The following is a 115,343-nucleotide window of genomic DNA, read 5'->3' as shown; positions in this document are numbered from 1 at the left end:
TGATGCGCTACACGCCGGATCCTGACTTTAGTGGGAATGATAGCTTCACCTACACTATTACAAACGGCAATGGCAAGTTCGCCTCGGCAACAGTGTCGGTGACAGTTGATCCGACCAACGATATCCCCGTCGCGATCAGCGATAAAGCATCTATTGCCAACGAAAGTTCGCCTGTTGATGTGCGGGTCTTGTTAAATGACGAAGATGTGGACGGTGATACGGTTGCCATCCACAGTGTTATCGGCGATGGCAATGCGGGCACGGCGGAAACTGATGGGTCTGTTGAGGTTTATGAGCTGGATAGTAACGGCAATTCAACGGGTAAAGTCCTAGGGACAGCCAACTGGGCAGCAGGCAGTTCACTGGTGCGCTTTACACCGGCGGCAGGTGCGTTTGACTATCTCGCAGCCGGCGAGACGGAAAGCTTCACCTTTAAATATGTGATTACCGATGGCACAGCCCAATCAACACCGGCTGATATTACGATCACGGTTACGGGGGAGAATGATGCACCGACCATTGAATATTCTTCACCGTTGAACGCAGGGTTTGTGGAAGATGGTGGTCCGGTCACCGTCTTTAATGCGGCGACCCTAAACACGTATGATGTGGACGGTGATACGATTGAAAGCGTCGTTGTTCAGGTGAATGGATTTACGCCGGATGACATTCTCACTTTCACGGCGCAAGGTGGGATTACGGGAACTTATGACAGTGCAACAGGTCAGTTGATCTTAAGCGATAGCGGGTCATCTGCAACCAACGCCGACTTTAATGCGGTGATGAAGAGCATTGCCTTTAATAATAGTTCCGACAGCCCGGATACCTCCAACCGCGTAATCACCATGAAGGTCAATGACGGTACGCTGTTTAGTACGGAGATTAGCGAAACTGTCTCCGTGCAAGGCGTAAATGATGCACCGGTTGTGAATGACCCCGCAACTGAGCCTGACCTGACGACTATTCAGGAAGATCATATCTTTAATGACGGGACCAGTGTGTCTGACCTGTTGGCACAACTGGATATCAGCGATGCGGAAGGGGATGCGATTGGGATTGCATTGACCAGCACGCCGGAGATAGACGGATATTGGCAGTATTCCACGGACAATGGTGGTTTTTGGACCAGTTTACCGGCCTTGAATGACAGCACGGCCCATCTATTGGCAGGAACGGATTTGGTCCGTTTTGTCCCATATCAGGATTTCCATGGTCAGGTTTCTTTGCAGTTCCGCCTTTGGGATGGCACGGCAGGTAGCGCCGGGTCATCTTATGATGCGACGACAAACGGCGCAGATACGGCGTTTAGTGCACAAGTCGTTACGGCAAACCTTGCGGTTTCTTCCGTAAATGATGCACCGGAATTGTCCTATCAGGCCCCAATGGGTGTCTTTTATGTGGAAAATGGCGCGCCTGCGACTGTCTTTGACAATACCTATTTTGATATCATCGACGCTGATGGAGAAACCATTACCAGTGCCACCGTCAAAATTTCGGGTCATACGCCTGACGATCTTTTGTCCTTTACACCTCAAAACGGGATCACAGGCACCTATAATAGCTTGACGGGGGAGTTGATCCTGACGGATAGCGGTACTGCCGCAACCAATGCTGATTTTACAGCGGTCATCAAGAGTATCCAATATTCCAGCAGCTCTGAACATCAAACGGGTTTGCTGGAGATTTCGGTTCAGGCCACAGATGGCGCGTTGCTGAGTAACGTGGTGAGCGAAAGTGTCATCTTCCAAAATGTGAATGATGCACCGGTGGTGAATGACCCTGCCGTGCAGCCGAACCTGAACACGATCGTTGAAGATGATGTGTCCAATATGGGGACGTCTGTTGCTGATTTGTTGGCGCAATTGGATGTGTCTGATGCTGAAGGTGATAGCTTGGGCATTGCCATTGTGGATACGCCAAACGCTAACGGTATATGGGAATATTCCATTGACGGGGGCAGCAGCTGGACCGATATGAGTGGTCGTACGGCCACGGATGCAAAGCTTTTGGATCAAAGCGGCCTTGTCCGTTTTGTGCCGAACCCGGACTATGACGGTCAGCCGTCGATGCAGTTCCGTTTGTGGGATGGGACATCTGGCACACATGGGCAGTTGGGCGATGCGAGCGTTGCGGGCGGGACTTCTGCCTTTAGTTCGGATATCTTGACAGCGAACCTGACGATTACACCTGAAAATGATGCCGCCGTTATCAATGGGGCCAATACCGCCCAAAGCTTTACGGAAGATGGCGGCGCGATTGGTGTCTTTGACCCAGCGCTAGATGTGATTGACCCCGATGGGGATGTTATTGCCTCTGCAACGATTGTCATCAATGGTTTTACCCCTAATGATGACCTGACATTTACCCCGCAAAACGGGGTTACCGGAATTTACAATCCGTTGACGGGGACATTGGTCCTGAGCGACAGTGGCACAAGCGCTACAAATGCGGATTTTGCTGCTGTTATCAGAAGTGTCCAGTTTAATAATACATCTGACACGCCGGATACTACGCCGCGTACGCTTGAATTGGTCGTAAATGACGGGCTTGTCGATAGCATCCCGTTGGCTGTAAGTGTCAATATTACGGCGACAAATGATCTGCCTGTATTTGATGGCACGCCACTTGATGGGGTAGCACAGGATAGTGCAAGCAACACAATCACTGAAGCAGAATTGCTTGTCGGGATGACGGATGCGGAAAATGATGTGCTTTCCGTTTCAAGTGTCATTGTTTTGACGCCAGGGTCGCACACCGTGACCGACATGGGCGGCGGTGTCTGGGAGTTGACACCGGAAAATGGATTTACCGGAAACTTGCAATTGCAATATACCGTTTCTGATGGAACCGGAACGACGATGGTTACACGCGATGTGCCAGTGTCGTCTGCGCCCACGGATATCATGATTGACAATATGACGGTTGATGAAAATGCTGATGGGGCGATTGTCGGCAACTTAAGCGCCGTCGACCCTGATGCGGGTGATACGCATACTTTCACCACGACGGATCCGTTTTTTGAAATCGTGAACGGTAACCAGTTGAAACTGAAAGACGGTTTTGCACTGGATCATGAATCTTCCGAAGGAACTTACGACGTAGATGTGGTTGCCACCGATTCAGACGGCCTTACTTTTGCAAAGACCATTTTCCTGTCCGTGACCGACCAGAATGATCCGGTGGAGATTGATAATCAATCCTTCTCACGGATGAATATGGACTTTAAATATCTGGAAGCTGATCTTGTTCAGTCGACAGCCGGTCCGGTTACGTTTGAAGTTGTGTTTGAGATGGAGTCCGGGTCTCAAGCGGCGCAAACGCTATTTACAAACGGGACCGTCGGCACCAACGGGTATAGTCTTGTCATTCAGGATAATCTGGGCTTTAAGCCGGAGTTGGTGATTGAAGGTGTCGGCACGCTGGTCTTTGACCAAGTCGAGATTAGCTCCTATACGCCAACGCATATTGCCGTGTCTTATGACGGGACGACATGGTCAGCCTATGTTGATGGTCAGCCTGTGGTGCTGGACGGCAGCGGCAGCGGGATCGATGCGACAGCCGCCCCGATTGTCCCGACCGGTGCAACCGTTATGGGGGCTGGGGACGGCCTGATCCTTGACGAAGTTCGTGTTTGGGACAGTGCGCGTACAGAAGCCGAGATTAACGGGACACTAAAACAGCCTTTGACAGGGAACGAGCCTAACCTTGTCGGCTTGTGGGGTTTTGAAGGGAATGAAACCTCCCTCGTCTTTGATAAAGCGACCGGTGATGGGGCGCAAGATGGTGTTCTGCATAGCAGCAGCAACGATATGATTGTGTCCTCTTACACCAGTGATTATTCGGCGGGTGCGTATGGTGATGTCATCCGTTTTGTATCTGACGGTGCACGCGCAAATACCGAAAATAAGCTTGATTTTATTCAACTGCACGACCCGGAAATGAGCTTTAGTGACGTGACGATGACGATCACGGTGACCAATGGCACACTGACGTTTGATGAAGGGCTGGCCTCTTTAACGTCCGTTACGGGGAATGGGACATCAAGCCTAACCATTGCCGGGGATTATGAAAGTATTTCGACAGGTGTGTTTGGCGGTGATCTGCACTTCCTTGCAACGGGGCCGGGGCAAACTGCTGGGCAATTGACAATTACGGTCGATGATAACCATCCAACTGATCCGCAGACCTCAAGCAAAACCTTTGAATACTCGGTCGATACCTATCCGGATGCCACGATCACAGGCACAACGCAAGTTGACATCATGATCGGTGACAAGGGGGATGATACCTTCACTGGCGCGCAAGGGATGGACACCCTTACAGGTGGGCAGGGGCAGGACGTCTTTGTTCTATCCACCCAGAATGATAGTTATTATATCAGCGCAGGTGATAACCAGATCGATCATATGATGGACTTCACCGATGGGGAAGATACGTTGCGTCTGGATGGTGCAGACGGGTATGCCTATGGTGAGATATCCTTTGGTGATTTTGCGGATATGGATGCTGCGATCACCGCCATGTCGGCTGATCCATCTGCGGATCGGATTTACTTTTTCACGGTAGCAGGTGATGGCTACATCCATGTTAAGGGCGCAGGGACGGGGACACAGGACTTCAATACAACAACGGTGAAGTTTGTTGGAATGACGGACCCGATTAGCCTGTCCTCGTTTGAAAGTGGGGTAACGCCGGTTAATTATGCGCCGCAAGTGTTAGGGGTTAGCACCTCAGCGGTTGGTGTCGATTTTGATGGGGCTTCCTCCTTTATTGATGCCGGACGTGGGATGGCGGATAACCTACAGCTTGTCGATGATATGACCATTGAGACATGGTTGAAGCTGGATAGTTTCACCAACACACCGACCTTGATGTCCTTTAGCGGAGATACAGAAGCGGCTGCGGACAATACTGTCTATCGCCTGTACGTCGATGCGACAGGTGATTTGCACTATATGCATGAATATGGCGCAGGCACGGACGTGGACCTGAGCTTTGATACCAATCTGCCCTTAAATGAATGGCACCATATTTCCATGGTCCGAAACCATGATGGGGCCGGCACCAGCACTGTGGAAGTCTTTATTGATGGGGTTTCGGTCGGGGTGCAAACCTATGATGGGGGAAGCGAGGCACCGGCACCGGCGTCAAATGCGACATTGCGCTTGGGCGGCTTGGCTGAAAATACCGATATCCTTGACGGGTCGGTTGCAGACGTGCGCATTTGGTCTGAAGCCAGAACGGAACAACAGGTCAAAGATAACTACAACCGGGCTTTGGATGAACCGGCGACAGAAATGACCCTGCAGGCCAATTGGACCTTCAAAGATGCGATTGGCGAACAAGAATTTGTCGGTGATCTGTCAGGCAATGGCAATGACTTGCGGGTATTTGATAGCTTGACCTTTGACGGGGTCGATGATTACGCCACTTTGTCAGATGCCCAAAATATCTCCGAACATGCGGCAAGCACGTGGGTGCGCACCGATGCGGGCGGCACCATCCTTTATGGCACCAATGGGACGGATCAGGAATTTAGTCTTGCTGTCAATGCATCAGGACAGTTGGTTGTGAATGTGCAAGGCGCATCGACGCTCATGCATTATGAAACAACGGGCTACAACTTGAGCGATGATCGTTGGCACAATATTGGATACTCCGTCACCATGGCGGGCATGTTGATGCTGTTTATTGATGGTGCAGAAGTACCCGTCGGCAGTATCACCAAAGTAAATGATGATATGTTGACGGACTTTGGCCTTGTCACGTCAGAGATTGGCTTTGGACGTTCTGTGGCAGGTGCGGATAATTATGATGGGGAACTGTCAGAAGTCGCGCTTTATAACCAACCGTTGGGCGCAGGTGATTTTGCGACAATCTACGCCCAAGGGGTGGATGGTGTTTCGGCAGATACACTTGGATATTGGATGATGAGTGACGGCGAAGGTGCTGTTATCACCAATGATCTTTATAATGCTGTCCTTGGGGATGCGACCATCCATAACATGACACCGGGTGCGGAGACTTGGAACCTCAACACACCGAGGTTGAATGTCTACGCTGATGCCTCCCTTGATTTGGAAGCTGGCGCGGGGATTAATGTCGGTTCGATCACACCATCAACAGGTAAATTCACGATCTCGGCGTGGATCAATCCTGAAGACCTGTATCTGACGGATCAGACGATTTTCTCCCTTGGGGGAACCGATGTCGTCCTGAAGCTTACCTCCAACGGGATGATTGAGTTTTCGCTGGATAATGGCGTCCATGTGGTGAGCACGGAGTATTGGGGAAGTGATGGGGAGTGGCAGAATATATCTGTCACCTATGATCCGACCACAGGCATGGCGACCATTTATTTTGATGGGGACGAGGCCAGAAGCGAATATATCGGCCATTATGACACTGCCATGATGACATTGGCGGGGAATATCGGCGCAGGCTTTGACGGCGATGTCGGGGAAGTTCAGTTCTGGAATGCGGCCCTTACCCATCAACAGATCAATGATAAGGTGATGGGCGATGTTGATCCGGCGCTGGAACCTGATCTGGAAGCCTATTGGCAGATGAATGAGGCCAGTGGCTCATCTGTTGTCGATCAAACCGGTAACGGTCATGACGGAACCTTAAGCAGTGGATATAGCTGGAACCCGGCGTTGCCGAAGCTTATCAGTAATACGCTTAATCTGGATGAAGACACGACGGCATATTCCAGCCTGATTGCCAATGATTTGGAAGGCGATACGGTGTCATACGCCCTGCAGGGGGTGCCGATGTACGGCAGCGTTGAACTGAACCCAGATGGCAGTTTTGTCTTTACGCCGGATGAAAACGTCTTTGGCGCGGATAGCTTTATCGTTCGTGTTTCTGATAACCAAGGGAACTTTGTCGATCATACAGTCAACGTGATGGTCCATGAAAAGAACGAGGATCCTTACGCAGGATACGACGAGCTGGAGGCGACGCAAGGGGAAAGCTTCCTCATTGATGAAGCGGTTCTGCTTGGCAATGACTATGATCAGGACATGGATGTTTTGGACATCGTGTCCATTCAAGGCGCCGAAAATGGGTCATTGGTTGATAACGGCGATGGGACGTGGACTTATATGTCCAATGCCGGATTCACTGGCTATGAATATCTGACATACACCGTCACGGACGGCAATGGCGGTCAAGATACGGGACATGTGGAACTTAAAGTCAAAGACAACCCGGAACAGCTGGTGAATAGCACGCTGGCCGGAGATCAAGCCGAACCGTCAATTGCCGCCTTGAATGATGGCGGCTGGATCACGGTTTGGCAGGATGCCACGACGACGGATATCTATGCGCAACGATATAATTTTGATGGCAGTAGGTACGGGACAGAATTTAAGGTCAATGACGACGTTGGTTTTGGGACGGGAGTGCAAGGCCTGCCATCGGTCACGGGATTGAGCGACGGGGGCTATGTCATTTCATGGGCCAACGGGGCCACGGCCACAAATCCGGGCACAGTCATCAAACAGTATGACTATATGGACATGGTGGTCAAAGGTGCGACCGTGATCAATGCCTACAGCGATCAGGGGGCACCGCAAGTTATTGCCTTGAACGATGGGGGCTATGCGGTTATCGATTCAGAAGGTGCGAGCAATGGGGATGTGAGTTTAAAGACCTACAGCAGCATCGGTGTCGAGAATATCAATATCGCCCAAGTCAACGGGACAGCAGCAGGGGCCCAATATCAAGCCGATATTGCCGAAGGGACAGACGGTAGCCTGTTCGTGGTGTATCGGGATGATCAAAATATTAATTCCTATGGTCAAATTTACAGTTCTGCTGGTACATTGTTGCAGCCCGACTTCCAACTCGGGACAACCGGGGTCCAAAATCCGAAGGTTGCCGGGTTGTTAGATGGCAACTTTGCCGTGGTTTGGCAGGATGTGGGGAGCAACGGTACGGATATCTATGTGCGTTTGTTTGATCCGACCAATGTCCCCGGTGCGGCGGCTGCCGTGCAGGTCAATACGGGTGATGTCGGGGAACAGATTAATCCGCAAATTACCGCCCTTTCAAATGGCAATTTTGTTGTGGTCTGGGAAGGGCCGGATAATCTTGGTGATGTGTTCGCCCGTATCTTTAATGCGTCAGGCGCGCCCATAGGGCCAGAATTTACGGTCCATGAAACGATCGCAAACGCGCAAAGCTTTGCGGGCGTTACGGGCTTGAGTGACGGCAGCTTCCTTGTCACATGGACAAGCGATAACGGCACCGACACAGATATCTATCAAAAACGCTTTAACCCGGACGGCTCGATATATGGCGAGTTTAATACGATAACCGGGACAACTGGTGTGGACACCTTGAACGGGACTGATGGCTATGATGTGATCAATGGCTTTGATGGTGATGATTTGATTATGTCCTCAATCGGTCAGGATACCATTGACGGTGGCAGCGGATATGACACCATTGACTATAGCGCGTCAACGCAAGGGGTGACTGTAGACCTGATGATGGGGATGGGCGACAAAGGGACCGATGGGTATGACAGCTTGATGAATATCGAGGCGGTCCACGGTTCTAACTTTGGTGATACGGTTGTCGGTGATTATCAGGATAACTTTATCAACGGGGATGGCGGTGACGACACGCTGTTTGGCGGGGATGGTCAGGATACCTTGCTCGGTGGGGCGGGGAATGATGACCTTTATGGCGATAGCGGTAATGACGACCTGCAAGGGGCTGATGGGGATGATCTGATCTTTGGTGGCCTTGGCGCGGATACCATCACAACAGGCACCGGCCTTGACCTTATCAAGTATATTGACTCGAACGAGTCAAATATCACCGATATGGATGTTATCACTGACTTCACCTCAGGTTCGGATATTATCCATCTGCAAAATGGCGGCCATCTGTCTATTCATGGGGACATGGGTGACTTGTCCGTACATGGTACCTTGACGGATATGATTGCCTACATCGAAGCTGCGCCCACTGTGGCAACAGGTGTTCTGGTGATCTTTAATGACGGGGTAGACACGTACCTGTATGCAAAAGTGAGCGCACCTGAGGACAGCTACAACGGCTTCCTTGTTCAAGTGACAGGTCTGACCACCTTGGTTGCGGGTGACTTTAACCTGACAGGAGACGGGAGCGCAGAAATTACCCTCACAGGTTCAGCTGGTGCAGATACACTTGTCGGCACTGCATCAGAGGAAGTTCTACTGGGGCTAGATGGTGATGACACCTTGATTGGTGATCTGGGCGATGACGTGTTGATCGGCGGGCAGGGGACTGATGTTGCCGTCTTTGCCAATGATCCAAGTGCTTACAAGATCGGTCTTGAAGGGGCTGCTGTAACCGTAGATGATATTGCTTCACCGGCACCAAGCAGTGACGGCAAGGATATGTTGATTGGTGTCGAAAACATGTTCTTTGAAGTTGGCGGAACGGTTGCGAACCAGAGAACATTCACCTTGTCAGGCCTGTCAGAAGAGTTGGTAAATGACATACAGACAGGTTTTCAGACCACGCCCGATGTCGCCGTCTTGCGCGAGGGTGGTTATGTTATCGTTTATGAGGGTCTGAATGGATCAAGCGACAGTGCGGTCTATTTCCGCATCTATGATGAAACCGGCGCACCTGGGCCAGAGATTGAACTGATATCGAATGCCACATATCAAACCGGCTCCACACGGGTTGCCAGTATGGAAGATGGCGGGTTTGTTGTGACTTGGGTTGAGGGAACCGGGGCCAATGGCAATGATGTCTTTGTCGGGGTCTATGATGAATTTGGAAGCCCTGTTGCAAACTATCCGGGTCCAGTCAATGTTGGGGTGATTAATCAAGCCGCAGAACAACATAATATCACGGTCGCAGGCCTAAACGACGGTGGCTTTGTCGTGACATGGACAGAAGACCTAGACATCAAAGGGCGCAGGTTCTTCTACGACGGATCGGATAGTGGTGAATTTATTGTCGCCAATAGCACTGATGATGAAGATGGCTCGGAAGTTGTGGCCCTTGATAACGGGGGCTTTGCAGTCATTTGGCAAAGTGATGACTATACCGATGTTGCCTACAAGATGACCATTTATGACAATACCAATACGCCAGTTGCCAGCAATATTGTTGTGGAAGCCCAAAGCATCCATGATTTGAGTTCGCGCGACATTACGGTCTTGGCGAACGGTAATATTCTGGTGGTTGGTGTTGCTGAGAAAACCGGCGATGGGAATGAAGATGCGGTTGCCAGTATCTATGATGCGAGCGGCAACGTGGTCGTAAGTTCTATCGTCTTGAATGCAATGGATAGCGATCCGGAAATGGCAGTGACGACTGCGGCCCTGTCGAATGGCAATTTTGTTGCCGTCTGGCGCGCTGTCGGGACGGATACGGATCAAGGCGGCTTGTTTGCCCAGATTTATGATCCAAGCGGCGTTGCGATCTTTACGGATAGCTTCTTGGTGAACAGCATAGTCGAAGGCGATCAGGGCAGTGCCCGTGTCGAGGCCACAGAAGACGGCTTTGTAGTTGTCTGGTCGGGCGATGACAGTGATGGTCTTGGTATCTATAAGCAGGAGTTCAACAACGACGGGACACTTAGCGGTGGCGTCACCATTACAGGGACCGCTGACTCTGACTACCTCATGGGTGGCGACGGCACGCAGGTCTTTGTCGGTCAGGGTGGGGGCGATACCTTCCTTGGTGGTGTGGGCGATGACACCTTTGTCGGTGCAGTCGGTGATGACGAATATAACGGCGAAGATGGTGTCGATTTAGTGGACTATTCCGCCCTTACGGAAGGGGTGAACGTTGACCTGCTTGGCAATGCCGCCACCACGGCGACGTCCGGTAATGACACTCTGTTCGCCATCGAAGCGGTGGTCGGCACTGACTATGATGATAACCTGATAGGGGACGTTGCGGACAATACCTTGGTTGGTGGTCTGGGCAACGATACTCTTGATGGCGGCGCCGGGAATGATACGCTGCTGATCGGGGCAGGTGATGATACGGCCTTCGGGGGCGCTGGTGACGATACATTTGTAATGGATGGGGGCTCCAACGTCATTGATGGCGGGACAGAGCTTGATTGGATCACCTTTGATGTTGATATGGGTACCGAAGGGATCACGCTTGATCTTTCCCTCACCGGCAACGGGTTTATCGACGGAACTGGCGACCAAACCATCAACACGGACTTTGGCGTGCTGGATATCGCAAATGTAGAAAATGTCGAGGCAACGATATTCGACGATACTGTCACAGGGGATAGCGCGAACAACACGATCTATGGCCTGGAAGGCGATGACGTGATTGCAGGTGGTGCCGGTAATGACGTGCTGGTCGGTGGGGCCGATGCGGATTACCTAACGGGTGGTTTGGGGGCTGATACCTTCCTGTTTGAACATATCGGGGATGTGTGGAGCAGTTCAACTGACACCAACGTTGCTGATGTCATCACGGACTTTGAAACAACGATTGATAGTCTGACGTTCTATAAAGATGGGTTTGATAACCTGTTTAATCTGGCTGATGGTCCCTTGGCTGCGATTAATTTTGAAACCCATTCAACCGCACCTGTTGATGGGAATATCGCTAATGCAGGTCCAACCTTCATCTTTGTCGATGACGGGGTAACAGATGCCAACTATACGGCACTCTATTACGATGCGGATGGCAGCGGGACAGATTATCAGTCCACCAAAATCGCAGAGTTTTCGGATGATGCGGTGATTACGAAAGACGATATTATCCTTACTTCTGGCTAAGAGGAAGGAAGGCACAAAAAAAGGGCTGCATCAGATGGTGCAGCCCTTTTTATTTCTATGTGTCTTATTCGTCGTCCAGTTCGGCCCCGTTGGGGTACATCCGTTTCAACTGCTTGATACCGCCCTTGAAAGAATAGGCTTCGTATCCTGCCTTTTGCATCCGTTCAGCAAAGACGGCGGACTGAGTGCCATAAGGGCAGTAGAGGACATAGGGCTGGGTCTTTACAAAGGTCTTCATCTTGTTTGCAAGCTGTCCAGCATTGTAATTTTCAGCCCCTGCGATGTGCCACTCGTCGTACAGGCTCTCCGGCTGACAGTCGATAAAGATCGCGTTTGATGGGATCTCTTCAATGAAGACAGAGTGCTGGGCAACGTCTTGATCGTTTACATTAAACATATCATAAATCTTTGCATTATCAACGGCTTCCGTAAGGATGTTAAAGTCCATTGATAACTCTGCTTCGGTGATGTTTTTGCGGGCAGACTTGGTTGCCGGGCGGCGCTTATTGAGCGCACAGTACTCAGGGATTTTCTCCGAAAGTTTATCTGTGCCGATCATGCGCGCATCCGAAATGATCTGTTCTTTATCAAAACCGATCAGCGGGCGAAGCACGGGAACGTCGGCAACCTGATCGATGGTATTCAGGTTGGACAGGGTCTGGGAAGACACTTGCCCCAAAGCTTCCCCTGTGACGATGGCTTCTGCGCCGATCCGTTTTGCAATCTCACAGCCCGCGCGATACATCTGGCGTTTCAGGATAACTTGCCAATATTGCGGGTCGGAGTTTGCGCGCAGGTTGTCGATGACGCCCTCAAAATCCACGCAATAGAGTTTAGGCCGTGTCCCCGTGGCCCAGCGATCGCACAAGACTTTTGTGATTTCAAGCACCATCCGTTCGTACGCAGCCCCTGCAAGGTTGCAAAAGACAAAGTCATTCAGCGCACCGCGTTTCATCAGGTACCAAGCTGCAACCACACTATCAAAGCCGCCGGAAATCAGCGTTAGGGCTTTGCCTTGAATACCGATGGGGAAGCCGCCCGGTCCCGGGATCTTCTTGGTGTAGAAGTAGGCCAGATCACCGGCAACGTCTGCTTTGATCATGACTTCTGGATTGGTCAGGTCCACTTTTTTGGCGTATTTATTGAGCATGCCGCCGATTTCGCGTTCCATCTCGACAGAGGAATGCTTTTTCTTGCGCCCCAGACGTTTGATACGAACGGCATAGGTTTTATTGGCAACAAGGTCTTTGTACAGTTCCACGGCTGCCACTTTATGAGCCTCCAGACCGCCATCAATGATTTTATCGATGGGGGAGTAGGAACTGATACCAAAAGTGCGTGAGACGACGTCTAGCGCCTTTTCCTGATCACTGGTGTGGATTTGCATCCGCCCTTCATGATTGAGGATTTCGAAATCGATCTCTTGAGTGCGCAATCCTTTGATCAGATTTTCGTACAGGTGCTTTTGGAACTTCCGGCGCGTGGTTGGGGATTTCAAAAGGATTTCGGGCGCAAGTCGTACAATGATGACATGCGGGTAACGGGTGGACACTTCCATGACGCACTCTTCTCAACTATAATTGGGGCAGGGGTTGATGCGCCTTGTATACCGATCACCTAAAAGTGTCAATCTTGGCGCTTTGGGAAGCTGGCGTTAAACCAGACTTCCCCACAGGTCATAATCCTCGGCATGTTCGACTTTGATCTGGACAATTTGGCCCGGTTCAAGATCAGTTTCGCCGTTGATATAAACTTCGCCGTCGATCTCTGGCGCATCGCCTTTGGTACGACCGATAGCGCCTTCTTCATCCACTTCGTCGATGATGACATCCAGCACTTTGCCGATTTTGGCCTGCATGCGATCTTCAGAGATCTGACGTTGGAATTCCATGAGACGGTTCCAGCGTTCTTCCTTGACGTCTTCATCGACCGGATCGGGCAGGTCGTTAGCGGCAGCGCCTTCGACGGCCTCAAACTTAAAGCAGCCGACGCGGTCGAGCTGGGCTTGTTCCAGCCAGTCGAGCAGATATTCAAAATCTTCTTCCGTCTCGCCCGGGAAGCCCACAACGAAGGTGGAACGGATGGTGATTTCGGGACAGATCTCACGCCACTTTTTGATCCGTTCCAGCAATTCAATCTGGTTGCCCGGACGTTTCATCAGCTTCAGAACTTTAGGCGAAGCGTGTTGGAACGGGATGTCCAGATAGGGCAGCACTTTGCCTTCGGCCATTAACGGAATGATGTCGTCGATATGGGGGTATGGGTAGACGTAATGCAGGCGGGTCCAGACTTTCAGATCACCCAATGCGTTACAGAGATCATACATTTTGGTGCGGACTTTTTTGCCGTAAAAATCATCTTCCGCATACTTCAAATCCGATCCGTAGGCACCCGTGTCTTGGGACACCAACAGGATTTCTTTGACGCCGGACAGCGCGAGGTTTTCAGCTTCCTTAAGGACTTCACCTGCTGGGCGGGACCGGAGTTTGCCGCGCATACTTGGGATAATGCAGAACGTGCACTTCTGGTTACAACCCTCTGAAATCTTTAGATAAGCATAGTGTCGAGGGGTGAGCTTGATCCCCCCGGGGGGTAACAGATCCGTATAGGGATCATGCACCGGTGGCGAGACTTCATGTACTGCTTTAAGAACACTTTCGTATTGCTGAGGACCACTCACGGCGAGGACGCCGGGGTGAATTTCGCGGATGCCGTCTTCATCGACACCCAGACAGCCTGTCACGATGACTTTACCGTTCTCTGCCAATGCTTCGCCAATGGCGTCAAAGGACTCTTGTTTAGCGCTGTCGATAAAACCGCATGTGTTGACGATGACCGCATCTGCGCCATCATATGTGGGGGAAATCTCGTACCCTTCTGCACGAAGCCGAGTCAGGATACGTTCAGAATCAACCAGCGCCTTGGGACATCCAAGACTGACGATACCGATTTGTGGAATGTGCTTGCTCATGCGCGCCTATATAATGAGTCCATGGGGGGAAGTAAAGAACTGAGGCCATCTTGCAGACAAGGGCTGTTCTTTTGAAAAAGGATCGTTACAATGCCTGCCAAATTTGTGTGTTTATACCAGATATTTGCTGGGGCAGGACATAAAAAATAAACGCCTGAATATAACAAGGAGATAAAAATGAAGCTGGTAAGATTTGGCCCGAAGGGAAAAGAGAAACCCGGTCTGATCGATGAAAGCGGGTCGCTGAGAAGTTTGGCAGGCCATATTGATGACCTGACGCCGGATGTCATTGGATCAGAAGTCTTTGCTGATTTGGCCAACATTGATGTGTCCAGCCTTGAGGTGATTGAGGGGGCACGTCTTGGTGTACCTATCGCCCATGTGGGCAAAGTGGTCTGTATTGGCTTGAATTATTCCGACCATGCAGAAGAGGCAGGAATGGAAGTCCCGCCGGAGCCTGTGGTCTTCATGAAAGCGACCAGCGCCTTGTCTGGTCCCTATGATGATGTTGAACTGCCCCGCGGGTCGGTAAAGACAGATTGGGAATGTGAACTTGCCATCGTAATTGGCAAGGAAGCCAAGTATGTGGAAGTGGAAGACGCGTTTGATTACGTGGCAGGCTACACCGTCCTCAACGATCTCTCGGAGCGCGAATATCAGATCGAACGATCAGGCCAATGGGTCAAGGGTAAGTCCCATGACACTTTCGCCCCTGTCGGGCCGTGGCTGGTGACTAAAGATGAAGTGGATGATCCGCAGGCTTTGTCCATGTGGCTGGACGTGAATGATAAACGCTTTCAGGAAGGCACGACCAGTACAATGGTGTACGGCGTTGCATTTTTGGTGAGCTATCTGTCCAAATTCATGTCCCTGCAACCGGGTGATATTATTTCCACCGGGACGCCGCCAGGTGTGGGCATGGGGCAAAAGCCGCAGGTCTTCTTGAAAGAAGGCGACGTGATGACATTGGGTATTCAGGGGCTGGGAAGCCAGAAACAGAAAGTGGTTTCCGCTTGATTATTCCAAGCTATCCTTTTTCTTGAGTGCGGCGATTTCTTTTTCCACCCGCTCCTTAAGGACAGGATTGGTTTCATACTCATAGCCCAGTTCATCAAAGCTGGGGACTTTGTCGGGGGCTTGCGTGCGCGGGTCCCCGATTTTATTGAGTTGGTCTTCCAGATCAAATTTACTTAAGCCATCTTTCAGCAATTGTTTGATGTGGTCATCACCGGTCATTTTTCAAAAACTCCTCAATCACATAAATCTGCTGATCTTTGTTTAGGGCAGGGGCGTGCCCGCAATTTGGAAACTCGACACCCGTTGCATTTTCATTGACCTCGCACATTTTGGCGAAGACTTCTGTCGTGAGGATATCGGATGATTGTCCGTGCAAGATCAGGGTCGGACAAGTGATCTTTTGATAGCTGTCCCATAGGTCATAATCTTGCAAGTTATCGAAAAACTGTTCTGTGATGCCGGGGTCAAAATCCACAGTAATGGTCCCATCATCACGCCGGCGCAGGGAAGATAAAGTTAGGGCGCGCCATTGTGCGTCGCTCAGATAGCCCATGCCGTCATATATGGATCTTAGATGATCTTCATAGTCTTGCGGAGCTGTAAAACTGATGGGGTTCGCACTGTAAGAAAGGATGCGGTTCAGCCCGTCTATTTCCACCTGCGGGGCGGCATCGTTGATGATCAGGTGGTTGATGTTTTGCTGCAAGGGGCCACTCGCAAGGCGTATGCCCAATGCGCCGCCCATGCCGGTTCCGAGAAAATCCAGATTAAAAAATCCAAAGACCTCGCATATTTTAAGTGCCAGTTTTTCATACAGGTCGAAGCAGTAGCTATCTTCAGGTTTGCTTGCCCATTGTGACAGGCCGCGCCCGATGGTGTCGGGACAAAGGACCCGATATTCTTTGGTAAGGCTCTCGGCAAGATGATCAAAGTCGCGCCCGTTGCGTTCAAACCCATGCCACAGCAAAATGGATTTTGGTTTGTCAATTCCCCATTCGGTCACGTGGACCTGATATCCCTCAACCGTGATAAAATGTGAAACGGGTTCTTTTTGTGTCAGCATGTCTCAACCTGTAAAATGTTTGTCTCAGTGATACCAGACTTGGGCAGCGTTGGATAGGTACGGCAGGCGAAAGGAAAAAGGCTTCTTGCCGGATGGAGCAAGAAGCCTTTTGGGGACGTTGTTCAAAACATAGGTTTGGTGCAGCCTACTAAAAGGTCGGGGGTATGTGTAGAATGGGGGAAGGTGACCTTTCAGCCCGCAACACCGTTTCAAGCAACTTGGCGCGGATACTAATAGTCAGCAGAAGGCATGAAAATAACCATGAATACGTACATTCACATACCTAGAACTAGGTAGTAGGAAAAAACGCGTTCCATGCTATTCTGTCCTAAAGTATGAATTGATTATTGGGTGACCATGTTTCGTTTAAAGATTTTGTTGCTGGCTGTTGTGCCCCTGTTTTTCGCTGTAAGCAGCATTGTCTTTATCCTCTTTTTCCAATCAGATGATTTGATTGAAGAGCAGCTATATCGGGTTGAGGAAAACGTCCTGACCTCCAAAGCCAACGAACTTAAGGCTTATATGGATATGGCGCTAAAGGCGGTCGATCATGTTTATCGCAATGCCAATGGGGATGATGAAAAAGCAAAAGAGCAGGTTAAAGCGCTGTTAAACCAGTTGACCTATGGCGATGAAGGCTACTTCTTTGTTTATGATGGAAACGGGAAAGGGCTTGTCCATCCCGGCCAGCCTGAAATTGTCGGATTGAACTGGTGGGGTTTGCAGGATAGTCAGGGACGTATGGTCATCAAAGAACTGACGGAACGGGCGCGCAATGGCGGCGGCTTTTATCGCTACCTCTGGGAAAAGCCGGAGAGTGATGAGATCGGTGAAAAGCTGAGTTACGCCGTGTTGCTTGATAAATGGGATTGGATGATCGGCACCGGCGTTTATCTGGATGATATCTATCGCAATATCGAAGCACGAAAGCTTGATATTCGTGACCGGGTTCAAAAAGCATTTATGATCATTTTTACCATCGCGATCGTTGCGTTGATCGGTGTATTTCTGTCCGGCATTGTTATTCAGTTGAATGAACGAAAACTCGCCGATACCAAACTGAAAGAACTCACCCAGCGCATTGTTGAGTTTCAGGAAGAAGAAAGAGGCCGGGTGTCGCGTGAGCTGCATGACGGGATTAGTCAAATTCTGGTGTCTGTCAAATATTCCATCGAGTTGGCGATTGATCGGATCAATCAAGGTGCCGACAATGCCATTGAACCAATGGAAAAAGGCGCGAATGGACTAAAGCAAGCCATCGCAGAGGTTCGCCGCATATCACGAGATCTGCGCCCCAGTGTGCTTGATGATATCGGTCTCTCCGCGGCCCTTGATAGTATGAGTGATGAATTTGGGGAACGGACGGGTATTGACGTTTCGTTCAAAGGTCATCCGTTCACTAAAAAGCTGGGACCAGAGATAAAGACAACACTGTTTCGGATTGCTCAGGAAGCGTTGACCAACATAGAACGCCATTCCGGTGCCTCGCGGGTTACCATCGAGTTGGTAAAGCGTGTGGACGGGGTGCGAATGATTGTGTCGGATGACGGTGTCGGGTTTGATGTGTTGCGTATGGATGGACGCAAAAATGGTTTTCAAGGGATTGGCTTACGAAATATGCAAGAAAGGCTAGAATTTCATGGCGGCGAATTGACAGTCTGGTCTTCACCGGATAAAGGAACAGTTGTTGAAGCCCGCCTTCCTAATAGCGTGTTGATTGTAGATTAAAAGATGATGTCAGAACTTTCAGAGACTAAAATTCGCGTTCTTCTCGTAGATGATCATCCGCTTGTTTTGGATGGGATAAGATCACGCATCGAACAAGATGAAACCATCGTCGTGATTGGGGAAGGAGCGAATGGCGAGGAAGCCTTGGTACTGGCGGCAGAACGAAACCCCGATGTGGTTCTTATGGATATCAGCATGCCCATCCTCAATGGAATTGCGGCGGCTGAAAAATTTGCCGAACAATTGCCCGAGATCAAGTTGTTGATGCTGACAATGCATGATAACAGGGAATATATCACCAAGGTATTGAAAGCAGGTGCCAAAGGTTACATTTTAAAAGATGTACCTTCCAACGAATTGGTGCAGGCAATCAAAACCGTGTCGGAAGGTAAGACTTATTACAGTTCGGGGGTGACAGATATCCTTTTGAATGAAGGAGCAAAAAAAGAAGTCCCCTTAACGGACCGTGAAAGAATGATATTGAAACTTCTGGCGGAAGGCAGCAGCAATAAGCATGTCGCCAGAGAACTTGATATCAGCGTTAGAACCGTTGAAACCCATCGTCGAAATATCAAGCGAAAGCTGGATGTAAAGACATCTGCGGGGTTGGTGAAATACGCAATCGAAAGCGGTATTGTAGAGATATAAGCTATTTCATTGAGGCTTCATCAACAGTACGACACATTAAAAAAGTAATCCTAACGAGAACTACGTCATGTCATACTCAGTTCCAAATATGGAAGATATCCTTGCCGAGATGCGAGAAAAGTTCATAGAGACGGCACAGGAGAAATTGGATCGCCTCAATGATATTCTAGCCTTGTTTACCAGCGGAAAGGGCGCAGATACGGCCCTGCAGCAGGAGTTCCGGCGGGAAGTGCATAGCCTGAAGGGGATGGGGGGCACCTTCCAGATGCCGCTGGTGACAGAACTGTGCCATACCTTTGAAGCTTTTCTGGAGGGCGAAGACCATTTTGATGAGCCGTTGATACAAGCGTCTCACATTTATTTAGATCGTTTGGCAGATTTGATTGAAAGTGGGGAGGGTCATCCCACCGCGTCACGACAAGAATGGCTTCATGGCCTCCCGCAGAAGCCGAGTGATGCGTATGGATATAGTGTGCGGTCTCAGCCGACTGTTCTTGTGATCGGGATTGAGGAACAGCAAAGCAACGTGATCCGTGATAATTTTGCGGAAAGCGGGTTTGCCTGCGTGTTTCAAAAGACCCCTGAGGTGGCCTTTGAAACGGCATTGAAAACCCATCCCGAGATTGTGATTGTTAACCAAGTCCTGCCGGATATGGACGGGGCTGAACTGTTGCGCGGTCTGGGGGCGACCAAGGGGTTGTCTAAAACAAAATTTGCCATGATTTGCCCGGATCGACGTCAGGCCTTGCAGGAAAATCTGACCGCAGTGCATTTGCTGTCTCAAAAAAATATAGATGCGGATGTAATGAATTTTATTGCGATCACCCTAACCACCTAGAAAACGTTTCATTTTTTCTTGTTTGCCTGCTAGCATATCCAAAAGGTACCAATAAAAAATACAGGCTTCGTTTGAGATGCAAACGAAAGCACATTCTTGCAGGAGACATATATGACCGAAGCCTTTGAAATAAAGGTGGAAAATGACAAGGCGATTCTGGCGCTGCTGCCCATATTGGATATGTCTGCTGCGGATAGTTTGCTTGACGCCTTGCGATCATGTGTTTCTAGTTATTCTCATTTAGTACTTGATGCATCGGTGGTAGAACGGATTTCTACCCCGTGTATACAGGTTTTGCTGGCAGCAGCTTTTAAAGTCGAAAAAAACGGTGGTCGGTTTTCGATGAAAAATGTAACCCCGACTTTTGAGCGCGGTATGCGTGACTTGGGGTTATCGGACTACCTAAGAAAATGGAGTGAAAACTAATGGGTTTACGTGTTTTGGCCGTTGATGATTCCAAAACAATGAGGGATATGGTCGGTTTCACCCTTCGTAATGCGGGGCATGAGGTTTTGGAAGCGGGGGATGGTCAGGATGCTCTCGATAAATTGGGGAGTGATCGTGTTGATCTGATTATAACGGATGTGAATATGCCTCGTATGGATGGCATCACTCTTATTAAAGAGCTTCGAAAACACGCCGTCCACAAATCGACACCGATCTTGGTGCTGACCACCGAGTCCGATGCCAGCAAGAAAAATGAAGGCCGCGCAGCCGGTGCGACGGGATGGATTGTAAAACCTTTCAGCCCGGACAAGCTGTTGCAGGTTGTTTCCAAAGTGTGCCCTTGATCATAATTTAAAAAAGTAACGTAAATCCCGTGCCCCAAGATTTTAATCTGGAACAGTTTAAAGTAACCTATTTCGAGGAATGTCATGAGCTTCTGGCTTCGGCAGAAGAACAACTCACTCTTCTTCAACAAGAATTAGGTAACGTGGATGTCGAAGTGCTGCACGCGATCTTTCGCTGTGTGCATTCCATCAAAGGCGGTGCCGGGGCTTTTAACTATACTGATCTGATAGATTTCACCCATAGCTTTGAAACATTGCTGGATAAATTGCGCGAAGGGGAAATACCGATCAGCATGCCCTTGGTGGATGTCTTGTTCGAAGCCACCGATATCCTTTCAAGTCTAGTTCAACGTGCCCAGGATAATCAGGAAAGTGATCCGGAGGTCTGGAAAAAGACCAAGCAAAAACTGGAATCCTATCTGAAAGAGGGTGGGGTGAAAAAAACGTCGCCGTCAGATCACCGTGATGGGATCGCTGATTATGACCTGACACCAGAAGAAGAAGAGGAACAGGGATGGGGGCTGTTTATTGATCTTGAGGAAGATGAGCCCGCGTCCGAATTACCACCGGAGCCTTTAGAAAACTTCAAGCCCACCTATAAAATCAAATTCGTGCCGGAACCTCATTTATTGCGTTTTGCCAATGAGCCTCTTTTACTGGCCCGTGAGTTATCCAGCCTTGGAAAATATGTCGCACACGCCGACCTGTCTCGCTTAGATGATCTTGATCAGATTAATCCGGATGAAGCTTATTTAAGTTGGATCTTTGAGCTGGAGACGGACGCGTCAAAAGGCGCGATTGAGGAAGTGTTCGAGTTTGTGGTGGATGACTGTGAACTTGTTATCGAAAAAATCGGCGGTGAAGCTGTTACGAACACGGCCACGACGAAAGAGGCGCAAGGTGTAAAGGCGCAAAAGCCTGAACCCAGAACAGCTAGAGCGTCACGCATAAGGAAAGAGGTCGAGTTACACACGCCCACGCAACCAGCACCTCCACAGGCGGCACAATTGCCTGACACGGCAGAAGATCGCCCCCCTGTCACTGAGACCTTGAATGATGGATCTAAGTCCTTATTGAAACAGCAGGCCAAAATTTCCTCTATTCGGGTGGAGCTGGATCGGGTTGATCGGCTGGTCAATATGGTTGGGGAATTGGTCATCAGTCAGGCCATGTTACGCCAACAAGTCGAAAACCTTATTCCTGAAGACAGCCATGTCATGGCACAGGGCTTTGAAGATTTAAGCGCACATACGCGGGAACTGCAGGAAAGTGTCATGGCTATCCGTATGCAGCCTGTTAAATCGGTTTTTGCCCGTATTCCCCGTATGGTGCGGGAACTGTCTGCGCGGTTGGGTAAAAAGGTGGATTTGATTACACAAGGTGAAATGACGGAGGTCGATAAAACCGTCATTGAGCAATTGATGGATCCCTTGACCCATATGATCCGAAATTCCCTTGATCACGGTATTGAGACACAGGAAGAACGCGCCAAATCCGGTAAACCAGAACGGGCAGCGATTAAACTAAGTGCTGAACATCGAAGTGGCCGTATTCAGATTGAAGTGAGCGACGACGGTAAAGGGATCAATCGCCAGCGCATCGTTGAAAAAGCAGTCCAAAAGGGCTTGCTGTCAAGTGATCACGATTTGTCTGATGAAGAGATCGACAATCTGATCTTCGCCCCCGGTTTTTCAACGGCTGATGAAGTGAGCGACGTCTCCGGGCGGGGTGTCGGGATGGATGTGGTGCGCCGAAATATTGTTAGCCTAGGTGGACGTATCTCTGTTTTCTCCACACCGGGGGAAGGCACACGCTTTTTGATGTCACTGCCCTTAACGCTTGCTGTACTGGATGGTATGATCATTCGATGTGGACAGGAAAAATATATCATCCCTTTAACGTCGGTGATCGAGAGTATTCATCCGATAGCGGAAGAATTGCAGCCCTTGGTAAACGGCGCCATGATGGTATCCATGCGCGGCCAATATATCAGGATCGTTAATCTATATAAGCTGTTTAATATCAAAGGGGCAGTTACGGATGCGGCGCAGGGGCTTGTCGTTATTGTCGAGACAGAAAGATACGGGCACGTCGGCATACTTGTTGACGAATTGTTAGGGCAGCAGCAAGTGGTTATCAAAAGCCTTGAAGAAAACTATGATCCGATTGACGGCGTCGCGGCGGCAACTATTCTGGGAAATGGCAAGGTCGCGCTTATTCTGGACGTAGACGGTCTGGCGGATATGGAACATGGCAGCGATCGCCACCGAACATTTGCAAATCTGGAACAACAGGTTTTATTGACTGGAGAAAAAGCACATGGTCACGACTGATACAGGTCTGACACCACAAGCAAGCGGTTCTGATGAACTGGTGATGCAGGAAGATCAGGTGGATCAATATATTACCTTCACCATTGGTGAGGAGGAATATGGCGTTGACATCATGGCTGTGCGCGAAATCAAGGCCTGGACGGAAACCACCCACCTGCCAAACACACCAGAATTTATGCGCGGTGTGTTGAACCTGCGTGGCACCATTGTTCCTATTTTTGATTTACGTTGTCGTTTTGGGATGGGATTGACAGAAGCAACCAAGATGCATGTCGTGATTATCGTACGCGTCGAAGACCGCATGGTTGGTGTTCTGGTCGATACGGTATCTGACATCATTACGGTGGGCCAAAACCAACTTCAGCAAGTGCCAAAGATGGATCGCAATATAGACGACGAATATTTATCCGGGCTGGTCACGGTCGAGGGCCGAATGGTCGCGCTGCTGGACGTTGAGCTCTTATTTAAACCACAATCAATTGACCACGGGATCGCCCTTGGTGAAGCAGCAGTAGGGGACCAGAACTGATGACCCAAACGATTATGACGAAAACATCATTTTGGCAGCTCTCCCGCAAAATCCCGCTTGTCATCGTGGGGTGTTCCGCCATTAGTGCGATCCTGATTATGGCGTACTCCCTAATACAGGTGAGTAAAATCGAGGAAAGTAACATCAAGGAAAATTTCGAAGTACTGACACAACAGCGATTGGCTGAAATGGACAGTTACTTTGAAAGCATTCAGACCGACATGAAGATTGTCGCGAATTCACCTATGACGCAAAAAGCTTTGTTGGCTTTCTCGCGCGCGTGGGCCATGTATGATGGCGATCCACAAAAGGATTTATCCCGTCAGTATGGTGAACAGAACCCTTATCCGGCAGGTGAGAAGCGAAAGTTGGATATGCCGGACGGTGATATGTCTGCTTATGGGCAGGTGCATAAAACCTATCATCCCTGGTTCCGCGAGTTTATGGAAGAGAAGGGGTATTATGATATCTCTTTAGTCAATGAAGAAGGGAATGTGGTTTATTCTGTCGTAAAGGAAAGTGATTTTGCGACAAACTTGCTGACAGGCCCGTGGAAAGAAAGTGACTCTGCCGCGGCCTATAGGAAAGCCATGACCTTGCCGAAAAACCAGCAAGCCTTTTTTGATTTTAAACCCTATCAACCAAGCCAAGGCGTCCCGGCCAGTTTCATCACTCAGCCTATTATTGTTGACGGTACGGTAAAAGGGGCTTTGATTTTTCAAATGCCGATTGACCGCTTGAATATGGTTGTTGGGAAGCCGTTTGGTCTGGGGAAAACCGGTGAGTCCCTTTTGATCGGTGAAGATGCACTGGCGCGTAATACGTCGCGATTTGACAATGGTACGGAACGGAATGTCCAGCGACAATATCGTGGCCAGTTCATGACTGCGGCCTTGAAAGGTGAAACGGGTATTACCCGCGAAACGTTTGAAGGTAAAGATCGCTATTTCGGTTATGCGCCATTTGAATTCTTGGGGACAAAATTCGCCTTGGTGGTCATGCAAGACTACGATGAGGCCTTTAATAACGTCACGGATACCCGCACCACGTTATTGGTTGGTTTGCTCTTTATTATTATCACCATGGTTGTTTTGGGCGGCCTGGTTGGACGCAGTATTTCCAAGCCTATTTCTCAACTAACAGAATTTGTCGGTGATCTTGCCCGTGGGGAAACCCGGACGGTTGTCATGCAGGATCGTAAAGACGAGTTGGGGGATATGGCGCGTTCTTTGAACCAGATTTATGAAATGAGTGTGGAGAACCGCCGCATCCGTGCTGCGTTGGACAATGCGACAACCTGTATCATGGTGGCAGACTCAGACCGTCGCGTCATTTATATGAACCCGGCTGTCGAAGCCCTGTTTAGGGACGCGCAGGAAGATATTCGCCAGAGTATTCCAAACTTTCATGTGGATGCGATCATGGGCAATTCCATTGACAGCTATCACAAGAATCCAAATGTTCAGGCCGAGATTCTGGAGAGTCTTTCCGGTATTCATAAGGCCCGCATGAAGTTGGGACCGCGGACGTTTGATCTCTCTGCTGCGGCCGTTTATGGCACCGATGGCTCCCGTCTCGGCAGCGTTGTCGAATGGAGCGATATGACCGATGTTCTTGCCCGTCGAGAGGCAGAACGTAAACAGGCGGAAGAAAACTATCGTATTCGTGTCGCATTGGAAAATGCCAATACAAACGTCTTGGTCGCCGATGCTGACAATGAAGTTATCTTCACCAACGACGCCTTGCAGCGCATGTTGACAAAAGCGGAAGTCGATATCAGTCAATCCGTACCCGGCTTTAAAGCGTCAGCTATGCTGGGGAGTAATCTTGACCACTTCCATGATGAAGTTGCCGCCAAGGTTCGTGAGATCAATCTGGTTGATAAAGAACAGCACTTCCACCTTAAGATGGGCCAACGCTCATTTGATTGCGTCTTGAACCCTATTATAGATGATGAAAATAATCGTCTGGGAACGGTGCTGGAATGGAGTGATGTCACGAACGAGCTTGCGGTTCAGCAAGAAGTTGATGAGGTCGTGCAGGCCGTCGTAAACGGTGATTTCTCCAAGAAGATTTCATTGGAGGACAAAGAAGGGTTTATGGCGGCTTTGGCGCACAGTATCAATGATTTGAAAGATACTGTCAGTGACGTTTTTGATGAAATTGCCATGTCTTTGTCATCGCTGGCAAAAGGTGATCTGAAATATCAGATCGAAACCGATTATGCCGGCACCTTCGAGATATTGAAGCAGGATACCAACCAGACGTCGGCGCGGATCAAACAGATTGTGAGCGAAATTATTATCGCCGCAAACGAAATTGCCAGTGCGTCCAAAGAAATTGCGTCTGGCTCGATTGATCTGTCCCAACGCACGGAAAATCAAGCTTCCAGCCTTGAAGAAACCGCAGCGAGCATGGAAGAAATGTCTACGACGGTCAAACAGAACGCCGATAACGCTCAGCAAGCCAACCAGCTTGCCATGCGGGCGCGCGAAGTTGCCGAAGAAGGCGGGTCTGTCGTGGAGCAAGCGGTGGAAGCCATGTCTTCCATTGAAAATTCTTCACAGAAGGTCTCCGATATCATTGGTGTTATTGACGAGATCGCTTTCCAGACCAACCTTTTGGCGCTCAATGCCGCAGTGGAAGCCGCGCGCGCAGGGGAGGCCGGAAAAGGGTTTGCGGTTGTTGCATCTGAAGTGCGCACCCTCGCGCAACGATCAAGTGAGGCGGCGAAAGATATCAAAGGGTTAATCCTTGATAGTAATACGCAAGTCCGTGATGGGGTTGATCTGGTCGGTGAAACCGGACAATCCCTGTCCAATATCGTTGAATCGATTAAACGGGTTGCGGACATTGTTTCTGAAATTGCAGCGGCAAGTCAGGAGCAAGCCTCCGGTGTGGGTGAGATTAATGCCGCCATTACGCAAATGGATGAAATGACCCAACAGAATGCGGCCCTTGTTGAAGAGAGTTCCGCTAGTGCCCGATCCTTGGAAGACCAGTCAGAGAAGATGATGCGTCTGATGTCCTTCTTTGATATCGGGGAGCAAGTGGTACAGAACAAGGTCGAGTTTTCGTCAAGCCAACCTGTTTCACCACCGTCACCGTCCATCCTGCGTGCACGCCACGATATACTGGGGCGTAAAACCAAGGGAACAGATACACCTGACGATGCCGACTGGGAAGAGTTCTAGGGGGCATCCATGTCAGATAAAACCGTCATTCACCCCTCAAAACAAACCGGAAGTCCAGCCCGTCAAAAGGTCGAGAACAAGGTGCGTTTTGTGCTCAAGCCGCGGGAGAAAAAGCGTGAGTTTGTGTTGAATGATGATGACTATTTTACATTGGCGGACCTTATTCATTCCCAGACAGGGATTGTCCTAAAGGATCATAAAAAAGATATGGTTTATGGTCGTTTGTCAAAACGGCTTCGTCAGTTTGGGATGACCTCCTTTGGGGATTATCTGCATTATCTGGCGGGTGATAATGGTCCGGGCGAGATCGGGATGTTAATCAATGCAATTACAACCAATCTGACCCGTTTCTTTCGCGAGCCGCATCATTTTGACCATTTACGTGATCATGTGTTGCCGGAAACACTGGATTTGATCAAGCAGGGGCGTCAATCACGGTTGCGGCTGTGGTCTGCGGGGTGTTCGTCGGGTGAGGAACCCTACAGCATGGCGATGTGTCTGGATGAGGCGCTCAACAAAAGGCCGGATCAGATCCTTGACGCGAAGATACTGGCGACCGATCTTGACACAAACATGTTGGAACGGGGGCGAGCCGGGCGATATCGTGATCAACACCTTGAACATCTCCCCCCTGAATTTCAGCCCTACCTGTCTCCTGCACAAGGGGAGGATGGATATGTTCAGGCCCAAGATATATTGCGCCATTACATCTCCTTTAAGCAGCTGAATTTGCTAGAAAAATGGCCTTTTTCTGGGCCTTTTGATGCGATTTTTTGCCGTAATGTGATGATTTATTTTGATGCAGGGGACAAACAACGTCTGATTAGTCGCTTGGTGGAGAAATTACGTCCCGGCGGTTGGCTTTTCATCGGGCACTCGGAGACTATTTTGGATATGAGTCCGGGCCTCAAACTCTATGGTCGAACGATTTATCAAAAAACACAGCTGGATCACGGTTTATGATGGATAAGGTGAGCCATACCTCGGGAAAAGAGGATCTGAAAAAGGACGGCATGACCCGCTATTGGGACCCAAGTTTTGATCACTTTGCGGTCAAAGTCTCGCCGGGTATGCATTATGTCACAGATAAAAAGGATGAAATGATCGTCACCACTTTGGGGTCTTGTGTGGCGGCGTGCATTCGCGACACTGCCCTTGGTATTGGGGGGATGAACCATTTTATGCTGCCACAAAGTGATAGCGGTAATTGGGGTGGAGTGAGTGCCGCCATGCGATATGGCAACTATGCGATGGAAGTCCTCATCAACGATATCCTGCGCAAAGGCGGTGCGCGAAACCGGCTAGAGATAAAGGTCTTCGGCGGGGCGAATGTTATCGGAACCTCATCCTTCATCGGTACAAAGAATGTCGAGTTTGTTGAAACTTATTTAAGGGTCGAACATATGGCGGTTTCTGCCCAGCATCTGGGCGGAGATCAGGCACGCCGGATTATCTTTTTCCCTTCGAACGGTAAAGTTAAAATGAAATTGCTGGATAAGCACGACAACGCGAGCATTGTTGCTGAAGAACAAAGCTTTAAAACACACATTGAAAAGTCGGAGATTGAAGGTTCAATCGAACTCTTCTAGGGAGCGTCAACATGTCAGATATTATTTCTGTTTTAGTTGTGGATGATAGTGCGCTTATCCGGCAGCTGTTAACGACGATTTTAGAACGCGACCCGGATATTCACGTGGTCGGTACAGCACCGGACGCCCATAAAGCACGCGAGTTGATCAAAAAACTAAACCCTGATGTTCTGACGCTGGACATTGAAATGCCCAAGATGAATGGCATTGAGTTTTTGAAAAAAATTATGTCCCTGCGCCCGATGCCGGTACTGATGGTGTCGTCCCTCACGCAGGCGGGGGCGGATATCACTTTTCAGGCGTTAGAAATCGGGGCGGTGGATTTTGTTGCCAAGCCGCAAAATGATATCCAGTCGTCCTTGGAAGACATGTCTGAAGAGTTGATCAGTAAAGTAAAGATCGCAGCTCAGGCCCGGATCAAACCTTATGACGCAGACACTTTTGCGTCGATTGCACCAATAGACCAGAAAACCCATTGTATTTCAAATCGGGAATTAATTGTAATGGGGGCCTCAACCGGCGGGGTGGAGGCCTTGAGGTGCGTATTGCAAGCACTGCCTGCAGATATGCCCCCCATCTTGATTGTTCAGCATATGCCAAAACAATTTACGGCGAACTTCGCGCGTCGATTAGACCAGTTATGCCAAGTTACGGTGGTTGAGGCCCAAGATGGGATGACTGTCGAAAGGGGGCATGTCTATATTGCGCCCGGTGATGCGCATTTGACCCTGGAAAAGGCCGCAGATGGCTATCACTGCTGCGTGGCGGATAGTGGTAAGGTGTGCGGTCATATGCCATCTGTCGACGTCTTGTTCGCCTCGGTCGTGAAGCTTGCAGCGGATAAGACTGTTGCTGTCATGTTAAGCGGCATGGGAAAAGATGGTGCGGAAGCTATGTTTCAGTTAAAAAGTAATGGGGCTTACACAATCGGTCAGGATGAAAAAAGCTGCGTGGTTTACGGAATGCCCAAGGCCGCGTTTGAAAAAGGCGCAATTGATCTTCAGCTTGATTTGAAAGACATCGCCGGCGAATTGGTCAAACAATGTTGTGCGCCATCATGACACAGTCAGACGTTACTCTAGAAAGAGAATTTTTGGCGCATTGGTGTCGGTTGTCACAGGTTCAGCGGCGCGCGTTGCTGGCACTGTCACATGAAATTATCATCGCGTGTGATCTGGTTGAAGAAAGTGTTGAGTCTTTAACAGACCGCTTTTTGGGGCTGGCAGATAGCGCCAAGAAATTAGCGACAGAGTTAGGTAAGTTCGACTTTGTTGAAACAGAGACAGTTCGACAAAATTTCACAATACTGAGCAATGCTGTCCGCACAGATGGGCAACCGTGCGAAGCTTTTGCCGTTTTTGAAGATGTACTCGTTCGCAATGAAGCAAATATCCTTCATCAACGCCTGATGATAGGCCAAGCGGAAATGGTGGCCAAGGGCTTTGAAGAGGTTGTCACGCTTTTGCAGTTTCAAGATCGAACGAGCCAACGCCTGACGGTCATAAGCGATGCGTTGCAGTCCGTGGCGGCCTTGGTTGTAAAGATGCATGATGAAACCCTTGAAAAGGTCGTTTTATCTCAACAAGATCAGGTCGAAGACCGGTGGATTGAAGAATTGGTTTCTGACATTCAGTTAGGCGAGATTCGAGAACGTTTCATTAAACATGCCTTGTTTGATAAATGTTCAACTTTATTTGCTGAAGTTGCACCGGAAACAGAGAGCAACATGGTTCAAGAGGACACGGATGATATTGAGCTTTTCTAGCTAAAACTTGCGGATTTGTCTTTTCTCCTGTTGCCACAGTCGAGCCAATGGATGATAATCTGTCTTATCTAAAGGGGGGAGTTTCTCGCACGGAAGAAGTCGTCAAATTTGATGAGCTCGCGGATTGTAAAATTTTAATCGTCGATGACGTCGCTGTTCTTCGCACACTTATCAAGACCTGTCTGCAAAAAGCCGGTTATAAAAACCTGCATACAGCAGAAAGTGGTGACCATGCGCTTGAGTTACTGGATGAATTAGAACCCGATTTGATTATTCTGGATATTGTCATGCCGGGTACCGATGGCTTTGAAGTTTGCCGACGTATTCGTAAAAGTAAAAAACATGCTCAAATCCCGATCTTGATCCAAACAGGTATGGAAGCAACGCAGGAACGTGCGGAGGTCTTCGAGGTTGGTGCAAACGATCTTATTTCGAAACCGATCAATGTGTATGAGCTGGTTGCGCGCGTTAAATTACAACTGCAAAACCTGATCTTGCAGCGTAAAGAAAAGGCCTATCAAGCCCGGATGGAGGCAGAGCTCAGCTCGGCCCGCGTCATTCAAGAAAGTTTGTTGCCGACAGAAAACTGCATCCGTGACGTTGAAGAAGCGTCCGGCCTTGTCATCCAAAACCATTGGAAAGCATCTTCCGAATTGGGGGGTGACCTTTGGGGATTACAACAGATTGATGAGCATCGTGTCGGCTTTTTCATCATCGATTTTTCCGGTCATGGGGTGGTGTCGGCCTTAAACACATTTAGACTTCATACCCTGATTAACGAGAGTAACCTTGATTGGGGCAACCCAAAAGAATGTGTTCATGCCGTCAATGCCCATTTGACTAAGGTTCTGTCGCCGGAACAGTTTGCGACGCTATTTTGGGCGGTCATCGATTTGTCTGAAGATACATTGACCTATGCCTCTGCGGCTGCGCCACCGGTACTGATTGGCGAGAGTGGGGCGGTAGATGATATTCGTTTTCTCGATACGGCCGGTTTGCCAGTTGGTATCGTCACAAGCTATGAATATGAAAACAACGTCGTCGCCTTTCCGAAAAACAGCTTTGTTTTTGTTTATTCCGATGCGCTGATCGAGTCACCGGATGCGGATGGCAAAATGTGGGAAGAGGTCGGCCTGATGTCTCGCGTACAACAATACGCGAAAGACGGCTTCGAAAATATACTGCCCAAAACCTTGGACGAGTTTTTGAAAAGTGCAGTTCATCCCATACCGGATGATTTGACGACTGTGTCTTTTATTCGCAAGAAGTAATTTCTTACAGATTAATTGTCGCGATGACCTGATTGCCTTTGTCATTGTAAGTGAGCTTGTTAAAGCCCATTGCAATGGCGATCGCAATCCCGCGACCGTGTTTGTCGGTGCTTAACGATGGATCACATTCTATAAATTTGCGCCAGTCAAAACCATCGCCTTGATCTGTCACTGTAATTTCAATGCGATCTGACAGCCGTTCAAAAACCACTTCAACATACTTGTCTTTGTAGGTATTGGAGGCGAGGCGCGAGGTAATTTCTTTTTCCCACTGGCCACTTTCAAGCAATTGGGATTTTAGCTGGTAGTTGATCTGCAAATTGCCGTGTTCAATGGCATTGACCAACAACTCGGACAAGCCAAGGGCAACCACCGATGGTTCTGGACAGGCGAGGGATAGCATGGTCGTTAGGGCCTCTGCTTGCCCAAGTGTTTGCAGCCGAAAAGAGCCGGATTTTATCAAACCGATCGCAGAGGTACGTGAACTCACTTCTTTTAACAGCGCATTGTAGCGTTTAAAGTCCGATTGGGCAGCTTCAATGGTATGCAGAAGGATGTTTTCATCTATGGGTTCTTCAAGAATGTGAAAAAACGGTTGTCGGCAGACCTCATCTGCATGACAGCCCGACTTTAAAACGCCGATGAAGGGGATGTACTTGGCTTTTTCCTGCCGCTTGATGGTACGGATGCGGCCTTCAAATTCAGTTTGATTTTCCGGGATTGAGAGAGTGACGCTTGCAACCATTTGATCTGGTGTTTCCAGCTCAGCAATGATTTCATCAAGGCTGGAAACCGTAATGATGTTATGGCCTTTGCTCGACAGGAAATCAAAGGATCGCGTGATTGTGGAATTTGCGTCAACGACGAACAAAGAAACTAATGTAGCCATCTCAAGACAAACCCTTTTTTCATTTTCTTTAAACCTGCCCGATTACCCACATTTTCGCAATAAATTTCGGACATATATCCAATTTTTTAAGCATCACTTATTGTTTGCTGCGCTATATCGTGGTTATATCGGCTAAGCTGGATTATTCTTTCGACATTATATGGCCTGTTGGGAAGTTGATGAGACAAAACACCGAATTAAAGACAACCTTCTTCATCACTGCTGTTGCAGTGTCCGCGAGGTTGGGTTTTGTGTTGAAAGAAGCCAAAAACATCTCTTTGGAAGCAATGAACGCCAAAGCACTGGTCGCGCGCGCAGGTGAAAACGTGCGGACCTTTAAGCCGATCACGGATTATATGGTTGAACTTGCCAATGATACCATTCGTCTGGTGGATGATATCAACCGGGAGGCGTTGGGTATTTCTAAAGCTTCTTTAATCGCGTTGCGCGGTAATGAAGCGGTGAACCACTTCAACGGGGCGAAGCAAAAGGCTGGAAATGCCATTTATCGTGATAGTTTTGAGCCAGCGTTGCGCAGTGCGGAAAAGGATCTGCATTCCTATCAACAAAACTTGCTCCGCAACGTGCGTCGATTAAACGAGCTCTTGGAAGAAATTGAAAGTCGTATGTTGGCAGCCAATGTTGTGACATCTACATCGCGTCTGGAAGCTGCCACCGTTTCAAAACTTTATCGCGCAAATTTCGAAGCCATCGTTGCAAAGTTTGAGCAGGCGGCAAAGAACATCCGGGCTATCGTGCGAGAATGTCGCAAAGTCCTAAATTCTAAATAGGTGAGATCAGGTAATAACATGCAAACCGTGAAGCTCTTTGAATGTGCCACCCATGAATGGATTGTGTTTGGGCGTGACCCTGACAAAGGCGAGAAAATTGTTGATACCAACCAATATCTGATCAAAACAGCGCGGGAAGCGGTGTTGTTGGATCCGGGCGGGATCGAGTTGTTTTCGTCTATGTTGGCCTCTGTGGTGCACTATTTACCGGTAGAACAAATCACCCATTTGTTTGCCTCCCACCAAGATCCTGACATTATTTCCTCATTGGGATTGTGGGATAAGACCTTGCCGCACGCGACCTTGCATGCACCGTGGATTTGGGAAGGGTTTTTGCGCCATTATGGCTGCAATAACATCACCTACAAACCCATTGCGGATGAAGGCGGGACGTTCAAGATGGATGGGATTGAGCTGGATTTTATCCCGGCGCACTATATGCATTCTTCCGGTAATTTTAGCGTCTATGACCCCGTCTCCAAGATTTTGTTTAGCGGTGATGTCGGTGGGGGATTAAATGGCGCTGATGATCCCTTGTTTGTCGAAGATTTTGATAAACACATCAAACAGATCAAAACGTTCCATCAACGCTGGATGCCTTCTGAACGGGCTAAACAGGCGTGGCTAAACCGGGTGCGTAAGCTCGATATTGACTTGTTATGTCCACAGCATGGGGCCATCTATCAAGGCAAAGATATTGAACGCTTTTTGGATTGGTTGGAAGATCTAGAGGTGGGAACAGCTTTACGCCTTTCCTAAGGAACGCTTTAAAGGTATATACGTCTTTAGTATTAACATTTCGCCAGATATGAAAGATCACCGGTTAAAATATGGATAAGCAGCTTAAAAAGATAATGTATGTGGAAGATGAACCCGATATCCGTGATATTGCTAAGCTGGTTCTGGAAAATGTCGGTGGTTTTGAGGTGCTGGTGGTTGAAGGCGGCGAAAAAGCATTGGCTGAAATTTCGCATTTTCAACCGGATATGGTCCTTTTGGATGCCATGATGCCGGAGATGGATGGTCCGACGACTTACGGTGAAATTCGGAAACTCGATGCCTTTAAAGACATGCCGATTGCTTTTCTAACGGCAAAGCTTATGGAAAAAGATATCGCAGGCTTTTTGGACCTTGGGGCGGTTGGTGTAATCGCCAAACCATTTGATCCTATGACACTGTCCGAGCAGGTCAACGAGTTGTGGCAGAAGGCCTAGTCGTTTTTTTGCTCCGTGCCTAACAGGGCGCTTGCCTCTTGATAAAGTTTAATAGCTTCTTCATCCGAAACAGGGTGGGGGAGCTGTTTTAGTTTAAGCTCGAACTCTTTCAAACGCTCACTTGTTTCTCCAAGTCCAAATGTACCTGCACTGCCCGCATATTTATGAGTGAGGAATAAAAGGTCATCAAACCGATCCGCGGTTTGCCATGTCTGTAGATCCGAAGCTACGTCCCACAACTTCTGCCGAAAGTTTTGCTGCATGAGGGCAAGTTTGTTTTGAATATCGTCTTGCATGACTGTCCGATCTCTCTCGTATGTAGGAGGTCTAACAGTTATGCACAAAAAAGGGTTGCACAATCAAGTGGTAAGCCCAATGTCATAAAAAAGATACGTGAACGATCTTTTCTATGTTAGGATTGTTCTAAAGTTCTTTAGGACTACGATAAGTATAAAACAGGGGGCATATATGTCTAATGCACTTAATCCCCACGCAGGGCATGCGGTCGAAGCAAACAAAGTACACATTGAAGCGCCAGCAAAATGGCTCAAACAGGGCTGGCGTGATTTTATCGAGGCACCCACAGTTGGGTTAACTTACGGCCTTATTTTTGTGGCTGTCGGCTATGCTGTTTTTTGGGGTCTGAATTCACTTGATTTAACCTATTTTATCTTACCGCTGTCTGGCGGTTTTATTTTGTTTGCGCCATGGCTGGCCCTCGGGTTGTATGAAGTCTCGCGTCAACGGGAAAAAGGACTGAAGCCGACGTTCCTCAGCACCTGTGGTGCATGGCGTGCAAGTCCCCGTCGGTTGGGGATTATGGCCTTTGTGTTGTTGATCATTATGTTGGTCTGGACACGGGTTGCCATTTTTATGTACGCCCTCATGATGGGCAATGCTTCGTTGACGCTTGAAACGTTGACGACAGACATCTGGAGCAGAACGGACGGCATTGTCTTCCTTGTTTCAGGCTCTGTCGTTGGCTTGTTCTTTGCCGCCATGGTCTTTCTTTTAACCGCGGTATCTGTTCCCATGATCCTGGATCGGGATGTTGGTGCCTTTGAAGCGATGCGCTATAGTGCCCAAACCGTGATGAAAAACAGTCATGTGATGTGGAGCTGGGCGTTTACCATCGCTATTATCGCGTGGTTTGGGCTTGCAACCTTCTTTATCGGTTTGATCATTGCCATGCCAGTCTTAGGGTACGCCAGTTGGCATGCCTATCGCGACCTTGTCCCTCAGGATCAGTAATCTGACGTGAAGGGGGATACGAGTAAGAACAGCCGGCGCCTCATTGGGCTATGGTTGTTCGGGGTCGCGTTTATGGTCTTTGTGATGGTGGTGTTGGGCGGATTGACCCGACTTACGGGGTCCGGTTTGTCCATGGTTGACTGGCGCCCCATCACAGGATGGCTGCCACCGCTAAATGAGGCGCAATGGCAGGCGATCTTTGATCTTTATAAACAATCACCACAGTTTAAAGAATTTAACTTTGACATGGACCTTGATGGGTTTCGGGGGATTTTTTGGCTGGAGTTTTTACACCGCCTTTGGGGCCGTTTGATCGGCTTGGCCTTTGGTCTACCCTTACTTATCTTCTTGCTCAAAGGATGGATTGAAAAATCTATGCGCCTGCCGTTGGTTGGTTTGTTTTTGCTGGGCGGTGCGCAAGGCGTTTTGGGCTGGTATATGGTCAAAAGCGGGCTTGTCGATGACCCGGAGGTCAGCCAATACCGCTTAATGGCGCATCTTGGTTTTGCTTTCATTCTCTATAGTATGCTCGTCTGGGCGGGGCTGTCCTATTACAAAGGTAGGCAGGTACGTGGTTTAAATGGGGCAGCGCTTGGACTATGGGGGCTGGGCTTTGTGACAATCCTTGCCGGTGCATTGGTGGCCGGACTGGACGCAGGGCTGACCTATAATACTTTTCCTTTAATGGACGGGGACCTTATCCCGAATGGGCTTTATAGCCACAGTCCAGCTTACCTCAATCACTTTGAGAATATAACGACGGTGCAGTTTCAGCATCGGGTTTTGGCTGTAGTGACCTTTATTTTGTGTCTTGTTTATTTTGCCTGTAACAGGGAATCGCGCGCGGCTAAAGCGGTTGCGTTGCTGGTGTGCGTGCAGGCAACTTTGGGAATTTTGACACTTTTGCATTCTGTGCCCACTGCGCTTGCCTCTTTGCATCAGGCATTTGGCCTGTTGTTGTTTAGCGCATTGACATGGCTGATTTTTGAAACACGGAGATAATATGGATATTCTGGACGTACTGCCGCATTTTCAGGCTTCACTCAACGCCATTTCACTCGTTCTGATTAGTCTTGCGTTTATTGCGATAAAATCCGGTAAGACGGAATTGCATAAAAAACTGATGATCTCAGCTTTGGTGGTGTCCAGCGTCTTTCTTGTATCCTACCTCTATTATCATGCTCATATCGGTCATGTACCTTTTGCCGGGCAGGGTGGGGTGCGAACGATATATTTCAGCATTTTATTTACCCATATCGCCTTTGCTGCGGTTGCCTTGGTAATGATCATCATGACTGTTTGGCGCGCCTTGGTCAAAAAAGAATATGGGCGTCATAAAGCGATTGCCCGTTACACCTTTCCGGTCTGGGCCTTTGTCTGCGCCTCCGGCATTGTCGTCTATGTTATGGCCTTTCATATCTATGTGGCGGCATGACATTACGTGAGGAATATAGATATTGGAGCCTGATCTCCATCATTGCTCTGGCCATTGCGGGGGTGTTTGCCCTGTTATTGGTGTTCTCCCGCACGCCCTATGTGCAAGATATTCTCCCTTGGCCATGGAAGAGCTTTTTCCATAAGGGACTGGTCACACACGTTATTTTTTCCTTTGTTGTTTGGTTTTTGGCGACAATGGGCGCCTTTTGGGCCTATAGCCTCGCACAACAACAAGGCGACGACGCGCACAGTAAGATCGGGGGATTTGCCCTTTTGTTGGCGGTTGCGGGCTGTTTGGGCCTTATCCTCCCCGCTTTGCTTGATTTGGGAGAGGCCGAATTAAACAACTACGTCCCCGTGATGACCCATTGGCTCTATTACCTTGGTCTTATCCTACTTGCAGCGGGGCTTTTGATATGTGCTGTGCGCCAGATGATCATGCGGAGTGGCTTTAATGGCCAAAAGGCCACCGCGATTTTATATATCATTGCTTTAATTTGCTTCACCTTGGCCTATTCTTATCTGCCGGACGGCCTGAGCAGTCCAACCTATAACGAGCGGCTGTTTTGGGGCGGCGGGCATGTGCTTCAATTCGTGAATACGGCATTGTTGTTTTTGGCATGGCAGTTTGTGGCACGCGATCCCATATTGTCCCCGCCATATGTGGTCCTGACATTTGGTATTCTTGTCGTCTTTGTTTTGCCAACGCCAATTACATATTTGATTTTTGATGTACTAGGGCAAGTGCATCGCGATTTCTATACGGACCTCCTTCGCTACGGGCTGTTGTTGCCGTCTTTGATTTTTTCTTTAGGGCTAATCCGTTTTCTCGTTTCAGAAAAACGGCGTCAGCTTGATCGCCTTACTCAACAGGTTTTTTGGTTATCCCTGATTACCTATAATTTGGGGGGGCTTTATGGCTTGTTGCTGGATGGGACTGATACACGGGTGCCTGCGCATTATCACGCGGTGATTGGCGGGATTAACCTATCATTTATGATTTTTTATCATCGGGTTTTATTACCGGCGATAGAAGTACCGGTACGCGAAGGGCGGCTGTTCACTGCGCAATACTGGCTCTATGGGCTTGGACAGATTATGCACGCCAGCGGGATGTTTTTAGCGGGCAGTATGGGAGTGCCGCGCAAAACTTCCGGTGATGCCCAAGCATTGGATAGTTTGGAAAAAGTTTTAAGCATGGGGTTGATGGGCATTGGCGGAATCATCGCCGTTCTTGGTGGTGTTTTATTTGTCATCATGACACTAAAATGGATGATGTCGGCACGGAGGGTAGGATGAAGCGATCGGACTATATCTTTCTCCCCCTCATTTGCGCGATCGCACTTTTTTTAGGGTGGAAGCTGTTTGCGGCAACTGAAAAGGATTTATCAGGTGTGATAATTCAACCCATTGATGATATTGGTGCTTTTATTGCGGCAGCCGAACAGATACAACCCAAAGAAGGGGAAGTGTATCTACTGGCTCAGCAATGGAAATGGTCAAGTGAAATTACCCTACAGGCAGGTCGGGATTATATTTTGCATTTGGCAACTGCCGACATCCAGCATGGGTTCCATTTACCAAGAGAGGCAATGGGGCAATCTGTTGATATTTTGCTACAGCCAAACAAGAAATATCAAGTAAATCTGCGAAATTTAAAACCAGGTGTTTATCCCATAGGATGTACGGAATACTGCGGGATTGAGCATAATAAAATGCGCACAAAACTGATTGTCTTGGAATAGTTGAGTAAAAAGATCAATTTTCTTTTTGAAGTTATTCTAATTTAAAGCTATTATAGGTTTCATAAAAATATAATAAACCACAACAAATGAGGTTTATAATGGGAGGATACATTCAACTCGCCAAACCGCGAATTGGTGTAATGATTGCATTAACAGCCGTGACGGGATACCTCGCCACGGTGCAACAGGGACAGGTCGATTGGGGCCACCTTGTTATGTTGGTGATCGCAATGATGATGGGGTCTGCCTCATCTAGTATTTTCAATCACTTTTATGACCGTGACATCGACAGGTTGATGACGCGGACGCAAAAGAGACCCTTTGCCGAGCGTCGTGTTCAACGCCCTAATCTAGTGCTTTGGATTGCGGCCGGACTTCTTGGCCTAGGATGTTCTATCGCGACTTATGTGTTTAATCCGGTTGTTGCTGCGCACCTCTTTTTGGGTGCGTTTTTTTATGGGGTCGTTTACACGATCTGGTTGAAAAGGCGCAATTGGCTAAACATTGTGATCGGGGGACTTGCAGGGAGCTTTGCCGTGATGGCGGGCGCAGCAGCGGTTAATCCCGATCAGTGGCTTTTGCCGACATTATTGGCGCTTGTCCTGTTTTTCTGGACGCCGTCACATTTTTGGGCATTGGCGATCCGTCTTAAGGATCAATATGCCGCAGCGGGCGTGCCTATGTTGCCTGTTGTAGTCGGTAATATCGCGACTTCTAAAATCATTTTGATCAACACCATTTTGTTGGTCACGTCCAGTCTGTTGCCGTGGTTCCTTGGGGAATTAGGCAATATCTACGGGGTCGGCGCAGCGTGTCTTGGCGCATACCTGCTTAAATGCAATTGGGATTTGATCAAATCACCCGATGAGGTGACCGCAATGACAAACTTCTTTGCATCAATGAAATATCTGGGTGGGCTTTTCTTGGTCGTCATCTTGGACGTTCACTTGCCAATTTAAAAGCCGACTTTTCGAAAGAATAAGGTTTTCGAACAATATTAATTCGGAGTTTTTTAATGTTAAAGAAAGAGTTTTTGTATCTCTTCATAACAGGGGTGATAACTGTTATCGCAGTGCCCGCGTCTGCCCAAATGGCAGAACCGTGGCAACTTGGTTTTCAGGGGGCATTTTCTCCATCTGCCGAGAGATTACACGATTTCCATGATCTACTTTTATGGATCATTGTCAGCATTACGTTGTTTGTGCTGTTTTTACTGATTTATGTGGTGGTGAAATTTAATCGCAAGGCCAATCCAACGCCTTCGACCACCACGCATAACACAAAGCTGGAGATCATTTGGACGGTTATTCCCGTTCTTATTTTGGTGATGATCACAATCCCGTCTTTGCGTGTTCTTTACTTCCTCGATCATACCGAAGATGCGGATATGACGGTCAAGATCGTCGGGCATCAATGGTATTGGTCCTATGAGTATCCAGACGAGGATGACATGGCTTTTGACAGTTTCATTGTTGAAGATGATGAACTTGAAGAAGGACAACCCCGTCTTTTGACCGTTGATAAGGCCCTTGTTTTGCCAGCAGGTAAAAACATCCGCCTGTTGATGACCTCAACGGATGTGATCCATTCATGGGCCGTTCCTTCGCTAGGGGTTAAGCTTGATACGGTCCCCGGACGCTTAAACGAAACCTGGGTCCGTATTAACGAACCTGGCATGTATTACGGGCAGTGTTCCGAACTGTGCGGGGTGAACCATGGGTTTATGCCCATTGCTGTGAAGGCGTTAAGTGAGGCTGATTATGCCGCTTGGTTGGTTGAGGCCAGAGAAGAATATTCACAAACACAGCAACCAGTATCAATTAAGGTTGCCCAAATGACGACGGGGGAGGTTAACTATGAGTGATCATGCACCCACGGGCTGGAAGCGGTGGGCCTATTCCACCAACCATAAAGATATCGGCACCATGTACATCATTTACGCCATTGTTATGGCGGTGATTGGTGGGGCCATGTCCATGATGGTGCGGCTGGAACTAACCCAGCCGGGCCTGCAATTTATCGAAGATTTGCATTTTTATAATGTGCTCGTGACCGGTCACGGTTTGATTATGGTCTTTTTCGTCGTTATGCCGGGGTTGATCGGTGGGTTTGGCAACTGGTTTGTCCCCTTAATGATCGGTGCCCCGGATATGGCCTTTCCACGATTGAACAACATCAGTTTCTGGTTGTTGGTGGCCGCGACTGTCCTTTTGGGCTGTTCCGTGCTGATCGGCGGCGGGGCAGGGACGGGCTGGACCGTTTATCCCCCCTTAAGTAACCAAATCTTCCATGACGGGGCAGCGGTGGATTATGCGATCCTCAGTCTGCATTTGGCGGGTGCCTCCTCCATCCTGGGGGCGATTAACTTTATTACGACCATCGTTAATATGCGCGCACCGGGCATGACCTTTCATAAAATGCCTTTGTTTGTCTGGTCTATGCTGGTGACAGCCTTTCTGCTGGTGACGTCTTTGCCAGTATTGGCAGGCGCTTTGACCATGTTGTTGACAGACCGTAACTTCGGGACCACTTTCTTTGCGCCGGAAGGCGGCGGTGATCCGATTTTATGGCAGCACTTGTTCTGGTTCTTCGGGCATCCTGAAGTTTATATTATGATCCTGCCTGCCTTCGGGATTGTCAGTCATATTGTCTCCACATTTTCCCGCAAGCCTGTCTTTGGGTATATCGCCATGGCCTATGCCATGTGTTCCATCGGCGCAGTGGGATTTGTCGTGTGGGCGCACCATATGTATACGGTCGGGCTGGACGTTGATACCCGCGCGTACTTCTTGTTAGCTACTATGCTGATCGCGGTGCCAACGGGGGTAAAGGTCTTTTCGTGGATTGCCACCATGTGGGGCGGGTCGTTGACCTTTGAAACCCCCATGTTATTTGCAATCGGCTTTATCTTCCTGTTCACTGTTGGCGGTGTAACGGGCGTAGTGCTTGCCAACGCAGGCATGGATATCATGTTCCATGACACGTATTATGTGGTTGCACACTTCCATTATGTGCTGTCGCTTGGGGCGGTCTTCAGTATGTTTGCCGGCTTCTATTACTGGATCGGTAAAATGTCCGGTCGCAAATATCCAGAAGCACTGGGTAAACTGCATTTTTGGGTGACCTTTGTGGGGGTCAACATTTTGTTCTTCCCGCAACACTTCCTTGGTTTGGCAGGGATGCCGCGCCGGATTCCAGATTACCCGGATGTCTATGCAGGCTGGAATATGGTGAGCTCCATCGGGGCGGGCATTGCCGCTTTGGGTGTGCTTATTTTCTTCCTAGTTGTGATCAGAACCTTCACCAGCGGTGCGAAATCTGAAGCAAACCCTTGGGGGGAAGGAGCGAAGACGTTGGAATGGACGGTTTCTTCGCCACCACCGTTCCATAGTTTTTCAGAACCACCGAACATGAACAACAAAGAGGCGGCTGAGTAATGGATAAATCGAAGCAACAAAGTTCAAACCGACGCGTCGGCCTAACGGTCGTTGGCATTGTGTGTATGATGCTGGGACTGGCTTATGCTTCGGTTCCCCTTTATCAGCTTTTCTGTAAGGTCACAGGATATGGCGGCACCCCGCAAGTTGCGGAAAATGAGGCCGAACATATCCTGAAAGGCAGCAAAATACAGGTTCGTTTTAACGCAGATGTCAACTCGTCGCTGGATTGGAAGTTTAAGCCGGTCCAAAAACAGGTTGAGGTCGCGTTGGGTGAACATGCTTTGATCGCCTATCATGCAGAAAACCTCAGTGATCAGGATATAATCGGAACGGCGACCTTTAATGTGACACCGTTAAAGGTCGCCCAGTATTTCAACAAGATCGATTGTTTCTGCTTTACCGAACAAAGACTTTCACCGGGGGAGTCGGTTGATATGCCTGTGTCCTTTTTTGTTGATCCCGCGATTTTAGAGGATAGCAACGCACAGGAAGTCAAGACCATCACCCTGTCTTACACGTTCTATAAAGCAAAAGATAAAAGTTAATTATGACGAGGAGGTCATTTCATGTCTTCTACCTCTAATAAACATCCGTACCATTTGGTGAACCCCAGCCCGTGGCCCTTTGTGGCATCGGTGGCTGCGGTGGTTCTGGCTGTTGGTGCGATCAATTATATGAAAGAAGGCCAGCCGTGGGTCATGCTGGCGGGCCTGTTGTTGGTGCTTTACACCATGTATGTATGGTGGCGTGACGTCATCCGTGAAGCGCAAAAAGACAAATCCCATACGAAGGAAGTTCAGTTTGGCCTTAAGTTTGGGGTCGGTCTGTTTATTTTGTCAGAACTTATGTTCTTCGTGGCTTGGTTCTGGGCCTTTTTTAACGCCAGTTTGGGCGGCAGTCCCGCAGGCGATGTCTGGCCACCGGAAGGGATCGAGCCGATCCACACCTTTGGTCTGCCATTTATCAACACCATGTTGCTTGTGATCTCCGGCTTTGTGTTGGAGTGGGGGCATAAAGGGTTGATGAAGGATAACCGTAAACGCGCGATCCTTGGTGTGTATGGGGCGTTTGGGCTTGGTTTCGTCTTCATGTGCGTGCAGCTCTATGAATATGGGGCAGCGGGCTTTGGTTTTACTGATGGTATTTATTCCTCCGTCTTTTATATGGCGACGGGCTTTCACGGCTTTCATGTGTTTGTCGGTCTGGTCTCGCTATTTATTTGCGGCGTTCGTCTGCAAAAAGGTGACTTTACCAAAGATCAGCACGTAGGCTTGCTATCAACGTCATGGTATTGGCATTTCGTCGATATTGTTTGGATCTTCTTATTTGTATGGGTGTACTGGTGGGGCAACTCCGCTTTCTTCGCACAATAAATTCGCAAAGCCAATCGTTGAAAACCCACCTCTGGTGGGGTTTCTTCGGTAAATGTCCACGGTGTGGAAAGGGCGGTATTTTCTTTAACGGCCTTTCCATTCGGGAAAAATGTCCGGCTTGTGAATTGAATTTAATCGCCCATGACGTGGGGGATGGTCCCGCAGTGGCAGCGACATTTTTTGTCGGTATCCTTGCGCTTGCAACGGCACTGTGGCTGGAGTTTACCTATCAGCCCCATATGTGGGTGCATTTTGTGGTGGCGGTGCCTGTTGTCGGTCTTGGGTCTTTTTTGTTTTTACGCCCTTTAAAAGGAATTTTGGTTTCCATGCAATATCGCTTTCGTGATGTTGAACAGGATGACGAAAACTTAGGGCAAATGTAGCCTTTGGAGAAAATGATGATTGACCGGAAAAAGAAAAATCTATTCGTGGCCTTGGCTTTAGGGGTAGGCGTTATCGCACTTTATGTCAGTGGGTTGCGTTTTGTGATCAACTGATCGACTGGGTTGATTTGGTTAAATTCAGCCGTGTTTCAATTAAATTAATAAAATCGATAACATGCTGGCGGGTGCCGGCAATATCTTCGGTGATAATCCCGTGTCTGGTGGACGGCACCATAATTACGCGCGGGGTTGTCCCGACCATCTGGTCGCGGATCAGGCCCGCACTGTCCGGGTTAACCACAGTTTCTTTATCCCCTTGTATCAACAGACTAGGGGCGTTTATGCGTTGTAGATTGTCCTCCATATCCGCGACCAACAGGCGCAGTTCTTGTAAGGCGCGTACTGGGATATGTTTGTAGTTAATATCCGGATGTTCTGACTCGTTGACGATATAGGGCAAAATTCCGTCTTTTTGCGGGATCCATTTAGTCAATCTGTTGGCATGATGAAGAAGCGGAACAAATTTAAGGTTTGGATTGGCAAACTTTAAAGGTGTGCTGACGGCGCAGATCGCGGCGAGTTTTTCTGGACGTTCTGCCGCAAAACGTAATGTCAGCGCCCCACCTGTTGAAAAACCCACAACAAGCACATGATCGCTGATGTTGGACAAGATATTATATCCACGTTCAACAGACCGCATCCAATCCTTCCACCCCTTTTCCCGCAGGTCGCAGGGGGATGTGCCGTGACCTTCCAGTCTTGGACCATAGACAGTGTAACCAAGGCTCGCGACTTCTTCACCCAGTGCTTTCATTTCTGCGGGGGAAGCCAGTAGCCCGTGGACAAGCAAAACTGACAACTGCTTGTTCTTGGCGTTCTCGGCCCGTAAGAAGAAGGGGGCACCGGATTGGGTTGCCGTCTGTTGACTGTTGATCTCTTCATATTCCGGTTTGCTGTATTTTTCTAAGGCTTGTTCATGGGCGTGCAGGTCGTCTTCAAAGTAATATTGCGCCCATTGATCGGGGCTGAGGGTATGCTGGTTGCTAAGCGCGCGATGCAATGCGGATGTAATACCGCGCAAAGAGGCACATTCATTGGCATAGACGCAGATCGGATTGGTCATCCGAATACTGTTGAAATCATGTTCTTCACGCAGCTTGGGGAGGAAGATAATCTGTTTATCTTCTTGTCGGATCAATCCCGCATGCTCGGCTGAACGTAAAAACTGTTGAAACTCTGCGCAGCAATCATCCTGTAGGCCGCGATAGACTTCAGCATTTAAAAGGGAACGGTGTAGGTGAAGGGTGGGTTCATGACTGATATACCGCGCCATCAAATAAAGGATACGCACAAATCCTGCACGTAACATACGATCCACGCCTTGATCAATTAGATGCAAAATTAAAACGGAGGCCAAATGCGACAGATTGACCGTCACAAGTTCATACATATGGTGCATGGCCCGGTCGCGCAGGTCTTCAGTTTTGATCTTCAGTCGTCGTGCAACAAAGCGTTCTTTAACGCTGTCGCCGGCTGTCCCCAGATTAAACAGATCGCTTAGACTGCACATGCCGTTGGTGCATTTATTGACGATCAGCCGTTCCCACCACGGCCAATACATGGATGTTTCAATGGGCTTGCCCATACGAATGTCCATGTCGGTATGTTTGAGAACCAGATTACTTTCGATCAACAGTTCTTCAGCAAAACGCGGAGACAGATCACCTGTTAAACGTTCCACACTTTCTTTCAGGAAATTGTCTTTAATACGGATGGGGTAAAAGGTGATGTTGGACGGAACAAGACGCGTCGGTTCCTGACAGCGTTTGATCAATTGATCAATAGAAGGCAGTCCAAGTTCATTGGTGAAACTTTCCAGTAGGGATTTGTCGGTTGTTTTAAGGACTGTCTGTTTATAGATATCCAGCATCAAGGCAAGACGGGCAGCCCCGGTATGATGTTTGCGCCTTTCGAGCGAGGACGGGGAGAAGATGGAGTAATTACCCTTTGTATCCAGATAGCGCCGGTCTTTGACCATGCCCCCTTCGGGGAAGATGATCACTTTTCGCCCCTTTAGGATATCGCGCGCCAGAAAGGTCAATAGGTTGGGCATGTCATTAGGGACGGCCCCAACAGCATATAGATATTGGGTAAAACGGTCATTGCCGCGAAAGAATTCGCCTGCCGCCACAGAGCGACAATATGCCTTTTGCTCTTGATAAATCAGGTATTGGGGAATAAACGTTTCAAAACGGGCAAAATGGTTGAAAAGGAAAATATGACCGTCTTCAACCTGATTGTCGTAGGCATGAAGTTTGATGTTTACCCCTAACATACGTTTAACGGTGGAGAAGGCCCGCACAGACCAGCCGTATGTATCAGGGTTTATATCGGGTGGGTTGATGATATGATTCATCTGTCCTACTTTCCTGCCAATCCACATTTAATAATGTGGGTCAAATGCCGCAAAAAACAACTTAATTTTGAAAGAGATAGACGTGAGTGAACTTTCTTCCCCAGAGCTTAGTTGGAAAGATGAAAAAACACCCGTATCGGGTCGTTTCGATGACGTCTATTTTTCCGCTGATGATGGGCTGGCGGAGTCTATGTATGTTTTTGTCAACGGATGTGGCCTACCTGAACGTTTGACGGGGCAAACCGATTTTACAGTCGCGGAAACAGGCTTTGGCACTGGCCTTAATTTTCTGCTGACGTTAAAAGCGTGGAAAGAAAGCGACCAAGCCTGCCGCTTGCACTATCTCTCTGTCGAGGCGTTTCCCCTGACACCTGATCAACTGCGCGCCGCCTACAAAACCTTTGAGGGATTGGAGGAAGAGGCAGAGGAACTTTTGTCGGTTTATCCCGATTTAACGCATGGGTTTCACCACGTTGTCTTACAAGGCGGCAAGGTTAAACTTACCCTTATGTTTGGGGATGCTGCCGCCATGTTTGCCGACTTGGATGCGAGGGTTGATGCGTGGTATCTGGACGGTTTTGCCCCCGCTAAAAACCCAGAAATGTGGTGCCCCGAAGTGTTCCACGAAATCGGGCGGTTGGCGCATAGGGATTGTATCCTGTCCACCTTCACCGCAGCAGGTTTCGTCAAACGCGGCCTTGCGGAGGTTGGGTTTAGCATGACCAAGCGCCGTGGGTTCGGGCGCAAACGTGAGTCTTTGATCGGGACGTTTGAAGGTGAAGACCTAAAGGTTAAAGCCCCGTGGTATCAGCGATATGCCACAGACGGATGCCAAAAGAAAATTGCTGTCATTGGCGCAGGTGTAGCAGGGATGTGTGCAGCGTTGCGATTGCAAGCAGATGGGCATGAGGTCAAGGTCTTTGAGCGCAACAGCCATGCGGGATCAGAAGGATCGGGCAACCGGATCGGCCTTTTAAAACCCAAACTGTTTTTGTCACAGGAAGGGATCGGTCGCTTTAATACCATTGCTTACCTGCATGCCTTGCGTTTTTATGATCGTTACCCTGAGACGCCGTGGCATGGTGCGCGCGGTATCTTTCAAATGATGAAAGAAGACGCAGACGAAGATCGTTTTAAAGACATGATCGCCCGCAACATTCTGCCAGATGGGGATTTGTTGTTTCTAACGCGACAGGACGCAAGCAATCGCCTGGGGATGGATGTGCCCAAAGGCGGCCTTTGGTTTACCAAAGCGGGCTGTATCGAACCCTCCCAGCTTTGCCAAACGATCGCGAGCACGCTGGAGGTCACCTTTGACTGCACTATCAGCAAAATAGAAAAAACGGATCACTGGCGTCTATATGATGAGCAGGGTCTGGTCTTTGAAGGCGATTGTGTGGTGCTGGCAACCGCAGGGGAAAATGCGGCGCTCAATAGCTATAGCGATCTTGCTATGAATGGACGGCGCGGGCAGGTTAGCTATATTGAAACCACGGCCAACACCGCACAGCTTGACCATGCCGTCTCTTACGGCGGCTATATGTTACCCGCACGCGAGGGGGAACATGTGTTAGGCGCCAGTTTTGAAAAATGGCCCGACCTTTTTGATCATGCTTATGAAGACTTAAGCGATGAGAGCCATGCCTTTAACCTGAAAACACTCTCCAGTGTCATGGACACCGACGGGCTTGTGGTTAAGGGCGGGCGCGCCTCCATTCGTGCGATGACAACGGATCATCAGCCGATCGTTGGCCCTGTTTATGATCATGAGTGGTATATGGATACCTACGGCCCCTTAAGGCACGGACCTAAACGACGGACATTTGCACCGGCAGAATACGTCGGGGGGCTTTATACCTTATGCGGTCTGGGGGCACGTGGGGTGCAGACAGCGCCGTTGTTGGCTGATATCTTGTCATCCTATATCAACGGCACGCCTTGCCCGATTGAAAATAAAATCCGTGAAGCCCTTCATCCTGCGCGCTTTTTAATGCGTGATATCATTCGAGGTAAAAAATGAGCTTGAAACCATCTGCTGTCACACCTGCCTCAATGTTGAACTTGCGCCCGAGAGGGGATAGAGGACAGCCGCAAAAAATGATGGTGATTGATTGCCGTACAGATCAACACTGGGACAAAATCCACGAACCGGACGTGAATGGTGTTGTCTTGCGCCGCCGTCCGATCCGTGCCGTTGAGACTTTTTTTAATCAGGCCCCTGACGTGGTGTTTCAGTCGCACAAGTTTAAAGCCGCACACAGCCGATTACGAACAGAGTTGAATAAATGGCTGTCGGCAGGGAAGGATGATGAAAGTTTGCGCCAGAAGTTTTTGGTGAACGACATCGCCAATCATGTACGCCTGCTGATCAAACAGACTAAATCGCGTGATTATGTTTTTCGTCTTAACGAGCCGCTACCGGATAGTTTTGAGGCCGATAAATCTGCCTTAAAAATGCTGATCACCTATCAAGGGCTGGAGATAGACTTTCGCCAACCTAAAGACAAGGATGTGCGCAGTATCACGCCTTATGGCGTTGCCCTGTTTCGTGGATTAAGCTATCCCACAGCAGTTGAATGGCAGGCGCGATTAACGGCAGAAAAAGCCTTCTACCTAACTGTCGAGCCTGCTCATCGCGGGATACGGCTTTAATTACTTTTTATAGAGTTCGTCGGGGGAGGTGATAACCTCTTCCACGACTTCAACCTTACCATCGCGCGCCGCCCATGAAAAACAGCTGCGACGACCTGTGTGACAGGCAACACCGGTTTGATCGACTTTAACCAGCACCGTATCAAGGTCACAATCTGTGCGGAAATCCATCAAGACCTGCTGTTGCCCAGAACTCTCACCCTTGCGCCACAGCTGCTTGCGGGATCGGGAATAATAACAAACACGGCCTGTCTTCAAGGTTTCGGCAACCGCGTCCTTGTTCATCCACGCCATCATCAGGACTTCGCCCGTGTCATGCTGCTGTGCGATTGCCGGAATGAGGCCATCGCTATTGTATTTAAGCGCATTCACGATATCTTCAGGTGTATCTGTTTTTGAACACATGGGTAAAATCCATTAAAAAGTTTACGCTAACGTCGATCTGTTCTAATAGGACATGTAAGAGACTGAAACAAGGTAAAAGCAAGCATGGAACTGGCATTTCAAGATATAGGTGAGGGCGATCCGGTCGTCATCATTCATGGGTTGTTTGGCGCGGCAAAAAACTGGAATTCCATTGCCAAACAAATGGCGCGACGCTATCGCATCCTTACCGTTGATTTGCGAAATCATGGCTCGTCGCCTTGGACAGACACCATGTCTTATGTGGAAATGGCGGATGATATTGCGGAATTTCTGGACCAACGGGGGCTGGATCAAGCCAATATCGTTGGACATTCCATGGGCGGTAAAGTCGCCATGACCTTGGCTTTACGTCAACCGGAGCGGGTGTCAAAACTTTGCGTAGCCGACATTGCCCCCGTAAAATACCCGCAATCTGTCTTTAAGTCTTATATTGAAAAATTACAATCGGTGGACCTGTCCAGCGTTTCGCGCCGCAGCCAAGTTGATCCCTTAATTTCGGATGCGATTGAAAGCCGTTCCGTGCGGGCCTTCTTGCTGGGCAACCTGATTTCAACGGACGAAGGCATAAAATGGCAGGTCAATCTGGATGTCTTGGGACGTGAACTTGACAGTATTGTTGGCGTGCCTGCGATCCGTCCCGACTCAAAATATGAAGGCGAGACATTATTTTTGACGGGTGCTCAGTCCGATTATGTTCAGTCAAGTCATCATCAACTGATTAAACACCTGTTTCCGAAGGTAAAGTTCCATAGTATTGCTGAGGCGGGCCATTGGCTCCATGCAGAAAAACCACACGAATTTATGGACGCTTTAAACGGTTTTCTGTCATGAGCCAGACGCTTGATAAACTCTACAGCCATTATGTCGAGGGATTGAGTGGCAAAGGTTTAAGGCGCCAGTTACGCCCTGTGGGTCAAACCCTAAATGGACGTACCATGATCAACGCTCGCGAGGTGATCAACTTTTCGTCCAATAACTATATGGGCTTGGCGCAACACCCTTTGTTGATTGAGCGCGCTCAGCTATGGACGCAAGAATGGGGCACGGGCTCCATGGCGTCCCGCCTTGTCTGCGGCACGATGGAGCTGCACGAACAAGTAGAGCAACGTTTGATCGAAGCAAAGGGGGGGGAAGCCGCACTCGTCTTCAACTCCGGCTTTCAGGCCAACTCGGCGATCCTCTCAAGCTTGTTTGATCGTGACGTTTTAGGTCAGGAAGCATTGGTCTTTTGCGACCGTTTAAACCATGCCAGCATGCACCACGGCTTGAAAGCGGGTGGCGTGCGTCAAATCCGGTATCGCCATAACGACCTCAATCACCTTGAAGAGTTACTTAAAAAACACGAAGACCAAGTGGCTGCGCGTTTTATCCTGACAGAAAGTGTCTTTAGTATGGACGGGGATCAAAGCGATATTGATGCTTTGATCGATCTTGCAGAACGATATGGCGCTGACCTTTATGTCGATGAAGCCCACGCAACAGGCGTTTTGGGACAACGCGGTTATGGGCTGTGTGCGGGCAAAAATGTGACCTTTAAGATGGGCACTTTCTCCAAAGCATTGGGGGGATTTGGGGCGTATCTGGTGTGTTCTAAGGCGGTGAAGGACTTTTTGGTCAATCGATGCAGCGGCATGATCTATTCCACCTCACTGCCGCCTGCCGTGTTGGGGGCGATGGATGCGGCCTTAGAGCTTGTGCCCAGCCTTGAGGTCGAGCGTCAGCGATTGCATAAAAATGCGGAGCGCGTGCGCCAAAGTTTCCGTGAGTGCGGTTTTGATGTCGCAGACTCCTCCACACAGATTATCCCCTTGATTATTGGTGATGAAACCAAGACGCTGGAGCTGGCAAAAGCGCTAGAGGCCCAAAATATTCTGGGCATCGCCATTCGCCCGCCGACCGTGCCCAAAGGCACCAGTCGCATCCGGTTTGCCTTAAGTGCCGCCCATAGCGATAAAGATATCGATACTTTGTGTGATGTGGTCAGGTCGTTGCAAAATGGCTGATCTGATTTTCGTGCACGGCTGGGGTTTTGATAAATCCTTCTGGCAAGACGTGATTGCGCATTTGCAGGACTTCACCTGTCATAGTCTTGATCTAGGTTTTTACGGCAAGCCTGATATGAGGCTCTCGACTGAGGCGGTTTATGTTACTCATTCTATGGGGCTATGCTGGCTGTTGGATCGAAAGACGGACCTCAAAGGCTTGGTGTCGGTCAATGGGTTTACGAAGTTCTGTGCTGCAGATGATTTTGTCGAAGGTGTAAATCCACGAGTCTTAAAACGTATGATCCGACAATTTACCAAAACGCCTGAAACGGTGTGGTCAGACTTTATGAAAAATAGCGGCCTAACAGGTGCCGTATTTGCCGCTGAAGCAGACGTGCAAGCCATGGCCGATGGTCTTGCCTATCTGGAAACATGTGATGTCCATAATCTGTACAGCAATCTGACCTGCCCAAAACGGGCGTTGGTCGGGGATGCAGATCTGATTGTTCCTGAGAAAATGTCAGAAGCCTCTTTTTCTCATGATCTCATCTGCTATAAAGGGGGCAATCATTTGCTCCCCCTTTACCAACCGAAATGGGTTGCGGATCAATTACGTGATTTTCTGGATCAAACTTCGTGAATAAGACCTTCATTCAAGACGCGTTCGGGACGGCTGCCAAAACCTACGAACAAGAAGCTCCGGTCCAAAAGTGGACGGCGCACTTATTGCGTCAGTATGTTGAAAGTTTGGATTTAACCAACGTCAGCAATATTCTGGAAATCGGGTGTGGCACAGGCTTTTTAACCCGTGAACTGATGGAGGTTTTCCCGGAAGCGACATGGACGGTTACGGACTTGTCCACTGATATGCTGGAGACCTGTCGTCAGAATGTAGCCGTTGAAGCGACCTTTCAACAGATGGATGGGGAGTTTCCGACACTTGAAGGCCCGTTTGACCTGATTGTCAGTAGCCTCGCCATGCAGTGGTTTGCGGACCTGCCTGCAGGTCTTGGTCGATTGTCAGACTTGCTTAGTCCAAAAGGGCATATGGTCTTCACCACCTTGGGCAGCAAAAGCTTTCAGGAATGGCGTCGCTGTCTTGAAGCGTTGTCTTTGCCTGTTGGTTTGCATGATTATCCAACTTTACAGCAAGCGCAATCTTTTGACCTGACAGGGCGCGCCATCGGTGTGAGTAGCCGGATTAAAAAGCAAGACTATCAAAACGGTCTTGTCTTTTTAAAAGCCCTAAAATCCATCGGCGCCCAATCCCCCAAGTCGGGCTATCGCGCCATGAATACAAAAGAGCTGCGTAAGGTTATGACCTATCTGGATCAGAAAAAAGATTGTGCAATGACTTACGAAATTCTTTTAGGTCATATTGAAGGAAAGTAACATGACGCATTATTTTGTGACAGGTACAGACACTGATGTCGGTAAAACCGTTGTCTCCACTTTATTGGTCCGTCAATTAGGTGCGTTTTATTGGAAACCCGTCCAAAGCGGCACCAATGACATTGAAGATAAAAATGAGGTCATGCGTCTTGGCGGGATTGGTCCTGAAAAAATCCTGCCCTGTGTGTATGAACTGACAGAACCACTTTCCCCCCACGATGCCGCTGCCATCGATGGTGTCGAGATTGATATGGATGCGATCCAGAAACCTGATGTGGCAGGCGATCTGGTGATCGAAGGGGCAGGGGGCATTTTTGTGCCCATTAATAATGAATTCTTTATGATCGATCTGATAAAAAAGATGGACTGTGAAGTGATTGTGGTGGCCCGAAGTGGCCTTGGCACGATTAATCACACCTTATTAACACTAAAGGCATTACGTGATCGTGAAATTACTATTAAAGGGGTCGTTTTGAACGGACCGTTGAACGAACGCAACAAAAAGGCCATTGAACAATTTGGAAAGGTGCGTATTCTAGGGGAAATCCCGTATATCGAAAATCAGGATTTCATGAAACTGGAACAAAACCTCTTTCAGCTATAGTCGAGATTATCATTCATTGAGTGATAAAAAGAATTAAGGAATAAAGATAAATGAAATTTCTGTTGGCGGATGATCATGGACTTTTCCGTGAAGGGATAAAGCTCATTTTCAATAAACTACAACCGGATATCAAAGTTGTAGAAGCAGAAACTCTGCCGGAAACAGAAATGCGCCTGTCAGATGAAACCTCCTATGACCTGATCCTGCTGGATTTGAAAATGCCCGGCGTAAATGGTCTGGATAGTGTTAAAAAAGTAGTCGAACTTGCCGGTGATCAGCCTGTTGTCGTTATGTCCGGTGCTTATCGTCGTGCAGATGTCTTGACCTGTATTGAAAAAGGGGCATCCGGCTTCATTCCCAAGACACTTGGGGGGCAAGCTATGATCAATGCCATCAATCTGGTTTTAAATGGCGAAAAGTTCATCCCATCTGTGATTTGTTCGACTGATGAAGAAGAACCGGATCACACACAAGAAGACACAAGCCTGTTTGAAGAATTGACAACGCGTGAACGCGAAGTGTTGAAATACCTTGTGGAAGGGCATTCCAACAAAGTCATCGCCAATATACTGGAATTGCAGGAAGTCACCGTGCGCGCCCATTTGAAAGGGGTGTTCCGTAAACTGGATGTGTCCAGCCGCACCCAAGCCGTTGGCTTGGCTTTACGCAAAGGCTTTAGAGGTTAAATACATTTTCCAGTGCTGATAAAAGTTGTTTTTTATCAACCGGTTTTTGCAGGGTAACTGCTGCACCAGCCTCTTTTGCTTGGATTGACATATTGTGCTGACCGACGCGAGCACCGCCGGTCAGTGTGATAATCGGGCTTTGCACACCGATTTCACGCAATCGTTTGATAAATAAAACACCATCCATCACTGGCATAACCAAATCTGTGATAATTGCATCAATCCGTCCAAGGTCGTTCAAACTCGCTAACGCCTGCTTTGCCGATGAAAAGCTTGTGGTCTGATACCCGTTTCTTTCCAGCACCATGGCCAGAGCCGCGCGCACCAATTCTTCATCATCGACGATCACAATCATAGGAAATGTCATTCACAATCTCCCATCAAGGGGAGATAGATTGACAGACAGGCGCCGCCTTTATCGATGTTTTGCGCAGTTACGAAACCGCCGTGATTTCGAACGATACGTTCCACAACAGACAGGCCAAGGCCAGACCCGTCGGTTTGCGATTTGGTGGTAAAGAAAGGATCGAAGATCTCGTTTAGGTAAGCTTCATCGATGCCGGGGCCCGTATCGGTTACGCACAATTTGGCGTAAGTGCCTTCTGGGATTTCAAAACGATTGATATAATCGCTGTGTTCGTCAATGGGGAAACAGCTGAGCAAAAAGTCGATATGACCATTACGTTCACCGATGGCTTGTGCGGCATTGGTCCCCACATTCATGACAATTTGATGGATTTGATCAGGATCTGCCATACAGGGGAACTTCTTGTCGCTATAGTTTTCCTTAATCGTAATGGTGTGAGGCACGGAAGAGCGCAAAAGCTCCAATGTCTCTGCAATCTCTTCACGTAAGTTTAGCGCGATAAACTCACTGTCTTCCGGGCGTGTATAATCCAGAATACGTGCAACAAGACGTCTCGCCCGTTGTGCTGCTTGAAAAATATGCTGGAGGTTCTTTTTGTAATATTCGTTTTCCTCCGCATCCTCGATCAGTGCTTCACTTACCAAAATGATAGGAGACAGAAGGTTATTAAAATCATGAGCGAGGCTGCCGGCCAACTGTCCCATCAGTTCTTGTTTTTGTGCTTGAAAGAGCTGCTTTTGCAATTGCAGTCGATCTTCTTCCCCCAAGCGAACATCTGTCAGATCATACGCCGTGACGATAAATTGTGTCTGGCCTTGTTCTTCAAATCGCGCGACGTTAAAGCCGGTGGGATGCAACGCACCTTCTATGGATTGCAAGTTTCCTTCCATATGGATGGACTGTCGATGGGGCGAGTTGCTCAGGATATCAACCGGACTGACTTCCAGATCAAAATCCGCAATATCACAAAAGAGTTTACCCAATAATTCGTGGCGCTTATGCTGTAGCGTCTCGCAAATCTTTGGGTTGACGGCTAATATGCGGCTTTCGCTATCAAGCAACATAATCCCTTCACGGGCTTCATCGACCAAACTACGATAGCGCTTCTCACTGCGTTTCAAGGCGTTTTGAGCTTGGTATTGCAATGTAACATCATGGAAAATGACCACAATCATTTCTTCTGAGGCGATTTTCACCGGACGGCCCGTAATTTCGACAATGGTTCCTCGCCCGGATTGGCCAATGATCGTGCTTTCGACCTGACTGTTTTGGCCCCATAACATTCCCTGATAATGTCCCATCATGGTTTCCAGATCTTCTGGGGCATGGATGTTGTCGACGCTGAGGCGGGGAATGTCGTCTTCCGCAACTTCAAACAGTTCCGCAGCTTTTGCGTTTCCTTCAAGGATGGCCCCGTTTTGTGAGATCAAAACAATGGCGTCGCCCGCACTTTCCATAACACCGCGATATTTGGAAAGGGTATCGATCAAGGAAGCCCGTTCTGCATATTCTTGTGTCTGATCTTGAATGTAACCGCATACAAGATGGGTATCGGCATCATAATTAGCATGAACCATCACAGGCACCGGACGGCCTGTGGAAGTTAAAACCTGCGTTGCTAGTCGGAGTTGACAATGATCATCCGTTAGCTTTTCCAATGAGGCGTGGAGGACGTTTTGATCTTCAGGGTGGATAAACCCGATTAAGGTCTGCAGGGTGGGTTGTTCAGTTGTCTCTTTAACGTCCAAGATCTCGCGTAATTTAGCAGACCACCAGAAATCACCGGTTTCAATATTCCATTCAAATATACCGATGCCGAGGCTATTTTCGATTTGTTTACGACGATTTAGCTCATTTGCAGATGTCGGGGTCTTCATTTTTATATTTTCAATACTATTATTAAAGTTATTACCATTATTATTCATTGCCTTAACGTCGTACAAGGTTTTAAAAGGTTTCTCGTCTCCGACAAAAATCAACTACAGGCTTGGATGTATAGCTAACAAAGTGTAGCTTAAAGAGATTAGTCAAGAAAGGGCACAAAATGGTTTTCCGGTTTACTCCGGTCGTTTTATTCTTTTTTCTCGGCGCTTTAATGAGCGTGGGAAGTTATTTGCTTTGGACTTCGTACAAGAATGCCGAGACAGCCCTTCAGTTTGAACAAATTACGCAAATTGACCAAACCCACAAACTTGCGGAACAGCATTTCAATTACCGCTTAAACGAAAGCCGTCATATGCTGGAGGCGATTGCCAAAACTTTTGATGCCAATCGCAGTGTTTTTTCGCCCCAGTTTTTGCAAGATATTATAATTGATTACGTCATTGTCTTTGAAAAAAATATCGAGGGCGATATCAAAGTCCTTGAGTCCTTTGGTCTTTTTGATGAGCAGAATTCCAAGCCTCTGTTCAAGAATGATAAGTTTGTATTTGAGAAATCACGTCGCGGCCAAAGCCTGGCCTTTCAGTTTCAAGAAGTGCATGAGGAAAATGGTCAGCTCGTTGGGATGCGTATTTTTAAAGCCGGTGTTTATTTAAAAAAGAATTCCCCTCTGGTAAATGAATTGCGCAGCGTCAGCGGTGCCAGTGCTCATATGATCATGTCTGATGATACGGTTTTTGTGGAATCTACTTCCCTCGAAAATGGTGTGGCAGAGGTACGTGACGCCGTTCTAGAAAAACGCGAGACTATCTTTTCTACAAAAGAGAATATCTTTAGCGGAGACTTTCATCCCCTCAAAATCAAAGATGGCCCCCAAGGTCTTTATCTTGTTTCTGTTATGACCTCGCAAGGGACCCAAACATGGGGGGAGACGTTTAGAGGTTCGGTTATCTTTGGAGGACAAGTTGTTTTACTTGCCGCCATCCTTGTTACGTTGTTATTGCGCAAGATTACCAACAGCAACCTCAACAAGCTTTTAAGCTTTGCCCATGCCGTCCAAAATGGTGACACCAAGCGGCTCTATCAAAAGGGAAGCATCTACGAATTTAATCAGGTTGGTGAAGTCATCACAGGCATGGTGCATCATCTGTCGGCCAAATCAAAATATATTGAAGATTTGGTCAACGCGACGATTACGCCAACCTTCGCCTGGGATGACAAAGGGAATATCACCTTATGCAACCATGTCGCCAAAGATCTGTTTGATCAAATCGATACCATGGAAGATATTCATCTCTTCTTTAAGCGACAGAATAATTCCCAAATGATTCAGGCGCTTGAAAATGCGGCAAATGGCAAACCCTTTTCCTCCCTTGAGACGGTTATTCGCCTAGAGGGCAGCCTGCGGCACTACGTGTGGAACTTATCACCGTTACATGACCGTTTTGGCATCATTATCGGTGGGATTGCCCAAGGTCAGGATGTGACTGATCGCCGCTTGGCAGAACGGCGTTTACGCCTGTCCGCAAAAGTTTTTGATAGTACAATCGAAGCGATTATGATTACCGATGATAAAGGGGATATCGTCGATGTAAACACGGCCTTTACAGATATTACCGGATATTCGCGCAATGAAGTGATTGGGCAAAACCCGCGCATGATGAAATCTGGCCGTCATTCTGAAGAGTTTTACAACACCATGTGGTCCGACCTTATGACCAATGGGTTATGGCGTGGTGAGATCTGGGATCGTCGTAAAAACGGGGATGAGTTCCCCAAGATGTTATCCATCAGTGCATCACGCAACGAAAGTGGGCGTGTAACCAATTATGTTGCCGTTTTTTCAGATATTACCAACAAAAAAGAAAGTGAAGAAAAGCTGGAACAATTAGCCCACTTCGATCCGTTGACGGGCTTGCCTAACCGTGTCTTGTTTCATGATCGTCTCTATACCTCCCTCGCACGTTCCAAGCGGGAGAAAGAGCATATGGCGGTCCTGTTCGTCGATTTGGACCGCTTTAAACAGGTAAACGATTCCCTTGGGCACAGGGTAGGTGATTTATTGCTGAAGGAGGTCTCCAAGCGGCTTAAAACAAGCATCCGTGAAATCGATACAGTCGCGCGATTGTCCGGGGACGAGTTTACAGTGATTTTAACCGATCTCACATCGGATGAGGATATCGAGCTGGTGGCCTCACGGATCGTGAAATCCGTTGGGGCACCTTACTTCTTTGAAGGACATGAACTCTTTATTTCTGCGAGTGTAGGGATCGCGATCTATCCCACAGATGGTGACAGTTCTGCCGATTTGCTTAGAAATGCAGACGTTGCCATGTATCACGCGAAAGAAAAAGGACGTAATAATTACCAGTTCTTTAATCTGTCGATGAATGATAAAGCGCATAATCAGCTTTCTATGGCAAACAAGCTTCGTATTGCGATGAATAAAAATGCCATCATTCCGCATTATCAGCTAAAGATCGATAGTGTTACAGGAAAGCCCGTCGGTGTTGAAGCCCTTGCCCGCTGGACGGATGACAACGGTCAACCCATTTCCCCGGCAGAATTTATTCCTGTGGCGGAAGAGAACGGACTTATCGTCAAACTTGGTAAATCCATTATTCAACAGACCTGTTTTCAGGCTCGAATGTGGCAGGATATGCAGTTTGATTTCGGCTCCATCGCGATCAACCTTTCAGCACAGCAGTTCCGTGATCGTAACTTGATCAATGATATCAAAGAGGCCATTGAAGATCATCGTATCGTGCCCACCTGCCTTGAGGTTGAGGTCACAGAAAATATGATGATGGAAGATGTGGAAGGCGCGATCCAAATTCTTGCCGACCTGAAAGATATGGGGATGAGAATTTCCATTGACGATTTTGGCACCGGATATTCGTCATTGAGCTATCTGAAGCGTTTCCCTGTAGACACCTTAAAAATTGATCGTAGTTTTGTGCATGATATTAAACCGGGCAATGATGATGCAGCGATTGTGTCGGCCATCGTATCTATGGCCCATGAACTGAAGATTGATCTGGTCGCAGAAGGGGTCGAAACAAAAGAACAGGTTGATTTTCTAAAGTCCATTGGGTGTACGGTCGTGCAAGGGTTCCTGTATGGAAAGCCATGTCATGGTGGGCAGGTACCTCTGCAATGGGCGAGAATAGAAGAAGAATTTTCACAATAGGCTGTGCGCGTCATAAAACTGAAATGAAATTGACATATAGTGTGCTGCAATTTTTCCCTTCACTTTTCAGCAGAGTAAGCATCGTGTTGTTTCGTAAGAAAAAGGTTGAGCCTGTTCTTAAACCAGAAAGGCCGAAAGAAGTTGCGGCCATTAATGAAACCGGGGCTGTGATCGCGGCCTTGGCGGACCCTATTTTGGTTTTGGATAACCAGCGGGTTGTCAAACATGCCAACAAAGCGGCACTCAATCTGTTTGGGCGCGTGTTGATTGATAAAAACATTGTTCAGTGTTTACGCCAACCCAACGTCATTGATGCCGTTGAAAAGGTTTTCGCGAGTAAAAAAGACTGGATCGGTGAAGCCAAATTTCCAGCCCCTGTTGAGCGTCACCTGAGTATTCATATTGCCCTCATCGGTAATGGGGAAGGCGTGGTTTTAACGGTGCGCGACACCACCTTGGTTAAACGTACCGAAGAAATGCACAGCGACTTTGTGGCCAATGTCAGCCATGAGCTTCGTTCCCCCTTATCCGCCCTTATGGGGTTCATCGAAACGCTTCAAGGACCGGCACAGGATGACCGCGAAGCCCGTGAACGGTTCTTAAACATTATGATTCAGGAAGCCAATCGTATGGCCCGCCTGATTGATGATCTTCTCTCTCTGTCGCGTGTCCAGATTCAAGAACATGTGGCGCCGGATGATGCGGTGAATGTCACTGTCGTTTTGCAAAATATTACTGATATCCTATCGCTCAAAGCTATGGATCGTAATATGAAACTCAACCTGAATGTCCCGAATAATCAGGCATATTGGGTGCAGGGCGATTCAGATCAGATCACACAGGTCTTTCAAAACCTAATTGATAACGCGATCAAGTATGGCAAACCGGATACGTCGGTTGATATTGCCATTCGTACCCTCGACAGGCTACCAGATCGCAATGTGCCCGGCGTCGCGGTTGATGTGCGCGATCATGGCGAAGGCATTAATGAAAAACATATCCCGCGCCTCACAGAACGTTTTTACCGGATTGATAAAGCCCGTTCCCGCACCATGGGAGGCACGGGGCTTGGGCTCGCCATTGTGAAGCATATCATTGCCCGCCACCGTGGTCGCTTGCATGTGGAAAGCAAGTTGGGCAAGGGAACGATTTTCAGTGTCAGCTTGCCGGCAAAAAACAACTGATTTTGCCGCCTGTCATCAAACTGTAATAGTTCCGTCATAAAATCGTATCTAAGGAAGCATAGGTTGTTTTTCACGGAAGGCACGTAGTCGACGGTTTTCCAAAGAACAACGTTTCATGTTTTATTATAATATCGGAGATACTCCAAATGAGCATTAAGAAGACGCTTGCTGTTGCAGCACTCGCTTCTGTTTTGGCCGCAGGCGCCGCTGAAGCACGCGATCAAATCCGTATCGTAGGTTCTTCTACTGTGTATCCTTTTGCAACATCTGTTGCGGAAACATTCGGTAAAAGCACTAGCTTCAAAACACCTGTGATCGAATCTACTGGTTCTGGCGGCGGCTTCAAGCTGTTCTGTGCTGGTGTTGGTGAAGAACACCCGGACATCACAAACGCGTCTCGTGCGGTTAAACAATCCGAGATCGAACGTTGTGCGAAAAACGGCGTTGAGAAAATCACCGAAGTTAAAGTTGGCTACGATGGCATCGTTCTGGCGAACTCTAAACAAGGTAAGCCGCTGGAAATCACACGTAAGCAAATCTTCCTTGCACTTGCGAAAGACGTTCCGAACGCAGAAGGCAAACTGGTTCCGAACCCGAACCAGAAATGGTCTGACGTAGACCCGTCTCTGCCGGATATTAAGATCGAAGTTCTCGGCCCACCGCCGACCTCTGGTACACGTGATGCATTTGCTGAACTGGCCCTCGAAGGTGGTTGTAAGCAATTTGATGATATCAAAGCCATGAAAAAGACTGACAAAAAGAAATACAAAGCTGTTTGTCATTCTGTTCGTGAAGATGGCGCCTACATTGATGCAGGTGAAAACGACAACCTGATCATCCAAAAATTGAACGCGAACCCGGACGCATTCGGCGTATTTGGTTTCTCTTTCCTCGACCAAAACTCTGACTCTGTTCAAGGTTCCCTGATCGACGGTAAGGCACCGGAATTTGAAGCCATCGCTGACGGTTCTTATCCTGTTTCCCGCCCGCTGTTTTTCTACGTGAAAAATGCACATGTTGGTCAAGTACCGGGTATCCTGGAATATTTGGCTGAGTTCACTGCGGACAAAGCGTGGGGCGACGAAGGTTACCTGACAGACAAGGGCCTGATCCCGATGCCTGTTGAAGAGCGCGCTAAGTACAAAGCCGCTGTAGAAGCACTGGGTGCTGGTAGCTAAGCTAGTCTACGATCTAGCGGCGGTTTTTAATGGCCGCCGCTTTTTCGTGCTTATTTTTTTATTCCTTTTAAAGTTGTGACAGCATAGATGCAAACTACGATTTTCACATTTACAGTCCTGCTTTTAGCCTTGATCGGCTATTATATGGGACGTTCGCGCGCCGTATCCACGGTGGGCGGCGATATTCGTAAATTACATTCCTTACCGCGTCACTATGGTTATTTTGTTGCCATATGGTGTGGTGTTCCGGCCCTTGTCTTGTGCGTTCTGTGGACTTTATTTGAACCGCAAATCGTAAACTCGCTCGTGTTATCGGGTGTTTCAAGTCTGGATCCAGACGCTTCAAGCGCTGTTGTTTCACGTGTTCTGAGTGACATCAAATTCCTTGCCTTGAATGGCACTGGCCGTGGCGCAGATGATCCCTCTATGATCGCTGCGGCTGCCCATTACAGCCACCTCAAAAGTGTTGGCACGGCAAGTCTTGCGGTCGCAGTTATTGCTTTCTCCATTATCGGACTTGTGATAGGTCGTCGTCGGATTGGCGCGGAACTCAAAGCACGCAATCAGGTTGAAGACATCATCCGTTTGGTGTTGCTGGCCAGTTCTATTGTAGCCATTTTAACGACAATCGGGATTGTTGCGTCCTTGCTGTTTGAAGCCATTCGCTTTTTTGGCAAAGTTCCGTTCACAGACTTTTTGTTCGGTCTGGAATGGAGCCCGCAGATTGCTTTGCGTAAAGATCAGGTAGCGAGCCAAGGTTCCTTTGGGGCTGTGCCGATTTTTGCTGGTACATTGCTGATTTCGTTCATCGCGATGTGTGTTGCGGTTCCTGTCGGTTTATTGTCCGCGATCTATATGTCTGAATATGCGACCCCTAAAGTGCGTGCGTTCGGCAAACCCATGCTGGAAATTCTGGCTGGTATTCCGACCGTTGTTTACGGCTTCTTCGCTGCGCTCGTGGTCGCCCCGCACATCAGAAATATTGGCGATAGCTGGGGGATCGATGTGTCTTCTGAAAGTGCATTGGCAGCCGGTTTGGTGATGGGGGTTATGATTATCCCGTTTGTCTCCTCATTGTCTGATGATGTTATCCGTGCTGTCCCTCAGTCCTTGCGCGATGGCTCTTACGCCTTGGGCGGTACCAAATCTGAAACTGTTTTAAACGTTATTTTACCAGCAGCCTTGCCGGGTATTGTCGGCGGTGTGATGCTTGCGATTTCCCGTGCGATTGGCGAGACCATGATTGTGGTTATGGCCGCCGGTCTAACCGCAAACCTGACGGCAAACCCCTTGCAGGCTGTCACGACCGCGACGGTGCAGATGGTTACCTTGCTGGTCGGGGATCAGGAATTTGATAGCCCGAAAACACTTGCAGCTTTTGCACTGGGCCTTGTCTTGTTCTGCGTTACACTATGTCTCAATGTTGTTGCCCTTCGTGTGGTTGCCAAATACAGAGAAAAATATGACTGAGTTAAAAGAATCTATGAAAAAGGCGCGCGCGCGTTTGAAAAAACGCCACGCCGCCGAAACACGCTTCAAAGCTTTTGGTATCGGTGCTCTGGCTTTTGCTTTTCTTTGTGTTGTCATGCTGTTTACCAGCATCATCTCAAACGGTTACACAGGCTTTCGTCAGACCTATGTGCAGATTGATGTCTTTATGGATGAAGGTATCATTGATCCTAAAGGTGATCGCGATGAAAAAGCGCTGCGCTCGGCCGACTATGCCAAGATTGTACGCCAGTCCTTGTACGACAAATTCCCTGAAGTAACTGCCAGACGTGATAAACGGACCTTGGCAAACCTTGTTAGTTCAAGCGCTGTGTATGATCTGCGTGACATGGTCCTAGCCAACCAGGCCGTCATCGGGCAAAACCTTTCAGTCTGGGTCATGGCCTCCGACGAAGTAGATATGCTTGTCAAAGACGTGTTCAAACGTGATGAGCCGGAAAACACCCGACCGATTACCAACATGGAAATTGCTTGGGTCGAAAAACTGGAAGCAGAAAACCGCGTTGAAACACGCTTTAACACAAACTTCTTTGTGGCGGGTGACTCGCGGGAGCCGGAACAAGCCGGTATCCGTGGCGCATTGATTGGCTCGGCATTGACAATGCTGGTGACCTTGGCGCTCTCGTTCCCGCTGGGTGTTATGGCAGCGATCTATCTGGAAGAATTTGCACCGAAAAACAAGTTCACCCATATTGTCGAGGTCAACATTAATAACCTTGCGGCTGTGCCTTCCATCGTGTTTGGTCTGCTGGGTCTTGCGATCTTCCTCAATTTGTTTGGCATGCCGCGCTCGGCGCCGATTGCGGGTGGTTTTGTGCTGGCCTTGATGACATTGCCGACAATTATCATTGCCTCACGTGCTGCCCTTAAATCCATTCCGCCGTCCATTATGGAAGCTGCAATTGGGGTAGGGGCATCCAAGATGCAAGCAGTGTTCCACCATCAACTGCCGCTGGCGTTGCCCGGCATTCTGACGGGGACAATTATCGGCATGGCGCAAGCTCTTGGGGAAACCGCCCCTCTCCTTATGATTGGTATGGTCGCGTTTATTGCGGACGTACCGGGCACGCCGTTTGACCCTGCAACAGTTTTACCGGTTCAGGTTTATCTTTGGGCAGACAGCCCGGAACGTGCCTTTGTAGAAAAGACGTCTGCTGCTATTATGGTGTTGCTGGGCTTCCTCATCACTATGAACGCACTGGCAGTCCTTCTGCGTAAAAAGTTAGAACGACGTTGGTAATATGGAAACGAAAGTTATGAAACCAATGACTAAAGAAAATGCAATTGATATCGACAACTCGCTCCATATCAATAACGAGATGACCAAGCCAGATGTGACTTCTATGAAGATTCCGGCTGATCAAGTGAAAATCAAAGCAGAAGACGTGCGCGTTCGTTACGGTGATAAAGAGGCCCTTTTCGGGATCAACCTTGATATCCCGAAAAGCAAAGTGACCTCCTTCATCGGCCCGTCCGGTTGCGGTAAATCAACGTTCCTGCGTTGTATTAACCGTATGAACGACACGATCGACAACTGTTCTGTGTCCGGTCAAATCCATATGGATGGGGTTGATATCCTGTCCAAACAGGTGGACACGGTTCTGTTACGTGCCAAAATCGGCATGGTTTTCCAAAAACCGAACCCGTTCCCGAAATCCATTTATGACAACGTAGCTTACGGCCCGCGTCTGCATGGTCTGGCGACCAGCAAATCCGAAATGGACGAGGTTGTAGAAACCAGCCTTGAAAAAGTAGGTCTGTTGAAAGAAGTCAAAGATCGTTTGCTGGAACCCGGTACAGGTCTTTCCGGTGGTCAGCAGCAGCGCCTATGTATTGCGCGTGCGATCGCAGTTGACCCTGAAATTCTGTTGATGGATGAACCTTGCTCTGCGCTTGACCCGATTGCGACGGCCAAGATTGAAGAACTGATCGACGAACTGCGTGGTTCATATACAATCGTCATCGTCACACACTCCATGCAACAAGCTGCGCGGGTGTCACAACAAACAGCCTTTTTCCATCTCGGAAATTTGGTTGAATACGGCGAAACAGAACAAATTTTCACTTCACCAGAAGATGAGCGTACCAAAGGCTACATCACAGGCCGTTTCGGATAAGGGCATCCCATGAACACCGTTGAACATACAGTAAAATCTTACGATTCTGAACTTACGCAGCTCGATAACGCCATTGCCCGTATGGGCGGCTTGTCAGAGTCTCTGTTGGGTCGTGCCTCCGAAGCTCTGGTCAAACGCGATACAGCCTTGGCCGCAGACGTTATCCATGACGATCTTAAAGTCGATGAGCTGGAAATGGAGATCAACTCCGAAGTAACGCGCATTCTGGCCTTGCGTCAGCCGGTTGCGGATGATCTGCGTGCAGTAATCGCGGCACTTAAGACATCTTCTGATCTGGAACGTATTGGCGATTTGTCTAAAAACATCGCAAAACGTACCATCACGCTTTCCAACACAACACCGATCGGTGCTGTTCACACAATCGCGCGTATGGCGTCGTTGGTTCAGTCCATGATCCATAACGTACTGGACGCCTATCTGGAACGTGACGAGCGTAAAGCCATCGACATTCGCCAGCAGGATGAGGTTGTGGATCAGCTTCACACAAGTCTGTTCCGTGAACTGCTGACTTATATGATGGAAGACCCGCGCAACATCACGCCGTGTACACACCTGCTGTTTATCGCCAAAAACGTTGAACGGGCAGGCGACCATGCGACAAACATTGCGGAAAATGTGCATTTCCTCGTTACAGGGAAGCACCCTAAAGATGAGCGTCCAAAAGACGACGACACAAGTTTTGAAGGCCTTGAAGAGTAAAAAGTATGAACCCGTTAGTTTTAGTGGTTGAAGACGAACCGCCGTTGGCAGAACTCGTACGCTACAACCTTGAGAAAGAGAATTTTCGCGCTTTATGCGTTGGTGATGGCGAAGAAGCGATGTTGTTGGTGGAAGAGGAAGAACCCGATCTGATTATCCTTGATTGGATGCTTCCTGGCCTCAGCGGTATTGAAGTTTGCCGCCGTCTGCGAGAACGTAAATCTACAAAGTCCCTGCCGATCATTATGCTGACTGCCCGTGGCGAAGAAACAGATCGTATCCGTGGGCTTGATAGTGGCGCAGACGACTATATCGTTAAGCCGTTTTCACCGAACGAACTCATCGCGCGTGCAAAAGCAGTCTTGCGTCGTGCGAGCCCGGCTTTAAGCGAAGATAAACTGTCTTATGAAGATATCTCTATGGATTTATCTGAACATAAGGTCCTTCGTGATGAAACGCCTGTGCATTTGGGTCCAACCGAATACCGCCTGTTACGCGTCTTGATGGAGCGTCCGGGCCGAGTCTTTTCTCGCGAGCAACTGTTGGATAAAGTCTGGGGACGTGACATCCACGTGGAAGTCAGAACCGTGGATGTACACATCCGTCGACTGCGCAAAGCCTTGAGTGTAGACGAGAAACCAGATTTCATCAGGACGGTCCGTGCAGCGGGTTATTCATTAGACTCAACCGTATAATCCATGCATAGTCCGCGCATGATGTGCTTAGGACTAAAAATATGAACCCCCGTGATTTTCTACTCGCGTTATGCGTTGTGGTTTTCTGGGGGTTTAATTTTGTCGCAATCAAATTGGCTGTGACAGAAATCCCCCCGCTGACCTTGTCATTTTTACGATTTACGATTACCGCGCTTATTCTGCTGCCGTTCTTTCGGATCGATATTACTCAGTTTAAATCGGTCTTTTTTGTCGGGATTGTCCTCGGGATCGGTCACTTTGGCTTCTTGATGGTGGGGCTAAGCGGGGCGGACGCGGCGACCACAGCCTTGTTGATCCAGCTAGGCGTGCCTTTCAGCTCCATCCTCGCCGCCATCTTTTTTAAAGATAAACTGGGGTGGAAGCGCAGTCTCGGGATGGGTCTTGCTTTTGGTGGGGCAGCTTTGCTTGTGGGCGAACCACAGGGGGGCACACCCTTTGCCATCTTTATCCTGTTCATTTCCGCTTTTTGCTGGGCATGGGCGAATATCCTGATCAAAAAGATCAACCACATTCCACCGCTTGCCATCATTGGGTGGATGGGCCTGTTTGCCAGCCCCTTTATCGCCGCACTTTCCTTTATGCTGGAAGACAACCAGATGCAGGCTGTGCAGGCCGCAAGTCTGCAAGCATGGGCGATGCTGGGCTATACGATTTGTTTTTCGTCTTTGTTAGCCTATCATATCTGGTATTCCCTGATCGGGCGGCTGGATGTCAATCAGGTCGTGCCCTTTACCATGCTTTCGCCGGTAATTGGGGTTGCTGCAGGGGTGACATTGCTGGGGGAAGCCCTGACCATTTATAAAATAATCGGCGGTATGCTGACCCTTTGTGGGGTCGGGATCATCCAGTTGCGCCAAGGGAAAAAGACACTGAAGCCCTGACAAGTCACTTGAAGAAGGCTATATTTAGCACATACTGATTTAAGAGGCCTTGTCTATGGATATCCTACTTACTCATGAAAGCACCATCCGACTATCGGTCTTTGCCGGACTGTTCCTCGTCATGGCGGTGCTGGAAGCGATTAAGCCACGGCGCAAAAGGTCGTTTACGCGCCGCCAGAGATGGTTTTCAAATTTAGGTATCCTGTTTGTGGGCGCGCTGTTTGCGCGCTTCCTGCTGCCTTGGGTACCCGTTAGTGTGGCCCTTTATGCGCAAAGTCTGGGGATCGGCCTTTTAAACCTGATCGACATTCCAGATATTATGGGGCTTGTGGTCGGTGTTTTGCTGCTGGATTTTTTAATTTATGTTCAGCATGTCGTGATGCACAAAGTGCCTCTCTTGTGGCGGTTACATCGCTTGCATCATGCGGACCTTGATTATGATGTCACGACCGGCGTCCGCTTTCATCCCATCGAGATCATCCTCTCGCTCCTTTATAAGATGGGATTGGTCTTGGCGCTTGGGGTTGATCCTGTTTCCGTTGTTATTTTTGAGGTAATTTTAAACGGGATGGCAATGTTTAATCATGCCAACTTTAAACTGCCACTGGGCCTTGATCGTTGGCTGAGATGGGGTGTAGTGACACCTGATATGCATCGTGTCCATCACTCCTCTACGCAAGCAGAAACAGATAGCAATTATGGCTTTAACATCAGTTTGTGGGATAGACTTTGTCGCACCTATGTTGATCAACCCGCAAAGGGTCATGATAACATGGAGATCGGCTTGGACGACTTCAGAAACCCGTCCAATTTGAGACTTGATCAAATGCTGTTACAACCGTTTAAAAAGGCAAAACCGTGATTGTTCTATTTACCGATTTTGGGCTGAAAGGTCCCTACATGGGGCAAATGAGAGCACGTATTCATGAACTCGCGCCCAAGGAAACGGTCGTGGACCTGATGACAGATGCACCGGCGTTTAATGTGGGGACATCGGCACGTTTGCTGGCTGGTTTGATCGATCATATGCCCAAAAAAGCAGTTTTTGTCTGTGTTGTTGATCCTGGGGTAGGGAGCAGCCGAAAGCCCCTTTGTATTCGGATCAAAGAGCGTTGGTTTGTCGGTCCTGATAATGGCCTGTTCCAATTTGTCTTGAAAAATGAGCCTGACGCGGTCGCTTATGTCATCGATTGGCGACCTGAACATTTATCCCTTTCTTTCCATGGGCGTGACCTTTTTGGGCCGGTCGCAGCCAAACTTGCCACTGAACAAGAGGTCGCCATGACAATACTTCCGCTAGATCAATTGGTCATTCTTGAAGAAGAACAAAATCATTATGCAATTGCCCATATCGATGATTTTGGCAATTGCTGGGTCAGTATACGAGATTTTGAAATTTCTAAAGAATCCACTATTGTCATAAAAAATCATCACTTTTTTTATTCTGCTGTGTTCTCCGACACAGAGAAGGGAAAACCCTTTTGGTATATTAACTCATCCGGATTCGTAGAAATCGCTGTTAATCAGGGGCACGCGGCCGGTCGGTTTAACCTAACCATTGGTGATAGAGTTAATTTTATTTAAAATTTAAGCAAAATCTTAATTTTGAGTTGTTAGATTTAACCAAATCTGTCCTAATAGTTGGGAGATAATAATAATTAACCGAGGCTAACAGTCGGAGTTTTAAATGAGTTTTGCAGTTAAGTTCTGGGGTGTTCGCGGTTCCATCGCTTGCCCATCGCCTGATCATGTCGAATATGGTGGAAACACCAGTTGTATCGAAGTGAAGGTCGGGGCGGAGAGGATTATTCTGGATGCCGGTACGGGCATTCGAAATCTTGGCCAAGAACTGCTAAAGGCGGGCCATAAAAACTGCCATTTACTTTTAACACACACTCATTGGGATCATATCAACGGCTTTCCTTTTTTTACGCCCGCTTATGTGCCGGGCAATCGCTGTCACGTCATGGCGGGTCATCTCACCGATATCGGTGGGATTAGACAAGTTCTCGCAAGCCAGATGGCCAATCCCACCTTTCCCGTACCGTTGGAAGTGATGCAAGCAGAACTAACGTTCGAAGACTTTCGGGCCGGGGACAGTTTTTCCTTTTATGAAGGGGTAGTGGTCAAAACCGCCGCTTTAAACCATCCCAACGGCGCAACCGGTTACCGGATCGAATATGACAGGAAAGCCATGTGCTATGTGACGGATACTGAACATGTGATCGGCAAACCGGACCAAAATGTACTGGACCTTATCGAAGGTGCAGATCTTGTCATTTATGACAGTACCTATAGTGACGAAACATTTGAAGCCAAGATCGGGTGGGGGCATTCTACTTGGCAAGAAGGCATTCGCCTCTGCCAGGCGGCAAACGTCAAAAAGTTGGCGATCTTTCACCATGATCCGGAACATACGGACGATATGATGAGAGAATTAGAAGCCAAAGCAAAAACGATGTGGTCTCATTGTTTTGTTGCCAAAGACTTCATGGAAGTTGAAATCTAACTGAATTTACTGTGCGGGTGCAGGTTCTGATGCAGCGGTGGGGGTGGTTTCCCCTGTCGTTGTTTCTGGTGTCGCACCGTCAGCAGGCGCGGCATTTGACTGGTTGGGATCGTAATCCCTCGCAATCGACGTGACTGGCACATATTTGGGTGGAGAATATTCAAATGGCTTTTGATGAATGCGCAATACCACCCGACGGTTCATGGCTTTGTTTTCGGGAATGGGGGTCCCATCTTCCATTCTATTTGGCGCTTTAGGGCGTGTCGCGGCGTAAGATAAAACCCGCATGCGATCAACCTTCACGCCATTTTCATTCATGATCTGAAGGACAGAAGCAGAGCGTGATGCCCCCAACACCCAATTCGACGGGAACTGTAGTGTGCTGATCGGGTCATCATCCGTATGGCCTTCAATATCCATGTTAAACTTTTCATATTGCGGGCTGTTAACCAATTCCGCGAGGGACGCAATGATCGGATAGGCGGCATCAATCACCTGTGCCGTTCCCGGCTTAAAAAAGGTTGAACTATCAAACTCCAGGACAATGCCACTATCATCAACCCCCAGCTTCAACACCTTGCCGTCCGTCATTTCCTGAACGATTTCGGCGGCATCGTCTTTCAATTCCTGGGTAGGTGCTTTGCGTTCTTTCTTATTTACTTGTTCGTTGATGCCTTCTGCGACTTCTTCATAAAGCGCAAGATCAACTTTTGAGACAGCAACCAACAAGACAAAAAACGCCATTAAAAGGGTAATGGCATCCGCATAGGTCGCAAGCCAGGACTCGTCTTCTGGTTCTTCTTTGGGCGCGGGAGGTGCCATAATCGAGCCTCTCTCTACTTACGCTTCATCATTTTATCAAGATTGTAATGAATAGCCGGATCTAGAAAGCTGTTCATTCGATCTTGAATATATCGCGGGCTTTTACGATCAGCCAGCAGGCATAAACCTTCGGCAACCAGATAATTTCTAAAGCGCACAATTTCTTCGCGCTGCTGGATTTTGTTGGCGGCGGGTAAAAAGATCATTCGAGCGAACAATACGCCGTACAGGGTTGTCAACAAGGCGACGGCCAAGCCCGCGCCAAGCTGGGAAGGATCGTTGCCCATACCATCCAGCATGATAATCAAACCAACCAACGTCCCAATCATCCCGAAAGCGGGGCAGGTCGCTGCAATTGCACGTAGGATACTGGCCTGAATGGTGTTGCGCACAAAAGTGGTTTCAATGGTATTCGTCAAGATCTCGCGGACTTCTGTACCAGTATACCCACTAATGACCATTTCAATACCAAAGCCAAGGAAGCGATCGGCTTTTGCGGCTTTTTTTGTCTCAGCTTCCAGTGCCGGAATGCCGTTCTTCTGGATGGTATAGCCCCATTTGATAATGCGACCGACTTCTGCCGTGAGAATATTACGTGCAACTTTTGGAGCAAAAACAAGGCGACCAATCAGTTTGATCGCCATAAAAACATATCGAGGTTCATAAGAAACAAAGGTTGCAGCAAACGTACCACCAATCACCATAATGAAACTGGATAAGTCCAGAAACATCATAAAATTATCTGTACTGAGGAAAATCGCACTTACAAAAAGTCCGAAACCACCCAAGATCCCCACGATTGTTGCAAACGACATTATTTTGCCTCTGTCTTTCTAACAATTTGTTGCATAACGCTTAACGATAACTATTCCTTCCCTGAAAGCCTAGAAAAAACTTACAGGTTGATAAATAAAATATCTGTTATCGCTCTCTAAAGGCTTCGTGTTTCATCTTTAAGACGGGTTTAATCAGGTATTCGATAACTGATTTCTCGCCAGTATGGATATCAACCGTAGCTTCCATCCCGGGTGTGATGGCATAGACACCTTCTTTATCACCCAGATATGTCTTTTCAGTTTGCACGATGACCCGAAAATAGGTTTCGCCTTCCTGTGTGGTGGTTGAATCGGGGGCAACATGGATGACTTTTCCATCAAGGCTCCCATAGCGAACAAAGTCATAGGTATTAATTTTCACAACCGCATCCTGATTTTCCGCCACATAGCCCCGGTCAATCGGGTTTAAGCGCGCTTCAATCACCAGATTTTCCCCAATCGGGACGATTTCCATGATGGGTTCACCTGCACTGACAACGTTGCCGATGGTGTTGTAAGTCATGTTTTTTACCACCCCATCGATCGGGCTTCGGATCAAGGCGCGTAAGCCCTGATCTGTCGCTTCTGATAAAAGCTCGAAGGTTTGCGCAATACTTTGCTCTACTTTATCCAGCTCTTCTAAAGCTTCGCGTTGAAAGGCCGTTCTTTCTTCATCTATCTTCGAGCGTTCTTCTTTAACCGCGACTTTGGCTTTGGGAATGGAAGAACTGAGCGTGCTTAATTCACCTTCAAGCTTCTGGACTTCAGACTCCAGTTTCAAGTGATCCATCTTGGACGTAAGCTTGTCATTTAGAAGGTCCGATGACATTTTAAAACGTTGACGCGATAGACGCAGGTCGCTTTGAGTATTTGCGAGCTTTGTCTCTAATTCATCCACGGAGAGTTCTTTTTGGCGCAACTTATCGCGCAAGACTGTCAGACGAGAAGTCATGTCGCGCAAACGAGCACGATGAGAACGTTCAACGGCCGCTGCCATTTCCGGTCTATTCACGACGATTTCCGGCGGCAATTCTAAAGGCGTGTCGTTTGCTTCTGCATTCAGACGCGCCCGATTAAGCAATAGACCATCCAGTCGCACCGCAAGTTCTTCTTTATTCACGCCCCCGGTGCCAAGATCCAATTGAACCAGTTCGCTATCTTTGCGAACCATATCGCCTTCTTGTACGTGGATATCGGTTATAATCCCACCTTCAAGGTGCTGGATGACTTTGACTTTACCTTGGGGAACCACTTCGCCCATCGCCACGGACACTTCTTCAAGTTTTGCAAAGAAACTCCAGACGATAAAGACACTGAGTAAGCCAATGATACCTAAAACCAAGGGTTTACGGGTTTGGACAGGGTTTTCAGTAATGAGTTTATCTAAACGAGACATTAGTTCCCGGCCTCCGGCGCAGTTTGCGGTTTCGCAGATGAAGCCGCTTGCTTTTTGGCTTGGGCGTTCGCTGCAAGTTTGGGCAGCACATCCTTTGTCGGCCCCGCCAAGGCAATGCGGCCTTGATCCATAACAATCATATTTGCGCAGGCACTTAACAGAATAGGGCTGTGGGTGACCAGAATAATCGTGTGATCCTGAGCCAGTTTGGAGAGTAAATCGCGCAACTCTTCCTCAGCCTGACGGTCCAGGCTCCCAGATGGTTCATCAAGTAGCAACACAGGGGGATTGCCCAACAACGCCCGCGAAATGGTTAGCCGTTGTTTTTGACCGCCAGATAATCTGCGCCCGGCTTCACCGATATCGCTGCCATATCCGTCCGGTAGGTCGATGATCGTATCATGTACACCTGTAGCCTTACACGCCTCAACGATCTCTTCATCAGTTGCTTCAGGTCGGGAGAAAATAAGGTTTTCGCGCACGGTGCCATGAAGGAGGGCACATTCTTGAGGGACATAACCGATCCAGCTTGCGAGTTCATAGCGGGTAAACTGTTTAATATCAGCTTTATCCAGCAATACCCGCCCACTTTGCGGAATATAGAGACCTTGGATCAATTTAATGAGGGTTGTTTTTCCGCTGCCATTGCGCCCGACAAGGGCTGTCAGGGCGCCGGGTTTTAAATTAAAACTCACCGCGTCAACCACTGGTGCCAGATCTTCAGAATATTGGAAAGTCACTTTATCGAGAGAGATAAAGCCTTGCGGACGTTCCATTTTGACTTCACTTTCCTGACGTTCAATCGGCAATTCAAATAAGGCGCCAAGACGCTCTACCGATTGCTTAAACCCAGAAAAGGCGCGCCATGAACCGACCAGCTGGTTCATGGGACCGAGTAAACGGCCGGACAGCATATTGGTGGCAATCAAAGCCCCCATGGTCAGTTCCTGATTAATAATGGCAATCGCACCAACCGTGGTGAGTGAAATAGTGGTCAAGAGTGTCAGGGTCATGCCAAGGTTGGTATAGGCATCAGCTTTCCCGCCACGAATGATCGAGTTTTCGATATTGTCGGCGTGGCGGTCTTCCCATGTTTTTTCAAGCGTGCGATCCATGGCAAGCGCTTTGATGGTTGTCCGTCCGGCAATCACACCGGCAATAAGATCATCGCGCGATAGAGCTGTCTTTTTTTCCGCCTGATTGGCTGCCCCCATCACGTTTCCAGACCGCCAGGCCACAAATACAAACAACGGCAGGATAATAAGAAACACCCATGCGATAGGCAGCGCCAACATCAGGATCAGCCCTAAAAACAAAAAGACAAAGGGGAGATCGACCAACAAAATAGCTGTGCCGCCACTTAGGGTGTTGCGTACCGTATCCACATCACGAAACAAGGTCTGCCAATAAGCGGCCGGTCTGCTTTCAAGGGTTTGAAGGGGGACTGCGCTAAATTGTTTGAATAATTTACGACCGACTTCCACATCAATCTTCAAGGCAATACGTTGCATGATTTTGGAACGCGCTTGGCGCAACGAATAATCAAACACCAAAACGAGCAGTACACCAATCACCAGCCCTTGCAATGTTTCAATCCCCGCATGAAAAACGACGCGGTCATAGACTTGTAGAACAAAGACGGGGACTACAAGTGCCAGCATATTTACAAAGAAAGACATGCCCATGACTTCTCTAAAGGTTCTCATCAAGGGCTTAACAATCGGTTTTAACCAATCGAAACTAGGTGGCAACATTATCGATTCCGATGCGCAGTTGTTTTTATCAGGACAGAAAGTAACGCAAAACGATAGAAAAAACGACAACATATCTTTAAAATTCACGTTAATTTATTCAAAATGTTATAGTTTTCTTGACCTGGTTGCAACGAACTGGTGTCATCAAATTCGTTTGGGGATGACTACAAAGGGATAAGACTGTGGCTGACACATCCAAGACTGCAAAAAAGAAACCGGGGAGACTTCGCAAATTCTTCTCGATGACCCGTTTGACGGGTCTTTTACTGTTGATTGGTTTGTTAACCATTCAGGTTCTTGACCCGTATCCAGTGCAGTTTATGCGCAACAAGGTCTTTGACATGTATCAACGGGCAGAACCGCGTGAAGTTAAATCTCGCCCGGTTACGATCGTTGATCTTGATGAAGAAAGCCTGGCAACCGTGGGGCAATGGCCGTGGCCCCGATCCATCATTGGTGATATGGTTGCTAATCTGTTTCGCATGGGGGCAGGGGTTGTTGCCTTCGATATGGCATTCCCTGAACCAGACCGCCTATCCCCCAATATGATCGCTGATAATGTCGCCGGACTTGATCCAGCCTTGGAAGAACAGTTGCGCAGCCTGCCAAGTAATGATGAATATTTCGCCAATATCATCCGCCAAACCCGCGTGATCTTGGGCCAAGCTGGTTTTGATCGCGAGATTGAAGATCAGGTTCACCGCCCACCCGTTAAAAAATCAATCGGTTTTAGAGGGGAGAAACCCAACGCGTTTGTCCCAAGTCTGCCCTCTTTGGTCAGAAACGTGCCGGTTTTGGAAGAGGCTGCTGCCGGCCACGGCTTTTTCTCTCTCTTTCCTGAAAATGACGGGATTGTGCGTCGCGTACCGACCCTGTTCCAATTTGACGGTGATATCTATACTGGCCTTTCTATCGAGATGTTGCGTGTTGCAACGGGCCGTCAAACAATCCTTGCCACCGCCAATTCAAATGGCGTTGAAAGCGTTGCTATTGCCAAGGGCCTGATTTTACCCACGGATCAAAAGGGGCGAGTCTGGCCCCATTTCTCTAAACATGACAAGGCAAAATATGTTTCTGCCCGCGATGTCCTTTCTGGTGTCGTTGATCCGGCAATGATTAAAGGTAAGTTGATCCTCGTTGGCACATCTGCCGTCGGTCTACTTGATATTCGATCAACACCTGTGGAAGGGACATTGCCGGGGGTCGAGGTTCATGCTAATGTCATTGAATCCGTGTTCGACCAAGCCTTTCTGGAACGCCCGAACAACATGAATGGGGCGGAATTTCTGCTCACACTTGCTGTTGGTCTCATCCTGATTATTCTGGTGCCGATGATTGGCGCTAAATGGACCTTGATTTTATTTGCCCTGATTGCGGGCGGGTCCGGCGCGACCTCGTGGTATCTGTTTAGTGAGAAAAAAATGCTGTTTGACGCAGGTTTTGCGATGTTTGCGACCCTGGGAATTTATGTACAGCTTACCTATATGGGGTACGCGGCAGAGGAAGCGCAGAAAAAGCAAGTGCGCTCGGCTTTCTCTCACTATATGTCACCCGCACTCGTGGAGCGACTGGCAGAAGACCCGTCCGGCCTGAAGCTTGGCGGGGAAAACCGGCCCATGACGCTTTTGTTCTGTGACGTACGCGGTTTTACCTCCATTTCCGAATTGTTTGACGCTGAAGGCTTAACCAAGCTGATCAACAAATTCCTGACCCCATTGACGAATGTGATTTTGAACCGTCAGGGTACGATCGATAAGTACATGGGCGATTGTATCATGGCGTTCTGGAACGCGCCGTTAGATGTCGAAAATCACGAACGCGAAGGCTGCCTCTCCGCGCTTGCCATGATCGACAGTCTGGTTGAAGTCAACGAGCGTCTGGAAAAAGAAGCGGAGGAAGAAGGACGTCCGCACATCCCGTTAAAAATCGGGATTGGCCTTAACACCGGTGTTTGTTGCGTAGGTAATATGGGATCGGATCAACGGTTTGATTATTCGGTGCTCGGTGATCCGGTAAACCTCGCCTCTCGTCTGGAAGGGCAGTCTAAAGCCTATGGCGTCACAATTGTCATTGGGGAAAATACATATAAAAATGTACTGGATTTAGCCTGTATTGAACTTGACCTTATTCAGGTGAAAGGTAAAACCGAGGCTGTTCGTATCTATTCCGTATTAGGGGATGATACTGTGGCGCAAAAGCCGGAGTTTATTGCTTATGCAGATCATCATGCGAAACTCCTGCAGGCATACCGCAATCAGGAATGGGCAAAGGTACGTGACATGATTGTTCGCGCCAACCAGATGATTGACGAGTTGGGTATGGAACATCATGGGCTCTATGCGCTTTATGAAGAGCGTATGAAAGAATATGAAATTAATCCACCGGCTGCCGATTGGGACGGTGTGTTCATTGCAACATCCAAATAAAAAAAGAGCCGTTGGAAAATCTCCAACGGCTCTTTTTTCATATCTGTTTGTTTATTCGTTTAACGCCAGTACTTCCGGGCTCAGCTGACCTGTGGTCAACAAAACGCCGTAGATTGCCAAGCGGGTATCGTAAAACAGCTCGGCATATTTAATCTTGGCTTCATAGACCTCTTTCTCACGGTCAAGAACGTTCAAAACATCCACACCTTCTGCGCCTGACTCACGCTGCTTGCGTGTAGACAGGAAAATTTCGTCCTTGAGGATGACGTCATTCTCGACGAGGGCCAAACGTTCTTGTGATGTCTCTAACGAGTGCCAGGCAATGCGTGTAGCTTCGACGATCTTACGCGTCACATAGCTTAAGGTGTCTTTGCTGGCGGAGTAATCAAAGGCTGCTTTTCTGCGCGCATAATCCGTAGAAAAACCGCTAAAAAGTTCCCAGTTCGCTTCGACAAGAACAGAATAGTCGCGGCGTGTCCCGATAACGGCATTTTTGTCGTTTTCATAGTTCATGGAACCAACAAGATCGACCGTCGGATAATAGGCAGAATCAACAGTGCGGCGATTTTCGCTTGCCAGTTCCGTATCAAATTCTGATTTTTGCACGTTCGGGTTATTACGAACCGCAATTGCGATCGCATCTTCCAAATCCTTTGGCAGGTAATTTAGCGGCGGGGCCGGCGCAATCATTGCCGCAATATCCGGCGCGTGACCAAAAACTTGAATGTACTGATCAGTCGCTTTTGCTAACTCACCTTCATATTCTACGCGCTTCTCGATGGCTGTTTGCAAACGAGATTTTGCGTTCAACACATCAATGCCGATACCGGACCCACGGCGTACTCGTTCGTTTTCCAGTTCCATCTGCTTTTTGATGTTCGCTTCGTTTTCACGTGCGTGGTTGATGCGACTAGCTTGCTTCATCACATTCAAATAAGCCGAGATCCCTTCAAGGATCAAATTCTGTTTAGTGATACTTTCGCTGGTTTCTGTCGCTTCTGAGTTCAGTTTTGCAGACTCAATCGCCGAATATTTAGCGAATCCATCAAACAGATTTTGCGTCACGGTGACACCAACAACCTTACGCATCAAGCTTGAGTCGTTTTTACCGTCCGAACTGGTTCTCTCCGATGGGCTATCGACATTTTCATAACCGTAATCCGCGTTTAAAGAAACCGTTGGTAGATGCGCAGCTTTAGCGACATCAATTGATTCCTTTGAACCTTTGGTGGTCTTATTTGCAGCCTTCAAGGACGGGTGCTCAACGAGCATAGCGCTTAGTTCTGATTCGAGACTTGCACCCATAGATGGTGTGCTGACAGCAACAGCCATCAAAGCACCAACACAACTGCTTAATAAATAACGAGCCCGCACGGGTTCGACCTCCATTTTAATGGTTCCTTAGAAACGAGTTTAAAGTTCAACTCGATAACCGTCAATTATTTAACGCTTTTCTAGAATATACGCTAGAAAATATTGCCCTAAAGTTAAAAATAGTCATGAAATCTATAGTTTCAACTTCACTTCAACGATGTCGTCTTCAATTACCGCTTTAGTTTCAAACCCCATCGCCTTGACCATTTCAATCATCGTTCTATTCTCACGCAAGATTTGTCCGGTGAAATAAAGAGTTCCTCTCGATCGACAATAATCAATCATTTTGTTTAAAAGCTTCCAGCCCAGCTTTTGACCCTTTAAGTCAGATCTCACTAAAATTGCATATTCCGCATTCTCATTATTCGGGTCCGTACCAGTACGAACAACGCCGAGAGTTTCCATATGCCCATCTTCTTCGCTAGGAGCTTGCGCGATAAACGCCATTTCACGGTCATAGTCCAACTGCGTCAATCGCGCCATTTCCGAATGTGGCAACTCCCGAACGGAACCGAAGAAGCGGAAACGAATATCTTCGGGTGAAACTTTGCTTACAAATTCGTTATGCGCGGGTTCATCCTCTGGCTTGATTGGACGAATAAGAACCTTGCGACCATTGCGCAGGGTGAATTGTTCTTCCAGTTCCGCCGGATAGGGGCGGATTGTCAGGCGTCGATTGGGGAATTTATGAGTGATCCTTTTAATGCGCATGCGTGAATCGACCGCCAAAGCCCCTTTATGAGAACTGAAAATAGGATTGATATCCATTTCCTGAATTTCCGGGAAATCGATACAAATTTCAGATAATTCTATCAATAAATGACAAAGTGCATCCATATCGACCGCAGGGCTGTCACGGTAGCCATCCAGCAATTTACTGATATTGGTGCGCGCAATCAGGTCTTTTGCCAGTCGCATATTTAACGGCGGAAGGGCAAGGGCTCGATCTGCGATCAACTCCGTTGCCGTGCCGCCCTGACCAAACAATAACACGGGGCCAAAGACCGGATCATGGCTCATGCCGGCGATCAATTCCTGTGTATGCTGTCGATCGTGCATTTTTTGCAGAATAAACCCGTCAATCACCGCGTCAGGTTGAAAACTGAGCACACGTTCCGTGATGTCCTTGATCGCTTGCTCAACGCGTTCTTCCGTTTGCAGGGACAAAACAACACCGCCGACATCGGATTTGTGAACGATATCCTTCGACAGTACCTTTACCACCACAGGGAATCCGATTTCTCGTGCTTTTTCCTTGGCTTCTTCTGCCGTTTTGACCACGTAAGGCGCGACGGACTCGATACCATAGGCTTTCAGAATTGATTTTGTTTCCTGCTCGATTAACCAGTCACGTCCCTCATCCAACGCAGCATCAATAATTGTCCGTACGACTGAGCGGGCAGGCTTTGTCTCTGCGGGGACGCGTTCCGGGACTTCCATCAAGGACAGCTGGTTTTTTTTGTATTCAACAATATGCATGAACCCGCTCACCGCCATGCGGGGCGATGAATAGGTCGGGATATCATTTTGTTCAAACAAAGCGCGCGCGTTGGCAACCGTCTGATCACCGACCCAGCAGGTGATTAGGTTGAACTTGGCTTTTTTATGGGCAGCAACCAATGCCTTTGCACATTCATCGCTATCGCCATGCATAGACGGGGCAAAAAGATACAAAAGGCAGTCCACCTCTTTACTTTTGGCAAGAATATCATAGATATCTGCAAACTGTTTTGCGCTAGCGTTCAATCCTAGGTCCACTGGGTTTTGTGGGTGTGAGCTGTGCGGCAGAACTTTTTTAATCTGTGTCAGTGTCTCTTCTGACAGCTTGCCCAACTCACCTTTCGAATCAAAGAGGTGATCTGCCGCCAGCATATTCAAACCACCGCCGTTGGACACAATCCCCAATCGTTTGCCTTTAAAGGGTCTGGTGGTCGACAATGTTTCCGCTGCGGCAAAAAGTTCGGCAATGCTGTTTACGCGTAGCATCCCGGCGCGTTCAAAGACCGCTTCATAGACCAGATCTGTGCCAGCCATCGCCCGAGTGTGAGAGTGGTTACCGGACTCGATTTCGCGATATTTGCCTGTTTTCATGACAATGATCGGTTTATTACGGGCAGATGCCCGGGCTGCCGACATAAAGTTGCGGCGCTCCTCGATCGTTTCCATGTAAATCATGATGGCGCGCGTAAAGGGATCACTGCCCAAATAATCCAGAACAGCGCCGATATCCACGTCGCAACCTTCCCCCAAAGATACGAAGTGAGAGAAACCGACGCCATGTGCATGCGCCCAATCGATCACACTGGAGGCGATGGAGCCACTCTGCGAAATAAATGCGATTTTCCCTTTATTTACAGGTAAATGAGTGGTGCTGGCATTCAGATTTCTGCTCGGAACGATGGTTCCCATACTATTGGGGCCGAGAATACGCATTTTATACTTAAGCGCAATATTGCGAAGCTCTTTCAGGTCCATCTTGCCATGCGGTTGCTCCCCGATAAACAGCACCGCCTTGGCGCCGCCCTCTCCCAACTCAACAACAAGGTCAAGGCAAGCCCCCTTGTGGCAGGCGATAATTGTTAAATCAGCAACAAAGGGCAGGGATTTAAAATCTGGATAGCATAAAATACCGGCGATGGATTTGGCGGCCTGACTGATTGGCATGATCGGGCCATTAAAGCCGCCCAACATCAAGTTACGGATAACAGCATAGCCTGTATCATCGTCTTTTGGCGTAGCGCCAATAACACAGATGGATGTCGGCGCGAACATTTTGTCCAGATTTTTAATACCCATTATCTTATCCAATCAAAAAGGAAGTTGATGCTGCAATGCAGCAACACCGATAAGATGGACTTTTTTGACCAATAGATCAAGAAAATGAGTATGCGTACTATAAGATTATAAACGCTCTAATCTGGGGACTTACATGTCCGATTCAATATCTTCCATAAGTGCATTCAAGCTGGGGATGGTTACCTGTCGCCCTTTAAAGATCGCAAGGCCATCTTCCTCAAACTTTTTAATGGTTCGCGCGACTGTTTCCGGCCGTGTCCCAATTGCGGCAGCCAGTTCCTGACGTGACAAAGGTAGTTCCAGAATGATTTCATCCGTCTGCTGACCTTCGTTGGAATAACGTGTCCGTAATCCTAACAGAAGATGGGCGAGTCTTTTTCTTACAGGCTGCGTGGTGGTGATTAAGTACAGTTCCTCAATCTCGCGCAAATCACGGGCAACCTTGCGGGTAAAACGGATGGCTGCATCAGGGGAGTCGGCCAGCAGTTGATCAAGACTGCGTTTGGGAATGAAACACAGGCGTGCATCCAGCAAAACTTCAGCTGTTCCGGCATGTTTTTCATTTGCGAGAAACGATCGATGACCAAACGCTTCGCCTGGCTGTACGAGTTTTACAACGGCGGAGTTACCGTTCACGTCGGTTTTTCGGATTGCGACCAGACCACGCTTCAGGCAGTAGACACCCTCACAAGGATCGCCCTCAAGGTAAATATTCTGCCCGATTTCATAATGTCTGCTGGTGCGTTGAAGTTCTTTTGCGTCCAGCCCCGAACAGGCGAGAGCGCATAACGACGATTCTTCTACACCGCCGCCACAGGTACCGCACTTGTTGACACTGACAGGTTTGCCTTCAATTCCCATGACGTCTTACTCAATAATCCTTTAATTATAGCGCGTTATTTCGCTACTTATAGTTATTCTTTCTGGAATAATTAAAAATATCTTACAGGCTTTCTCTTTAAATGAAACAAAATTCGAAAAGGAATCTAACAAAAGTTGGTAAAAAATGGCTGGAATCAAAAAAGGCCATCCGAATAATGCGGACAGCCTTTTGAACGTAATCGAGATCGATTAAGCGTTTACAGTTTCACTTTCTGCAATCGCACGAACCACATCGATAACACGTTTGCGGATCACCGGATCCTGAAGGCGGGAGAATGTTCTCACCAACTCCAACGTCTGACGACGGTGAAGTGTGAGGTGTTCTTCCGGGATATCGCTTTCAGCGGTTTCACCTTCATAGCCGGGGAAAGATTCTCTAATGCTTTCCGGCATATCTTCAAAGAAGAAAGAGACAGGCACGTCCAAAACGTTACCCAACTGCCAGAGTTTGCTCGCACTAACGCGGTTTGCGCCACGTTCGTACTTTTGAATTTGCTGGAAGGTTAACCCAATGCTTTCACCAAGTTTGCCTTGCGTCATACCCATTAAAGTTCGGCGCAATTTTACGCGCTGACCAACATGGACATCAACAGGGTGGGGGGTGTCGCTTCCACGAGTACCAGGAAGTATTTCTTTAGCGGCTGTATTGGCCATTGTTTTACCCTTTTAAGTATCGGCAGATAGTTAGTTTTCACGGATCACGAGAACATTAACAGACTCGCCTCATGTATCCATAGGTAGAACTATAGGGTATTTTTAGCCGCTTGTCTTGAAAAAAACACAAAAAATTGTGTGTTAGTGCATTTTTTTATGTTTTAGGTGGTAAGAAAAAACGCCTCTTAATAAAAAGAGACGTTTTTTCTTAAATTGGCTCCGGCTGCTGGATTCGAACCAGCGACCAAGTGATTAACAGTCACCTACTCTACCGCTGAGCTAAGCCGGATCAGGGCCATAATATGTTACCGACGGTTACGCCAAGCCTTTAAATTGGCTCCGGCTGCTGGATTCGAACCAGCGACCAAGTGATTAACAGTCACCTACTCTACCGCTGAGCTAAGCCGGATTAGTGGAGGCGCGGAGCGGATTCGAACCGCTGTTCACGGATTTGCAATCCGCTGCATAACCACTCTACCACCGCGCCCTCTTGCCAAGATTTAACTTGGTTAGGACGGCGTGGCGTATCCGTCGGTGAGCCGGAAATTAGTCGGATGAATGTCTTCGGTCAATGCCTTTTTTTCATTTTTTTACATTTTTTTTTCGAAGCCCCAAAAAACTTACGACTTAGGCCGTGTCTACCATTGTCACAACGGCATTTGAGGATTATAAATCGCACATGCTTTTGCCACTTAATAGGGCATACCTATTCGTTTTTTTTAGATTTGAATCATTATTTACGGTGTTCGTCATGGATTATGCGCTTTCTCGCTTCAATATGGTTGAAGGACAGATCAAAACCAATCGGGTTACCGACCCTTACGTTCTTGATGCGATGACGGAAGTCCCGCGCGAAGCGTTTGTACCGACTTCTAAGAAGGGGATCGCCTATATCGACGACGCCATCGAAGTGGCGCGCGGACGTTATATGCTGGAACCCATGGTACTTGCCCGCATTCTTGAAGCTGCAGAACTAAGTGAAGACGACATCGTATTGGATATCGGCTGCAATACCGGTTATAGCACCGCTGTCCTCTCAAAGATTGTCAGCACAGTCGTTGGTTTGGAATCAGATAAGGACTTAGCAGACTGTGCCACCAAGACATTGGAGAAGCTGGGTGTTGATAATGCGGTCGTCGTGAACGCGCCGTTGCAGGACGGGGTGGCAAAACAAGCGCCATTTAATGTCATCATCTTTAACGGAGCTGTTAGTGAAGTTCCTGATTCTATTAAAAATCAACTGGCAGATGGTGGTCGACTGGTCGTAATTACAACAGGGAAGTCAACGATGGCGACTGTTTCAGTTTACACACGCAACAACGAAGTCTTTTCCAAGCGTGATTTACTCGAAGCTGGTGTCGCGACCCTACCGGGCTTTGAGGCCAAAAAGGGTTTTTCCTTTTAACTTGTTGAAATAGAATAAATAAAACAGCCCCGATCATAAAAACTTGGCGGGGCTTTTTTATTGATATTTTCGCGCCTAAGTGTGAGGAAAGTCACCAAACAATAGCAGTGTTTTAGGGTAAACACTTAATTCATGTTTTTATGGCTATAAAAACATTGTTGAACAAGTGTCTGAATCCTTTGCGTTTCGCGTTGCAGATGGTTAGACTGTGCAAAAATTATGTGAGTGTTATGAGAGAAAAAATGAATTTTCGTAAATCCTTCCTGTTCGGTGTCGCTGCTAGTACTGTTGTCTTCATGTCACAGGTAAACGCCGAAACCTTGAATGACGCGCTCATTAAAGCTTATCTCAACAACCCGACACTTAAGTCAGAACGTGCTTCAGTACGTGCGACGGATGAAGGCGTTTCTCAGGCGCTCGCCAACTGGCGTCCGAACGTTACCTGGACGGGCTCCATTGCCCGTTCTAATAATGACAACAACGCTCGCTCAGGTGATGATCGCTCACAAAACCTGACACCGATGTCCAGCAACTTTACGATTACACAACCCATTTTCCGCGGCTTTCAGACCGTTTCAGCAACAGCTGAAGCCGAAGCAAATGTGAAAGCAAGCCGCTGGCGTTTGGTCGAAGCAGAGCAGAGCATCTTCCTTGATGCGGTAAACGCTTATTCCAATGTGGTGCGTGACATCGCTGTTCTCGAACTGACCTCCAATAACGAGGCTGTTTTACAGCGTCAACTTGAAGCAACGCGTGATCGTTTCGAAGTTGGGGAATTGACCCGTACTGACGTAAGCCAAGCAGAAGCACGCCTGGCAAAATCTACCGCTGACCGTATTCAGGCACAGGGGGATTTGGAATCGTCACGCGCAAATTACCAAAACATCATCGGTGATCTGCCGCAGGGTCTACAGGTTCCTGAAATGCCGCTTGATCTGCCAACTTCTGTTGAAGAGGCAATTGATCGCGCAAAAAAGAATAACCCTCTTTTCCTCGCCAGCTATTATGATGAAGAAGCTGCGATTGAAAATATTGACGAAGTTGCAGGCCGCTTGCTGCCGGAACTTGATCTGGTCGCGTCACAATCGACGAACCTTGAAAGCTCGTCTAAAGATTCCCGTACAGACGAAACACGCGTTGGCTTGACGCTGACCGTACCGTTTTATCAGCAGGGGACAGTTTATTCCCAAGTCCGGGAAGCAAAACAGACTGCGGCTGAAAAACGTATGGATATGGAACAGTCGCGCCGCAATGCGGTTGAGGCGGCCCACAGTGGATGGGAAGGGCTGGTCACCGCACAAGCCCGTATTAAATCCTTCCTGGCGCAGATTCGTGCTGCAGAAGTTGCCTTGGACGGTGTTCAACGTGAAGCCTCCGTTGGTTCACGTACCGTTCTGGACGTGCTGGATGCCGAACAAGAATTGCTGGACGCGAAAGTCAGCTTAGTGCGCGCACAGCGTGATGAACTGGTCGCAGTGTTTGAACTGAAACAAGCGGTAGGTGATTTAACGGCTGAAAAACTTGGTTTGGATACTGGTATTTACGATCCTGATGTTCACTATGACGAAGTTCGCGATGCTTGGGTCGGCACGTCCTCCGTCGGTGACATTGACGAAATACAGGAAGTTGATAACAATTAATTAATGTGAGGCTGCGTATACTAATAAGGCATAACTGCAATTTATTATTTTACGCTAATGATTCGGGTGAAAGAAGATGAGTGAAGAAAACACAGAAGCCACGGAAGACGGCGCAGAACCGTCCATGGAGGATATCCTAGCCTCCATCCGTCGAATTCTTTCTGAGGATGAGGAAGAAGGCGCTGAAGGTGGTGAACAAGCGGTTCAGGCGGCACCCGAGCCTGAACCTGAACCTCAGCCAGTTCCTGAGCCCGAACCGGAACCTGAGCCTGAGCCGGAACCTGAACCAGAACCTATGCCGGAACCTGAGCCGGAACCTGAGCCTGAGCCTGAGCCTGAGCCTGAGCCTATACCAGAACCAGAACCTGAGCCGGTAATCGAAATGGAAGAGCCGGAGCCAGAACCAATTATTGATGAATTGGACATCGACGATGATATTCTGGACCTGACATCTGACATGATGATCGATGACGAACCTGAACCGGAGCCAGAGCCAGAGCCGGAACCCGTATTCGTACCGCCAGTTGTTTCAGCATCGGACGTTGCGAATCGTATCGTTTCACCACCGACGGCAGATGCGTCCGCGGACGTCCTTTCCGAGCTTGCACGTGCCATTTTGGACCAACGCGATATCGCCGTTGGGACACGTGATGTGACCTTAGAAGGTTTGACACGTGAAATGTTGCGCCCTCTGCTTAAAGAGTGGCTGGACAGAAACTTGCCATACCTGATCGAGCGTCTGGTGAAGAAAGAAATTGATATTATGATTAACCGTGCGGAGCGTCTTGAGGACTAAACCGGTAAATAATCATCAAAAGCCAAGCGCCCGGGGTTGTCCTCGGGCGTTTTCGCGTTTATTAAATGAATAAATATTGAAACCATTTGTAAAGAAGGCCTTCTCAGCCATGTTGGACAAGAAATTCAACCCCGCAGCCGTTGAAGAAAAGCACTATAAGCTTTGGGAAGATAACAACGCATTTGCCGCAAACACGCAAAGCGACAAAGCCCCATACACAATCATGATGCCACCACCCAACGTGACAGGTAGCTTGCACATGGGCCATGCGTTGACATTCACGTTGCAGGACATCTTGATCCGCTACAACCGTATGCAAGGCAAAGACTCTTTGTGGCAACCCGGCACGGACCATGCAGGGATTGCTACCCAAATGGTTGTTGAACGCCGTCTGGAAGGCGAGGGTGTAACCCGCCACGATTTGGGTCGTGACAAGTTCATCGACAAGATCTGGGAATGGAAAGAGGAATCGGGCGGCACCATTGTTAAGCAGCTTCGTCGTTTGGGCGCGTCTGCTGATTGGGCGAAAGAACGTTTCACCATGGACGAAGGCTGTTCAGAAGCCGTTCGCAAGGTCTTTGTTCAACTTTATAAAGAAGGCCTGATCTACCGCGATAAAAAGCTGGTCAACTGGGACCCGAAATTGCACACCGCCATTTCTGACCTTGAGGTGGAGCAACGCGAAACCAACGGCAAGATGTGGTATTTCAATTACCCGCTTGAAGGCGAAGACGGCAAATTCATCACGGTCGGTACAACGCGTCCAGAAACCATGCTGGGCGATACCGGTGTTGCGGTTCACCCGGATGATGAACGCTATAAAGATCTGATCGGTAAAAACGTGATCCTGCCGATCGTTAATCGTGCAATCCCGATTGTAGCCGATGAATATGCTGATCCGGAAAAAGGCTCTGGTGCGGTTAAAATCACACCGGGCCATGACTTCAATGACTATGAAGTGGGCAAGCGCTGTGATCTTGAAATCATCAACGTTCTCGACCTGAACGCAAAACTGAACGAAAATGCACCAGCTGAATATCAAGGCATGGATCGTTTTGATGCGCGTGAAAAAATCGTTGCTGAAATGGAAAGCCTCGGCCTTTTGGTGAAAATCGAAGAAAACCCGATGACCATTCCTTACGGGGATCGCTCTGGCGTGGTGATCGAACCTTGGCTGACGGATCAATGGTTTGTGAATGCAGAAGTGCTGGCGAAACCAGCCTTAGAAGCGGTTGAGACTGGCAAGACCCGTTTCGTGCCCAAACAATGGGAAAATACCTACTACGAATGGATGCGCAACATCCAGCCGTGGTGTATCTCCCGCCAAATCTGGTGGGGCCATCAAATCCCGGCATGGTTTGACGAAAACGGCAATATTTACGTTGAAATGACTGAGGAAGAGGCACAGAAAGCCGCAGGTGAAGGTGTTAAACTGACCCGTGAAACCGACGTATTGGATACCTGGTTCTCTTCTGCGCTTTGGCCGTTCTCGACGCTGGGTTGGCCTGAAAAAACGGCTGAGCTGGAAAAATATTATACTACGGACGTTTTGGTTACTGGCTTTGATATCATCTTCTTCTGGGTTGCCCGTATGATGATGATGGGTATCCACTTTATGGGGGAAGTGCCGTTTAAAGACGTGTACATCCATGCGCTTGTTCGTGATGAACATGGGGCGAAAATGTCCAAGTCCAAAGGTAACGTCATTGATCCGCTGGAGATGATTGATGAGTTCGGTGCGGACGCGATGCGTTTCACACTGACTGCGATGGCTGCACAAGGCCGTGACATCAAGCTCGCAAAAAGCCGTGTGGAAGGCTACCGTAACTTTGCAACCAAACTATGGAATGCGGCGCGTTTCTGTCAAATGAACGGCTGTAAGCCCGTTGACGGGTTTGATCCGGCTGCGGTCCAACATCCGGTGAACCGTTGGATCGTAGGCAAGGTTGGCGATATCGCCGCTGAAGTCGGCCGTCAGATTGAAGAGTATCGTTTCAACGAGTCTGCAAATTCCATTTACGGCTTTGCATGGGGGACTTTCTGTGACTGGTATCTGGAATTCACCAAACCAATCCTGAATGGTGCTGATGAAGCCGCAGTTGAAGAAACCAAAGCCACAACTGCTTGGGTCTTGGATCAAATTCTCCACGTTCTGCACCCCTCCATGCCGTACATTACAGAAGAGCTATGGGAGTCCATGGCCGATGAACGTGCAAACCAATTGATCAGCAGCAGCTGGCCGCAAAAAGTGCTGGAAGATGCTGACGCTAACGAAGAAATGGATTGGTTGGTCAATCTGATCTCCACCATTCGTACGACCCGTTCTGAACTGAATGTACCGGGCAGTGTTCAGTTGGATGTGTTCCTGCAAGGTGCCAGCGATGTGACCGTTCAGCGTCTGGAACGCAACATGGACCTGATCAAACGCATGGCCCGTCTGCAGAAGGTCGAGCCGATCACGGAAGCGATCGCACAAGGCTGCGTCCAGGAAGTCGTTGGCGAGTCTACCGTCTTCATCAATGTGGTCGATCACATGGACGTGAATGCTGAGAAGGCCCGTCTGGAAAAAGAGATTGCGAATCTCGACAAGATCATCGGCGGCAAAGAGAAAAAGCTGTCCAATGAAAAGTTTGTCGCCAACGCACCGGCTGATGTTGTTGAAACTGAACGCACCAAAGTTGCAGAATTGACGGCAAAAAATGACAAGTTTAAAGAAGCCTTGGCACGACTGACCACGGCGCTTTAACACATTTTTTGCAAGTTGCTTGTAAAGTGAAAGCCTTACCCTCGACAGGGTAGGGCTTTTTCTTTTTCGAGACAGGCAAGATGGCAAACGAACCAACACCGGAAGAACGCGCGGAATATATTGTGAAACGCCTAGAGCTTTTCATCCGTGAAAACCGTGAACCGTTTAAAGGAATGAATTTTAGTAAGTGGCAGCAACTCGCCCGAATGGAGATCGCCAACTCCATGAAAGACATTGAAAATATCCATAAATCCGATGATCAGATTAGTCGACGTATGCTCTTTGTTATTGGTTCCTCTATCGCAACCATCGGCTTTTGGGGCGTCGCTGCGGCCTTTGGTAAACTGGACTATATGTTGGCTGGCATGATCTGCATGATCGCCGGCATCGTCGTGCTTGCACATGCAGGCGAATGGGCAGCGCGTAAAGCCATAAAAAAATCAACGGCCGCAAAAAGACAGCGGGCATATAACAACGCCGTCTCCCTTGATCGCCAAATCAAACAGATGGAAAAAGATTTGAAAAACAAAGCAAAAGAACTTGAAAAAACGCTGAACGCCATGGGGAAGGCCATTCCACCAAAATAAATTTCAACTCACCTATTGGATTTTTATGTCTTCTCCCTACATCTTGAAGAAAGAAACAAACACAAGCGGGTGAGGACTATATGGCGTCAAATTCATTGTCGGGATTTAATTTACCTCCGGGCTCTCTAGTGCCGGGGCTTTGTGATGGCCAACCCACAGAGTCCGTGGCTATCGCTGGCGTCCTTGATATTGCACACGATTTTGAAGTGGTGATTTTTAGTGCTGAAGGTACCCTGTGCCGCAATGGTAAAACACTTCCCGCCGGTGCCGTGCTTGTCCCCACTTTGCGCCGCAAGGAAAGAAAGCTCGCCATTTTTACAACAGAAACAGATGCGTCGCGGGAAGAATTAGCCCGCCGCGTCAATTATCTTGGCTTTTCCTTCGCACCAGAACGCATTCTTTTGCGGGGGGATTTCTCGAACCTAAAGAAAAAGTTTCCTCTCGCCGAGAATCAACGTATTCTGCTTGTCTGTTCAGATCCCTTAAACGAGATCGCCTTGGGTCATTCCTATGGGTTAAAGACACTTTTGATCACACCTGATGGTAATGATCTTTCAGAATCGCTAGGAATTGGATCACATTATATAGCTTCTAGCGTATAATACTTTCCAAACCATACAGAGATAGCTATGTTAACAGCCCTGCCTGTTTAGGTGGGGCTACATAATTTAAAGACCGTAAGGATAGAGAACATGCCTGAATATCGTTCACGTACAACGACACACGGACGCAATATGGCTGGTGCCCGCGCATTATGGCGCGCAACCGGTATGAAAGACGGGGACTTTGACAAGCCGATTATCGCGGTGGTCAACTCCTTCACACAATTTGTTCCGGGCCACGTCCACCTAAAAGACCTAGGCCAGCTTGTCGCACGTGAAATTGAAAAAGCAGGCGGTATTGCAAAAGAATTCAATACCATCGCCGTTGATGACGGCATCGCCATGGGCCATGACGGGATGCTATACAGCTTGCCTTCACGTGACCTGATCGCAGATAGCGTTGAATATATGGTCAATGCCCATTGCGCAGATGCGATGGTTTGCATCTCCAACTGTGACAAAATCACGCCGGGTATGTTGATGGCCTCCATGCGCCTGAACATTCCGACTGTCTTTGTTTCAGGTGGACCGATGGAAGCCGGTAAAGTGACCATCAATGACATTGAACATTCTCTAGATCTGGTTGATGCTATGGTCAAAGCAGCTGATCCAAACGTGTCAGACGAAGAAGTTAACGAGATTGAGCGCAGCGCATGCCCGACGTGTGGGTCATGTTCCGGTATGTTTACTGCAAACTCCATGAACTGCCTGTCTGAAGCCTTGGGCCTGTCCCTGCCGGGCAACGGCACTATTGTTGCAACACATGCTGATCGTCGCGCCCTGTTTGAAGAAGCCGGCCGCACGGCTGTTGAAATCTGCAAACGATACTACGAACAAGACGATGCGAGTGTCACCCCGCGCGGAATCGCCACTTACGAAGCGTTTGAAAATGCCATGACGTTGGATATCGCCATGGGCGGCTCAACCAACACCATCCTGCACTTGTTGGCGATTGCGCGTGAAGCTGAAGTAGACTTCACCATGAAAGACATGGACTCCCTGTCGCGCAAAGTCCCTTGCTTGTCTAAAGTCGCACCGGCGGTTGCCAACGTCCATATCGAAGATGTCCACCGTGCTGGGGGGATCATGGGAATTTTAGGTTCCTTGGACCGCGGGGGATTAATCAACCGCAATGTGTCCACCGTCCACGCAAAAACACTGGGCGACGCGATTGATCAGTGGGATATCGTACGTAACGACTCTGAAGAAGTTCATCATTTTTATAAAGCGGCACCGGGTGGCATCCCGACACAGGAAGCCTTCTCCCAAGCGGCGCGTTACAAAGAACTGGATTTAGATCGTGCCAAAGGCGTTGTACGTGATGTGGAAGACGCCTTCACCAAAGACGGTGGTTTGGCTGTCCTTTACGGGAATATCGCACTTGATGGCTGCGTTGTTAAAACCGCAGGCGTTGATGAAAGCATCTGGACCTTTAACGGGACCGCCCGCGTATGCGAAAGCCAGGACGAAGGCGTTGCGCGTATTTTGGCAGGTGAAGTTAAATCCGGTGACATTGTGATCATTCGCTACGAAGGACCAAAAGGTGGGCCGGGCATGCAAGAGATGCTCTATCCAACCAGCTACCTGAAATCCATGGGCCTTGGTAAAGAATGTGCCTTGCTGACAGACGGTCGTTTCTCTGGTGGGACATCTGGTCTGTCCATCGGTCATGCGTCCCCTGAAGCCGCAAATGGCGGTGCAATCGGTTTGATTGAAGAAGGCGATATCATCGAGATCGATATCCCGAACCGCAGCATTAACCTGAAAATTTCTGATGCTGACCTTGATGCCCGCCGCAAAGCGATGGATGCAAAAGGCGAGGCGGCTTGGAAACCGGTTAAACCACGTGATCGTAAAGTCAGCATGGCCTTACGTGCTTATGCGGCAATGGCGACCAGTGCGGATAAAGGTGCTGTGCGCGATGTAACGAAGATCGAAAACTTGTAAAATCGCTCCCGTTACGTAAGACACTAAAAATGCCCTCGGTTTTCACTGAGGGCATTTTTTTATCCGCTAAGATGTTTTTTAGGGTCCACCGGATCCATACCTTTTCGGATCTCGAAGTGGAGCTGTGGGGTCGTTACGCCGCCGGAGCTCCCAACTTTACCGATGACCTGTCCCTTTTTGATCTTTTGACCACGCTTAACCAACAATTGATCCGCATGGGCGTAAGCTGTAATCCATCCGCCGGAATGTTTTAGCAGGATCATATTGCCAAAACCGCGTAATTCATTTCCGCTATATGCCACAACACCATTTTCTGAGGCTTTAATCGGTGTGCCACGTTGGGCGGCGATGTTGATCCCATCATTGCGCAAGCCGTTTTTCTTCGCGCCAAAAGAGGACAATAGTTTGCCCTGTGCGGGCCATGCAAAGCGACTACTGGAACGTGGCGGTGGTTTTGGGATGGCTTGTTTACTGATCCGCGGCGCCGCTTTTTGCGTGGTCGTTTTCGGTTTATTTTTCGGTTCCGCCAAAATACGGGCGGCAGGTTTTAGCGTTTTGGACGCGGTTGTCAGATTGTTTTTGCTCGGTAGCTTAAGCTGTTGCCCCGGAATAAGGGTAAAAGGGGGCTTTAGGTTATTGACCTTCGCCAGCGTATACACATCCGTGCGATAATCCCGCGAGACAGAATAGAGCGTATCGCCTTTTTGAACAGTGTGATAAGGCGACTGCGGCAGGCGTAAACGTTGACCTGCCTTTAAATGAAAAGGTGCCTTAAGCTGGTTTGTATCGATAATGTCACGCACAGATGCACCTGTACGCCGGGAAATCGCATAGACCGTGTCGCCTTTTTGGACGATCAATGTCCCTGGAATTTCCATCGGTTTTGCCGGGGCAGTCTGCTGTACGCTTGGGGAACGTTTGTAAGTTGTCCCCCCATGTGAGCCATCAGCGGGGATTTCCACCCAGCCACAAGAAGACAGGGTAAAACCTGCAACAACAAGGGCGATATGTTTCCATTTACAAACCATGGTGCGGATTATGCCAAGACGGGCGCGGCCTTTCAATTTTATTCTGGCAAATCAGGGATTAAGGGAACAAATCGTACTTGTTCCAACTCTTCAACATCAAAGCCTTCGTCGGTGCGGGTCACGCGGATTAAAAATTGGGAGGACTTATCTTCCCCAATCGGTGCGACCATAATCCCGCCAATTGCCAATTGGTCTGCAAGGGCAGGGGGGACGTCTTCAGCGGCCGCTGTAATCATGATCCGATCAAAAGGGGCCTGTTCCCGCCAGCCTTTGGTCCCATCATCGCATTTTGCGACGATATTGGTTTGCGAAAACAGATCAAAACGCGCCTTTGCTTGCTCCAACAAAGGTTTATGACGTTCAATCGTATAAAGACGCCGACAAAGTTTAGCTAAAACCAAGGCTTGATAACCAGATCCGGTGCCGATTTCCAAGACCTTCATTCGATCCCCAACCTTTAACGACTCGGTCATTAAGGCGACGATATAGGGCTGGCTCAGGGTTTGGTTATACCCGATGGGTAGGGCGATATTTTCATACGCCTGATCCTGAAAAGTCTCGGTAACGAATTTTTCGCGCGGGATTCGTTCAATCGCAGACAACACCGCCGTATCCGTAATCCCACGTCTGCGTAGTTCCATCAATAGCCGGATTTTGGAGGCTTCTATCGTCATTGACCCGCCTCCTGCATTTTTTTAAGCGTTGTCATATCGGTGAAGTCGAGTGAAATCGGGCTAACTGAAATTGACCCATTAACAATGGCATGCAGGTCCGTGCCTTGCAGAAATTCTTGCTGACTACGCAGCGCGCCGATCCAGAAATATTCCTCCCCGCGGGGGTCGTAACCTTTGGCAAGATCATCCCCAATTTTACGTCGCCCTTGTCGGGTATAGCTTACCCCCTTAACCAATTTAGAGATCAAATCCGGGAAATTGACATTCATCAGCGTATTGGCTGGCCATGTCGCCTTTAACAGATTACGGATCACATCTGGCCCATGGGCAAGTGCCGTTTCCCATTCCACACGGTTGCTATCTTCAAAATACTGAGACAGGGCAATCGCAGGTACACCCAGCAATGTTGCTTCCATCGCTGCCGCAACAGTACCAGAATAGGTCACATCTTCCCCCAAATTACCGCCACGGTTTACACCAGACAGAACGAGGTTGGGCTTATGATCTTTCATAATCTCGTTCATCGCCAACAGAACCGAGTCTGTGGGGGTACCGTCTACACTATAGCGTTTTTCGCCATGCTTATGGATACGTAACGGACGACGAAGGGTAAGGGAATGACCGGTTGCGCTCTGTTCAGTTTCAGGCGCAACAACCCAGACATCATCACAAATGGACTTTGCGATGGTTTCAAGGACTTTCAAACCCGGTGCATGAATACCATCATCATTGGAAATCAGGATGCGGGCTGTTGAAAGATCGATCATTTGTTTGGCTCAATGACCTCAAGACCGCCCATATAAGGACGTAGAACCTCAGGGACGATGACACTACCGTCTTCTTGCTGATAATTTTCAAGAACAGCCACAAGACAACGTCCAACGGCCAGACCGGACCCGTTCAAGGTATGGACATGAACCGGCTTTTTCTCACCTTCTTTACGGTAACGTGTCTTCATACGGCGCGCTTGGAAGTCACCTGTTGTGGAACAGGAAGAAATTTCGCGGTACTGATCTTGACCCGGCAACCACACTTCAATATCGAACGTGCGACGCGCGGTAAAGCCCATATCACCAGTACAGAGTGTAATGACCCGATAGGGCAGCTTCAGTCCTTGCAAAACAGCCTCAGCACAACCTGTCATGCGCTCAAGTTCCGCGTCAGACTCTTCTGGCGTAACGATGCTGACCATCTCAACCTTGGTGAACTGGTGCTGGCGGATCATGCCGCGTGTATCTTTACCCGCAGAGCCTGCTTCAGAACGGAAACACCATGTCATCGCCGTGTAACGACGTGGTAGGCTTTCTTCCGCCAAGATATCACCATTGACCATATTCGTCAGTGGGACTTCAGCCGTCGGGATCATCCAAAAACCTTCTTCCGTGCGGAATAGGTCTTCAGAAAACTTAGGCAACTGCCCCGTCCCGTAAAGGGCAGGGTCTTTCACCAATGCTGGCGGGTTTACTTCTGTATAGCCGTGTTTCATGGTGTGCAGGTCAAGCATGTAAGCTGCCAGTGCACGTTCCATACGGGCAAGTGCACCCGACAGGATCACAAAACGTGAGCCGGAGATTTTGGCGGCGGTCTCAAAGTCCATTTGACCAAGACGTTCCCCAATATCGAAATGTTCTTTGGGTTCAAATCCAAGGTTTGGAATTTCACCCCATTTACGGACTTCAACGTTGTCGTCTTCGCTTTCACCTTCCGGCACATCATCGGCAGGAATATTGGGCAAAGACATCAAAGCGAGTTCAAGTTCACTATCCTTGGCTTTTGCCAAGTCTTCCAATTCCGCCTGTTTGCTTTTCGACTGGGAAACCTGCTCCATGATATCGGACGCATCACGTCCTTCACGTTTCGCAATCCCAATCTCTTTGGATAGCTTGTTACGCTCGGCTTGGACGTCTTGCGCCTGTGTCAAAAGATCACGGCGGTCCGTATCTAATGCGATCAGTTTTTCGCTTTGTGCTTCCAAGCCTCGTTTTGCCATGCCGGCATCAAATTCGGCAGGGTTATCGCGGATCCATTTAATATCAAACATAGGTTTTGGCCTTAAGTCATGTTGAAGTCAGTTTCTTCAAAGTCGTCTTCATCTTCATCTTCTACGATGTCAGCACGTTTCTTTTCAATCGCGCGCACCGAAAGAATGGACACTTCATAAAGAAAAAGAATGGGAATTGCCAGTCCGACTTGAGAGATTAAATCAGGTGGCGTCATAAAGGCCGCAAAAGCAAAGGTAATCACCACCGCATACTTACGTTTTGCCGCTAACCCGCGCGAGGTCGCAAACCCCACACGAGCCAACAAAGTCAGCACCAGCGGTAACTGGAAGCTAATACCAAACGCAAAGATTAACTTCATCACCAAGGACAAATATTCATTGACCTTGGCTTCCAACTGAATGGGAAGGGAGCCATCCAATCCCATTGTTTCAAAGCTCAGGAAAAACTTCCAAGCCATCGGCATGATGAAATAATAAACAAGTGCGCTACCCATCAGAAAAAGGATAGGGGAGAGCACCAGATAAGGAGCGAGGGCTGCCTTTTCATTCTTGTAAAGACCAGGCGCAAGGAAACGCCAGAACTGGGTCGCAATAACGGGAAAAGCGATTAGGAAAGCCGCAAAAAAAGACACCTTCAACTGGGTGAAAAAGGCTTCATGCAGCGCCGTATAGATCATACGACGATTTCCGCCCATTTCTGCCAACAGCTGGGCCAATGGCTCGACCAAAAAGGCGTAGATATTACTGGAAAAATAATAACATCCGATAAAAGCAATCAATAAAGCGCCAACAGCAACAGTCAGTCTGTTTTTCAGCTCAATAAGATGCTCCATAAGAGGCATTGTATTTGATGAAATATCAGGAGTGCTCACGGTTTAGCTCTTTTTATCAGATGGATCGTCTTTAGAAGACGCATCGGTCACAGCAGCGGGCTTTTTCTCCTCAGAAGTGCCTTCCTTCATGGATTTATCGAAATCTGCCGCTTCCTTAGAAAAGTCCATAGATTTGGTCAGTTCACCATCTTTATCAATGGTTTCGCTGATTTTATTTTCCAAATTCATGTTACGAACCGAACTGATTTGGTTTTTCACTTCCTCAAGTTCGGTTTCCTTAATAATATCGTCGATGTTGCTTTGGAATTCCCGCATCATGGCCTTGACCTTACCAATCATCTGCGCAACCGTGCGCATGGCTTTGGGCAGGTCTTTCGGTCCGATTACAACAATTGCAATGACCACAATAACGGCGATTTCGGTCCAACCGATATCAAGCATCGTTTACGTCCAGAACAAGAGTTAGATTAAGCGTCTTTTTTTTCAGAGGCCGAAGCAGCATTTTCTGCTGGTTTTTCTTCTTTTTGAGAGATGGAAGGCTTCGCTTCGGAAGCATCTTCTGCTTCTTCATCTTTCATACCTTTTTTGAAACTTTTGATCCCTTTGGCGAGATCACCGGCGATTTTAGGAAATTTACCCAGACCGAAAATAACAACTACGATCAGCAATACGACAAGTAGCTGTGGAAGACTTGGCATCATGGGAAGAGTTCTCCGTGTTAATGTATTAAACTTGTTTTTCGGATAATGGCAGATTGAAACGAGCGCCGCAATGCCCAATAGCAGTAAAATTAAATATCACACACAAACGCTCAACTGGCGCGAAAAACAAGCGCGCTTTCAACGTCCATTTCAGCGGTAAAAATCTCTTCTTCACGTGGCAACATCTGACCGTCTATGCGGGCGTGTATATGGGTTGTCTCTCCGCTAGGGTCTTCCAGACGGATATGTAACAAGCTTTCCCGACCAAGATAACGTGCTGCCTCTATGTGGCTGTTTGCACGTTCCTTCTGATCATTGGATAAACGCCGTAGTTTAATATTTTGCGGGCGCACCAACACATCGACTTTTTCACCGTCGCTAAAACCAACGGTGTCCACCGCCCCTAAGACGGTCTGGGCCTTGTTGTCTTTGATAACCCCTTTGAGAATATTCACCTCCCCAAAGAAAGAAGCGGCAAAATGATCAACCGGTTTAGAATACAGATCAACAGGTGTGCCATCTTGTACAATGTTGCCTGCCTTCATCAAAACGATACGGTCTGCCATAAACATGGCTTCTTCCGGGTCATGTGTCACCATCACCGCCGCAACGTTGGAGGTTTTGAGAACATGCAACGTTTCGTCACGAATTTCTGCCCTCAAACCAGAGTCCAGACCAGAGAAAGGCTCATCCAGCAAAATAATATCGGGCTTAGGCGCAAGGGCGCGGGCAAGGGCAACCCGTTGTTGCTGCCCGCCGGATAACATGTGAGGCAGGGCAGGCGCATATTTTTCCATCTGCACCTGCTTAAGCACTTCTTCCACACGCTCTTTAATCTTAGCCTTTGCCATCCCCTTCAGACCGAAAGCCACATTATCAAAGACATTGAGGTGAGGAAACAGCGCGAAATCCTGAAACAAAAAACCGATCTTACGTTTTTCCGGCGGCAAGACAAAATGCCCATCCGTCATAACGTGTCCATCCACAATGACACGGCCGGTCTTTGGGGTTTCAAGACCAGCACAAACCCGCAAGGTCGATGTCTTACCGCATCCTGAGGGCCCTAATAGGCAAACAAACTCGCCAGTTTCCACGGTCAGGTTAATTTTATTGAGGACACAAAAACCATCAAAAGACAGTTCCACATTTTCAAGAACTAACGTCATGACTATTCCTAACTTTCATGCCCGGGGCGGGATTTCGCGATGGTTCGACTGATCATAATCACCGGAATAATACCAACAATAACGATGGCTAGGGCGGCACTGGAAGCTTCAGCAAGCTGTTCGTCACTCGCAAGCTCAAACGTCCGTACGGCAAGCGTAGTGAAATTGAAAGGCCGCATAATCATGGTTGCGGGCAGTTCCTTCATCACGTCCACAAACACAAGAATGGAGGCCGAAAACATGCTGGCACGAATAAGGGGCAGGTGGACTTTTCGTAAGGTTTCTGCCGGACCATGGCCAAGTGTACGTGCGGCACAATCCATATTTTTGGTTACTTTGCCCAAACCTGCTTCAATCGCGTTGAAAGACACGGACAGGAAACGCACCACATACGCAAAAACCACGGCAACAATGGTGCCTGACAAGATCAATCCGGTGGAGATGCCCAGATATTCCCGCGCCCAGCTATCGATAAAATTATCGGTCCAGGCAAACGGCAGCATAATCCCGACAGCTAAAACCGATCCCGGTACGGCGTAACCAATGGACGCTGCGCGCACCCCCAGCTTCGTCCAAAAGGACGGGTGCAAACGCGTCCCGTAAGCCATCAAAACAGCTAAAATAACGGCCAATAAAGCAGCAACGAAAGACAGGATAAAACTGTTAAAGGCAAAGCCCCAGAACTGCCAGTTCAACCACCACTCGGTTGTTGCCAACGCCCAATTCAACAAGATGCCCGCAGGCAGGATAAACCCAAGCAGAACGGGAAGAAAACAGGAAACGAAAGAGATTATCTGTTTCGGCTTGCTCAGCTGCAGTTTGCGTAACGCGCGATATCGAACTGTGGTGTGGTGGTAGGCTGCCTGCCCACGGGAATAACGCTCAAGCGCAATTAAACTAACGATGAAGATCAGCAAACAAGCACCCAGCTGCGCCGCTGCCGTGGGTTCCCCCAAGCCAAACCAAGTGCGATAAATCCCTGTTGTAAAGGTATCCACAGCAAAAAAATGGACAGTCCCGAAATCATTTAAGGTTTCCATCAACGCAAGGGCGGACCCGGCGGCGATTGCCGGGCGTGCGAGCGGAAAAGCCACATCTTTAAAGGCCTGAAACGGCGTGCGCCCCAGGGTGCGGCTCACTTCAAGGACGCAGATGGATTGTTCCAGAAAGGCAGCGCGTGACAGCATGTAAACATAAGGATAAAGCACCAATGTAAACATGGTCGTCGCCCCCCAAAGGGACCGTATTTCCGGGAACCAATAATCACGCGCTGACGTCCAGCCAAAGACAAGTCGTAAGGTTTCCTGCACCGGACCTGCATAGTCCAAAAGACCTGTATAGGTATAAGCGATCACATAGGCAGGTACCGCCAAGGGCAACAATAACGCCCACTCAAAAATCTTACGCCCCGGGAAATCACACATGGTTACAAGCCACGCACATCCGGTCCCGACAACCAAGGTCCCCAGCCCAACGCCCAATAACAAAACGATAGAGTTGTAAATATAACGGCTTAAAACCGTATCAGCTAAATGTGCCCAAACATCACCGGAGGGCATAAAAACATGGGAGAGAACAACCAAAACGGGGGAGGCGATAATAAGCGCGGAAATCAGCGTAAAAAGCGTCCACCCATTGATTGTTTTAAGTTTTTTTAGTTTGGCGGGATATGCAAACACGTCTGTCTTCGCTCTACCATTCAATTGAAAATGACTTGCAATTACTTTTAAACAGAAATTTTTTAAAAATCAAATAGGGAAGCGCAAAATCCCTATTTTTTTTACAGACTTATTCTTCAAGTAACGGTTCCGGCAAGTCGTCCTCATCCTGATCCTGTTCAGGATGTACAAACGGCAACTCCATTTCCCCGCGCACACTATAGGCGTTGATGGCAGGGCGGGCATCCAAAAGCCCCGCACTCTTCAATTCTTCAATGCCCGGCAGGTCATCGATTTTTTCCAGACCAAATTGATCGAGGAACGACACCGTCGTCCCCCATGTCATAGGTCGTCCCGGCGTGCGTCTACGGCCCCGCGGTTTAATCCAACCTGCCTCAAACAAAACATCCAGCGTCCCTTTAGAGAGAGAAACGCCGCGAATTTCTTCAATCTCAGCACGTGTGACGGGTTGGTGATACGCACAAATCGCCAGTGTTTCAATGGCGGCACGCGACAGAGTCTTTACATTCTCCCGATGTTCGCTGAGATGTTCTGCTATGTCTGGTGCAGTCCGAAAAGCCCAGGCATTGCCCAAACGGATGAGATTGACACCTTTGCCAGCATATTCCTCCTGCAACTCCTTCAGCAGAGATTTAACATCCACACCTTCCTGAAAGTAATTGGAGAGTTTCTTCTCGCCCAGCGGTTCTTTGCTGGCAAACAGCACCGCTTCTACAAGGCGTTTATGTTCCAACGATTCATCGTTCATGAGATCAGCTCCGTATCCGGGCTTTGAATGTAAATCGCCCCAAATGTTTCTGATTGACGGATTTTGACTTTACCATCGCGCGCCATTTCAAGGGCGGCTGCAAATGTAGAGGCAATGGCAGAACGGGTATGAAGTTCGTTCTTTAAGTCTTTGGGCAAAAAACTCTGCAATTTTGTCCATTCCGGGATCTTCCCCAAAAAACTACGAAGGCGTTCAATCGCCATATCCATAGAGTAGAGGTCTGTCGCTTCGATATGCAAAGTCTGATCCACGTGCTTGTTCATCTGATCACCGTACGCCTTCATCAGATCGTAGAGGGTCACGTCATAGGACACGTCATCCATCTTGCCGAACGATTCAGGTTCGCCTCGTTTAAACACGTTTTTACCCAGGATGCTGCGCTCCATCAACTGCTCGCCGGCAGTGCGCATGGCTTCCAGACGTTGCAGCTGGAAGGCAAGGGCCGCCGCCATCTCTTCCGCACTTGGTTCTTCTTCGGTTGACTGGGTCGGGATCAACAGGCGGCTTTTCAAATAGGCCAACCATGCCGCCATCACAAGATAATCTGCTGCAAGCTCAAGGTTTTTACGCCGTGCTTCGGCAACCCAGTTTAAATACTGGTCGGCAAGATGGAAGATCGAGAGGTGGATTAGGTCAACTTTTTGATCCCGCGCCAGTTCCAACAGGATATCCAGCGGTCCCTCAAAGCCCTCCAGATCAATAATCAGTGCGCTTTTCTTCTTAGGCCGTAAATCATCGTCTTCGTGCTGATCAAGATCAATGAGCTTTTCCACGACCGATCGCCCTAGATACCAACCACGTTAACGATAAATTCTGTAATAATTTCGGCAGGCAGACCGACAAGGTACCAGAACACATTCAAGTTCAATCCCACGACGTCCCCCACATAAGGCACAAGGAAGATCAAGCCAAGCAGGATAAACATACCGTAACGTTCAAGGGCGGCAACACGCATGGCAAGCGGTCTTGGCAAGATACCAACCGCAATACGCCCACCGTCAAGCGGGGGCAGGGGAATCAGGTTGAAGACACACAGGATCACATTGATGCGAATGGAATTGGCAAGGTTATGCGCTACCCACAAATCCACATCTTTGGGGAGAAACTCCACCGCATAAAAAGCGATGGCAGAGAGAAACGCAAGAATGATGTTTGAGGCCGGACCCGCAGCTGCAATCAGCACCATATCCCGGCGCGGATTGTAGGTGTTGCGAATATCAACCGGGACAGGTTTGGCAAAGCCAAACATCATTTTCCCGCCGGATAAAAACAACATCAATCCCGGCAAAATCAAAGTGCCGAACGGATCAACATGCTTAACCGGATTAAACGTCACCCGTCCCATCATGTAGGCTGTACGGTCACCAAGGCGATAAGCCACCCAGCCGTGCGCAGCTTCATGCAGCGTCACCGCAAGAATAACCGGTAAAATCCATACAGAAATGAGAAAGGGGACGTTTGAAAAATCCATTTAGCAGACCAATTCCATCAAGGTGTTGAAGCGATTTTCTGCCTGATCGAAGTCGATTTCATCAAGTGTCTCGCGTGTCATTTTCCACCCTTCTTCAAGGCGATCATCGGTTTGATCACTTACAGGGCGTAAACCTTCGGCAACCGCCAGCATTTCTTCTTTGTTACCGTTGCAATGCAGGACAAGATCACACCCGGCATCAAGCGCGGTTTCCGCACGGCTGGCAAAATCGCCTTCCAGAGCCTGCATTGATAAATCATCAGAAATCAGGACACCATTATAGCCGATGTGATTGCGAATAACTTCTTCGATCAAACGCGGCGACATAGTGGCGGGGGCAAACTGGTCGATATCGCTATAGACGATATGGGCCGTCATCGCCCAGGGCATGTCTGCCAGTTCGACAAAGGGGCGGAAATCAACGCTATCCAGAATATCAAATGGGGCATCGACGACCGGTAATTCTTTATGACTATCGACCAGAGCCCGCCCATGACCGGGGATGTGCTTGATGACAGGCAGCACACCGCCTGCAAGAAAACCACGACAAGCCGCACGGCCCATCACGGCAGCAAGTTCAGGGTGCGGGGCATAAGCCCGATCGGAAATGATCGGATCAGCATCCGGCATGGGAATATCAAGCACCGGCGCACAATCGACGTTAATGCCCAAATTCATAAGTTCAGACGCGAACAAACGCGCGTTGAGATGCGCGGCTTCCAAACCCATTTCAAGGTCAAACACAGCCAACTCACCGATTTTAGCCGCTGTTGGGGCTTCGCGCCAATGGGGTGGGCGAAGACGGGCTACGCGTCCACCTTCCTGATCAATCAGGATCGGCACGTCTGTATGTCCCACACAGCTGCGCAGATCATCTGTCAATGCCTGAACCTGATAGGGGTCTGAAATATTGCGGGCAAATAGGATAAAGCCCAGCGGATTTACGTCTTCAAAGAAGTCACGTTCCCAATCAGTCAGTTCCAGACCTTCAAGACCATAGATGACCGCAGATGGGTTAGAATTATCGTACGCGGACAATGAAGCACCCCACATCACGTTTTTTTAGTTTAGCACAAATATTTTTTGCCTCATCGCCGGATTGTACCGGACCAAGGCGCAAGCGGTAATAAATACCTTTATCGCCCAGATCAGCCTTAACGATATTGGCATTCAAGCCATTTACAATATCACCATTGTTGGCTTTAATTTTCTTCCAGGTTGTTTCCACGCCGCTTTCGCTTTTTGACGACAGGATTTGCATAAGATAACCCGACGTCGGATTTTCTGTCGCAGGCGGTTTTGGTGCAGGTGGTGTGACCGCAGCAACTTGTTTTGGCGCTTGCGTTTTCGGCTCTTGTAAAGCTTCAGCAATCTTGGCAGCTAGATCATCTTTGTCCTGCTTATCGACGGCAAGCGGTTGCTCGCTTCGTTTCACCAAGGCGCGCGGGCCATTTGGATCCTCAACAGGCGCAGGTGTTGGCGCCTCAATTTCTGTCGCCATTTCCTCTGTTGGTACGGCGGGCAGTTCTTTGACTTCTTCCACAGGCGCGGGTGTTTGTGCTACAGCCTCAGCAACCTCTTCGGGCGTTTCCGGCAGCGGGGGCAGTGACTTGGTTATGCCTGCTGCGGTGGTCTCAGCCTCAATTTCTCCCAAGGTTTGGGCAGGCTTATCCAACGGCTTTTCCGGCCGTGGTAAAAGACGTTCCAGTTTTGGTTCCGTATTTTCACCGCTGACACGGTCATAAACCGTTTTATCACGGTTAGGTACATCCATGCCGCCCGGGTCTTGCGGTTTTTCCTTCATCGGGGACGGTTCTGCGCGCACAATCGGCACCTGATCCTGATCCATCGGTGTGCCACCGACAAAGTACCACGCCGCCCCACCAAGGGCCGCAATGACACTCACCGCCAAAATCAGTTTTACAGCTTTACTGCCGCTTCCTTCGTCGCTGGAAACAGGCTTATAGTCAAAAGCATCTGAATCCGTGTCCAAAAGATCGTCGTCAAAATCGTCCCGATGCGGCATTAGCGCAACTCCTTAACCGGTTCAACACCCAGAACAAGAAGGCCGGACGCGATCACCAAAGAGACCGCTTTCAACAAAGCCAGACGTGCTTTGGTAAGTTCCAGATTATCAGCATGCAAGAAACGCAGCGAAACATCGCCCGTACCCTTGTTCCATAATGAATGGAATTCTGACGCCAAATCGTAAAGAAAATATGTAATCCGGTGCGGTTCGTGTTCTTTTGCTGCCGCTTCGATCAAACGCGGCCATTCAGCCATCAGGCGCATCAGCTTGATTTCAGACTCATCGGACAAATGCGATAAATCAGCCGTTGCCAGATTTGCTTCGGACAAATCAATGCCGTCAAACTCGTCCATTGCCTTACGGAAGACGGAATAGCAACGCGCGTGGGCATATTGCACATAAAAGACAGGGTTGTCTTTGGACTGTTCTGTCACTTTGGCAAAGTCAAATTCCAGCTGCGCATCATTTTTACGGGTCAGCATGATAAAGCGCACAACGTCTTTACCGACCTTGTCGATCACTTCACGCAACGTAATAAATGTCCCGGCGCGTTTGGACATCTTAACAGGCTCGCCATTTTCCAACAGATTGACCATCTGGGCCAATTTGACGTCCAGTTCAGCCTTACCTTCGGACATGGCTTTGACAGCGGCTTTCATACGTTTAACGTACCCGCCGTGGTCAGCGCCCAAAACGTCGATCAATTGATCAGACCCACGCTGGAACTTGTCAAAGTGATAGGCGATGTCAGAGGCAAAATACGTGCCGGAGCCATCGGATTTCTTCAACGGGCGATCCACATCATCGCCGAATTGAGACGCTTTAAACAGCAATTGCGGGCGCGGTTCCCAATCTTCCGACGTTTTGCCTTTCGGTGGTTCCAGAACGCCTGTGTAAATCAGGTCGCGATCTTCGAGGTATTTAAGGGCCGCTTCAACACCGCCATTATCTACCAGTTCTTTTTCTGAAGAAAAGACATCATGGACAACACCCAAGGCCGCTAAATCTTCGCGGATCAGGTCCATCATCGCGTTGATGGAGAAAGTCTTAATTTCTTCCAGATAGTCCGCTTCGTCCGCGTTTAACCACTTATCGCCGTGAACGTCTTTCAGTTTTTCACCGACGGGGACAAGGTAGTCACCCGGATACAGACCTTCCGGGATTTCTACCGTTTCCCCAAAAGCTTCACGGTAGCGCAGGTAAACGGAACGTGCGAGCACGTCAACTTGTGCGCCAGCATCGTTGATGTAATATTCTTTTGTGACTTTATAGCCCGCTTTTGCCAACAGCAAAGCAAGCGCATCACCCACAACCGCACCGCGACCATGGCCCACGTGCATTGGGCCTGTCGGGTTTGCAGAAACATATTCTACGTTGACCGTCTGGCCTTCGCCCATGTCGCTTTGGCCCCAATCAGTCCCTGCATTCAAAACGTCTTTTAGACGGGCATGCCAGAACTCATCGGACAATTTGACGTTAATAAAACCGGGGCCTGCAACCTCAACAGAGACAACATGGGCGATTTTTTCAATTTCCGGCGCCAGTTTTTCAGCGAGATCGCGCGGTTTCATCTTGGCTTGTTTACACAAGACCATCGCAGCGTTGGTCGCTACATCCCCATGAGTCGCGTCGCGCGGTGGCTCGCAGGTAATGCGGGATGTGTCCAGACCTTCAGGCAGATCGCCTGCTTCGCCCAGTTTCGTAACAATGTCGGAAAGATTGGAATGAAATACTTTAAAAAAATTCATGAGTTTCTGGCCTGTACATCAAATAAACGGGAATGTTCATCCAACGCGTATCGATCTGTAATGCCGGCAATATAATCAGCAACCACTTTCGCAGTCTGTTCTGACGGTTTGCCGTCGGTGAGTTTGTACCATTCAGTCGGCAAGCAATTCGGTTCCGCGGTGAAGAGTGCAAAAAGGTCTTGCACAACCCGTCGCGCCTTGCTTGTCATCCGGTTGATTTTATAGTGGCGATAGACATTTTCGAACATGAACGCCTTCAGCTCACGATCGCATTGTTGAATACGTTCGGAAAAAGAGGCGGTGGCATGATCGGCCTGTCTAATATCGTCACTATGTTTTGGTGATGCATCTTTAATGCGCGATTGCGTTTCCTGCAAGAGATCGTTGACCATATCCCCAATCAATCTGCGTACAGCCTCGTAAATCATGCGCGAGGCGTCCAGATCGGGATATTGTTTCGCAATATCGCGGAAGGTTTCGCCCACAACCGGAATATCATTCAAATCTTCGATTCGGATCAGGCGGGCGCGCAAGGCATCGTCAATATCGTGGTTGTTGTAAGCGATATCATCAGATAAAGCAGCGATTTGCGCTTCAAGTGAGGAAAAGTTCGCCAAGTCCAAATACATCTTATTTTTATCATAATCAAGGATGGCTTGCGGGACGGGGTGGGCATGATCGGCTTTAACGCCTAATAAAGGACCATTGTGCTTCACCACACCTTCCACGGTTTCCCACGTCAGGTTTAAGCCATCGAAATCCGCATATCTTTGTTCAAGCTCGGTTATGACACGCAAGGATTGGGCGTTATGGTCAAACCCGCCGTATGGGGCAAGGGCCGTATCAAGCGCATCTTCGCCGGCATGACCAAAAGGCGGATGGCCAAGATCATGCGCGAGGGCCAATGCTTCCGCCAATTCCTGATTTAAATTCAGGTATCTGCACACCGTTCTGGCAATCTGTGCGACTTCAAGTGAGTGGGTGAGGCGGGTGCGAAAAAAATCGCCCTCATGGTTGACGAAAACCTGAGTCTTATATTGTAAACGCCGAAAGGCTGCCGAATGAATAATGCGGTCACGGTCGCGCTGATGGCAGCTCCGGGTCGCACTTTCCGGTTCAGGAAAATGGCGGCCACGGCTTTCTTCTGGCAAGCTGGCGTAAGGGGCGAGTTTGATAAAATCGTTCATAACAGGAAGGTAACCTTGTGGGCCTGTTGATGCAATGGGTTTGACAAACGAAAAAGATCGCTTACATATGTCGTACCCCTCATAGTGCCTACAGGAGATACATAGATGAGCCAAGTCGGTTTAACCCAAAGTGCAAATGAGCAAGTTCAAAAGCTTATTGCCATGGAAGGCAACCCGGAGCTTAAGCTGCGCATCATGATTACAAGTGGCGGCTGTTCAGGCTTTTCTTACAACTTTAGCCTTGATGACAAGGTGAAAGAAGACGATCAAGTCTTCACCTTTGGTGATATTGATGTCTTGGTAGATGAAGCATCCTTGCCGTTTGTTGAAGGTGCACAACTGGATTACGTCACCGACCTGATGGGATCATCTTTTCAGATGACAAACCCCAATGCCACATCTGAATGCGGCTGCGGGTCATCCTTCTCAGTTTAAATTCACCAGTTTGAACACAGCGCTTGCTCGCGTCGATAATTTGATTTTGTATCGATGCGGGCATTTTTGCGGCTGATTTCTTGGCTCATCCGTTTAAAAAGTGGGCGAATTTGCGCATCCAGTAAGCGCTGTACCTTGCTCGCCGCCCCATTAGGGGAGCGCATGTAGACAGGTCCGACCCCTGGTGCCTTGCGACGAAGTGTCGTTTCAATCCCGTTTGCGTGATCATAGAGCGTTTCACGAAAAATCCGCACATGGATATTTTCATGGTTCAGGATCGACTCATGCTCGCAGCTACCGGGCTGGTATTTGTTACTGACATACACATCAATATTTTGATAGCCGATAAACAATTTGGCGCCGGTCAAGATGGAACAATATCGGTTCTGACCCAACGGATAGGTCTTCGTACTGACACTGAGACGATAGTTTTCATCGGCTATGGTCAACCCTGTTGGCACCCACATGGGCCCCAGCCTACGCCCGACATTTCCGCGTAAATTGGACAACTGCGCAGAGTTAAAGGCCGAATGGTAGCGCAATTGCCCCATAGACTGTTCAACGTAAATATCAACAGAACGCCCATCTTCCGGACAGGCGGGCCATCCGGTTTTGGCATAAAGCGGTGCCTTTGCAAAAAAAAGCGTTGCACCAAAAAAAACTAAAAGGAATGCTGGCATCTTCATGTGTAGAGTATATGTTATCTCCAAATAAAAGCTCAATGGAGAATTCTTCGTGAAAATCGCGACATGGAACATTAACGGCATCAACGCCCGCACAGAACATCTGTTAAAGTGGCTAAAAGACTTCGCCCCGGATGTAGCCCTTTTACAAGAATTAAAGACCCCCGGTACGGCTGTACCGGAAATGGAAATTAAAGAACTTGGCTATCACATCGAATATGTCGGCCAAAAATCCTTTAATGGCGTTGCGATCCTGTCCAAACTCCCCATTGAACTGGTCTTGGATAAACTGCCAGGTGATGACGAAGACGAACAGGCGCGTTATATCGAAGCCGATATCGGTGGCATTAGATGTGCCTCCATCTACTTCCCCAACGGCAACCCGATTAATACGGAAAAGTTTACCTATAAACTCGACTTCATGAAACGGGTTATTGAACGCACCAAACTTTTGCTGAGCGAAGATCTGCCGTTCGTTCTTGCAGGGGACTATAACGTTGCCCCTGACAATGGTGATGTTTACGACATCAATAAAATGGGGGATGACGCCATCTGTCAGGAAGAAGCGCGCGAGTTGTACCGCGAGCATCTCTTTCTTGGGCTGACCAACGCCTTTAAACTCTATCACCCTGAATCCGGTCAGTTTTCATGGTGGGATTACCGCGGGGGCGGGTGGAACAAGGACCATGGCGTCCTGATTGACCACTTGCTCCTGTCCCCACAAGCCGCTGACCTCCTAGTCAACGCAGGCATCGACAAAACACCGCGCGGCTGGGAAAAAGCATCGGATCACACACCTGTCTGGTGTGAACTGGAGATTTAGAAAATGACTTGCCCACCCGTCGAAAAGACCATCAATTACATTGAATTTCGCGTTACCGACATCGCGGCGACCAAACAGTTTTTTGAACGTGTTTTCGGGTGGACTTACACCGATTATGGCCCTGATTATTGCGAATTTTCAGATGGGCATATGAAGGGCGGCTTTGAAACAGGAATGCCAATTCCCGGTGGGCCGCTGATCGTCCTCTATGGCACAGACCTAAAGGGTTTACACCAGTCCGTTATCGCTGCGGGTGGACAGATAACAAAAGAGGTCTTTGACTTTCCCGGCGGTAAACGCTTTGAATTCAAAGACCTCAATGGCTATGACTTTGCGGTCTGGTCAGAAGCTTAAACGAGCTTTTGACCCAAGCGGCCAGCCACATCCTGAATATACTGCCAAGCGACACGGCCAGAACGCCCGCCACGGGTAACCGTCCATTCAATCGCTTCTGCTTTCCAGTCTTCTTCGCTGATGTTCAGGCCGTATTCTGCAACATACCCACGGATCGCTGCAAAATAGGTTTCCTGATCCATGTTGTGGAAGCCGAGCCACAGGCCAAAACGGTCTGACAGCGACACTTTTTCCTCTACCGCTTCCGAGGCGTGAATGGCGGTTGATCGCTCATTCTCAATCATATCGCGCGGCATCAGGTGACGACGGTTGGAGGTGGCATAAAAAATCACATTCTCCGGTCGGCCTTCAATGCCGCCCTCAAGCACAGCTTTTAATGACTTATAGCTCGCATCGCCATTGTCAAATGACAGGTCATCACAATAAAGCACGCATCGGCGCTCTGTTGTTTTTAAAACCTTCAGCAAGTCGGGTAGGGTTTCCAGATCTTCGCGGTGAATTTCCACCAGCATCAGGCTTTTGGGCGTTTGCTTATTTAGCTCCGCATGGATGGCTTTCACGATAGAGCTTTTGCCCGTACCGCGCGCCCCCCATAACAAAGCGTTGTTTGCAGAAAAACCATCTGCAAACTGTTTGGTGTTTTTAAGCAGAATATCCTTTTGCAAATCAATCCCTTGCAACATCTGTAAGGGAAGGTGGCTCACCTTGAAAATCGGTTCTAAACGTGCTGTTTCAGGGGACCAAACAAAAGCATCGGCACAATCCAGATCGTTACTGGTTGCCTTCTGGGGGGATTGGCGCTCCAAGGCCTCGGCAATTCTTGTGAGTACCGTTAAATAATTATTGTCCGTCATTGCGTCCTCTACTTTAAAAAATGTCCGCAGAAGCTACGAATTCCTATAGAAAATGTAAACATCCCATTGTATAGTCCCGCGCAAGCTCGGGTTATCCCGATGACTGTTACTTTAATTCCTAAGGAGTTTTCTATGCTCATTTCTCCGGCTTATGCTCAAGCTGCTGGTGGTGCAGGGGGCGGTATCGAAGCGTTTCTGCCGCTAATCCTGATCTTTGTCGTGTTTTATTTCCTGATGATTCGTCCGCAACAAAAACGCGCTAAAGAACATAAAAAAATGTTGGAAGCTCTGCGTCGTGGCGACAACGTCCTGACCAGTGGCGGTATCTTGGGTAAAGTTACCAAAGTTGACAGCGACACTGAAGTTTCTGTTGAAATCGCAAAAGATGTTGTTGTCAAAGTACGCCGTGAAATGATCGCGTCTGTTATCGACAAAACAGAACCTGTCGCTGGCGATGACGCCAAAGCTACAGAAGAAAAAACCGAAGAAGCCGGTGGCTTGAAAAAGCTTTTCGGCGGTAAAAAAGACTAAACACAAGCAATGGAAGGGACCTCGAAATATGGTCTACTTCGCCAAATGGAAAATTGCCCTTGTGATTGCGGTTTGTTTGTTGGGCGTGGCATTTGCTGCGCCCAACATGTTTGACCGTCAAACAACGGCAGATCTTCCGGGATGGCTTCCCAATCAGCAAATCAGCCTTGGCCTTGACCTTCAAGGCGGCTCACACCTGCTTCTGGAAGTAGAAGCACAAACCGTGATTAACGAACGCCTAGAATCTATCGTTGATTCGGTTCGCACCACATTACGTGCCGAACGTATTCGTTATACCGGCCTTGGCGTTAAAGATGATGCCGTTTCTGTCCAGATCCCTAAAAATGAACAGATCGAACAGGCTTATGACCTGTTGCGTAAATTGGATACCGGTGCAGAAACTGTGACCGAAGGTCATAAGATTTCCATCAGTCTGACAGAACAGGCCATCATTGATGCCAAACGATCCGCCGTTGAACAATCTATCGAGATTGTCCGTCGCCGTATCGACGAAACCGGCACCAAAGAACCCAACATCCAGCGACAGGGCGACGAACGTATCCTGATCCAGCTTCCCGGCATTGATAACCCGGAAGATGTGAAGCGTCTGTTGGGTAAAACAGCTAAAATGACCTTCCATCTGGTCAACCATAATGTCTCTGCCGATGATCTTGTTTCAGGACGTCTCCCACCAGGTACAATTGCCCTGCCGGATGCACAAAATGAACAACGCTTGATCGCCGTGCGCCGTAAGGTCGAAGTGAGCGGCGATATGTTGATCGACAGTCAACCGACTTTCCAAGATGGTCAGCCTGTTGTTTCCTTTACCTTTAACGCACTCGGTGGCAAAAAATTTGGTCATGTGACGACAAACAACGTCAACCGCAGCCTTGCCATCGTACTCGACGGTAAAGTCATCAGCGCCCCGAACATCAACGGCCCGATTTTGGGCGGTAGCGGTATCATCACAGGACGTTTCAGCGTCGCTGAAGCCAACGACCTGTCGTTGCTGTTACGTGCAGGTGCATTGCCTGCCCCTCTTGTCATCCTTGAAGAACGTTCAGTCGGTCCGGGTCTGGGGGCAGACTCTGTTGCCGCAGGTAAGATTGCCTCTATTGTTGGCTTGCTGGGTGTCATCGCGTTTATGGTCATGTCCTATGGGCGTTTTGGGGTCTATGCGGACATTGCTTTGATGTTCAACATTATCTTGATCGCAGCAGCCTTGTCTGTCCTTCAAGCGACACTGACCTTGCCGGGGATTGCGGGGATCGTATTGACAATCGGGATGGCGGTGGATGCCAACGTCTTGATCTTTGAACGTATCCGCGAGGAACTGAAAAACGGGCTTGGGCCAATTGCTGCAGTTGACTCCGGTTACAAACGTGCGATCAAAACAATTGTTGATGCTAACGTTACGACTTTGATTGCAGCCGTTCTTCTTTACGAATTCGGCTCCGGTCCAGTCCGTGGTTTTGCTGTGACACTGGCGATTGGTATTTTGACCTCTTTGTTTACAGCCGTCATGGTGACACGCTTGCTGGTCGTTATGTGGCTGCGTCGCACCAAACCAAAAACAATGAATATTTAAGAGAGGGATTAAAATGAAACATTTACATTTGGTCCCGACAGGACTGAAGCTCGATTTTATCAGCAAAAAAATCCTGTTCTTCGTTTTCTCAGCCCTTTTAATTGTCAGTTCCATTGCCCTGTTCTCGGTCAATGGCCTGAACTATGGTATCGACTTTAAAGGCGGTATCATGATGGAAGTTCGCTCCAAAACAGGGCCGGCAGATATCGCAGACTACCGTGATAAACTGTCAAACCTTGGTTTGGGGGAAGTCTCCATTCAAGAGTTTGGAGAGCCCGAAGAAGTCCTGATCCGCATCCAGCGTCAGGAAGGGGATGAGAAGGCCCAACAACGCGCGGTGCAGGCCGTGAAGGACGTTCTCACGGATACCGTAGAATACCGACGTACAGAGTTTGTTGGACCAAAAGTGTCTGAAGAACTGTTTATGGATGGTCTTCTGGCTGTGTCTTTTGCCATCGGTGCGATCCTTGTCTATATCTGGTTCCGCTTTGAATGGCAGTTTGGCATGGGCGCGGTTGTGGCGCTGATCCATGACGTCATTTCCACCATTGGGATTTTCGCGCTTTTGGGGATGGAGTTTAACCTATCCACCGTTGCGGCTGTTTTGACCATCGCAGGCTATTCCATCAACGATACAGTTGTTGTGTATGACCGCGTACGGGAAAACTTGCGTAAGTACAAAAAGATGGATCTGGCAGAATTGCTGAACATGTCCATCAATGAAACCCTGTCACGTACCGTCATGACATCTGTCACCACAATGCTGGCTTTGCTTGCCCTTTATATTTTGGGTGGCGAAGTAATCCGTGGTTTCAGTTTCGCGATGATCTGGGGTGTCGTTATCGGGACTTACTCGTCTATCTGTCTGGCTGTTCCGCTTCTCACATACTTCGCCCTTCGTCGTAGTGATGACGAAGAAGAGGAAAGCGAGATCGAAAAAGTCGAGAAAGAAGAAGGGGCGGTTTAATGTCGTTGGACATCACGCCGCTGGTCAGTGATGACCGTTTAATGATTTCCTCCTACGGGGATGGTCGTTTTACGGTCAATGACCGCAAGGTAGAAGGCTCTATCCTTCTTTATGAAAACAAAGTAACTCCTTGGCCCGTCACAGAGGCTAAGGAGATTACATTGGACAGTCTGCAGCCTTTGCTGGACGTGGCGGACAAGTATGACATCCTTGTGGTTGGCTGTGGCAAAATGTCCCACATGCCCCCCAAGGGCTTGCGAGAAGCCATCAAAGAAAAAGGCCTCGTACTGGAATGGATGAACTCTGGTGCGGCAGCACGGACATTTACCGTCCTGCAGACTGAAGATCGCCGCACCCTTGCAGCCATCATCGCAGTCTAAGTAATCATTTACCAAGACATAAAAAAAGAGCCTGTCAAATGACAGGCTCTCAGATCTCTGACAAACCCCGTCAATTTTGGCGGGGTTTGTTATTTTCTATAAGGTTGTGTTTTTTTGTTCTGTTGGACATTTCTTTAAGCAGGTTGCTCCACTGCTTCATTTTCAGGCATATGTGGGCGTTCCAGTGGGTAAATATCGCCATAAAAACCTGAGACGGGCTAAGATGAGGGCGATTTTCTTGATGTTTTGGGCGGTGGCTGCCATCAAGCATTGCTCTTTCACTTTAGTCAGGCCTCTCAGACGGGCATAGCGGTGCCCATGTAGTTGTTTGGCATCAGCAAAACTGCGTTCCACAGTTTCCTTG

General features: G+C 48.7%; 101 protein-coding genes and 3 tRNA genes (1 of these 104 running past the window's edge). 64 read left to right on the top strand and 40 right to left on the bottom strand.

The features are described from left to right. Positions 1-11,762 carry the 3' portion of a tandem-95 repeat protein gene (locus Q397_RS21155; protein ID WP_038012870.1) on the top strand. The gene continues 9,037 nt to the left of window position 1, outside the view, so the window shows 11,762 of its 20,799 coding nt (coding positions 9,038-20,799); its start codon lies beyond the left edge, outside the window; the stop codon is at positions 11,760-11,762. A 64-nt stretch (positions 11,763-11,826) separates the two neighbouring features. Here Q397_RS21155 and thiI read toward each other — a convergent pair whose 3' ends face one another. Further along, on the bottom strand, positions 11,827-13,320 hold the full coding sequence (gene thiI, locus Q397_RS0104835) for a tRNA uracil 4-sulfurtransferase ThiI (RefSeq protein ID WP_028878442.1): 1,494 nt from the start codon (positions 13,318-13,320) through the stop codon (positions 11,827-11,829). 96 nt (positions 13,321-13,416) lie between these two features. After that, positions 13,417-14,733, bottom strand: coding sequence for a 30S ribosomal protein S12 methylthiotransferase RimO (gene rimO / locus Q397_RS0104830; protein ID WP_028878441.1), 1,317 nt, complete (start codon positions 14,731-14,733; stop codon positions 13,417-13,419). A 177-nt stretch (positions 14,734-14,910) separates the two neighbouring features. Here rimO and Q397_RS0104825 point away from each other — a divergent pair, with 177 nt between their 5' ends. Continuing rightward, positions 14,911-15,750: a fumarylacetoacetate hydrolase family protein gene (locus Q397_RS0104825; protein WP_028878440.1), complete on the top strand. Its 840-nt coding sequence runs from the start codon at positions 14,911-14,913 to the stop codon at positions 15,748-15,750. Here Q397_RS0104825 and Q397_RS0104820 read toward each other — a convergent pair whose 3' ends face one another. Both Q397_RS0104820 and Q397_RS0104815 read right to left on the bottom strand, forming a co-directional pair. After that, positions 15,751-15,969, bottom strand: a complete 219-nt coding sequence (locus tag Q397_RS0104820) for a hypothetical protein (RefSeq protein WP_028878439.1) — start codon at positions 15,967-15,969, stop codon at positions 15,751-15,753. Then, positions 15,959-16,813, bottom strand: a complete 855-nt coding sequence (locus Q397_RS0104815; RefSeq protein ID WP_028878438.1) for an alpha/beta fold hydrolase — start codon at positions 16,811-16,813, stop codon at positions 15,959-15,961. Before Q397_RS0104815 ends, Q397_RS0104820 begins: the two co-directional genes overlap by 11 nt. Before the next feature lie 357 nt (positions 16,814-17,170). On the opposite strand from Q397_RS0104815, the gene Q397_RS0104810 reads away from it, so the two are divergent. From Q397_RS0104810 to Q397_RS21130, 13 genes are all read left to right on the top strand, one after another. Beyond that, entirely contained in the window at positions 17,171-18,541 is a 1,371-nt protein-coding gene (locus tag Q397_RS0104810; RefSeq protein WP_038012869.1) for a cache domain-containing protein, read from the top strand. Between the two features lie 3 nt (positions 18,542-18,544). Continuing rightward, a complete protein-coding gene (locus Q397_RS0104805; RefSeq protein ID WP_240475024.1) occupies positions 18,545-19,189 on the top strand; it encodes a response regulator in 645 nt (214 codons plus the stop codon). 67 nt (positions 19,190-19,256) lie between these two features. Next, positions 19,257-20,027, top strand: a complete 771-nt coding sequence (locus Q397_RS0104800; RefSeq protein WP_084148943.1) for an Hpt domain-containing protein — start codon at positions 19,257-19,259, stop codon at positions 20,025-20,027. 111 nt (positions 20,028-20,138) lie between these two features. Further along, the gene (locus Q397_RS23880; RefSeq protein WP_051609726.1) at positions 20,139-20,453 is read left to right on the top strand and encodes an STAS domain-containing protein; all 315 of its coding nucleotides are present in this window, start codon (positions 20,139-20,141) and stop codon (positions 20,451-20,453) included. After that, on the top strand, positions 20,453-20,818 hold the full coding sequence (locus tag Q397_RS0104790) for a response regulator (protein WP_028878434.1): 366 nt from the start codon (positions 20,453-20,455) through the stop codon (positions 20,816-20,818). Before Q397_RS23880 ends, Q397_RS0104790 begins: the two co-directional genes overlap by 1 nt. Positions 20,819-20,847: 29 nt before the next feature. After that, positions 20,848-23,151 carry a chemotaxis protein CheA gene (locus Q397_RS21145; RefSeq protein ID WP_051609725.1) on the top strand — a complete coding sequence of 768 codons (2,304 nt, stop codon included), beginning with the start codon at positions 20,848-20,850 and terminating at the stop codon, positions 23,149-23,151. Next, entirely contained in the window at positions 23,138-23,680 is a 543-nt protein-coding gene (locus tag Q397_RS21140) for a chemotaxis protein CheW (protein ID WP_084148942.1), read from the top strand. The genes Q397_RS21145 and Q397_RS21140 overlap by 14 nt, the downstream gene beginning before the upstream one ends. Continuing rightward, positions 23,680-26,874 carry a methyl-accepting chemotaxis protein gene (locus Q397_RS25485; protein ID WP_051609724.1) on the top strand — a complete coding sequence of 1,065 codons (3,195 nt, stop codon included), beginning with the start codon at positions 23,680-23,682 and terminating at the stop codon, positions 26,872-26,874. Before Q397_RS21140 ends, Q397_RS25485 begins: the two co-directional genes overlap by 1 nt. Positions 26,875-26,883: 9 nt before the next feature. After that, positions 26,884-27,837 (top strand): CheR family methyltransferase, encoded by a 954-nt coding sequence (locus tag Q397_RS0104770; RefSeq protein WP_084148941.1) that lies wholly within the window; start codon positions 26,884-26,886, stop codon positions 27,835-27,837. Then, a complete protein-coding gene (cheD, locus tag Q397_RS0104765; RefSeq protein ID WP_051609723.1) occupies positions 27,834-28,463 on the top strand; it encodes a chemoreceptor glutamine deamidase CheD in 630 nt (209 codons plus the stop codon). Before Q397_RS0104770 ends, cheD begins: the two co-directional genes overlap by 4 nt. Before the next feature lie 11 nt (positions 28,464-28,474). Next, complete coding sequence (locus tag Q397_RS0104760) at positions 28,475-29,524, top strand: protein-glutamate methylesterase/protein-glutamine glutaminase (protein ID WP_028878431.1); 1,050 nt, start codon at positions 28,475-28,477, stop codon at positions 29,522-29,524. After that, positions 29,521-30,228, top strand: a complete 708-nt coding sequence (locus tag Q397_RS0104755; protein WP_156950634.1) for a hypothetical protein — start codon at positions 29,521-29,523, stop codon at positions 30,226-30,228. The genes Q397_RS0104760 and Q397_RS0104755 overlap by 4 nt, the downstream gene beginning before the upstream one ends. A gap of 47 nt (positions 30,229-30,275) precedes the next feature. Continuing rightward, positions 30,276-31,499 (top strand): SpoIIE family protein phosphatase, encoded by a 1,224-nt coding sequence (locus tag Q397_RS21130; protein ID WP_051609722.1) that lies wholly within the window; start codon positions 30,276-30,278, stop codon positions 31,497-31,499. A 4-nt stretch (positions 31,500-31,503) separates the two neighbouring features. Here the strand turns inward: Q397_RS21130 and Q397_RS21125 are convergent, their stop codons facing one another. Continuing rightward, entirely contained in the window at positions 31,504-32,388 is an 885-nt protein-coding gene (locus Q397_RS21125) for an ATP-binding protein (protein ID WP_051609721.1), read from the bottom strand. Between the two features lie 179 nt (positions 32,389-32,567). On the opposite strand from Q397_RS21125, the gene Q397_RS0104740 reads away from it, so the two are divergent. The 3 genes from Q397_RS0104740 (at position 32,568) to Q397_RS0104730 (ending at position 34,393) form a co-directional block, all read left to right on the top strand. Continuing rightward, on the top strand, positions 32,568-33,179 hold the full coding sequence (locus Q397_RS0104740) for a hypothetical protein (RefSeq protein WP_028878429.1): 612 nt from the start codon (positions 32,568-32,570) through the stop codon (positions 33,177-33,179). 18 nt (positions 33,180-33,197) lie between these two features. Beyond that, a complete protein-coding gene (locus Q397_RS0104735) occupies positions 33,198-33,938 on the top strand; it encodes an oxygen-binding di-iron domain-containing protein (protein ID WP_028878428.1) in 741 nt (246 codons plus the stop codon). Positions 33,939-34,009: 71 nt separating this feature from the next. Next, complete coding sequence (locus Q397_RS0104730; protein WP_028878427.1) at positions 34,010-34,393, top strand: response regulator; 384 nt, start codon at positions 34,010-34,012, stop codon at positions 34,391-34,393. On the opposite strand, the gene Q397_RS0104725 is transcribed toward Q397_RS0104730, so the two are convergent. After that, entirely contained in the window at positions 34,390-34,689 is a 300-nt protein-coding gene (locus Q397_RS0104725; RefSeq protein WP_028878426.1) for an Hpt domain-containing protein, read from the bottom strand. The two genes, Q397_RS0104730 and Q397_RS0104725, sit on opposite strands and share 4 nt — an antisense overlap. Before the next feature lie 172 nt (positions 34,690-34,861). On the opposite strand from Q397_RS0104725, the gene Q397_RS21120 reads away from it, so the two are divergent. From Q397_RS21120 to Q397_RS0104670, 11 genes are all read left to right on the top strand, one after another. After that, positions 34,862-35,644, top strand: a complete 783-nt coding sequence (locus Q397_RS21120; protein WP_051609720.1) for a DUF2189 domain-containing protein — start codon at positions 34,862-34,864, stop codon at positions 35,642-35,644. 6 nt (positions 35,645-35,650) lie between these two features. Further along, positions 35,651-36,646 (top strand): COX15/CtaA family protein, encoded by a 996-nt coding sequence (locus Q397_RS0104715; RefSeq protein ID WP_028878425.1) that lies wholly within the window; start codon positions 35,651-35,653, stop codon positions 36,644-36,646. A 1-nt stretch (position 36,647) separates the two neighbouring features. Continuing rightward, positions 36,648-37,079 (top strand): DUF420 domain-containing protein, encoded by a 432-nt coding sequence (locus tag Q397_RS0104710; protein WP_028878424.1) that lies wholly within the window; start codon positions 36,648-36,650, stop codon positions 37,077-37,079. Beyond that, a complete protein-coding gene (locus Q397_RS0104705) occupies positions 37,076-38,380 on the top strand; it encodes a cbb3-type cytochrome c oxidase subunit I (RefSeq protein WP_028878423.1) in 1,305 nt (434 codons plus the stop codon). The genes Q397_RS0104710 and Q397_RS0104705 overlap by 4 nt, the downstream gene beginning before the upstream one ends. Continuing rightward, positions 38,377-38,826, top strand: a complete 450-nt coding sequence (locus tag Q397_RS0104700) for a cupredoxin domain-containing protein (protein ID WP_028878422.1) — start codon at positions 38,377-38,379, stop codon at positions 38,824-38,826. Before Q397_RS0104705 ends, Q397_RS0104700 begins: the two co-directional genes overlap by 4 nt. Positions 38,827-38,912: 86 nt before the next feature. Beyond that, positions 38,913-39,785 carry a heme o synthase gene (gene cyoE / locus Q397_RS0104695; RefSeq protein ID WP_338056272.1) on the top strand — a complete coding sequence of 291 codons (873 nt, stop codon included), beginning with the start codon at positions 38,913-38,915 and terminating at the stop codon, positions 39,783-39,785. A gap of 56 nt (positions 39,786-39,841) precedes the next feature. Further along, on the top strand, positions 39,842-40,690 hold the full coding sequence (gene coxB / locus Q397_RS0104690; RefSeq protein WP_051609718.1) for a cytochrome c oxidase subunit II: 849 nt from the start codon (positions 39,842-39,844) through the stop codon (positions 40,688-40,690). Further along, positions 40,683-42,263, top strand: a complete 1,581-nt coding sequence (gene ctaD / locus Q397_RS0104685; protein WP_028878419.1) for a cytochrome c oxidase subunit I — start codon at positions 40,683-40,685, stop codon at positions 42,261-42,263. Before coxB ends, ctaD begins: the two co-directional genes overlap by 8 nt. Further along, positions 42,263-42,811 (top strand): cytochrome c oxidase assembly protein, encoded by a 549-nt coding sequence (locus Q397_RS0104680; protein ID WP_028878418.1) that lies wholly within the window; start codon positions 42,263-42,265, stop codon positions 42,809-42,811. The genes ctaD and Q397_RS0104680 overlap by 1 nt, the downstream gene beginning before the upstream one ends. Before the next feature lie 21 nt (positions 42,812-42,832). Further along, entirely contained in the window at positions 42,833-43,639 is an 807-nt protein-coding gene (locus Q397_RS0104675; RefSeq protein ID WP_028878417.1) for a cytochrome c oxidase subunit 3, read from the top strand. A gap of 17 nt (positions 43,640-43,656) precedes the next feature. Beyond that, complete coding sequence (locus tag Q397_RS0104670; protein ID WP_028878416.1) at positions 43,657-44,022, top strand: DUF983 domain-containing protein; 366 nt, start codon at positions 43,657-43,659, stop codon at positions 44,020-44,022. A 106-nt stretch (positions 44,023-44,128) separates the two neighbouring features. Here Q397_RS0104670 and Q397_RS21115 read toward each other — a convergent pair whose 3' ends face one another. Next, a complete protein-coding gene (locus Q397_RS21115; RefSeq protein WP_038012867.1) occupies positions 44,129-46,438 on the bottom strand; it encodes an alpha/beta fold hydrolase in 2,310 nt (769 codons plus the stop codon). A gap of 82 nt (positions 46,439-46,520) precedes the next feature. Between Q397_RS21115 and mnmC the strand changes: the two genes are divergently transcribed. Together mnmC and Q397_RS0104650 are read left to right on the top strand one after the other, a co-directional pair. After that, positions 46,521-48,458, top strand: coding sequence for a bifunctional tRNA (5-methylaminomethyl-2-thiouridine)(34)-methyltransferase MnmC2/FAD-dependent 5-carboxymethylaminomethyl-2-thiouridine(34) oxidoreductase MnmC1 (gene mnmC / locus Q397_RS0104655; RefSeq protein WP_028878415.1), 1,938 nt, complete (start codon positions 46,521-46,523; stop codon positions 48,456-48,458). After that, complete coding sequence (locus tag Q397_RS0104650) at positions 48,455-49,090, top strand: DUF1826 domain-containing protein (protein WP_084148937.1); 636 nt, start codon at positions 48,455-48,457, stop codon at positions 49,088-49,090. The genes mnmC and Q397_RS0104650 overlap by 4 nt, the downstream gene beginning before the upstream one ends. Here the strand turns inward: Q397_RS0104650 and hisI are convergent, their stop codons facing one another. Next, entirely contained in the window at positions 49,091-49,495 is a 405-nt protein-coding gene (hisI, locus tag Q397_RS0104645; protein ID WP_028878413.1) for a phosphoribosyl-AMP cyclohydrolase, read from the bottom strand. It lies immediately after the preceding gene. 84 nt (positions 49,496-49,579) lie between these two features. Between hisI and Q397_RS0104640 the strand changes: the two genes are divergently transcribed. Genes Q397_RS0104640 through Q397_RS0104615 form a run of 6 tightly spaced genes read left to right on the top strand, consistent with a single transcriptional unit; the run spans position 49,580 to position 54,183 of the window. Continuing rightward, positions 49,580-50,347 (top strand): alpha/beta fold hydrolase, encoded by a 768-nt coding sequence (locus Q397_RS0104640; protein ID WP_028878412.1) that lies wholly within the window; start codon positions 49,580-49,582, stop codon positions 50,345-50,347. Continuing rightward, complete coding sequence (gene bioF, locus Q397_RS0104635; protein WP_028878411.1) at positions 50,344-51,519, top strand: 8-amino-7-oxononanoate synthase; 1,176 nt, start codon at positions 50,344-50,346, stop codon at positions 51,517-51,519. Before Q397_RS0104640 ends, bioF begins: the two co-directional genes overlap by 4 nt. After that, complete coding sequence (locus Q397_RS0104630) at positions 51,512-52,141, top strand: alpha/beta fold hydrolase (protein WP_028878410.1); 630 nt, start codon at positions 51,512-51,514, stop codon at positions 52,139-52,141. Before bioF ends, Q397_RS0104630 begins: the two co-directional genes overlap by 8 nt. After that, complete coding sequence (locus Q397_RS0104625) at positions 52,138-52,893, top strand: methyltransferase domain-containing protein (protein WP_028878409.1); 756 nt, start codon at positions 52,138-52,140, stop codon at positions 52,891-52,893. The genes Q397_RS0104630 and Q397_RS0104625 overlap by 4 nt, the downstream gene beginning before the upstream one ends. A gap of 1 nt (position 52,894) precedes the next feature. Continuing rightward, positions 52,895-53,497 carry a dethiobiotin synthase gene (gene bioD / locus Q397_RS0104620; RefSeq protein WP_028878408.1) on the top strand — a complete coding sequence of 201 codons (603 nt, stop codon included), beginning with the start codon at positions 52,895-52,897 and terminating at the stop codon, positions 53,495-53,497. Positions 53,498-53,547: 50 nt separating this feature from the next. Beyond that, the gene (locus tag Q397_RS0104615; RefSeq protein WP_028878407.1) at positions 53,548-54,183 is read left to right on the top strand and encodes a response regulator; all 636 of its coding nucleotides are present in this window, start codon (positions 53,548-53,550) and stop codon (positions 54,181-54,183) included. Here Q397_RS0104615 and Q397_RS21110 read toward each other — a convergent pair. Beyond that, a complete protein-coding gene (locus Q397_RS21110; RefSeq protein ID WP_169737973.1) occupies positions 54,173-54,538 on the bottom strand; it encodes a response regulator in 366 nt (121 codons plus the stop codon). The genes Q397_RS0104615 and Q397_RS21110 overlap by 11 nt on opposite strands. A gap of 8 nt (positions 54,539-54,546) precedes the next feature. Further along, the gene (locus tag Q397_RS0104605; protein ID WP_169737972.1) at positions 54,547-56,427 is read right to left on the bottom strand and encodes a PAS domain-containing sensor histidine kinase; all 1,881 of its coding nucleotides are present in this window, start codon (positions 56,425-56,427) and stop codon (positions 54,547-54,549) included. Positions 56,428-56,663: 236 nt separating this feature from the next. On the opposite strand from Q397_RS0104605, the gene Q397_RS23870 reads away from it, so the two are divergent. The 12 genes from Q397_RS23870 (at position 56,664) to Q397_RS0104545 (ending at position 70,435) form a co-directional block, all read left to right on the top strand. Further along, on the top strand, positions 56,664-59,621 hold the full coding sequence (locus tag Q397_RS23870; protein WP_169737971.1) for a bifunctional diguanylate cyclase/phosphodiesterase: 2,958 nt from the start codon (positions 56,664-56,666) through the stop codon (positions 59,619-59,621). An 83-nt stretch (positions 59,622-59,704) separates the two neighbouring features. Then, positions 59,705-60,805, top strand: coding sequence for an ATP-binding protein (locus tag Q397_RS0104595; protein ID WP_051609715.1), 1,101 nt, complete (start codon positions 59,705-59,707; stop codon positions 60,803-60,805). Positions 60,806-60,951: 146 nt separating this feature from the next. Then, positions 60,952-61,983 carry a PstS family phosphate ABC transporter substrate-binding protein gene (locus Q397_RS0104590; RefSeq protein WP_028878404.1) on the top strand — a complete coding sequence of 344 codons (1,032 nt, stop codon included), beginning with the start codon at positions 60,952-60,954 and terminating at the stop codon, positions 61,981-61,983. An 87-nt stretch (positions 61,984-62,070) separates the two neighbouring features. After that, positions 62,071-63,453 (top strand): phosphate ABC transporter permease subunit PstC, encoded by a 1,383-nt coding sequence (gene pstC / locus Q397_RS0104585; protein ID WP_028878403.1) that lies wholly within the window; start codon positions 62,071-62,073, stop codon positions 63,451-63,453. Then, entirely contained in the window at positions 63,446-64,732 is a 1,287-nt protein-coding gene (gene pstA, locus Q397_RS0104580; RefSeq protein WP_051609714.1) for a phosphate ABC transporter permease PstA, read from the top strand. The genes pstC and pstA overlap by 8 nt, the downstream gene beginning before the upstream one ends. 103 nt (positions 64,733-64,835) lie before the next feature. After that, positions 64,836-65,609 carry a phosphate ABC transporter ATP-binding protein PstB gene (pstB, locus tag Q397_RS0104575; protein ID WP_240475027.1) on the top strand — a complete coding sequence of 258 codons (774 nt, stop codon included), beginning with the start codon at positions 64,836-64,838 and terminating at the stop codon, positions 65,607-65,609. Positions 65,610-65,618: 9 nt separating this feature from the next. After that, the gene (gene phoU, locus Q397_RS0104570; RefSeq protein ID WP_028878400.1) at positions 65,619-66,329 is read left to right on the top strand and encodes a phosphate signaling complex protein PhoU; all 711 of its coding nucleotides are present in this window, start codon (positions 65,619-65,621) and stop codon (positions 66,327-66,329) included. Positions 66,330-66,334: 5 nt separating this feature from the next. Then, complete coding sequence (gene phoB, locus Q397_RS0104565) at positions 66,335-67,024, top strand: phosphate regulon transcriptional regulator PhoB (protein WP_028878399.1); 690 nt, start codon at positions 66,335-66,337, stop codon at positions 67,022-67,024. A gap of 41 nt (positions 67,025-67,065) precedes the next feature. Next, complete coding sequence (locus Q397_RS0104560; protein ID WP_028878398.1) at positions 67,066-67,926, top strand: DMT family transporter; 861 nt, start codon at positions 67,066-67,068, stop codon at positions 67,924-67,926. Between the two features lie 55 nt (positions 67,927-67,981). Further along, positions 67,982-68,788, top strand: coding sequence for a sterol desaturase family protein (locus Q397_RS0104555; protein ID WP_028878397.1), 807 nt, complete (start codon positions 67,982-67,984; stop codon positions 68,786-68,788). Then, positions 68,785-69,510: an SAM hydrolase/SAM-dependent halogenase family protein gene (locus Q397_RS0104550; RefSeq protein ID WP_028878396.1), complete on the top strand. Its 726-nt coding sequence runs from the start codon at positions 68,785-68,787 to the stop codon at positions 69,508-69,510. The genes Q397_RS0104555 and Q397_RS0104550 overlap by 4 nt, the downstream gene beginning before the upstream one ends. 103 nt (positions 69,511-69,613) lie before the next feature. Beyond that, complete coding sequence (locus tag Q397_RS0104545) at positions 69,614-70,435, top strand: MBL fold metallo-hydrolase (protein WP_028878395.1); 822 nt, start codon at positions 69,614-69,616, stop codon at positions 70,433-70,435. A 6-nt stretch (positions 70,436-70,441) separates the two neighbouring features. Here Q397_RS0104545 and Q397_RS21100 read toward each other — a convergent pair whose 3' ends face one another. The 4 genes from Q397_RS21100 to Q397_RS21090 form a co-directional block, all read right to left on the bottom strand. Beyond that, positions 70,442-71,257 carry an OmpA/MotB family protein gene (locus tag Q397_RS21100; RefSeq protein ID WP_051609713.1) on the bottom strand — a complete coding sequence of 272 codons (816 nt, stop codon included), beginning with the start codon at positions 71,255-71,257 and terminating at the stop codon, positions 70,442-70,444. Between the two features lie 14 nt (positions 71,258-71,271). Beyond that, entirely contained in the window at positions 71,272-72,072 is an 801-nt protein-coding gene (locus Q397_RS0104535) for a motility protein A (protein WP_028878394.1), read from the bottom strand. Positions 72,073-72,178: 106 nt separating this feature from the next. Then, a complete protein-coding gene (locus Q397_RS21095) occupies positions 72,179-73,468 on the bottom strand; it encodes an HlyD family type I secretion periplasmic adaptor subunit (protein WP_051609712.1) in 1,290 nt (429 codons plus the stop codon). Next, positions 73,468-75,222 (bottom strand): peptidase domain-containing ABC transporter, encoded by a 1,755-nt coding sequence (locus Q397_RS21090; RefSeq protein WP_169737970.1) that lies wholly within the window; start codon positions 75,220-75,222, stop codon positions 73,468-73,470. Before Q397_RS21090 ends, Q397_RS21095 begins: the two co-directional genes overlap by 1 nt. Positions 75,223-75,404: 182 nt before the next feature. Between Q397_RS21090 and Q397_RS0104520 the strand changes: the two genes are divergently transcribed. Beyond that, positions 75,405-77,648 (top strand): CHASE2 domain-containing protein, encoded by a 2,244-nt coding sequence (locus Q397_RS0104520; RefSeq protein ID WP_028878393.1) that lies wholly within the window; start codon positions 75,405-75,407, stop codon positions 77,646-77,648. A gap of 51 nt (positions 77,649-77,699) precedes the next feature. On the opposite strand, the gene Q397_RS21085 is transcribed toward Q397_RS0104520, so the two are convergent. From Q397_RS21085 to Q397_RS0104485, 7 genes are all read right to left on the bottom strand, one after another. After that, positions 77,700-79,037 (bottom strand): TolC family outer membrane protein, encoded by a 1,338-nt coding sequence (locus Q397_RS21085; protein ID WP_051609709.1) that lies wholly within the window; start codon positions 79,035-79,037, stop codon positions 77,700-77,702. Between the two features lie 117 nt (positions 79,038-79,154). Beyond that, the gene (locus tag Q397_RS0104510) at positions 79,155-81,818 is read right to left on the bottom strand and encodes a bifunctional acetate--CoA ligase family protein/GNAT family N-acetyltransferase (protein ID WP_028878392.1); all 2,664 of its coding nucleotides are present in this window, start codon (positions 81,816-81,818) and stop codon (positions 79,155-79,157) included. Between the two features lie 129 nt (positions 81,819-81,947). After that, positions 81,948-82,679: a Crp/Fnr family transcriptional regulator gene (locus tag Q397_RS0104505; RefSeq protein WP_028878391.1), complete on the bottom strand. Its 732-nt coding sequence runs from the start codon at positions 82,677-82,679 to the stop codon at positions 81,948-81,950. Positions 82,680-82,889: 210 nt separating this feature from the next. Beyond that, the gene (locus Q397_RS0104500; RefSeq protein WP_051609708.1) at positions 82,890-83,354 is read right to left on the bottom strand and encodes a helix-turn-helix domain-containing protein; all 465 of its coding nucleotides are present in this window, start codon (positions 83,352-83,354) and stop codon (positions 82,890-82,892) included. A 214-nt stretch (positions 83,355-83,568) separates the two neighbouring features. Further along, positions 83,569-83,643, bottom strand: a tRNA-Asn gene (locus tag Q397_RS0104495). 45 nt (positions 83,644-83,688) lie between these two features. Continuing rightward, positions 83,689-83,763 (bottom strand) — tRNA-Asn (locus Q397_RS0104490). Between the two features lie 4 nt (positions 83,764-83,767). Further along, positions 83,768-83,841: transfer RNA gene (locus tag Q397_RS0104485), tRNA-Cys, on the bottom strand. A 264-nt stretch (positions 83,842-84,105) separates the two neighbouring features. Between Q397_RS0104485 and Q397_RS0104480 the strand changes: the two genes are divergently transcribed. The 7 genes from Q397_RS0104480 (at position 84,106) to ilvD (ending at position 93,077) form a co-directional block, all read left to right on the top strand. Beyond that, on the top strand, positions 84,106-84,759 hold the full coding sequence (locus Q397_RS0104480; RefSeq protein WP_028878389.1) for a protein-L-isoaspartate O-methyltransferase family protein: 654 nt from the start codon (positions 84,106-84,108) through the stop codon (positions 84,757-84,759). Positions 84,760-85,001: 242 nt separating this feature from the next. Next, the gene (locus Q397_RS21080) at positions 85,002-86,399 is read left to right on the top strand and encodes a TolC family outer membrane protein (RefSeq protein ID WP_051609707.1); all 1,398 of its coding nucleotides are present in this window, start codon (positions 85,002-85,004) and stop codon (positions 86,397-86,399) included. A 76-nt stretch (positions 86,400-86,475) separates the two neighbouring features. Further along, positions 86,476-87,195: a DUF2497 domain-containing protein gene (locus tag Q397_RS0104470; protein WP_084148933.1), complete on the top strand. Its 720-nt coding sequence runs from the start codon at positions 86,476-86,478 to the stop codon at positions 87,193-87,195. Positions 87,196-87,304: 109 nt separating this feature from the next. Then, positions 87,305-89,941 carry a valine--tRNA ligase gene (locus Q397_RS0104465; protein WP_028878387.1) on the top strand — a complete coding sequence of 879 codons (2,637 nt, stop codon included), beginning with the start codon at positions 87,305-87,307 and terminating at the stop codon, positions 89,939-89,941. An 80-nt stretch (positions 89,942-90,021) separates the two neighbouring features. Then, positions 90,022-90,528 carry a hypothetical protein gene (locus Q397_RS0104460; RefSeq protein WP_028878386.1) on the top strand — a complete coding sequence of 169 codons (507 nt, stop codon included), beginning with the start codon at positions 90,022-90,024 and terminating at the stop codon, positions 90,526-90,528. A gap of 80 nt (positions 90,529-90,608) precedes the next feature. Continuing rightward, on the top strand, positions 90,609-91,130 hold the full coding sequence (locus tag Q397_RS0104455) for an HAD family hydrolase (protein ID WP_084148932.1): 522 nt from the start codon (positions 90,609-90,611) through the stop codon (positions 91,128-91,130). Positions 91,131-91,220: 90 nt separating this feature from the next. Next, on the top strand, positions 91,221-93,077 hold the full coding sequence (gene ilvD / locus Q397_RS0104450) for a dihydroxy-acid dehydratase (protein WP_028878384.1): 1,857 nt from the start codon (positions 91,221-91,223) through the stop codon (positions 93,075-93,077). 59 nt (positions 93,078-93,136) lie between these two features. Here ilvD and Q397_RS0104445 read toward each other — a convergent pair whose 3' ends face one another. The 16 genes from Q397_RS0104445 to Q397_RS0104370 all read right to left on the bottom strand — a co-directional run bounded on the left by Q397_RS0104445 (position 93,137) and on the right by Q397_RS0104370 (position 108,364). Further along, complete coding sequence (locus tag Q397_RS0104445) at positions 93,137-94,105, bottom strand: M23 family metallopeptidase (protein WP_038012866.1); 969 nt, start codon at positions 94,103-94,105, stop codon at positions 93,137-93,139. A gap of 38 nt (positions 94,106-94,143) precedes the next feature. Next, positions 94,144-94,779: a protein-L-isoaspartate(D-aspartate) O-methyltransferase gene (locus tag Q397_RS0104440; RefSeq protein ID WP_028878382.1), complete on the bottom strand. Its 636-nt coding sequence runs from the start codon at positions 94,777-94,779 to the stop codon at positions 94,144-94,146. Beyond that, on the bottom strand, positions 94,776-95,546 hold the full coding sequence (gene surE, locus Q397_RS0104435; protein ID WP_028878381.1) for a 5'/3'-nucleotidase SurE: 771 nt from the start codon (positions 95,544-95,546) through the stop codon (positions 94,776-94,778). Before surE ends, Q397_RS0104440 begins: the two co-directional genes overlap by 4 nt. After that, entirely contained in the window at positions 95,543-96,820 is a 1,278-nt protein-coding gene (serS, locus tag Q397_RS0104430; protein ID WP_028878380.1) for a serine--tRNA ligase, read from the bottom strand. The genes surE and serS overlap by 4 nt, the downstream gene beginning before the upstream one ends. A gap of 11 nt (positions 96,821-96,831) precedes the next feature. Continuing rightward, positions 96,832-97,653, bottom strand: a complete 822-nt coding sequence (gene tatC / locus Q397_RS0104425; RefSeq protein ID WP_240475023.1) for a twin-arginine translocase subunit TatC — start codon at positions 97,651-97,653, stop codon at positions 96,832-96,834. A 3-nt stretch (positions 97,654-97,656) separates the two neighbouring features. Beyond that, positions 97,657-98,055, bottom strand: coding sequence for a Sec-independent protein translocase protein TatB (gene tatB, locus Q397_RS21075; RefSeq protein ID WP_051609706.1), 399 nt, complete (start codon positions 98,053-98,055; stop codon positions 97,657-97,659). A gap of 26 nt (positions 98,056-98,081) precedes the next feature. Beyond that, positions 98,082-98,315, bottom strand: a complete 234-nt coding sequence (gene tatA, locus Q397_RS0104415) for a twin-arginine translocase TatA/TatE family subunit (RefSeq protein ID WP_028878378.1) — start codon at positions 98,313-98,315, stop codon at positions 98,082-98,084. A 110-nt stretch (positions 98,316-98,425) separates the two neighbouring features. Beyond that, entirely contained in the window at positions 98,426-99,481 is a 1,056-nt protein-coding gene (locus Q397_RS21070; RefSeq protein ID WP_051609705.1) for an ABC transporter ATP-binding protein, read from the bottom strand. Positions 99,482-99,489: 8 nt separating this feature from the next. Next, positions 99,490-101,160 carry an ABC transporter permease gene (locus Q397_RS0104405; RefSeq protein WP_028878377.1) on the bottom strand — a complete coding sequence of 557 codons (1,671 nt, stop codon included), beginning with the start codon at positions 101,158-101,160 and terminating at the stop codon, positions 99,490-99,492. Positions 101,161-101,269: 109 nt separating this feature from the next. After that, positions 101,270-101,908: an SMC-Scp complex subunit ScpB gene (scpB, locus tag Q397_RS0104400; RefSeq protein WP_028878376.1), complete on the bottom strand. Its 639-nt coding sequence runs from the start codon at positions 101,906-101,908 to the stop codon at positions 101,270-101,272. Beyond that, the gene (locus Q397_RS0104395) at positions 101,905-102,702 is read right to left on the bottom strand and encodes a segregation and condensation protein A (RefSeq protein ID WP_028878375.1); all 798 of its coding nucleotides are present in this window, start codon (positions 102,700-102,702) and stop codon (positions 101,905-101,907) included. The genes scpB and Q397_RS0104395 overlap by 4 nt, the downstream gene beginning before the upstream one ends. An 11-nt stretch (positions 102,703-102,713) precedes the next feature. After that, positions 102,714-103,400 carry a site-2 protease family protein gene (locus Q397_RS0104390; RefSeq protein ID WP_028878374.1) on the bottom strand — a complete coding sequence of 229 codons (687 nt, stop codon included), beginning with the start codon at positions 103,398-103,400 and terminating at the stop codon, positions 102,714-102,716. Then, positions 103,401-104,438 (bottom strand): beta-N-acetylhexosaminidase, encoded by a 1,038-nt coding sequence (gene nagZ, locus Q397_RS0104385; RefSeq protein WP_028878373.1) that lies wholly within the window; start codon positions 104,436-104,438, stop codon positions 103,401-103,403. Then, positions 104,422-105,426 carry an SPOR domain-containing protein gene (locus tag Q397_RS0104380; protein ID WP_028878372.1) on the bottom strand — a complete coding sequence of 335 codons (1,005 nt, stop codon included), beginning with the start codon at positions 105,424-105,426 and terminating at the stop codon, positions 104,422-104,424. Before Q397_RS0104380 ends, nagZ begins: the two co-directional genes overlap by 17 nt. Next, the gene (gene argS / locus Q397_RS0104375; RefSeq protein WP_028878371.1) at positions 105,426-107,177 is read right to left on the bottom strand and encodes an arginine--tRNA ligase; all 1,752 of its coding nucleotides are present in this window, start codon (positions 107,175-107,177) and stop codon (positions 105,426-105,428) included. Before argS ends, Q397_RS0104380 begins: the two co-directional genes overlap by 1 nt. Beyond that, positions 107,174-108,364 (bottom strand): deoxyguanosinetriphosphate triphosphohydrolase, encoded by a 1,191-nt coding sequence (locus Q397_RS0104370; protein WP_028878370.1) that lies wholly within the window; start codon positions 108,362-108,364, stop codon positions 107,174-107,176. Before Q397_RS0104370 ends, argS begins: the two co-directional genes overlap by 4 nt. Positions 108,365-108,469: 105 nt before the next feature. Here Q397_RS0104370 and erpA point away from each other — a divergent pair, with 105 nt between their 5' ends. Continuing rightward, positions 108,470-108,799 (top strand): iron-sulfur cluster insertion protein ErpA, encoded by a 330-nt coding sequence (gene erpA / locus Q397_RS0104365; protein ID WP_028878369.1) that lies wholly within the window; start codon positions 108,470-108,472, stop codon positions 108,797-108,799. A gap of 2 nt (positions 108,800-108,801) precedes the next feature. On the opposite strand, the gene Q397_RS0104360 is transcribed toward erpA, so the two are convergent. Continuing rightward, the gene (locus tag Q397_RS0104360; RefSeq protein ID WP_028878368.1) at positions 108,802-109,485 is read right to left on the bottom strand and encodes a hypothetical protein; all 684 of its coding nucleotides are present in this window, start codon (positions 109,483-109,485) and stop codon (positions 108,802-108,804) included. Positions 109,486-109,534: 49 nt separating this feature from the next. On the opposite strand from Q397_RS0104360, the gene xth reads away from it, so the two are divergent. Next, entirely contained in the window at positions 109,535-110,305 is a 771-nt protein-coding gene (gene xth / locus Q397_RS0104355) for an exodeoxyribonuclease III (RefSeq protein ID WP_028878367.1), read from the top strand. 3 nt (positions 110,306-110,308) lie between these two features. Next, positions 110,309-110,659: a VOC family protein gene (locus Q397_RS0104350; RefSeq protein ID WP_028878366.1), complete on the top strand. Its 351-nt coding sequence runs from the start codon at positions 110,309-110,311 to the stop codon at positions 110,657-110,659. Here the strand turns inward: Q397_RS0104350 and Q397_RS0104345 are convergent. Then, positions 110,656-111,513 carry an ATP-binding protein gene (locus Q397_RS0104345; protein WP_028878365.1) on the bottom strand — a complete coding sequence of 286 codons (858 nt, stop codon included), beginning with the start codon at positions 111,511-111,513 and terminating at the stop codon, positions 110,656-110,658. The genes Q397_RS0104350 and Q397_RS0104345 overlap by 4 nt on opposite strands. A gap of 132 nt (positions 111,514-111,645) precedes the next feature. Here Q397_RS0104345 and yajC point away from each other — a divergent pair, with 132 nt between their 5' ends. Genes yajC through Q397_RS0104325 form a run of 4 tightly spaced genes read left to right on the top strand, consistent with a single transcriptional unit; the run spans position 111,646 to position 114,979 of the window. Continuing rightward, positions 111,646-112,044, top strand: a complete 399-nt coding sequence (yajC, locus tag Q397_RS0104340; RefSeq protein WP_028878364.1) for a preprotein translocase subunit YajC — start codon at positions 111,646-111,648, stop codon at positions 112,042-112,044. Between the two features lie 28 nt (positions 112,045-112,072). Then, complete coding sequence (gene secD / locus Q397_RS0104335; RefSeq protein WP_028878363.1) at positions 112,073-113,632, top strand: protein translocase subunit SecD; 1,560 nt, start codon at positions 112,073-112,075, stop codon at positions 113,630-113,632. Between the two features lie 13 nt (positions 113,633-113,645). After that, a complete protein-coding gene (secF, locus tag Q397_RS0104330) occupies positions 113,646-114,599 on the top strand; it encodes a protein translocase subunit SecF (protein WP_028878362.1) in 954 nt (317 codons plus the stop codon). Further along, on the top strand, positions 114,599-114,979 hold the full coding sequence (locus tag Q397_RS0104325; protein ID WP_051609703.1) for an Mth938-like domain-containing protein: 381 nt from the start codon (positions 114,599-114,601) through the stop codon (positions 114,977-114,979). The genes secF and Q397_RS0104325 overlap by 1 nt, the downstream gene beginning before the upstream one ends. A 162-nt stretch (positions 114,980-115,141) precedes the next feature. On the opposite strand, the gene Q397_RS21065 is transcribed toward Q397_RS0104325, so the two are convergent. Continuing rightward, positions 115,142-115,343, bottom strand: a 202-nt coding sequence (locus Q397_RS21065) for a transposase (protein WP_038012863.1), incomplete at its 5' end; no start/stop codon positions are given.

The organism is Terasakiella pusilla DSM 6293, assembly GCF_000688235.1.
Taxonomy (GTDB): Bacteria; Pseudomonadota; Alphaproteobacteria; order Rhodospirillales; family Terasakiellaceae; genus Terasakiella; species Terasakiella pusilla.
Note: the sequence above shows the minus strand (reverse complement) of the source record. Positions and strands in the feature narration are given on the sequence as shown.

Bases quoted from the DNA above. Each gene is read 5' to 3' on its own strand.
- Q397_RS0104735 (WP_028878428.1), top strand. From the start codon at position 33,198: ATGCAAACCGTGAAGCTCTTTGAATGTGCCACCCATGAATGGATTGTG.
- Q397_RS0104770 (WP_084148941.1), top strand. From the start codon at position 26,884: ATGTCAGATAAAACCGTCATTCACCCCTCAAAACAAACCGGAAGTCCA.
- surE (WP_028878381.1), bottom strand. From the start codon at position 95,546: ATGATCGATCTTTCAACAGCCCGCATCCTGATTTCCAATGATGATGGT.
- Q397_RS0104460 (WP_028878386.1), top strand. From the start codon at position 90,022: ATGGCAAACGAACCAACACCGGAAGAACGCGCGGAATATATTGTGAAA.
- Q397_RS0104825 (WP_028878440.1), top strand. From the start codon at position 14,911: ATGAAGCTGGTAAGATTTGGCCCGAAGGGAAAAGAGAAACCCGGTCTG.
- phoU (WP_028878400.1), top strand. From the start codon at position 65,619: ATGAACACCGTTGAACATACAGTAAAATCTTACGATTCTGAACTTACG.
- Q397_RS0104810 (WP_038012869.1), top strand. From the start codon at position 17,171: ATGTTTCGTTTAAAGATTTTGTTGCTGGCTGTTGTGCCCCTGTTTTTC.
- Q397_RS0104650 (WP_084148937.1), top strand. From the start codon at position 48,455: ATGAGCTTGAAACCATCTGCTGTCACACCTGCCTCAATGTTGAACTTG.
- Q397_RS0104445 (WP_038012866.1), bottom strand. From the start codon at position 94,105: ATGGTTTGTAAATGGAAACATATCGCCCTTGTTGTTGCAGGTTTTACC.
- Q397_RS0104455 (WP_084148932.1), top strand. From the start codon at position 90,609: ATGGCGTCAAATTCATTGTCGGGATTTAATTTACCTCCGGGCTCTCTA.
- Q397_RS0104790 (WP_028878434.1), top strand. From the start codon at position 20,453: ATGGGTTTACGTGTTTTGGCCGTTGATGATTCCAAAACAATGAGGGAT.
- yajC (WP_028878364.1), top strand. From the start codon at position 111,646: ATGCTCATTTCTCCGGCTTATGCTCAAGCTGCTGGTGGTGCAGGGGGC.
- Q397_RS0104325 (WP_051609703.1), top strand. From the start codon at position 114,599: ATGTCGTTGGACATCACGCCGCTGGTCAGTGATGACCGTTTAATGATT.
- Q397_RS0104630 (WP_028878410.1), top strand. From the start codon at position 51,512: ATGGCTGATCTGATTTTCGTGCACGGCTGGGGTTTTGATAAATCCTTC.
- Q397_RS0104500 (WP_051609708.1), bottom strand. From the start codon at position 83,354: ATGGCCAATACAGCCGCTAAAGAAATACTTCCTGGTACTCGTGGAAGC.
- Q397_RS0104605 (WP_169737972.1), bottom strand. From the start codon at position 56,427: ATGAAGACCCCGACATCTGCAAATGAGCTAAATCGTCGTAAACAAATC.
- Q397_RS21080 (WP_051609707.1), top strand. From the start codon at position 85,002: ATGAATTTTCGTAAATCCTTCCTGTTCGGTGTCGCTGCTAGTACTGTT.
- Q397_RS0104380 (WP_028878372.1), bottom strand. From the start codon at position 105,426: ATGCCGCATCGGGACGATTTTGACGACGATCTTTTGGACACGGATTCA.
- Q397_RS0104740 (WP_028878429.1), top strand. From the start codon at position 32,568: ATGAGACAAAACACCGAATTAAAGACAACCTTCTTCATCACTGCTGTT.
- Q397_RS0104590 (WP_028878404.1), top strand. From the start codon at position 60,952: ATGAGCATTAAGAAGACGCTTGCTGTTGCAGCACTCGCTTCTGTTTTG.
- secD (WP_028878363.1), top strand. From the start codon at position 112,073: ATGGTCTACTTCGCCAAATGGAAAATTGCCCTTGTGATTGCGGTTTGT.
- Q397_RS0104510 (WP_028878392.1), bottom strand. From the start codon at position 81,818: ATGGGTATTAAAAATCTGGACAAAATGTTCGCGCCGACATCCATCTGT.
- Q397_RS0104480 (WP_028878389.1), top strand. From the start codon at position 84,106: ATGGATTATGCGCTTTCTCGCTTCAATATGGTTGAAGGACAGATCAAA.
- Q397_RS0104805 (WP_240475024.1), top strand. From the start codon at position 18,545: ATGATGTCAGAACTTTCAGAGACTAAAATTCGCGTTCTTCTCGTAGAT.
- Q397_RS0104440 (WP_028878382.1), bottom strand. From the start codon at position 94,779: ATGACGATAGAAGCCTCCAAAATCCGGCTATTGATGGAACTACGCAGA.
- serS (WP_028878380.1), bottom strand. From the start codon at position 96,820: ATGTTTGATATTAAATGGATCCGCGATAACCCTGCCGAATTTGATGCC.
- Q397_RS0104535 (WP_028878394.1), bottom strand. From the start codon at position 72,072: ATGTCGTTTGCAACAATCGTGGGGATCTTGGGTGGTTTCGGACTTTTT.
- bioD (WP_028878408.1), top strand. From the start codon at position 52,895: ATGACGCATTATTTTGTGACAGGTACAGACACTGATGTCGGTAAAACC.
- Q397_RS0104820 (WP_028878439.1), bottom strand. From the start codon at position 15,969: ATGACCGGTGATGACCACATCAAACAATTGCTGAAAGATGGCTTAAGT.
- Q397_RS0104700 (WP_028878422.1), top strand. From the start codon at position 38,377: ATGAAGCGATCGGACTATATCTTTCTCCCCCTCATTTGCGCGATCGCA.
- Q397_RS21125 (WP_051609721.1), bottom strand. From the start codon at position 32,388: ATGGCTACATTAGTTTCTTTGTTCGTCGTTGACGCAAATTCCACAATC.
- bioF (WP_028878411.1), top strand. From the start codon at position 50,344: ATGAGCCAGACGCTTGATAAACTCTACAGCCATTATGTCGAGGGATTG.
- Q397_RS0104755 (WP_156950634.1), top strand. From the start codon at position 29,521: ATGACACAGTCAGACGTTACTCTAGAAAGAGAATTTTTGGCGCATTGG.
- Q397_RS0104760 (WP_028878431.1), top strand. From the start codon at position 28,475: ATGTCAGATATTATTTCTGTTTTAGTTGTGGATGATAGTGCGCTTATC.
- Q397_RS0104800 (WP_084148943.1), top strand. From the start codon at position 19,257: ATGTCATACTCAGTTCCAAATATGGAAGATATCCTTGCCGAGATGCGA.
- Q397_RS23880 (WP_051609726.1), top strand. From the start codon at position 20,139: ATGACCGAAGCCTTTGAAATAAAGGTGGAAAATGACAAGGCGATTCTG.
- Q397_RS0104815 (WP_028878438.1), bottom strand. From the start codon at position 16,813: ATGCTGACACAAAAAGAACCCGTTTCACATTTTATCACGGTTGAGGGA.
- Q397_RS21085 (WP_051609709.1), bottom strand. From the start codon at position 79,037: ATGGAGGTCGAACCCGTGCGGGCTCGTTATTTATTAAGCAGTTGTGTT.
- Q397_RS0104640 (WP_028878412.1), top strand. From the start codon at position 49,580: ATGGAACTGGCATTTCAAGATATAGGTGAGGGCGATCCGGTCGTCATC.
- Q397_RS0104360 (WP_028878368.1), bottom strand. From the start codon at position 109,485: ATGAAGATGCCAGCATTCCTTTTAGTTTTTTTTGGTGCAACGCTTTTT.
- Q397_RS0104560 (WP_028878398.1), top strand. From the start codon at position 67,066: ATGAACCCCCGTGATTTTCTACTCGCGTTATGCGTTGTGGTTTTCTGG.
- phoB (WP_028878399.1), top strand. From the start codon at position 66,335: ATGAACCCGTTAGTTTTAGTGGTTGAAGACGAACCGCCGTTGGCAGAA.
- Q397_RS0104615 (WP_028878407.1), top strand. From the start codon at position 53,548: ATGAAATTTCTGTTGGCGGATGATCATGGACTTTTCCGTGAAGGGATA.
- Q397_RS0104345 (WP_028878365.1), bottom strand. From the start codon at position 111,513: ATGACGGACAATAATTATTTAACGGTACTCACAAGAATTGCCGAGGCC.
- Q397_RS25485 (WP_051609724.1), top strand. From the start codon at position 23,680: ATGACCCAAACGATTATGACGAAAACATCATTTTGGCAGCTCTCCCGC.
- Q397_RS21115 (WP_038012867.1), bottom strand. From the start codon at position 46,438: ATGAATCATATCATCAACCCACCCGATATAAACCCTGATACATACGGC.
- Q397_RS21100 (WP_051609713.1), bottom strand. From the start codon at position 71,257: ATGGCACCTCCCGCGCCCAAAGAAGAACCAGAAGACGAGTCCTGGCTT.
- thiI (WP_028878442.1), bottom strand. From the start codon at position 13,320: ATGGAAGTGTCCACCCGTTACCCGCATGTCATCATTGTACGACTTGCG.
- tatA (WP_028878378.1), bottom strand. From the start codon at position 98,315: ATGATGCCAAGTCTTCCACAGCTACTTGTCGTATTGCTGATCGTAGTT.
- secF (WP_028878362.1), top strand. From the start codon at position 113,646: ATGAAACATTTACATTTGGTCCCGACAGGACTGAAGCTCGATTTTATC.
- Q397_RS0104705 (WP_028878423.1), top strand. From the start codon at position 37,076: ATGACATTACGTGAGGAATATAGATATTGGAGCCTGATCTCCATCATT.
- Q397_RS0104350 (WP_028878366.1), top strand. From the start codon at position 110,309: ATGACTTGCCCACCCGTCGAAAAGACCATCAATTACATTGAATTTCGC.
- Q397_RS0104710 (WP_028878424.1), top strand. From the start codon at position 36,648: ATGGATATTCTGGACGTACTGCCGCATTTTCAGGCTTCACTCAACGCC.
- Q397_RS0104505 (WP_028878391.1), bottom strand. From the start codon at position 82,679: ATGGGAATTGAAGGCAAACCTGTCAGTGTCAACAAGTGCGGTACCTGT.
- rimO (WP_028878441.1), bottom strand. From the start codon at position 14,733: ATGAGCAAGCACATTCCACAAATCGGTATCGTCAGTCTTGGATGTCCC.
- ilvD (WP_028878384.1), top strand. From the start codon at position 91,221: ATGCCTGAATATCGTTCACGTACAACGACACACGGACGCAATATGGCT.
- Q397_RS21070 (WP_051609705.1), bottom strand. From the start codon at position 99,481: ATGACGTTAGTTCTTGAAAATGTGGAACTGTCTTTTGATGGTTTTTGT.
- Q397_RS21140 (WP_084148942.1), top strand. From the start codon at position 23,138: ATGGTCACGACTGATACAGGTCTGACACCACAAGCAAGCGGTTCTGAT.
- Q397_RS21090 (WP_169737970.1), bottom strand. From the start codon at position 75,222: ATGTTGCCACCTAGTTTCGATTGGTTAAAACCGATTGTTAAGCCCTTG.
- Q397_RS0104725 (WP_028878426.1), bottom strand. From the start codon at position 34,689: ATGCAAGACGATATTCAAAACAAACTTGCCCTCATGCAGCAAAACTTT.
- scpB (WP_028878376.1), bottom strand. From the start codon at position 101,908: ATGAACGATGAATCGTTGGAACATAAACGCCTTGTAGAAGCGGTGCTG.
- Q397_RS0104370 (WP_028878370.1), bottom strand. From the start codon at position 108,364: ATGAACGATTTTATCAAACTCGCCCCTTACGCCAGCTTGCCAGAAGAA.
- pstB (WP_240475027.1), top strand. From the start codon at position 64,836: ATGAAGATTCCGGCTGATCAAGTGAAAATCAAAGCAGAAGACGTGCGC.
- hisI (WP_028878413.1), bottom strand. From the start codon at position 49,495: ATGTGTTCAAAAACAGATACACCTGAAGATATCGTGAATGCGCTTAAA.
- Q397_RS21110 (WP_169737973.1), bottom strand. From the start codon at position 54,538: ATGATTGTGATCGTCGATGATGAAGAATTGGTGCGCGCGGCTCTGGCC.
- Q397_RS0104390 (WP_028878374.1), bottom strand. From the start codon at position 103,400: ATGGATTTTTCAAACGTCCCCTTTCTCATTTCTGTATGGATTTTACCG.
- ctaD (WP_028878419.1), top strand. From the start codon at position 40,683: ATGAGTGATCATGCACCCACGGGCTGGAAGCGGTGGGCCTATTCCACC.
- Q397_RS0104555 (WP_028878397.1), top strand. From the start codon at position 67,982: ATGGATATCCTACTTACTCATGAAAGCACCATCCGACTATCGGTCTTT.
- Q397_RS0104470 (WP_084148933.1), top strand. From the start codon at position 86,476: ATGAGTGAAGAAAACACAGAAGCCACGGAAGACGGCGCAGAACCGTCC.
- coxB (WP_051609718.1), top strand. From the start codon at position 39,842: ATGTTAAAGAAAGAGTTTTTGTATCTCTTCATAACAGGGGTGATAACT.
- Q397_RS0104675 (WP_028878417.1), top strand. From the start codon at position 42,833: ATGTCTTCTACCTCTAATAAACATCCGTACCATTTGGTGAACCCCAGC.
- Q397_RS0104465 (WP_028878387.1), top strand. From the start codon at position 87,305: ATGTTGGACAAGAAATTCAACCCCGCAGCCGTTGAAGAAAAGCACTAT.
- Q397_RS0104730 (WP_028878427.1), top strand. From the start codon at position 34,010: ATGGATAAGCAGCTTAAAAAGATAATGTATGTGGAAGATGAACCCGAT.
- erpA (WP_028878369.1), top strand. From the start codon at position 108,470: ATGAGCCAAGTCGGTTTAACCCAAAGTGCAAATGAGCAAGTTCAAAAG.
- cheD (WP_051609723.1), top strand. From the start codon at position 27,834: ATGATGGATAAGGTGAGCCATACCTCGGGAAAAGAGGATCTGAAAAAG.
- Q397_RS21130 (WP_051609722.1), top strand. From the start codon at position 30,276: ATGGATGATAATCTGTCTTATCTAAAGGGGGGAGTTTCTCGCACGGAA.
- argS (WP_028878371.1), bottom strand. From the start codon at position 107,177: ATGAATTTTTTTAAAGTATTTCATTCCAATCTTTCCGACATTGTTACG.
- cyoE (WP_338056272.1), top strand. From the start codon at position 38,913: ATGAGGTTTATAATGGGAGGATACATTCAACTCGCCAAACCGCGAATT.
- tatB (WP_051609706.1), bottom strand. From the start codon at position 98,055: ATGCTTGATATCGGTTGGACCGAAATCGCCGTTATTGTGGTCATTGCA.
- Q397_RS0104545 (WP_028878395.1), top strand. From the start codon at position 69,614: ATGAGTTTTGCAGTTAAGTTCTGGGGTGTTCGCGGTTCCATCGCTTGC.
- pstA (WP_051609714.1), top strand. From the start codon at position 63,446: ATGACTGAGTTAAAAGAATCTATGAAAAAGGCGCGCGCGCGTTTGAAA.
- Q397_RS21120 (WP_051609720.1), top strand. From the start codon at position 34,862: ATGTCTAATGCACTTAATCCCCACGCAGGGCATGCGGTCGAAGCAAAC.
- pstC (WP_028878403.1), top strand. From the start codon at position 62,071: ATGCAAACTACGATTTTCACATTTACAGTCCTGCTTTTAGCCTTGATC.
- Q397_RS0104680 (WP_028878418.1), top strand. From the start codon at position 42,263: ATGGATAAATCGAAGCAACAAAGTTCAAACCGACGCGTCGGCCTAACG.
- Q397_RS21095 (WP_051609712.1), bottom strand. From the start codon at position 73,468: ATGTCTCGTTTAGATAAACTCATTACTGAAAACCCTGTCCAAACCCGT.